Origin of the sequence: Streptomyces sp. URMC 129 (assembly GCF_051386415.1) — a bacterium.
Taxonomy (GTDB): Bacteria; Actinomycetota; Actinomycetes; order Streptomycetales; family Streptomycetaceae; genus Streptomyces.
This window is the reverse complement of the sequence record NZ_JBPQTQ010000002.1, coordinates 1-95,522: the sequence shown is the minus strand read 5'-3', so window position 1 is coordinate 95,522 and position 95,522 is coordinate 1. Positions and strand designations below refer to the sequence as shown.

99 protein-coding genes, 1 tRNA gene and 3 pseudogenes are annotated in these 95,522 nt (G+C 71.8%); 21 read left to right on the top strand and 82 right to left on the bottom strand.

Translation table 11 applies throughout. The features are described 5' to 3' along the window. Window positions 1-857: 857 nt before the first annotated feature. Both ACSNOC_RS01145 and ACSNOC_RS01140 read right to left on the bottom strand, forming a co-directional pair. Entirely contained in the window at window positions 858-1,259 is a 402-nt protein-coding gene (locus ACSNOC_RS01145; protein ID WP_436745267.1) for a cobalamin B12-binding domain-containing protein, read from the bottom strand. A 745-nt stretch (window positions 1,260-2,004) separates the two neighbouring features. Beyond that, on the bottom strand, window positions 2,005-2,367 hold the full coding sequence (locus ACSNOC_RS01140; protein WP_436745272.1) for a hypothetical protein: 363 nt from the start codon (window positions 2,365-2,367) through the stop codon (window positions 2,005-2,007). Between the two features lie 39 nt (window positions 2,368-2,406). Between ACSNOC_RS01140 and ACSNOC_RS01135 the strand changes: the two are divergent. Then, window positions 2,407-2,634 (top strand): annotated as a pseudogene (locus ACSNOC_RS01135) (M23 family metallopeptidase); the annotation flags it as partial. Window positions 2,635-2,685: 51 nt separating this feature from the next. Here ACSNOC_RS01135 and ACSNOC_RS01130 read toward each other — a convergent pair. Both ACSNOC_RS01130 and pcrA read right to left on the bottom strand, forming a co-directional pair. Beyond that, window positions 2,686-3,369 (bottom strand): hypothetical protein, encoded by a 684-nt coding sequence (locus tag ACSNOC_RS01130; RefSeq protein ID WP_436745271.1) that lies wholly within the window; start codon window positions 3,367-3,369, stop codon window positions 2,686-2,688. Window positions 3,370-3,529: 160 nt separating this feature from the next. Beyond that, window positions 3,530-5,989, bottom strand: a complete 2,460-nt coding sequence (gene pcrA, locus ACSNOC_RS01125; protein WP_436745266.1) for a DNA helicase PcrA — start codon at window positions 5,987-5,989, stop codon at window positions 3,530-3,532. Window positions 5,990-6,234: 245 nt separating this feature from the next. Here pcrA and ACSNOC_RS01120 point away from each other — a divergent pair, with 245 nt between their 5' ends. Continuing rightward, a complete protein-coding gene (locus ACSNOC_RS01120) occupies window positions 6,235-7,413 on the top strand; it encodes an NlpC/P60 family protein (RefSeq protein WP_436745265.1) in 1,179 nt (392 codons plus the stop codon). A gap of 19 nt (window positions 7,414-7,432) precedes the next feature. Here the strand turns inward: ACSNOC_RS01120 and ACSNOC_RS01115 are convergent, their stop codons facing one another. Continuing rightward, on the bottom strand, window positions 7,433-7,783 hold the full coding sequence (locus ACSNOC_RS01115) for a hypothetical protein (RefSeq protein WP_436745264.1): 351 nt from the start codon (window positions 7,781-7,783) through the stop codon (window positions 7,433-7,435). A gap of 101 nt (window positions 7,784-7,884) precedes the next feature. Between ACSNOC_RS01115 and ACSNOC_RS01110 the strand changes: the two genes are divergently transcribed. After that, window positions 7,885-8,700, top strand: coding sequence for a DsbA family protein (locus tag ACSNOC_RS01110; protein WP_436745263.1), 816 nt, complete (start codon window positions 7,885-7,887; stop codon window positions 8,698-8,700). Window positions 8,701-8,905: 205 nt separating this feature from the next. Then, complete coding sequence (locus ACSNOC_RS01105; RefSeq protein WP_436745262.1) at window positions 8,906-10,000, top strand: NlpC/P60 family protein; 1,095 nt, start codon at window positions 8,906-8,908, stop codon at window positions 9,998-10,000. Here ACSNOC_RS01105 and ACSNOC_RS01100 read toward each other — a convergent pair. Together ACSNOC_RS01100 and ACSNOC_RS01095 are read right to left on the bottom strand one after the other, a co-directional pair. Continuing rightward, window positions 9,926-10,246 carry a hypothetical protein gene (locus ACSNOC_RS01100; protein WP_436745261.1) on the bottom strand — a complete coding sequence of 107 codons (321 nt, stop codon included), beginning with the start codon at window positions 10,244-10,246 and terminating at the stop codon, window positions 9,926-9,928. The two genes, ACSNOC_RS01105 and ACSNOC_RS01100, sit on opposite strands and share 75 nt — an antisense overlap. Then, window positions 10,243-11,565, bottom strand: a complete 1,323-nt coding sequence (locus tag ACSNOC_RS01095; protein WP_436745260.1) for a PspC domain-containing protein — start codon at window positions 11,563-11,565, stop codon at window positions 10,243-10,245. Before ACSNOC_RS01095 ends, ACSNOC_RS01100 begins: the two co-directional genes overlap by 4 nt. A gap of 122 nt (window positions 11,566-11,687) precedes the next feature. Between ACSNOC_RS01095 and ACSNOC_RS01090 the strand changes: the two genes are divergently transcribed. From ACSNOC_RS01090 to ACSNOC_RS01075, 4 genes and pseudogenes are all read left to right on the top strand, one after another. Then, the gene (locus ACSNOC_RS01090) at window positions 11,688-12,956 is read left to right on the top strand and encodes a PspC domain-containing protein (protein ID WP_436745259.1); all 1,269 of its coding nucleotides are present in this window, start codon (window positions 11,688-11,690) and stop codon (window positions 12,954-12,956) included. Continuing rightward, window positions 12,953-13,654, top strand: coding sequence for a LuxR C-terminal-related transcriptional regulator (locus tag ACSNOC_RS01085; protein WP_436745258.1), 702 nt, complete (start codon window positions 12,953-12,955; stop codon window positions 13,652-13,654). Before ACSNOC_RS01090 ends, ACSNOC_RS01085 begins: the two co-directional genes overlap by 4 nt. A gap of 27 nt (window positions 13,655-13,681) precedes the next feature. Beyond that, on the top strand, window positions 13,682-14,041 hold the full coding sequence (locus ACSNOC_RS01080) for a potassium channel family protein (protein WP_436745257.1): 360 nt from the start codon (window positions 13,682-13,684) through the stop codon (window positions 14,039-14,041). Between the two features lie 4 nt (window positions 14,042-14,045). After that, window positions 14,046-14,282: pseudogene (locus tag ACSNOC_RS01075) on the top strand (cupin domain-containing protein); the annotation flags it as partial. A 191-nt stretch (window positions 14,283-14,473) separates the two neighbouring features. Here the strand turns inward: ACSNOC_RS01075 and guaA are convergent. Next, window positions 14,474-16,048 carry a glutamine-hydrolyzing GMP synthase gene (guaA, locus tag ACSNOC_RS01070; protein ID WP_436745256.1) on the bottom strand — a complete coding sequence of 525 codons (1,575 nt, stop codon included), beginning with the start codon at window positions 16,046-16,048 and terminating at the stop codon, window positions 14,474-14,476. A gap of 326 nt (window positions 16,049-16,374) precedes the next feature. On the opposite strand from guaA, the gene ACSNOC_RS01065 reads away from it, so the two are divergent. Continuing rightward, complete coding sequence (locus ACSNOC_RS01065) at window positions 16,375-16,641, top strand: chorismate mutase (protein ID WP_436745255.1); 267 nt, start codon at window positions 16,375-16,377, stop codon at window positions 16,639-16,641. 451 nt (window positions 16,642-17,092) lie between these two features. Here the strand turns inward: ACSNOC_RS01065 and ACSNOC_RS01060 are convergent, their stop codons facing one another. From ACSNOC_RS01060 to ACSNOC_RS01040, 5 genes are all read right to left on the bottom strand, one after another. Further along, window positions 17,093-18,970, bottom strand: a complete 1,878-nt coding sequence (locus ACSNOC_RS01060; RefSeq protein WP_436745254.1) for a GMC oxidoreductase — start codon at window positions 18,968-18,970, stop codon at window positions 17,093-17,095. Further along, entirely contained in the window at window positions 18,970-20,544 is a 1,575-nt protein-coding gene (locus tag ACSNOC_RS01055) for a succinic semialdehyde dehydrogenase (RefSeq protein ID WP_436745253.1), read from the bottom strand. The genes ACSNOC_RS01060 and ACSNOC_RS01055 overlap by 1 nt, the downstream gene beginning before the upstream one ends. Window positions 20,545-20,631: 87 nt before the next feature. Further along, the gene (locus ACSNOC_RS01050; protein WP_436745252.1) at window positions 20,632-23,169 is read right to left on the bottom strand and encodes a serine/threonine protein kinase; all 2,538 of its coding nucleotides are present in this window, start codon (window positions 23,167-23,169) and stop codon (window positions 20,632-20,634) included. 99 nt (window positions 23,170-23,268) lie between these two features. Continuing rightward, window positions 23,269-25,239, bottom strand: coding sequence for a protein kinase domain-containing protein (locus ACSNOC_RS01045; protein WP_436745251.1), 1,971 nt, complete (start codon window positions 25,237-25,239; stop codon window positions 23,269-23,271). 88 nt (window positions 25,240-25,327) lie between these two features. Further along, window positions 25,328-27,034 carry a glycerol-3-phosphate dehydrogenase/oxidase gene (locus ACSNOC_RS01040; protein WP_436745250.1) on the bottom strand — a complete coding sequence of 569 codons (1,707 nt, stop codon included), beginning with the start codon at window positions 27,032-27,034 and terminating at the stop codon, window positions 25,328-25,330. 170 nt (window positions 27,035-27,204) lie between these two features. Between ACSNOC_RS01040 and ACSNOC_RS01035 the strand changes: the two genes are divergently transcribed. Next, window positions 27,205-28,437: a nucleotide sugar dehydrogenase gene (locus ACSNOC_RS01035; protein ID WP_436745249.1), complete on the top strand. Its 1,233-nt coding sequence runs from the start codon at window positions 27,205-27,207 to the stop codon at window positions 28,435-28,437. A gap of 29 nt (window positions 28,438-28,466) precedes the next feature. Here the strand turns inward: ACSNOC_RS01035 and ACSNOC_RS01030 are convergent, their stop codons facing one another. From ACSNOC_RS01030 to ACSNOC_RS01010, 5 genes are all read right to left on the bottom strand, one after another. Next, window positions 28,467-29,582, bottom strand: a complete 1,116-nt coding sequence (locus ACSNOC_RS01030; RefSeq protein ID WP_436745248.1) for a GuaB3 family IMP dehydrogenase-related protein — start codon at window positions 29,580-29,582, stop codon at window positions 28,467-28,469. Window positions 29,583-29,652: 70 nt separating this feature from the next. Beyond that, window positions 29,653-29,919 carry a hypothetical protein gene (locus ACSNOC_RS01025; protein WP_326598629.1) on the bottom strand — a complete coding sequence of 89 codons (267 nt, stop codon included), beginning with the start codon at window positions 29,917-29,919 and terminating at the stop codon, window positions 29,653-29,655. Between the two features lie 36 nt (window positions 29,920-29,955). After that, window positions 29,956-31,461, bottom strand: coding sequence for an IMP dehydrogenase (gene guaB, locus ACSNOC_RS01020; protein ID WP_436745247.1), 1,506 nt, complete (start codon window positions 31,459-31,461; stop codon window positions 29,956-29,958). A 159-nt stretch (window positions 31,462-31,620) separates the two neighbouring features. Continuing rightward, window positions 31,621-32,196, bottom strand: coding sequence for an RNA polymerase sigma factor ShbA (gene shbA, locus ACSNOC_RS01015; protein WP_436745246.1), 576 nt, complete (start codon window positions 32,194-32,196; stop codon window positions 31,621-31,623). A 248-nt stretch (window positions 32,197-32,444) separates the two neighbouring features. Then, window positions 32,445-33,056, bottom strand: a complete 612-nt coding sequence (locus tag ACSNOC_RS01010; RefSeq protein ID WP_019431595.1) for a response regulator transcription factor — start codon at window positions 33,054-33,056, stop codon at window positions 32,445-32,447. 321 nt (window positions 33,057-33,377) lie between these two features. Between ACSNOC_RS01010 and ACSNOC_RS01005 the strand changes: the two genes are divergently transcribed. The 3 genes from ACSNOC_RS01005 to ACSNOC_RS00995 all read left to right on the top strand — a co-directional run bounded on the left by ACSNOC_RS01005 (window position 33,378) and on the right by ACSNOC_RS00995 (window position 35,255). Beyond that, a complete protein-coding gene (locus ACSNOC_RS01005; RefSeq protein WP_436745245.1) occupies window positions 33,378-33,695 on the top strand; it encodes a WhiB family transcriptional regulator in 318 nt (105 codons plus the stop codon). A gap of 19 nt (window positions 33,696-33,714) precedes the next feature. Beyond that, window positions 33,715-34,497 (top strand): SDR family NAD(P)-dependent oxidoreductase, encoded by a 783-nt coding sequence (locus tag ACSNOC_RS01000; RefSeq protein WP_436745244.1) that lies wholly within the window; start codon window positions 33,715-33,717, stop codon window positions 34,495-34,497. A 62-nt stretch (window positions 34,498-34,559) separates the two neighbouring features. Continuing rightward, complete coding sequence (locus tag ACSNOC_RS00995; protein WP_436745243.1) at window positions 34,560-35,255, top strand: ester cyclase; 696 nt, start codon at window positions 34,560-34,562, stop codon at window positions 35,253-35,255. Window positions 35,256-35,303: 48 nt separating this feature from the next. Here the strand turns inward: ACSNOC_RS00995 and groL are convergent, their stop codons facing one another. From groL to ACSNOC_RS00980, 3 genes are all read right to left on the bottom strand, one after another. Next, the gene (groL, locus tag ACSNOC_RS00990) at window positions 35,304-36,926 is read right to left on the bottom strand and encodes a chaperonin GroEL (RefSeq protein WP_436745242.1); all 1,623 of its coding nucleotides are present in this window, start codon (window positions 36,924-36,926) and stop codon (window positions 35,304-35,306) included. A 110-nt stretch (window positions 36,927-37,036) separates the two neighbouring features. Then, window positions 37,037-37,345 carry a co-chaperone GroES gene (gene groES, locus ACSNOC_RS00985; protein ID WP_049567300.1) on the bottom strand — a complete coding sequence of 103 codons (309 nt, stop codon included), beginning with the start codon at window positions 37,343-37,345 and terminating at the stop codon, window positions 37,037-37,039. A gap of 214 nt (window positions 37,346-37,559) precedes the next feature. Next, window positions 37,560-38,519, bottom strand: coding sequence for a polysaccharide deacetylase family protein (locus tag ACSNOC_RS00980; protein ID WP_436745241.1), 960 nt, complete (start codon window positions 38,517-38,519; stop codon window positions 37,560-37,562). 102 nt (window positions 38,520-38,621) lie between these two features. Between ACSNOC_RS00980 and ACSNOC_RS00975 the strand changes: the two genes are divergently transcribed. Next, entirely contained in the window at window positions 38,622-39,836 is a 1,215-nt protein-coding gene (locus ACSNOC_RS00975) for a class I SAM-dependent methyltransferase (protein ID WP_436745240.1), read from the top strand. 36 nt (window positions 39,837-39,872) lie between these two features. Here the strand turns inward: ACSNOC_RS00975 and ACSNOC_RS00970 are convergent, their stop codons facing one another. Genes ACSNOC_RS00970 through tsaB form a run of 4 tightly spaced genes read right to left on the bottom strand, consistent with a single transcriptional unit; the run spans window position 39,873 to window position 42,337 of the window. Next, window positions 39,873-40,127, bottom strand: a complete 255-nt coding sequence (locus ACSNOC_RS00970; RefSeq protein ID WP_436745239.1) for a hypothetical protein — start codon at window positions 40,125-40,127, stop codon at window positions 39,873-39,875. Next, window positions 40,127-41,179, bottom strand: coding sequence for a tRNA (adenosine(37)-N6)-threonylcarbamoyltransferase complex transferase subunit TsaD (gene tsaD, locus ACSNOC_RS00965; RefSeq protein WP_436745238.1), 1,053 nt, complete (start codon window positions 41,177-41,179; stop codon window positions 40,127-40,129). The genes ACSNOC_RS00970 and tsaD overlap by 1 nt, the downstream gene beginning before the upstream one ends. After that, window positions 41,172-41,681 (bottom strand): ribosomal protein S18-alanine N-acetyltransferase, encoded by a 510-nt coding sequence (gene rimI / locus ACSNOC_RS00960; RefSeq protein WP_436745237.1) that lies wholly within the window; start codon window positions 41,679-41,681, stop codon window positions 41,172-41,174. Before rimI ends, tsaD begins: the two co-directional genes overlap by 8 nt. Continuing rightward, complete coding sequence (gene tsaB, locus ACSNOC_RS00955) at window positions 41,678-42,337, bottom strand: tRNA (adenosine(37)-N6)-threonylcarbamoyltransferase complex dimerization subunit type 1 TsaB (RefSeq protein ID WP_436745236.1); 660 nt, start codon at window positions 42,335-42,337, stop codon at window positions 41,678-41,680. The genes rimI and tsaB overlap by 4 nt, the downstream gene beginning before the upstream one ends. Before the next feature lie 103 nt (window positions 42,338-42,440). Here tsaB and ACSNOC_RS00950 point away from each other — a divergent pair, with 103 nt between their 5' ends. Further along, window positions 42,441-43,046: a hypothetical protein gene (locus ACSNOC_RS00950; RefSeq protein ID WP_436745235.1), complete on the top strand. Its 606-nt coding sequence runs from the start codon at window positions 42,441-42,443 to the stop codon at window positions 43,044-43,046. Between the two features lie 18 nt (window positions 43,047-43,064). On the opposite strand, the gene tsaE is transcribed toward ACSNOC_RS00950, so the two are convergent. From tsaE to alr, 3 genes are read right to left on the bottom strand one after another with little or no spacing between them, the layout of a single operon-like run. Further along, complete coding sequence (tsaE, locus tag ACSNOC_RS00945) at window positions 43,065-43,580, bottom strand: tRNA (adenosine(37)-N6)-threonylcarbamoyltransferase complex ATPase subunit type 1 TsaE (RefSeq protein WP_436745234.1); 516 nt, start codon at window positions 43,578-43,580, stop codon at window positions 43,065-43,067. Beyond that, the gene (locus ACSNOC_RS00940; protein ID WP_436745233.1) at window positions 43,564-44,742 is read right to left on the bottom strand and encodes an alpha/beta fold hydrolase; all 1,179 of its coding nucleotides are present in this window, start codon (window positions 44,740-44,742) and stop codon (window positions 43,564-43,566) included. The genes tsaE and ACSNOC_RS00940 overlap by 17 nt, the downstream gene beginning before the upstream one ends. Further along, on the bottom strand, window positions 44,739-45,920 hold the full coding sequence (alr, locus tag ACSNOC_RS00935) for an alanine racemase (protein ID WP_436745232.1): 1,182 nt from the start codon (window positions 45,918-45,920) through the stop codon (window positions 44,739-44,741). Before alr ends, ACSNOC_RS00940 begins: the two co-directional genes overlap by 4 nt. A gap of 51 nt (window positions 45,921-45,971) precedes the next feature. On the opposite strand from alr, the gene ACSNOC_RS00930 reads away from it, so the two are divergent. Next, the gene (locus ACSNOC_RS00930) at window positions 45,972-47,426 is read left to right on the top strand and encodes an NAD(P)H-hydrate dehydratase (protein WP_436745231.1); all 1,455 of its coding nucleotides are present in this window, start codon (window positions 45,972-45,974) and stop codon (window positions 47,424-47,426) included. Between the two features lie 86 nt (window positions 47,427-47,512). Here the strand turns inward: ACSNOC_RS00930 and ACSNOC_RS00925 are convergent, their stop codons facing one another. Then, complete coding sequence (locus tag ACSNOC_RS00925) at window positions 47,513-47,881, bottom strand: holo-ACP synthase (protein ID WP_436745230.1); 369 nt, start codon at window positions 47,879-47,881, stop codon at window positions 47,513-47,515. 14 nt (window positions 47,882-47,895) lie between these two features. Continuing rightward, window positions 47,896-48,606, bottom strand: a pseudogene (locus ACSNOC_RS00920) (glutamine--fructose-6-phosphate transaminase (isomerizing)); the annotation flags it as partial. Window positions 48,607-48,640: 34 nt separating this feature from the next. Between ACSNOC_RS00920 and coaA the strand changes: the two are divergent. Beyond that, window positions 48,641-49,576 (top strand): type I pantothenate kinase, encoded by a 936-nt coding sequence (gene coaA / locus ACSNOC_RS00915; protein ID WP_436745229.1) that lies wholly within the window; start codon window positions 48,641-48,643, stop codon window positions 49,574-49,576. A gap of 3 nt (window positions 49,577-49,579) precedes the next feature. Here coaA and glmM read toward each other — a convergent pair whose 3' ends face one another. The 3 genes from glmM to rplM all read right to left on the bottom strand — a co-directional run bounded on the left by glmM (window position 49,580) and on the right by rplM (window position 52,069). Further along, a complete protein-coding gene (gene glmM, locus ACSNOC_RS00910; protein ID WP_436745228.1) occupies window positions 49,580-50,950 on the bottom strand; it encodes a phosphoglucosamine mutase in 1,371 nt (456 codons plus the stop codon). 123 nt (window positions 50,951-51,073) lie between these two features. Beyond that, window positions 51,074-51,583, bottom strand: a complete 510-nt coding sequence (gene rpsI / locus ACSNOC_RS00905) for a 30S ribosomal protein S9 (RefSeq protein ID WP_436745227.1) — start codon at window positions 51,581-51,583, stop codon at window positions 51,074-51,076. 42 nt (window positions 51,584-51,625) lie between these two features. After that, the gene (rplM, locus tag ACSNOC_RS00900) at window positions 51,626-52,069 is read right to left on the bottom strand and encodes a 50S ribosomal protein L13 (RefSeq protein WP_436745226.1); all 444 of its coding nucleotides are present in this window, start codon (window positions 52,067-52,069) and stop codon (window positions 51,626-51,628) included. 338 nt (window positions 52,070-52,407) lie between these two features. Between rplM and ACSNOC_RS00895 the strand changes: the two genes are divergently transcribed. Next, on the top strand, window positions 52,408-53,292 hold the full coding sequence (locus ACSNOC_RS00895) for a hypothetical protein (RefSeq protein ID WP_436745225.1): 885 nt from the start codon (window positions 52,408-52,410) through the stop codon (window positions 53,290-53,292). A 61-nt stretch (window positions 53,293-53,353) separates the two neighbouring features. Here ACSNOC_RS00895 and truA read toward each other — a convergent pair whose 3' ends face one another. From truA to rpsL, 38 genes are all read right to left on the bottom strand, one after another. Continuing rightward, the gene (truA, locus tag ACSNOC_RS00890; protein ID WP_436745224.1) at window positions 53,354-54,223 is read right to left on the bottom strand and encodes a tRNA pseudouridine(38-40) synthase TruA; all 870 of its coding nucleotides are present in this window, start codon (window positions 54,221-54,223) and stop codon (window positions 53,354-53,356) included. 84 nt (window positions 54,224-54,307) lie between these two features. Then, window positions 54,308-54,820 (bottom strand): 50S ribosomal protein L17, encoded by a 513-nt coding sequence (gene rplQ, locus ACSNOC_RS00885; protein WP_436745223.1) that lies wholly within the window; start codon window positions 54,818-54,820, stop codon window positions 54,308-54,310. 165 nt (window positions 54,821-54,985) lie between these two features. After that, window positions 54,986-56,008: a DNA-directed RNA polymerase subunit alpha gene (locus ACSNOC_RS00880; RefSeq protein WP_436745270.1), complete on the bottom strand. Its 1,023-nt coding sequence runs from the start codon at window positions 56,006-56,008 to the stop codon at window positions 54,986-54,988. Between the two features lie 132 nt (window positions 56,009-56,140). Then, window positions 56,141-56,767 (bottom strand): 30S ribosomal protein S4, encoded by a 627-nt coding sequence (gene rpsD, locus ACSNOC_RS00875; RefSeq protein ID WP_436745222.1) that lies wholly within the window; start codon window positions 56,765-56,767, stop codon window positions 56,141-56,143. 28 nt (window positions 56,768-56,795) lie between these two features. Then, window positions 56,796-57,200 (bottom strand): 30S ribosomal protein S11, encoded by a 405-nt coding sequence (gene rpsK / locus ACSNOC_RS00870; RefSeq protein ID WP_436745221.1) that lies wholly within the window; start codon window positions 57,198-57,200, stop codon window positions 56,796-56,798. Window positions 57,201-57,264: 64 nt separating this feature from the next. Next, window positions 57,265-57,645 carry a 30S ribosomal protein S13 gene (gene rpsM, locus ACSNOC_RS00865; RefSeq protein WP_059012897.1) on the bottom strand — a complete coding sequence of 127 codons (381 nt, stop codon included), beginning with the start codon at window positions 57,643-57,645 and terminating at the stop codon, window positions 57,265-57,267. Window positions 57,646-57,831: 186 nt separating this feature from the next. Then, window positions 57,832-57,945, bottom strand: coding sequence for a 50S ribosomal protein L36 (rpmJ, locus tag ACSNOC_RS00860; protein WP_049567412.1), 114 nt, complete (start codon window positions 57,943-57,945; stop codon window positions 57,832-57,834). A 56-nt stretch (window positions 57,946-58,001) separates the two neighbouring features. Next, window positions 58,002-58,223, bottom strand: a complete 222-nt coding sequence (gene infA, locus ACSNOC_RS00855; RefSeq protein ID WP_003948620.1) for a translation initiation factor IF-1 — start codon at window positions 58,221-58,223, stop codon at window positions 58,002-58,004. Window positions 58,224-58,357: 134 nt separating this feature from the next. Further along, window positions 58,358-59,194 carry a type I methionyl aminopeptidase gene (gene map, locus ACSNOC_RS00850; RefSeq protein ID WP_436745220.1) on the bottom strand — a complete coding sequence of 279 codons (837 nt, stop codon included), beginning with the start codon at window positions 59,192-59,194 and terminating at the stop codon, window positions 58,358-58,360. Window positions 59,195-59,220: 26 nt separating this feature from the next. Next, window positions 59,221-59,877, bottom strand: a complete 657-nt coding sequence (locus ACSNOC_RS00845; RefSeq protein ID WP_436745219.1) for an adenylate kinase — start codon at window positions 59,875-59,877, stop codon at window positions 59,221-59,223. Then, the gene (secY, locus tag ACSNOC_RS00840; RefSeq protein ID WP_436745218.1) at window positions 59,877-61,199 is read right to left on the bottom strand and encodes a preprotein translocase subunit SecY; all 1,323 of its coding nucleotides are present in this window, start codon (window positions 61,197-61,199) and stop codon (window positions 59,877-59,879) included. The genes ACSNOC_RS00845 and secY overlap by 1 nt, the downstream gene beginning before the upstream one ends. A gap of 190 nt (window positions 61,200-61,389) precedes the next feature. After that, the gene (gene rplO, locus ACSNOC_RS00835; protein ID WP_436745217.1) at window positions 61,390-61,869 is read right to left on the bottom strand and encodes a 50S ribosomal protein L15; all 480 of its coding nucleotides are present in this window, start codon (window positions 61,867-61,869) and stop codon (window positions 61,390-61,392) included. Between the two features lie 2 nt (window positions 61,870-61,871). Continuing rightward, window positions 61,872-62,054 (bottom strand): 50S ribosomal protein L30, encoded by a 183-nt coding sequence (gene rpmD, locus ACSNOC_RS00830; RefSeq protein WP_436745216.1) that lies wholly within the window; start codon window positions 62,052-62,054, stop codon window positions 61,872-61,874. After that, entirely contained in the window at window positions 62,054-62,656 is a 603-nt protein-coding gene (gene rpsE, locus ACSNOC_RS00825) for a 30S ribosomal protein S5 (protein WP_120698204.1), read from the bottom strand. Before rpsE ends, rpmD begins: the two co-directional genes overlap by 1 nt. 37 nt (window positions 62,657-62,693) lie before the next feature. After that, window positions 62,694-63,077: a 50S ribosomal protein L18 gene (gene rplR / locus ACSNOC_RS00820; RefSeq protein ID WP_436745215.1), complete on the bottom strand. Its 384-nt coding sequence runs from the start codon at window positions 63,075-63,077 to the stop codon at window positions 62,694-62,696. A 2-nt stretch (window positions 63,078-63,079) separates the two neighbouring features. Continuing rightward, the gene (rplF, locus tag ACSNOC_RS00815) at window positions 63,080-63,619 is read right to left on the bottom strand and encodes a 50S ribosomal protein L6 (protein ID WP_436745214.1); all 540 of its coding nucleotides are present in this window, start codon (window positions 63,617-63,619) and stop codon (window positions 63,080-63,082) included. A 22-nt stretch (window positions 63,620-63,641) separates the two neighbouring features. Further along, window positions 63,642-64,040: a 30S ribosomal protein S8 gene (gene rpsH, locus ACSNOC_RS00810; RefSeq protein WP_436745213.1), complete on the bottom strand. Its 399-nt coding sequence runs from the start codon at window positions 64,038-64,040 to the stop codon at window positions 63,642-63,644. A 91-nt stretch (window positions 64,041-64,131) separates the two neighbouring features. Further along, a complete protein-coding gene (locus ACSNOC_RS00805; protein ID WP_059013617.1) occupies window positions 64,132-64,317 on the bottom strand; it encodes a type Z 30S ribosomal protein S14 in 186 nt (61 codons plus the stop codon). 2 nt (window positions 64,318-64,319) lie between these two features. Next, window positions 64,320-64,883, bottom strand: a complete 564-nt coding sequence (rplE, locus tag ACSNOC_RS00800; protein ID WP_436745212.1) for a 50S ribosomal protein L5 — start codon at window positions 64,881-64,883, stop codon at window positions 64,320-64,322. Continuing rightward, window positions 64,883-65,206 carry a 50S ribosomal protein L24 gene (gene rplX / locus ACSNOC_RS00795; RefSeq protein WP_436745211.1) on the bottom strand — a complete coding sequence of 108 codons (324 nt, stop codon included), beginning with the start codon at window positions 65,204-65,206 and terminating at the stop codon, window positions 64,883-64,885. Before rplX ends, rplE begins: the two co-directional genes overlap by 1 nt. 2 nt (window positions 65,207-65,208) lie before the next feature. Then, window positions 65,209-65,577 carry a 50S ribosomal protein L14 gene (gene rplN / locus ACSNOC_RS00790; RefSeq protein ID WP_059012876.1) on the bottom strand — a complete coding sequence of 123 codons (369 nt, stop codon included), beginning with the start codon at window positions 65,575-65,577 and terminating at the stop codon, window positions 65,209-65,211. Between the two features lie 3 nt (window positions 65,578-65,580). Continuing rightward, window positions 65,581-65,862, bottom strand: coding sequence for a 30S ribosomal protein S17 (gene rpsQ, locus ACSNOC_RS00785; protein ID WP_436745210.1), 282 nt, complete (start codon window positions 65,860-65,862; stop codon window positions 65,581-65,583). Then, complete coding sequence (rpmC, locus tag ACSNOC_RS00780; protein WP_436745209.1) at window positions 65,862-66,107, bottom strand: 50S ribosomal protein L29; 246 nt, start codon at window positions 66,105-66,107, stop codon at window positions 65,862-65,864. Before rpmC ends, rpsQ begins: the two co-directional genes overlap by 1 nt. Beyond that, window positions 66,107-66,526: a 50S ribosomal protein L16 gene (gene rplP / locus ACSNOC_RS00775; RefSeq protein WP_326598592.1), complete on the bottom strand. Its 420-nt coding sequence runs from the start codon at window positions 66,524-66,526 to the stop codon at window positions 66,107-66,109. Before rplP ends, rpmC begins: the two co-directional genes overlap by 1 nt. Window positions 66,527-66,530: 4 nt before the next feature. Continuing rightward, the gene (gene rpsC, locus ACSNOC_RS00770; RefSeq protein ID WP_436745208.1) at window positions 66,531-67,370 is read right to left on the bottom strand and encodes a 30S ribosomal protein S3; all 840 of its coding nucleotides are present in this window, start codon (window positions 67,368-67,370) and stop codon (window positions 66,531-66,533) included. After that, complete coding sequence (gene rplV, locus ACSNOC_RS00765) at window positions 67,370-67,717, bottom strand: 50S ribosomal protein L22 (RefSeq protein ID WP_436745269.1); 348 nt, start codon at window positions 67,715-67,717, stop codon at window positions 67,370-67,372. Before rplV ends, rpsC begins: the two co-directional genes overlap by 1 nt. Window positions 67,718-67,757: 40 nt before the next feature. Continuing rightward, window positions 67,758-68,039, bottom strand: coding sequence for a 30S ribosomal protein S19 (rpsS, locus tag ACSNOC_RS00760; protein WP_436745207.1), 282 nt, complete (start codon window positions 68,037-68,039; stop codon window positions 67,758-67,760). A gap of 12 nt (window positions 68,040-68,051) precedes the next feature. Continuing rightward, window positions 68,052-68,888 carry a 50S ribosomal protein L2 gene (rplB, locus tag ACSNOC_RS00755; protein ID WP_122182078.1) on the bottom strand — a complete coding sequence of 279 codons (837 nt, stop codon included), beginning with the start codon at window positions 68,886-68,888 and terminating at the stop codon, window positions 68,052-68,054. Between the two features lie 38 nt (window positions 68,889-68,926). Then, the gene (rplW, locus tag ACSNOC_RS00750; protein WP_436745206.1) at window positions 68,927-69,259 is read right to left on the bottom strand and encodes a 50S ribosomal protein L23; all 333 of its coding nucleotides are present in this window, start codon (window positions 69,257-69,259) and stop codon (window positions 68,927-68,929) included. After that, the gene (gene rplD, locus ACSNOC_RS00745; RefSeq protein WP_436745205.1) at window positions 69,259-69,903 is read right to left on the bottom strand and encodes a 50S ribosomal protein L4; all 645 of its coding nucleotides are present in this window, start codon (window positions 69,901-69,903) and stop codon (window positions 69,259-69,261) included. The genes rplW and rplD overlap by 1 nt, the downstream gene beginning before the upstream one ends. A gap of 8 nt (window positions 69,904-69,911) precedes the next feature. Further along, window positions 69,912-70,556, bottom strand: coding sequence for a 50S ribosomal protein L3 (gene rplC, locus ACSNOC_RS00740; protein WP_436745204.1), 645 nt, complete (start codon window positions 70,554-70,556; stop codon window positions 69,912-69,914). 16 nt (window positions 70,557-70,572) lie between these two features. After that, entirely contained in the window at window positions 70,573-70,881 is a 309-nt protein-coding gene (rpsJ, locus tag ACSNOC_RS00735; RefSeq protein WP_016473429.1) for a 30S ribosomal protein S10, read from the bottom strand. Window positions 70,882-71,335: 454 nt separating this feature from the next. Next, window positions 71,336-72,382 (bottom strand): DUF5954 family protein, encoded by a 1,047-nt coding sequence (locus ACSNOC_RS00730; RefSeq protein ID WP_436745203.1) that lies wholly within the window; start codon window positions 72,380-72,382, stop codon window positions 71,336-71,338. Between the two features lie 101 nt (window positions 72,383-72,483). Continuing rightward, window positions 72,484-73,143 carry an NAD(P)-dependent oxidoreductase gene (locus ACSNOC_RS00725; protein ID WP_436745202.1) on the bottom strand — a complete coding sequence of 220 codons (660 nt, stop codon included), beginning with the start codon at window positions 73,141-73,143 and terminating at the stop codon, window positions 72,484-72,486. Between the two features lie 170 nt (window positions 73,144-73,313). Further along, window positions 73,314-74,507: an elongation factor Tu gene (gene tuf / locus ACSNOC_RS00720; RefSeq protein WP_436745201.1), complete on the bottom strand. Its 1,194-nt coding sequence runs from the start codon at window positions 74,505-74,507 to the stop codon at window positions 73,314-73,316. 169 nt (window positions 74,508-74,676) lie between these two features. Further along, window positions 74,677-76,800, bottom strand: a complete 2,124-nt coding sequence (gene fusA, locus ACSNOC_RS00715) for an elongation factor G (RefSeq protein WP_436745200.1) — start codon at window positions 76,798-76,800, stop codon at window positions 74,677-74,679. A 38-nt stretch (window positions 76,801-76,838) separates the two neighbouring features. Continuing rightward, window positions 76,839-77,309: a 30S ribosomal protein S7 gene (gene rpsG / locus ACSNOC_RS00710; RefSeq protein ID WP_049572475.1), complete on the bottom strand. Its 471-nt coding sequence runs from the start codon at window positions 77,307-77,309 to the stop codon at window positions 76,839-76,841. 2 nt (window positions 77,310-77,311) lie between these two features. After that, window positions 77,312-77,683, bottom strand: coding sequence for a 30S ribosomal protein S12 (rpsL, locus tag ACSNOC_RS00705; RefSeq protein ID WP_049572471.1), 372 nt, complete (start codon window positions 77,681-77,683; stop codon window positions 77,312-77,314). Window positions 77,684-77,954: 271 nt separating this feature from the next. On the opposite strand from rpsL, the gene ACSNOC_RS00700 reads away from it, so the two are divergent. Continuing rightward, the gene (locus ACSNOC_RS00700; RefSeq protein ID WP_436745199.1) at window positions 77,955-79,010 is read left to right on the top strand and encodes an LCP family protein; all 1,056 of its coding nucleotides are present in this window, start codon (window positions 77,955-77,957) and stop codon (window positions 79,008-79,010) included. An 86-nt stretch (window positions 79,011-79,096) separates the two neighbouring features. On the opposite strand, the gene ACSNOC_RS00695 is transcribed toward ACSNOC_RS00700, so the two are convergent. The 10 genes from ACSNOC_RS00695 to ACSNOC_RS00650 all read right to left on the bottom strand — a co-directional run bounded on the left by ACSNOC_RS00695 (window position 79,097) and on the right by ACSNOC_RS00650 (window position 92,019). Next, window positions 79,097-82,996 carry a DNA-directed RNA polymerase subunit beta' gene (locus tag ACSNOC_RS00695; protein WP_436745198.1) on the bottom strand — a complete coding sequence of 1,300 codons (3,900 nt, stop codon included), beginning with the start codon at window positions 82,994-82,996 and terminating at the stop codon, window positions 79,097-79,099. Between the two features lie 101 nt (window positions 82,997-83,097). Further along, on the bottom strand, window positions 83,098-86,583 hold the full coding sequence (rpoB, locus tag ACSNOC_RS00690; protein ID WP_436745197.1) for a DNA-directed RNA polymerase subunit beta: 3,486 nt from the start codon (window positions 86,581-86,583) through the stop codon (window positions 83,098-83,100). Window positions 86,584-87,064: 481 nt separating this feature from the next. Continuing rightward, window positions 87,065-87,454 carry a 50S ribosomal protein L7/L12 gene (rplL, locus tag ACSNOC_RS00685; protein ID WP_436745196.1) on the bottom strand — a complete coding sequence of 130 codons (390 nt, stop codon included), beginning with the start codon at window positions 87,452-87,454 and terminating at the stop codon, window positions 87,065-87,067. Window positions 87,455-87,519: 65 nt separating this feature from the next. Then, window positions 87,520-88,068: a 50S ribosomal protein L10 gene (gene rplJ, locus ACSNOC_RS00680; protein ID WP_436745195.1), complete on the bottom strand. Its 549-nt coding sequence runs from the start codon at window positions 88,066-88,068 to the stop codon at window positions 87,520-87,522. A gap of 287 nt (window positions 88,069-88,355) precedes the next feature. Then, entirely contained in the window at window positions 88,356-89,279 is a 924-nt protein-coding gene (locus ACSNOC_RS00675; RefSeq protein ID WP_436745194.1) for a hypothetical protein, read from the bottom strand. Between the two features lie 176 nt (window positions 89,280-89,455). After that, window positions 89,456-90,172, bottom strand: a complete 717-nt coding sequence (rplA, locus tag ACSNOC_RS00670) for a 50S ribosomal protein L1 (protein WP_436745193.1) — start codon at window positions 90,170-90,172, stop codon at window positions 89,456-89,458. Between the two features lie 67 nt (window positions 90,173-90,239). Beyond that, complete coding sequence (rplK, locus tag ACSNOC_RS00665) at window positions 90,240-90,671, bottom strand: 50S ribosomal protein L11 (protein ID WP_059012838.1); 432 nt, start codon at window positions 90,669-90,671, stop codon at window positions 90,240-90,242. 154 nt (window positions 90,672-90,825) lie between these two features. Then, window positions 90,826-91,608, bottom strand: a complete 783-nt coding sequence (gene nusG / locus ACSNOC_RS00660; protein WP_436745192.1) for a transcription termination/antitermination protein NusG — start codon at window positions 91,606-91,608, stop codon at window positions 90,826-90,828. Further along, entirely contained in the window at window positions 91,595-91,867 is a 273-nt protein-coding gene (gene secE, locus ACSNOC_RS00655; RefSeq protein WP_436745268.1) for a preprotein translocase subunit SecE, read from the bottom strand. Before secE ends, nusG begins: the two co-directional genes overlap by 14 nt. A 79-nt stretch (window positions 91,868-91,946) precedes the next feature. Further along, window positions 91,947-92,019 (bottom strand) — tRNA-Trp (locus ACSNOC_RS00650). Between the two features lie 135 nt (window positions 92,020-92,154). On the opposite strand from ACSNOC_RS00650, the gene ACSNOC_RS00645 reads away from it, so the two are divergent. Both ACSNOC_RS00645 and ACSNOC_RS00640 read left to right on the top strand, forming a co-directional pair. After that, on the top strand, window positions 92,155-93,384 hold the full coding sequence (locus tag ACSNOC_RS00645) for a pyridoxal phosphate-dependent aminotransferase (protein ID WP_436745191.1): 1,230 nt from the start codon (window positions 92,155-92,157) through the stop codon (window positions 93,382-93,384). A gap of 103 nt (window positions 93,385-93,487) precedes the next feature. Next, a complete protein-coding gene (locus ACSNOC_RS00640; protein ID WP_436745190.1) occupies window positions 93,488-94,507 on the top strand; it encodes an adenosine deaminase in 1,020 nt (339 codons plus the stop codon). Between the two features lie 9 nt (window positions 94,508-94,516). Here the strand turns inward: ACSNOC_RS00640 and ACSNOC_RS00635 are convergent. Further along, on the bottom strand, window positions 94,517-95,522 hold a 1,006-nt coding region (locus ACSNOC_RS00635; RefSeq protein ID WP_436745189.1), incomplete at its 5' end, for a UDP-N-acetylmuramate dehydrogenase.

Here is a 95,522-nt window from a genome sequence, read left to right as displayed (position 1 = left end):
TAAGAGACAGGAACCCCTCGGTAGAGGCCCCTTGCCCACGGCGTCCCGCTCGCACGCTCGCCGCGTTGCCGCATCACCCGCGTACTCCCCCCGACCTCGTCCTCGGGAGAACCCCGGCGGTACCTGGGAGGCCCCCGAGGACCAGGGGGGAGCCATGGGCAGCCGGACGCCCCCTGCGCCGACGGACCCCGTTCAAGACAGCCAGGCCCTGTCTGACGGTTCGCGCCGGATCAGGCGGAAGCCACGGCGGCTTCGCCCCCGCCGCGACAGCGACGGCACCGGCGCAGACACCACTCCGCCCCGGACAACCATGGCGCCGGCACCCGAGCGGCCACAGCGGGCACACGCTCCGGACCCGGCCCGGGGCCCGTCCTGGACGAGGCCGCGCCGCCCACGGCGTCCGGCACACACGCTCACCCGCGTTGCCGAATCCCCCACCGCTCCCCCACGAGGACGATCCGGCGCCGTGCGATCGCGCGCACCCGCGGGAGACGGACCGGACGCGTCCCCTTCGACGCCGCACCCCAGCCCGCCAGGGCCTGGCCATGTCCGAACGACTCGCGTGGCCGGACATGCGTGTCGGCCGGGCGAGGCGCCGCGTCGCGGCCCGCACCGTCCGGGGGGCGCGCACTGCCGGTGCGCTAGGGCCTGTCTTCCGGGTCTTCGCGGGGCCACGACACTCCCCCAGCCCGGCGGCTGGGAGGTGCCCCCACCGTACGAGCTGCGATCCGGCGCCTTGCCGGCGCATGGGGGTACCTCCCGGGCCCCCCGGGGGGCCCGGGGGAGCCAGACCCCGCGGCCTGATCCTCCCCCGGACCGGCGTCCGGGAGGTGCCCCCACGATCCGGAAGACAGGCCCTAGGCGCGGACGTGCTCCCTGATCCAGTTCACCACGTCGCCGGTCGGGGCGCCGGGGGTGAAGATCTCGGCCACGCCCGCCGCCTTCAGCGGGGGGATGTCCGCCTCCGGGATGATGCCGCCGCCGAAGACCGTGATGTCGCTGGCGTCCCGCTCCTTCAGCAGCTCGATGACGCGCGCGAACAGCGTGTTGTGCGCGCCGGAGAGGATGGACATGCCGATGGCGTCCGCGTCCTCCTGGATCGCGGTGTCCACGATCTGCTCCGGGGTCTGGTGCAGCCCCGTGTAAATGACCTCCATGCCGGCGTCGCGCAGCGCCCGGGCGATGACCTTGGCCCCTCGGTCGTGACCGTCGAGACCGGGCTTGGCCACCACGACGCGAATCGGACCCGAAACACCCATCTGAAGCCTCCCAAGGACGATGGCACACAGGATCCCTCACACCACCGGCCTCGCGGCAGACTCAGAGGGGGAAATCACACCCCGCGCCGCCGCGCCCCGCCTCGAACGACAATCGAACGAGTTGTGACGTGATCATGCGCGCGCCCGCCGAAAGGCGGCCTATTGCCCGGTTCTTGACGCTCGAAACCCGCGAACAGGCCGCGAAAGATTGTGGCCGAAGCGTACCGCCAGGTACAGTCGCCGCACTGCAGCCGCCGGGCCCCCACCCCTGCTCCTGTTGTCGAGCCGAAAGGCGTAATCGGTGAGCGATCGTCTGTTGTCGGATCTCTCCGACCACTCGGATCACTCCGGCATCGGCTCTTACGCCGCTCACGACCTGCTCGACCCCGCCTACGGCCACGGCGACCCGCACTACGACCAGGCCACCACCCACTACTGGGGCACAATGGATCAGCAGTGGATGGATCACGGCCGGCAGGAACAGGCCGCCCCGTGGTACGGGGAACAGACCAGCGGCTGGGACCCGGGACAGCACGTCGCGGCGGATCCGCACTACACCTCCGCATACGACGGGTATGACGAGACCGGGTACGCCTATCAGCAGCCGGTACCCGGGCCGGAGCACCAGCCCGAACCGGAGCCGGAAGCCGCCGCCGAGCCGGAGTACGACCCCGGACCCGAGCCTGATCCCGAGCCCGCCGCCGTTCCCGGGCCGCGCGCCCAGCGCCGGTCGCGGCGGCGGCCGTCACGGATGCGGCCCCGCCGGTCCGCGTTCCTGAGCGTCGCCGCCCCCTCCCTCGCCGTCCTGGGCGTCACCGCCGTCGCCACCGCGGCGACCGTCTCCGGTGGTCACAGCACCGCCCCGGAGCCCGCCCCCGTCGCCGCGCCCGACCCGGCCGAGGCCGAACCGGTCGCCGCCAACGAGGAGTTCGACACCCAGCTCGCCAGCCTCTCGGCCGCCGCCGACGACTACGCGGACCGCGCCAGCCGCACCCAGGGCCGCATCGACCTGGAGGCGCAGCAGGAGGCCGAGGCCCAGGCCGCCGCCGAGGAGGCGGCCCGCCGGGAGGCCGAGCGGCAGAAGTTCTTCCTCCCGGTCGAACAGCACGGGCTCAGCGCCTACTTCGGCCAGTCGGGCATCAACTGGATGTCCACGCACACCGGCATCGACTTCCCCGTCAGCTACGGCACTCCGGTCCGGGCCGCCACGGACGGCACGGTCACCACCCAGTGGCACCCCAGCTACGGCAACATGATGATCCTCACCGCCCCGGACGGCACCGAGACCTGGTACGCGCACCTGAGCAGCACGGTCTACACCTCCGGCTCGGTCCAGGCGGGGACCGTCATCGCCTACTCGGGCAACTCCGGCACCTCCACCGGGCCTCTTTCCGTTTCCGTCGCGCGTCGTCTCGCGTCGTCCGCGTCAGAACCCGCGCTTGCGCTGCACGCTCGTGCACAGCGCGATCGCGCCGACCGGGGCGAGGGCCAGGAAGAAGTAGTTGGCCGTCTCGTTGGTGTTCTCCCAGGCGTCCCAGGTGTCCTCGAACTTCTGGAAGAGAACCTCGATGCCGCTGAGCTTCTCCATCTCCATACCGGTGAACGGGTCGACGCCGCCGGCGTACAGGTACTCGCTCATCACCATGGCCGTGCCGAACAGCTCACCGAAGATCGCCGCCACCAGGCCCAGCGCGGCGGCCACCAGGTACGCGCCCCAGTTGCCCCGGGCGAGGAACGCCGGGCCGACGCCCACGGCCGCGCCGATGGCCAGCGAGATGTAGCTGATCTGCGTGAACTCGCCCTTCTCCTCGTCGAACATCCCGTCGTAGATGAAGCCGTACAGGATGCCCGCGATGATCGCGGCGGCGAGGGCGGCGACGATGGCCAGCGCCACGTTGTTCTGGCGCCCGGCGCCGGGCGGGGGCGCCGGGTAGCCGTACTGCGGCTGGCCCGGCGGATAGCCGTAGCCCTGCTGCGGCGGCTGGCCGTACGGCTGCGGTTGTCCGTAGGGCTGCGTCTGGCCGTACGGGTTGGGCTGGCCATAGCCGCCCGGCTGGTGCGGCTGCTGTCCGTATCCGCCGTCCGGCTGTTGCTGCCAGGGCTGGCTCATGGTGTGTTCCCCCTGGGAATCTCAGGTAGTACGTACTCCGGGGACAGATGCGGCGATCGTGGAGTACGCACAGTGCCATGGGCATCTCATCGCCCCCGCGGGCCCGTCCACAAGCCTTTTCCCCGGGCTGTGACACAGCGGCGACACTACAGGGTGGTCATCAGAGTTTTTCCACCGGGGCGTAGCGGAGCAGCAGCCGTTTGGGCTTGTCGCCGCCGAAGTCGATGGTGGCCTCCGCCCGGTCCCCGCTGCCCTGCACGGAGACGACCGTGCCCATGCCGAAGCTGTCGTGCGTGACCCGGTCCCCCGGCGCGAGGGCGACGACCGGCCGGTCGGTCATCCGCCCGGTGGCGAACCCGCCCGCGCCGCGCCGCTGTCCGCGCGAGCCGACCGCGGCCGACGACGCGGCGGACGGGGCGGGCGCGGTGGCCGTGCCGCCGGTGCGGCGCCACTCCACGTACTGCTCGGGGATCTCGTCGAGGAACCGCGACGGCGGGTTGTGCTGGGGCTGCCCCCACGCGCTGCGCAGCGCGGACCGCGTGACGTACAGCCGCTGCCGGGCGCGGGTGATGCCGACGTAGGCGAGCCGCCGTTCCTCCTCCAGTTCCTTGGTCTTGCCGAGGCTGCGCATGTGCGGGAAGACGCCGTCCTCCATGCCGGTGAGGAAGACGACGGGGAATTCGAGGCCCTTGGCGGTGTGCAGCGTCATCAGCGTGATCACGCCGCCGCCGTCCGCGTCGTCGGGGATCTCGTCGGAGTCCGCGACGAGCGCCACCTGCTCCAGGAAGTCCGCGAGCGTGCCGGGGTTGTCCGGGCCGCCGCGCTCCTGCTCGAACTCCAGGGCCACGGCCGCCAGTTCCTGGAGGTTCTCCACCCGGGTCTCGTCCTGCGGGTCGGTGGACGCCTGCAACTCGGCGAGGTACCCGGTCTGTTCGAGGACGGCCTCCAGCACGGTGGCCGGTCCGGCGCCGGACTCCACGACCGTGCGCAGCTCCTCCAGCAGGACGTTGAACCGCTTGACGGCGTTGACGGAACGGGCCGCCATCCCGTACGCCTCGTCCACGCGGCGCAGCGCCTGGGCGAACGAGACGCGCTCGCGCAGCGCCAGCGCCTCGATCATGGCTTCGGCCCGGTCCCCGATGCCGCGCTTGGGCACGTTGAGGATGCGGCGCAGCGGCACGGTGTCCTCGGGGTTGGCGAGCACCCGCAGATAGGCGAGGACGTCGCGGACCTCGCGGCGCTCGTAGAAGCGGACGCCGCCGACGACCTTGTACGGCAGGCCGACGCGGATGAAGACCTCTTCGAAGACACGGGACTGGGCGTTGGTGCGGTAGAAGACGGCGACGTCGCCGGCGCGGGCGTCGCCCGCGTCGGAGAGCCGGTCGATCTCGTCCGCGACGAACTGCGCCTCGTCGTGCTCGGTGTCCGCGACGTAGCCGATGATGCGGGCGCCGGCGCCCTCGTTGGTCCACAGGTTCTTCGGGCGGCGGTCCTCGTTGCGCGCGATGACGGCGTTGGCGGCGGAGAGGATGGTCTGGGTGGAGCGGTAGTTCTGCTCCAGCAGCAGGGTCGTCGCGTCCGGGTAGTCCTGCTCGAACTGGAGGATGTTGCGGATGGTCGCGCCGCGGAAGGCGTAGATCGACTGGTCGGCGTCCCCGACGACGCACAGCTCGGCCGGGTCCTGCTCGCCCACCAGGTGCTTGATCAGCGTGTACTGCGCGATGTTGGTGTCCTGGTACTCGTCGACCAGGACGTGGCGGAAGCGGCGCCGGTAGTGCTCGGCCACGTCGGGGAACGCGTCGAGCAGGTGGACGGTGGTCATGATGATGTCGTCGAAGTCCAGCGCGTTCGCCTCGCGCAGCCGCGACTGGTAGAGCGCGTACGCCTCGGCGAGGGTCTTCTCGAACCCGTCGCTCGCCATCCCCGCGAAGTCCTCGGGGTCGATCAGCTCGTTCTTCAGGTTCGAGATCTTGGCGCTGAACGACTTGGGCGGGAACCGCTTCGGGTCGAGGTCCAGGTCGCGGCAGACCAGGGCCATCAGCCGCTTGGCGTCGGCGGCGTCGTAGATCGAGAAGCTGGAGGTGAAGCCGAGGAGCTTGCTCTCGCGGCGCAGGATCCGCACGCAGGCGCTGTGGAACGTCATCACCCACATCGCGTTCGCGCGCGGGCCGACCAGCTCCTCGACGCGCTCCTTCATCTCCCCGGCGGCCTTGTTGGTGAAGGTGATCGCCAGGATCTGCCCGGGGTGCGCGGAGCGGGCCGCCAGCAGGTACGCGATGCGGTGGGTGAGCACCCGGGTCTTGCCGGAGCCGGCGCCCGCCACGATGAGGAGCGGCGATCCGCTGTGGGTGACGGCGGCGCGCTGCTGCTCGTTCAGCCCGTTCAGCAGGGCGGCCGGGTCGGTGACGGGGCGGTGGGCGCCGTTGCGGTAGAACGCGTCCTCGTCCGCCCGCTTCGGCTCGGCGAAGGTCCCGGCGAACAGGTCGTCCGGGATGTCGTCCGGGGCCGCCTCCGGCTCCGGCTCCGTCCCGGAACCGGGCTCGGGGGGCGGCTCCTCGTCGCCCGGGGCGGGAAAGGGGGCGAGGTTCGCCAGCGCGTTGTCATCGAAAAGGCCGCTCATCGCTGACCGAGTCTAGGCCGCCGGGCGGGCCGGTGGGCCGGGACGGCGGGAGCGGTCGCCCCGCGCGCATCGGGTGTGAGGAGTGACACACGCGGCACCGTGAGCCGTCTCCGGTACCGCCTCCGGTCACGAAATGGTTTCGGCCGGATCGCGCAACGGCCTTCCCAAAAGCCGCACCGAATGGTTAGCGTGCAGCGCCAGGCGCTTCATTACCGGCCCGTTAAACAGCGAAGGAGGGACCGGCCTTGGGTACGCACCGCAAGCCGCGCGCCGGCTTTCTCACCGCGTTCGCCGCGCGCCGCGGCGCCGTCGGCGTCGGCGTGCTGGCACTCGCCTCCGCGACGCTCTTCGGCTCGACCGCGCGTGCCGACGACGACTCCACCGCCATCGAGGAGCAACGGGACCGGGCCGACGAGGCGCACGAGCGCGCGGTCGAGGTCCAGGAGCGGGTCGACGAGCTGTACCGGGAGGCCGGCACCGCCACCCAGCACTACAACGAGGCCCAGGAGGCCGCCGACCGGCAGCAGGAGGTCGCGGACGCGCTGATGGACGAGGCCGCGGCGGCGACCGAGCAGGTCAACGAGGCCCGCCGGGTGCTGGGCACGTTCGCCACCGCGCAGTACCGGCTCGGCGGCGGGCTGTCGGACACCGCGGCGCTGATCCTCGCGCCCGACCCGAAGTCCTTCTTCGACACCCAGAACACCCTCAACCGGCTCACCGAGGTGCAGCAGCAGGCCGTCGACGACTTCACCGAGCGGCGCGACGAGGCGGACGCGCAGCGGGAGGAGGCCACCGAGGCGCTGGCCGAACTGGAGGCGCGCGAGGCGGAGCTGGCCACGCAGGAGCGGACGGTCCAGGAGAAGCTGACCGAGGCGCGGGAGCTGCTGGAGCAGCTCACCGACGAGGAGGAAGCCGAACTCGCGGAGCTGGAACGGCTGGAGCGCGAGGAGGCCGAGCGCCTGGCCGAGGAGGCGCGCCGGGCGCAGGAGGAGCGCGAGGCGGCCGAGCGCGAGGCGGGGGAGCAGGCCGGGGGCGGCAGCGGCGGCAACCTCGGGGACATCGGCGGCGAGGTGTCGGGTTCGGCGGAGGCGGCGATCGCGTTCGCGGAGGCCCAGCTGGGCAAGCCGTACGTCTGGGGCGCCACCGGGCCGAACTCCTTCGACTGTTCAGGGCTGACGCAGGCCGCCTGGCGCGCGGCCGGCGTGGACATCCCGCGCGTCACCTGGGACCAGGTGAACATCGGCACCCAGGTGTCCCGGGACGCCCTCCGCCCGGGCGATCTGGTCTTCTTCTACTCCGACATCAGCCACGTCGGCCTGTACATCGGGGACGGCCTGATGATCCACGCGCCCAAGCCGGGCGACGTGGTCAAGGTCGAGTCGGTCGACTACATGCCCTTCCACAGCGCGGTCCGGCCCGCCTGAGCGGGCCGGCCGCCGCCGGTCACCACAGGAAGGCGATCAGGATGTTGCCGATGGTCAGCGCGCCGACCGCGGCGAACAGGGAGTTGGGGACGCGTTCCTCGTCACGCTTGACGTAGATCAGCGCGAGGACGAGGACGACCACGCCCAGTTTGACGGCGAGCTTGACGTTGTTGAGGTCCTGATCGTCCGCCTGGTTGAGGGCGACCAGCACGATGCCCGTCAGCAGCGCGCCCGCCGCGCCGAAGCGCATCGCGGGTCTCATCCGCGCTTTTCCGTCCATGGCGGCGGGCAACTGGAGTGCCATGTCGGCGAGCAGGACCAAGAAGCCGATGAAATGTAAAACGACGAATACCGTGATCAGCATGTCCATGGCGCGGAGTGTACCGGCGGCCCGTTACGGGCTTCCCTCCCTCCGCCGTCCCCCACATGACCCCGCGAAGATCCGCGGGAACACGCCCTAGTCTTGGCCCCATGCCCGTATCACGGACCCGGAAGCCCAGGAAGAGCAAGCCCAAGGCCGCCGCCGGGAGCCGGCGACCGGCGCGGGGCGGCGGCGGGGAGACCGGCCGGCGGCGGCTCGCGGCCGGGGTGCTGGCCGTGGCGCTGGTGTGCGTGCTGGCCGTCGGCGCGCTGTCGGCCCTGTCGTCCTCCGGGGACGGCGGCGACGACCCGGCGGCCGGGACGGACGGGCAGCAGGTGGTCGAGCCGCTGCCGTCCGACCACCCGGCGCTGGAGCTGGCCCGCCGGGAGGCGGGTGATCCGCTGGCGATCGGGGACGCCGACGCCCCGGTGGTGATGATCGAGTACGCGGACTTCCAGGACGCCTTCGCGGGCATCCACGCCCGCGAGACCCACGACCGGCTGGTCGAGGAGTACGTGGAATCCGGCGTCCTGCGCATCGAGTTCCGCAACTTCCCGATCAACGGCCCGGAGTCCGACGCCGCCGCCCGCGCCTCGTGGGCGGCCGGGCAGCAGGGCAGGTTCTGGGAGTTCCACGCGGTCGCGTTCGGCGAGGAGTTCAACCGGGACAGCGGCCGGTTCTCCGCCGAGGGGCTGCGGGAGCTGGCGGCCGAGGCGGGCGTTCCCGACCTCGACCGGTTCGCGGCGGACACCGAGTCGGAGGAGGCGGGCGAGGCGGTGGGCCGGGACGCGGACGAGGCGCTCGACCTGGGGGTCACCACCACGCCCTCGTTCCTCGTCAACGGCCAGCCCCTCCAGGGCGCCCGGCCCGTCGAGGACTTCCGCGACATGATCGACCAACTGGCCGCGGCGGCGCGGGACGACTGACGGGACGACAGACGGGACGGCGAACGGGACGACAGCGGGCCGTTCGGGCGGGCCGATCGGGTCCGTCACGCACCGATCAGGAGCCGTCACCGACCGTTCCGGAAGACGCACCAAACGGTCACCTTGCCCCCTCCTGCGGACGATTGCCACCAATGCCGGTCGTGCGGCCGTGTCCCGGGCCCCGCCCGGTTTAGCCTGCGGGGCCATGGCTCAGCATCGTAGGCAACGCTTGTGGTTCAGGCCCGGCCACCGGAAGAAACCTCAGCCGTCCCCGCCCGCGGCCGGGCCCGGCGCCTTCCGCACCGCGGCGACCCTCACCCTCGCCGGGGCCGCGTCCGCCGCCGCCCTGGGCGGCACCGCCGCCGCCGAGCCGGAGCCCACGCTCGCGGAGATCGAGCAGCGGGTGGACACCCTGCACCGCGAGGCCGAGGAGGCGACCGAGGAGTACAACGCCGCCGCCGAGGCCGTCCGGCGCGCCGAGGAGCGGCTCGACCGGCTGCGCGACCGGGCCGCCCGCAGCACCGAGGACCTCAACGCCGCCCGCGACGCGCTCGGTTCACGGGCCGGTGCCCAGTACCGGGCGGGCGGGCTGCCCCCGTCGCTGCGGCTGGCCCTGTCGTCCGAGCCCGACGAGTTCCTCGACCGGGTCGCGCGCATCGACCGCGCCGGCGACCGGCAGGCCCGCGCCGTGCGGGACATCGAGGGCCGGCTGCGGGACATCCAGCGGCTGCGGACCGAGGCGTCCGAGCAGGCCGACGCCCTCGCGGACGCCCGGCGGCGGGCCGACGACCAGCGCGAGACGGTCGAGACCAAGCTCGCCGAGGCCGAGGACCTGCTGGCCACCCGCACCGCCGAGGAGCGCGAGCGGCTGCTCGGCGAGGAGACCGCCCCCGGCGGCGAGCGCGCCGGCCGCGCCGCCCCGCGCGCGGCGGACCTGGCCGCCGCCCCCTCCGACCGCGCCGCGACGGCCGTCGCATTCGCCTACGCCCAGCTCGGCAAGCCCTACGGCTGGGGCGCGTCCGGGCCCGACGCGTTCGACTGCTCCGGGCTCACCCAGGCCGCGTGGCGCGCCGCCGGAGTCTCGCTGCCCCGCACCAGCTACCGCCAGGTCGGCGCGGGCACCCGGGTCTCGCCCGACGAACTCGCCCCGGGCGACCTGGTGTTCTACTACTCCGGCATCAGCCACGTCGGGATGTACGTCGGCGGCGGCCAGATCATCCACGCCTCACGACCCGGCACCCCGGTCCGCCTGGCCCCCGTCGACTCCATGCCGATCGCCGCCGCCACCCGCCCCGCGTGAGACGGCCGGGGCCCGCGCGGCGCGGGCCCTGGCACGGGCGCGGCGGGCCGCGAACACCACCACGGCCACCGCCGCCGCCAGCAGCAGCGCGGCGGGCAGCAGCGCGGCCAGCACGGGCAGCGGCACCTCGCCGCGCCCGGTCACCCGCAGCAGGTGCACGGCGGCGATCGCGATCAGCGCCAGCCCGAGGACCAGCCGGGCGGGCTCGAAGCGGTGGCGCCGCGGCGGCACGTTCCCCCCGGTCACGGCCGCTCCACCACCACATGGCCGATGCCCATCTCCACCCGCAGCTCCACCCTGCCGGACGGCTCCACACCCGGCTCCGGCGGGTACGTCTCCGACCGCTCCTCGCCCATGCCGCCCCAGGAGTGGTCCGGGCGGCCCACGGCGGCGGGCGACAGCGCCTCGTAGTGGAACGCGCCCATGCCGATCTCCGTGTGCACGGTCACCTCCGCGTGGTGCGGCACGACGATCCTGAGCTGCCCGGCCCCCGCCTCCACGGCGGTGCGCAGCGTCCGGTCGGCGGGCAGGTCGAGCGCGGACAGGTCGAGCACCGCGTCCCCGGTGCCGAGTTCGTACCCGTCCCGGACCTCCGCCACCTTCGCCGGCCGCCACTGGGGGCTGGCCCAGCCGGTGGTGATGCTGTCGGGCAGCGCCGCGGCGCCCGCCAGCAGGGCGCCGGTCAGCACCACGGCGACGATCGTGCCGCCGCCGATCCGGCCGGCGAAGGCGCTGACGACCAGCCCGGCGCCGTAGACGGCCAGGGCGGCGGACAGGCCGACGACCAGCGCGGTGCCCAGCGGTTCGTCCCACGCCAGGGCGGTGCCGGTCACGCAGGCGAGCGCGGCCAGGAGCTGCACCAGCCCGCCGAGGCGGAACTCGCGCTGCTCCGCGGCGGGCACGGGCGGGTCCGCCGCCTCGCGCGGCGCCCACACGCCGCCCGTGGGGTCGCCCGGCGCGAGGACGGGCGACGGCACCGGCCGGTCGTCGCCGGGCCGGGCGTCGGCCGGGCCCCACAGGTAGCCGCCCGCCGCCGGGTCCTGCCACCACGACGGGCTCGCGGGCGCGGGCGGCGCCTGGGCCTCGGGCGGTGCCTCCGCGACGACCTGCGCGCCGCCGGCCTCGCCCGCGCCCGCCGCCTCGCGCCGCCGCGACCAGCGGGCGGCGGCGGCCAGCGCCGCCAGGACCATGACGGAGAACCAGGTGGCCGCGCCCTGGTTGCCCAGCGAGGCCAGCAGCAGACCGCAGCCCGCCACGATGAACAGCAGCGCCGTCAGCCCCGGCCCCTCCACGCGCCCGGACAGCAGGCGGCGGCCCTCGTTCTCCTCCTCGCCCTCGAACGGGATCAGCAGCCAGGCCAGCCCGTAGGCCACGAAGCCGAGGCCGCCGACGACGGAGATCACCGCGAGCGGGACCCGGAAGATCACCGGGTCGAGGTGGTAGTGCCGGCCGAACCCCCCGCAGACGCCGCCGATCACCTTGTGACGCCGGCTGCGGGTGGGTCCGGGATCGGGCACGGACCCACCCACGGCCGGCCCCGGCCCGGTGGTGAGGTGGTCGGTCATGCCCACCATGGTGACGCAGCCGGACCACACGGGAATCCGGGGCCGCCCCCGACCGATCCCTGAGCTTCGCTGGGGGAAGAACCCTGATGTGCCGGGCCGCCCCGCCGTGTGACGATCGGGACATGACCACCGCCCCCCCGGCCGCCGCCGCCCCGGACGAGGCATCCGTGCGCAAGCTGTACCGCAGCGCGGAGGGCCGCTGGCTCGGCGGCGTGGCGCAGGGGCTGGCCGGGCACCTGGCGGTGCCGGTCTCGTGGGTGCGGCTCCTCTTCTTCGCGCTGGTGCTCTCCAACGGCCTGGGCGTGCTGCTGTACGGCATCTTCTGGTTCGTCGTCCCGCTCGGCGCCCCGCTGCGGCCCGCCGCCCCGGCCGGTCCGGCGCTGCGCAGCCTGCTGCGGCGCCCGCACAAGCGGCGGCTGTTCGCCTTCCTGGTGCTGGCCTGCGCGCTGGGCGTGCTCGCGACCAACGTCCAGTTCCCCATCAGCGACACGTACCTGTGGCCGCTGCTGATCATCGGCGTCGGCGCGGCCGTCGTCTGGCGGCAGGCGGACAACTCGCGCCGCGCGCACTGGGCCGCGGCCACCCGCGACAGCCGCTGGCTGCCGCTGCTGCGCAGCGCGGCCGGCGCCGTGCTGGTCGCCCTGGGCGTGGGCACGTTCGTGATCGGGCTGCACCCGGCCGAGGCGACGCAGAGCCTGAGCCTGGTGTTCCAGGCGTCGGTCGCCGTCGTCGTCGGCATCGCGCTGCTGTCCGGCCCGTACCTGGTGCGGATCGTGCAGGACCTCTCCGAGGAGCGGACCATGCGCATCCGCGCCCAGGAGCGCGCCGAGGTGGCGGCCCACATCCACGACTCGGTGCTGCACACCCTCACCCTGATCCAGCGCAACGCGGAGAACCCGCGCGAGGTGGCCCGCCTGGCCCGGGCCCAGGAGCGGGACCTGCGCCTCTGGCTGTACAAGTCGGCCGAACGGCCCGGCTCCGCCGAGGAGGACGGCACGCCGGCCACGCTCGCGGAGTCGGTCCGCGCCACGGCCGCCGAGGTCGAGGACCACCACGGGATCCCGATCGAGGTGGTGTGCGTGGGCGACTGCCCGCTGGACGAGCGCCTGGCCGCGCAGCTCCAGGCGGCCCGCGAGGCGATGGTGAACGCCGCCAAGTACGGTGGCGAGGGCGGCCCGGTGCGGGTGTTCGCGGAGGTCGAGGGGCGTACCGTCTTCGTGTCGGTCCGCGACCGCGGGCCCGGCTTCGACCCCGACGCGGTGCCGGCGGACCGGATGGGCGTGCGGGAGTCCATCGTCGGCCGGATGCAGCGCAACGGCGGTTCCGCGCGGGTACGGTCCACACCGGGCGAGGGCACAGAGGTGGAGCTGACGATGGAGCGATCGGAATGACGATCGGAATGAACGGCACCCAGGACCAGCCGGACGCGCGCCGGGCCCGCGTCGTGCTGGTCGACGACCACCGGATGTTCCGCGCCGGAGTCCAGGCGGAGATCGGCCGGACCGAGGAGACGGGCGTGGAGGTCGTCGGCGAGGCGGGCGACGTGGACCAGGCGGTGAGCGTCATCAAGGCGACGCGACCCGATGTGGTGCTGCTCGACGTCCACCTGCCGGGCGGCGGCGGGGTGGAGGTGCTGCGCCGCAGCACGGAGCTGATGTCCGCGCCCCAGCGGCCGGTGCGCTTCCTGGCACTGTCGGTGTCGGACGCCGCCGAGGACGTGATCGGCGTGATCCGGGGCGGCGCCCGCGGCTATGTCACCAAGACGATCACCGGCACCGACCTGGTGGACGCCGTCTTCCGGGTCGCGGACGGCGACGCCGTCTTCTCGCCGCGCCTGGCCGGATTCGTCCTCGACGCCTTCGCGTCCTCCGAGGCCGCCCCCGTCGACGAGGACCTGGACCGCCTGACCCAGCGGGAGCGCGAGGTGCTGCGCCTGATCGCGCGCGGGTACGCCTACAAGGAGGTGGGCAAGGAGCTGTTCATCTCGGTGAAGACGGTCGAGAGCCACGTCTCGGCGGTCCTGCGCAAGCTCCAGCTCTCCAACCGCCACGAGCTCACCCGCTGGGCCACGGCCCGCCGCCTGGTCTGACCCCGGTGCCGCCAGCAGACTGACGGCATGTTCGGATTCGCGGTGCTGGCCGCCCAGCTCGTGGCCGCCGTGCGGTGGGCCTGGCGGGACCCGGCGTTCCGCGGCCTGGCGGTGACGCTGGTGCTGACCGTGGCCACCGCCGCCGTCTTCTACCGGCTGCACGAGGGCTGGCCCTGGCTGGACAGCGTGTACTTCGCGGTGACCACGGGCCTGACCATCGGCTACGGCGACCTGGCGCCGAGCACGGCGCTGTCCAAGGTGTTCACCATGGCGTACGCGCTCAGCACCGTCAGCCTCTTCGTCGCCGTCGCCGGGCTCCTCACCGAGGCGGCGGCGAAGCGGCGGCAGGCGGCCCGGCGGGGACCGGACGGGGCCGGGAACCCGTGATCCCATGACCACAGGTAACGGCACACCGGCCGGGCCGGTCGGCCGGTACGCCGCCCCCGGCGCGTTCGACGAGGTCTTCGCCCCGCGCATCGCGGGCCAGGTCAACGACTACGACGTCCGCATCGCCAGGATCCGCGGCGATTCCGTCCGGCACACCCACGAGCACACCGGCGAGGTCTTCCGCGTCCTCGACGGCGAGCTGACGATCGCGCTGGGCGAGGACGGCGCCGGACGGACCGTCACCCCGCCGCGCGGCGCGGTCCTCACCGTGCCGCGCGGCACCGAGCACGAGCCGTCGTCGGCCGCCGGGGCGTCGATCCTGATGTCCGAACCGACCGGTACCGACAACTCCGGCGACGCCGGGAAGAGCCCCCTCCCGGGGTCACATCAGCCCGGCCAGCGGTCACGCCCTGGACTGATCCGCCCGGGGCGTCACTCCCACTCGATGGTCCCCGGCGGCTTGCTCGTGACGTCCAGCGTCACGCGGTTGACGTCGGGGACCTCGTTGGTGATCCGGGTGGAGATCTTCGCCAGCAGGTCGTACGGCAGGCGCGACCAGTCGGCGGTCATCGCGTCCTCGGAGGAGACCGGGCGCAGCACGATCGGGTGGCCGTAGGTGCGGCCGTCGCCCTGGACGCCGACGCTGCGGACGTCGGCCAGCAGCACCACCGGGCACTGCCAGATCTGCCGGTCCAGCCCCGCGGCCGTCAGCTCCTCGCGGACGATGGCGTCGGCCTCGCGCAGCAGGTCCAGGCGCTCCCGCGTCACCTCGCCGACGATCCGGATGGCGAGACCGGGCCCGGGGAACGGCTGCCGCTGGACGATCTCCTCCGGCAGGCCGAGCTCCTGCCCGACCATCCGCACCTCGTCCTTGAACAGCTTCCGCAGCGGCTCGACCAGCTCGAACTCCAGGTCCTCCGGGAGCCCGCCCACGTTGTGGTGCGACTTGATGTTGGCCGTGCCGGTGCCGCCGCCGGACTCGACCACGTCCGGGTAGAGCGTGCCCTGCACCAGGAACGCCACGTCCTCGCCCGCCGCGCCCGCCTCCGCGACCAGCTCGGCCTGGGCCTGCTCGAAGACCCGGATGAACTCCCGGCCGATGATCTTCCGCTTCTGCTCCGGGTCGGACACCCCGGCCAGCGCCTCCAGGAAGCGGTCGGCGGCGTCCACGACCTTGAGCCGCACGCCGGTCGCGGCCACGAAGTCCTTCTCGACCTGCTCGGTCTCGCCCTTGCGCATCAGGCCGTGGTCGACGTAGACGCAGGTCAGCCGGTCACCGATGGCCCGGTTCACCAGGGCGGCGGCCACCGCCGAGTCCACGCCGCCGGACAGCCCGCAGATCGCGCGCCGGTCACCGACCTGGGCGCGGATCGCGGCCACCTGCTCCTCGACGATGCTGCCGGTCGTCCACGACGGGCTGAGCCGTGCGCCCCGGTAGAGGAAGTGCTCCAGCACCTGCTGCCCGTAGGTGGAGTGCATCACCTCCGGGTGGTGCTGGACGCCGTAGAGCCGCCGCTCGTCGTCCTCGAACGCGGCCACCGGCACGGTGCCGGTCGAGGCGGTGACGGTGAAGCCCTCGGGCGCCGCGGAGCAGGCGTCGCCGTGCGACATCCACACCTGCTGCTCGTCGGGCGTGCCCTCGAAGAGGGTGGAGCCGGACTTGGTCACGGTCAGCGCCGTGCGCCCGTACTCGCGGGCGCCGGTGTTGTCGACCGTGCCGCCGAGGGCCTGGGCCATGAGCTGGAAGCCGTAGCACATGCCGAAGACGGGCACCCCGGCCTCGAAGACGGCGGGGTCTATCCCCGGGGCGTCCTCGGCGTACACCGAGGAGGGGCCGCCGGAGAGGATGATCGCGCGCGGATTCCTGGCGAGCATCTCGGCCACCGGCATGGTGGAGGGAACGATCTCGCTGTAGACCCTGGCCTCGCGCACGCGGCGGGCGATGAGCTGCGCGTACTGGGCCCCGAAGTCCACCACGAGGACCGTGTCGGTGTCCGTTTCTGCCACTGAAGAGACTGCCTTTCTCGCCTTCCCCCTGAAGTGTCTCCGAGTCTACCGACGGGCCGCGCCGGGCGGGCCGGGCGCGGGGTTGGCCCCGGCCCGTTCCGCTGGCATACTCACGAGCATGCTCCGCCTCGCGCACCTCCGCTCCTTTACCTATGGCACCGGCCCGGCCGGCTGCCACGAGGAGCGCTGCGCACAGCACTGACCAGACTGACCAGCGACGTCCTTCGCGCCCCGGGCCCATCAGCGGCGGCCCGGGGCGTTCTTCGTCGGCCGGGCGGCGGCCGGGGAAGGCCCGGGGCCCCGACCTCACCGATCGAGGAGACCCCATGAACAGCACCAGCGGCACCACGGACACCGATGTCGTCGGCGAGGGGCGGCGGCGCCTCGACGCGCTCGACGCCCGCATCATCGAGCTCGTCAAGGAGCGTGTGACCGTCTCCGAACAGGTCCAGGCGGCGCGCGTCGCCGCCGGCGAGCGGCGCGTCCACCTCGCCCGCGAGATGGAGGTCCTGCGCCGCTACCGCGACGCGCTCGGCCGCCAGGGCACCCAGCTCGCGATGACGCTGCTCGAACTCTGCCGCGGCCGGGCCTGAACGCGCACGCGAGCGAGTCACCCGTACGGAGCGTGACCGGCTCGCGGCGGAGGTCGTTGAACGGTGTGTCCCCGGGGCGATGAGACGGGCGGGCCCTTCGCGGTGTGGCGAGGGCCGCGCGTCGTGGGACCTCGCTCCGGTGCGGTGGCCGGGCAGCAGGGGACAGCAGGCCGGTCACGTCCTCGGGCGGCCGGTTCCCGGGACGCCGGGGACCGGCCGCCCGCTCCGCGACGATCATGGCCGAACGGCGGCGGCGCCTCCCCCGGGCGCCGCTTCTCCCAGCACCGGCGCCGCCCTGTCGCCCGTGCTGACCGAGGGGCCCCGGCGCCGGACGCGCCGGGGCCCCTCGGCGTATGGACGTGGCGTGTCCTTTTCGTGATCGCGAACGGCACAACCCCGCGTCGCGGCGGCACGTCCTATGGGGTGACGGGCATCTGTCGCCTCGTCACATTCACGCGTGAGGCGCCGCCTCATCGGACCGGGGTCCGCTCCCCTTCCCCCGGGGGGCGGGCCCCTTCTCGCGCTCCGGCACCTCGCGGGCCGGGGGGACCGCCGGGACGGGGAGGACGACCGGCGGGCGCAGCGCGGCGAAGGCCGTCTCGGGGACCACCGGGTTGACCGGGGGGATCGCCGGGAGGGACTCGTAGGCGGCGCCCTGGGCCGGGCGGAGGTCCGGCTCGCCCTTGTTCGGCCACAGCGACATGGCGCGCTCGGCCTGCGCGGTGATGGTCAGGGACGGGTTGACGCCGAGGTTGGCGGAGACCGCCGAGCCGTCGACGACCGAGATGCCGGGGTGGCCGTACAGCCGGTGGTACGGGTCCACCACGCCCCGGGAGGGATCCGCGCCGATCGGGCAGCCGCCGAGGAAGTGCGCGGTCAGCGGGGTGCCGATCAGCTCGCCGACGTTGGTACCGGCGAAGCCGTGGATGTCCTCGGCGATCCGCCGCGCCGCCTCGGCGCCCTCGGGGATGTGGTCCGGGTTCGGCGCGCCGTGGCCCTGCTCGGCGTCGAGCAGCCCCTTGCCGATGCCCTTGCGCTTGCGGAAGGTCGTCAGGGAGTTGTCGTGGGTCTGCATCACCAGGCCGATGATCGTCCGCTCCGACCACTTCCGGTTCGACATGGAGATCAGGAAGAGCAGCGGGTGGCGCACGGTGGTGAGCGCGTACGCCAGGAGCTTGGGCATCTTCCCGTCCTGGCGGAACTGCTTGATGGACAGGAAGCCCATCGCGTTGGAGCCCTTGCCGTAGCGGACCGGCTCGATGTGGGTGTGCTCGTCCGGGTGGATGGACGAGGTGATCGCGACGCCCTTGGTGAAGTCCAGCACCGCGTCCTTGCCGTGCTTGGCGCGGTAGCGGCGCGGGTTGGTGCGGGCACCGACCAGGGCTTCGGAGTTGGTGCGGGTGAGCGTGCCGAGCCGGTCGGAGACGCGCGGCAGGGCGCCGGTGTCCCGCATCCGGTGCAGCAGCGTCTGGGTGCCGTAGGTGCCGGCGGCGATGACGACCTTGCGGGCGAGCAGCATCCGCTGGAGGCGGCGGCGCCGGCGCGGCGAGGCGTTGGTCGGCACGACGGTGATGCGGAAGCCCTCGCCGCCGTCGAGTTCGGTGATCGCGGTGACGGTGGTCAGCGGGTGGACCTCGGCCCCGGCGCGCTCGGCGAGGTAGAGGTAGTTCTCGTTGAGGGTGTTCTTCGCGCCGTGGCGGCAGCCGGTCATGCACTCGCCGCACTCGGTGCAGGCGCGGCGGGCGGGGCCGACGCCGCCGAAGTACGGGTCGGGCACCTCCTCGCCGGGCCGGGCGGTGCGGGTGCCGTCGGCGTCCTGCCGGTCGCCGAAGAAGACGCCCACCGGCGCCATGTGGAACGTGTCGCCCACGCCCATCCGTTCGGCCGCCGCCTTCAGATGCACGTCGGACGGGGTCACGGTGGGGTTGAGCCGGACGCCGAGCATGCGCTTGGCCTGGTCGTAGTACGGCGCCAGCTCCCGCTGCCAGTCGGTGATGTCGCGCCACTGCCGGTCCTGGAAGAAGGCCGGCGGGGGCACGTAGAGGGTGTTGGCGTAGTTCAGCGAGCCGCCGCCGACCCCCGCGCCCGCCAGGATCATGACATTGCGGAGGAGGTGGATGCGCTGGATGCCGTACAGCCCGAGCCGCGGCGCCCACAGGTAGTTCTTCAGGTCCCAGGAGTTCTTGGGGAGGTCGGTGCGGGCGAAGCGGCGGCCCGCCTCCAGGACGCCGACCTTGTACCCCTTCTCGGTCAGCCGCAGCGCGGACACCGAGCCGCCGAATCCGGAGCCGACGATCACCACGTCGTAGTCGTAGGTGTTCTCTGGCATCAGCGGAACCTCAGGGTTTTGAGAGCTTTCAGGGACTGCGTCAGCAGCGCCGCGTACCGGCGGTCGTCCAGGCCGAACGACGGCTCCAGCGGGATCAGCCGCTGCTGGGCGATGGTCTGCGCCTCGGTGTACTTGAGGATGCCCTCCGAGCCGTGGCGCCGGCCGAGGCCCGAGTCGCCCATGCCGCCCATCGGGGACTGGACGCTTCCGTAGGCGGCGGCGTAGCCCTCGTTGATGTTGACGGTCCCGGTGCGGAGCCGGGCGGCGACGCGGCGGGCGCGGCGGGCGTTCTTCGACCAGACGCTGGAGTTGAGGCCGTAGGGGGTGGCGTTGGCGCGGGCGATCGCCTCGGCGTCGTCGTCGAAGCGGTAGACGGAGACCACTGGGCCGAACGTCTCCTCCTCGCACACCAGCATGGAGGGCTGCACGTTGTCGAGGATCGTCGGCTCGTGGAAGAACGGGCCGAGGTCGGGGCGCGGCTTGCCGCCCGCGAGGATCTTGGCGCCCTGCGCGACGGCGTCCTCCACGTGCCGGGTCACCGCGTCGAGCTGGGCCCGCGAGGAGAGGGAGCCGACGTCGGTGCCGTAGTCCAGCGGGGCGCCCAGGCGCAGCGCCTGGGTGCGCTCGGTGAAGCGGCGCAGGAACGCGTCGGCGACGGAGGAGTGGACGTACAGCCGCTCCACCGAGATGCAGAGCTGCCCGGCCGAGGAGAAGCAGGCGCGCACCGCGCCGGCCGCCGCGCGGTCGAGGTCGGCGTCGTCCAGCACCAGCATCGCGTTCTTGCCGCCGAGTTCGAGGCTGACGCCGATGAGCCGGGCCGCCGCGCCCTGGGCGACCTGGCGGCCGGTGCGGGTGGAGCCGGTGAACGTCACGTAGTCGGCGTGCCGGACGACCTCGGGGCCGATGACGGGGCCCTCGCCCAGGACGACCTGCCAGAGCTCCGGCGGCAGCCCGGCCTCGATCAGCAGCCGCCGCGCCCACAGGGCGGTCAGCGCGGTCTCGGTGTCGGGCTTCATGACGACGGCGTTGCCGGCGGCGAAGGCGGGCAGGGCGTCGCCGGCGGAGAGCTCCAGCGGGTAGTTCCAGGGGGAGATCTGCCCGACGACCCCGCGCGGGTGGCGCAGCTCGCGCACCTGGGTGAGCAGCGGGAAGACGCCGGTGTGCCGCTTGGGCCGCAGATAGGCAGGCGCCTTGCGGCCGTAGTGCCGCGCGGCGAGGGCGACGGCCTGCACCTCCTCGTGCGCGTGCAGCCGGGCCTTGCCGGTCTCCAGCTGGACGAGGTCCAGGACCTCGTCCTGACGGCGCAGCAGAAGGTCGTGGAAGCGCAGCAGCACGGCAGCGCGCTGCCGCGGCGACCGGGCCGCCCATGCCGGCTGCGCGGCCCTGGCGCGCTCGAAGGCCGCCGCCACCTCGTCGGGCGTCGCCTCGGGCAGTTCGGCGAGACGCTCACCGGTCAACGGGCTGTGGCAGGCGGTGCGGCCACTGCCCGCGACGCCCTGGGTCAGCAGGTCCACCAGCTCGCTGGTGACCACTCGGGCGGCCTGGGCCTGAGGGTCTGACTGCGCTGTCGTCATAGGCGGAGGGTACGACTGGGCGCCCACCGATGACTACCCATTGGTAACCCAATTTTTCGCCAGTGATCGCTGGCAGGAACGCTCCGGTCACTCCGTCAGGCGGTACGTGCCCGCCGTGACGTCGTAGATCTCGCTCAGCCGGCTCTGCTCATCGGCCGGTCCGCGGACCATCACAATGTGATAATCACCATCCAGCAGCACCACCATGTTGTAGATCATCCAGTTCCGGGCGCCGTCGTCCTGCCAGCCGAAGATGCCCTCCGCCATGGCCGCGTCCCCGACCCGGCGCTCGTACAGCCCGCTGGCCGTCCCGAACTGGTAGTTCCGGTAATCGGCCAGCTCCGGCTGCTGGTTGAGCTGGTAGTCCATCGGCTCCGAGCCGAACTCCCGGGCGCTGTCCCGCCCCGGCACGACCACGATGTCGATATTCCCGTCGCTGAAGACGACCTGGCCCTCGCCGTTCATCCCCTGCCGCTGCCAGCCCTCGGGCACCGTGAGCGAGAAGCCCTCGGCGTCCTCGCGGACCTCGTACCCCTCGGGCGGCGGCGCGGGCTGCTGACCGTCCTCGGCCGGGGAGGTGTTGGTCGGGTCGTCGGTCTCCTCGGGGTCGGGCTCCGGCTCGGGCGTGGGGGCGGCCGGCTCCTCGTCCTCCGGCGGCGTCTCCGGCTCGGCCGGGTCCTGCGAGGGCGGGGTGCCGCCCGCCTCGCGGCGCGGCGCGCCGTCGTCCGACATGAACGCGAGCACGGCGGCGACGGCCCCGGCCAGCCCGAACAGCACCAGCGTCAGCAGGACCTGGCCCAGCCGGCGCGGCCCCCCGGGCGTGCGCAGGCGCGGGCGGCGGCGCGGACCGACCAGCTCGCCGCGCAGCCGCAGCATCGGCAGCCGCCGCGGGTCGGCCGGGCGGCCCGGCTCCAGGGCGGGCGGCGGCGCGGTGACCGTGTGGCGGCCGACCTCCGGCTCGGGCGCGCCGCGCAGCAGCGAACGCAGCCAGCCGCGCAGCTCCTCGGCGCTCGGGCGCTCGGTGGGGTCCTGCCGCAGCAGGGACTCGATGATGGGCCGCAGGGCGCCGCAGTCCTCCGCGAACGCGGGCTGCTCGGCGCAGACGGCCTGGGTCAGCTCGGCCGCGCTCTCCTCCGGGTAGGGCGGATACCCCTGCACCACGCGAAAGAGCAGCGCGCCCAGCGCCCAGAAGTCGGCGGGCGGGCCGACCGGCGGGGCCAGCCGCCAGTGCTCGTACACCGGGCCCGCCTGCTCCGGCGCCCAGCGCTCGGTGACGGCGCCCACCGTGGTGATGCGCGCCTGCCGGGCGCGCTCGGCGGCCCGCGCGGTGTCCGGGCCCCGGTACCGGCGCTCCGCCGCCGGTTCGCCGGCACCCGGTGCCCGCGGCGGGCGCGGCACGGCCGGGTCCGCGCGGTGCGCCTGCGCCGGGAGCCGGTCCCGGCCGGGGTCCGGGCGGGCCGGCGCGGCCTCCCACCCGGTGCGCACGGGGTGGCTCGGCCGGACGGTGCCGGGCAGCTCGGTCGGGCTCGTGCCGCCCGCGCGCTGCGCGGCACCGGCCTGGGTGCCTGCCCGGTACGCCGCGATGGCGCCGCTGCGCGTCGCGCGGTCGGGGACCCCGGTGCCGCCCTCGAAGTCCCAGGAGGACGGCAGATCTTCGCGCCCGGCCCGGCCCTGGTCCCGGCCCGGCTCCCCGGGGCGCGGGTCCCGGTCCGGCGGGGAGCCGCCCTGCTGCCGCACCCGGGCCACCAGCCCGGCCGCGCCGCCGGGCGGCGGGGGCGCGGTGGTGCCGTCGTCCCCCACGACGCCCCGCACACCACCGGTGTCCCAGCGCTTGTACGCGTCGGGCAGGACGCCCGGGCCCTGTGGGCGCGCCGGCGACGGGACGCCGGGCGGCGCGGCGGACGGCGGCGGGGCGCCGTTCTCCGGGCGCGCGGGCGCGTCTCCCCGGCCCGGGGGCAACTGCTCCCGGCCGCCCGGCGGATCGGGTCGCGGCACGGCGGCGAACGTCTCGGGGACCCCGGCGGGCGGGGGCAGCGGGTCGTACCCGCACAGCACTTCCTCGGCCGCGCCGGCCGCCAGGCCGGTCAGCATCGCGCGGCCGTCCTCGCAGATCATGACGGTGCGGACCGTGACGTTGCGGTGGACCCAGCCGTGCGCGTGGACTATCCGCAGGGCGGCGAGCAGATCCGCCGCCACCTCGGCCGCCCGGTACGGGCCGAGGCGCTCCTCGGCCAGCACGGCGGCCAACGGCCTGCCCGGCACCAGCTCGCTGACGATCCACAGGCCGTCGCCCTGCACGAAGACGTCGAAGACCTGGTCCAGCCGGGGATGGTCCGGCAGCCGCGCCGCCGCGGCGGCGGCCTCCACCGCGCGCCGCACCACCGGGTCCTCGGGCGTGCGGGTGGCCCGGTCGCTGTAGCCGCGCGCGATCGGCGGGCGCATCCGGCGGACGTCGCCGTCGAGCGTCTCGGCGTCCACGATCTCGGGCAGCGGGACCTGGCGCACCAGGACCTCCTGCCCGCTCGCCGTGTCGAAGGCCCGTGACTCGATGAGCTCGAACTCCTCGGAAGGAGTCCTCGGCAGCCGATAGCGGTCGGCCAGCAGCCGACCCGCGTATGTGTCCACGATGCCTCCCCACCGCGTGCGAACCCCCGCCGGGCACGGTCTCTCACGATACGCGCCACGCACTTGCCGCGGCTACGGTCCGTCAACTCCTGATAATGCTCAGTCCCAGGGCTGGAACGTCCCGAACGCGGTCTCGCGGAGGGTGGTACAGGAGCTCTCGTCCCATTCGTCCACCGGGCAGGTGATCATGATGGCGTAGCCGTGGTCCTCGTCCACGCGGAAGCCCCGGTTCAGCACCCGGACGCGCTCCCCGTCCTCGGTCCGCTCGAACTCCCAGTCGGCGACGGTCGGATAGCCGCGCCACTCCACCGACTCGATGCCGATCAGCTGGTAGTCGTCGCTGTTGCGCGCCACCGAGGGCTCCAGCTCGCGCCAGGCGGCCTCGGCGTCGTCGCCGGGGTCGGCGTTGAAGTCGACCTGGACCTTGGGCGGTCCGCCGTCGGCCGCGCTGTAGATGCCGCCCGAGTGCTCTCCGGCGATGCCGGTGCGCTCCCAGCCCCGGGGCAGCGACATCCGGAAGTGGAACTGGCTGTCGGAGATCTGCGCGTACCCGGCGGGCGTCTCGGGCAGCGAGGCGCCGGGGTCGGTCTCCGGCTCGGTGCCGGGCGGGCCCTCCGCGTCGGACGTGCCGGATCCGTCGTCGGAGCCCTCGTCCTCCGGCTCGGACCCGCCGGGGTCCTGCGTCTCCTCGGCCCCGGGCTCGTCGGTGACGTCCTGCGCCGGGTCGCCGGCGGCGCCCTCCGGATCCTGGCCGGACCGCTCGCCGCCGTCCTCCTCGCCCGTCCCGTCCTGCCCCACCGCACCGGTGCCCCCGCCGTCCTCGTCCCCCAGCGTGGCGGCCAGCGCGGCACCGAGCAGGGCGAGCAGCACGGCGACGAGGCCGGCGATGATCAGCACGCGTCTGCGTCTGCTGCCGCCGGGTGGCGGCACGACCGGGCCGGTCGCCGTGGACTCCGGGGCGGACGGCAGCAGCGGGGGCGGCTCCGGCGGCGCCGCCGGGGCGGCCACGGCGGCCACCGGCGCGGCGGGCGTGCGCGGATCGGGCACCCGGCCGCGGGGCGCGCCCAGGCCGACGACGACGGTCCTGTCGGCGGGCTCCGCCGCCGGCGAGCCGGCCACCACCGCGTCGAGCAGCACGCGGGCGCGCTGCTCGTCCAGCCGCCCGGCCGGGTCCTTGACCAGCAGCCCGGTGATGACCTCGGTCAGCGGCCCGGCCTGGCCGGGCGCCGGCACCGGGTCGTACATCACGGCGGCCAGCGTGGCGATCGCGCCGCCCTCGTCGTACGGCGGGCGGCCCTCGACGCAGCAGTACAGCAGGGCGCCCAGCGACCACAGGTCGGCGGGCGGCCCCGGGGTCTCGCCCCGGGCGCGCTCGGGCGAGATGTACGAGGGCGCGCCGACCAGCATGCCGGTGGAGGTGATCGACGGATCGCCCTCGACCTTGGCGATGCCGAAGTCGGTGAGGACGACCCGGCCGTCCTCGTCCGCGATGAGCACGTTGGACGGCTTGACGTCGCGGTGCAGCACCCCAGCGGCGTGGGTGGCGCGCAGCACGTCGAGAATGGCGAGCCCGATCGACGCGGCGCGCTCCGGGCGCATCGGCCCGTCGGCGCGGATGATGTCGGCCAGTGAGCGGCCCTCGATCAGCTCCATCACGATCCAGGGCCGCGACCCCTCGTCCACCACGTCGTAGATGGTGACGACGCCCTGGCTGCGGATGGTCGCGATCGCCTTGGCCTCCCGCAGCGTGCGGGTGACCATGCGCTTGCGCTCGCCGTCGTCGACGCCCGGCGGCAGCCGGAGCTCCTTCACCGCCACGGCGCGGCCGAGGACTTCGTCCCTGGCCTGCCAGACCGTGCCCATGCCGCCGCGCCCCACGACCTCGCCGAGCCGGTACCGCCCGTTCAGCAGACGGCCCTGGGCGCCGCCGCCCGCGTCCCCGGTCCCCGGACCGCCCGGAGCGTCCGGGGTGTCCGCCGCCTCGCCCGCGCGGTCCTCCGCGCCGTCCCCGTCCGGCACCGCCTCCGGCGCGGCGTCCCGCGCCCCGATGTCCCCGCTGTCTTGGCCCATGTCGTCGCGTCCCCTCCGGCTTCCCCGGCCATTGTCACCCATGACCCCGACAGCCGGACGGTGGGGCGCACGGATGGGCGGCGCGGAATCAGAGGGGAACGGTGTCGGGAGCGCCCAGCCTGGCGGCGTCCGCCGTCAGGTCATCGGGCTGCGTCTGCGACTCGCGCTCCGCCTCGACGCGCTTCTCGTAGTGCTCGATCTCACGCTCGATCTGAGCGTCCGTCCAGCCGAGCACGCCCGCCATCAGCCCGGCGCATACGCGCGCGCTGCGCGTGCCGCGGTCGAACGTCTCGATGGAGATGCGCGTCCGGCGGGTCAGCACGTCCTCCAGATGGCGGGCGCCCTCGTGCGAACAGGCGTACACGATCTCGGCCTTCAGGTAGTCGTCGGCGGCCGGCAGCGGCTCGCCGAGCCGGGGGTCGGCGGCGACGAGGTCGAGCAGTTCCTCCGTCAGGGAGCCGTACCGGCCCAGCAGATGCTCGATCCGCGCCTCGTGCAGACCGGCCCGGGCCGCGAGGCGTGCCCTGGCGTTCCACAGTGCGCGGTATCCCTCGGCCCCGGCCAGCCGGACGTCCTCGGTGCAGCAGGCCGCGACCCGCCGGCCGAGGCCGTGGACCGCCGCGTCCACCGCGTCCTTGGCCATCACCCGGTAGGTGGTGTACTTGCCGCCCGCGACCACCACCAGACCGGGCACCGGGTGCGCCACCGTGTGCTCGCGCGACAGTGTGCTGGTGGCGTCCGACTCCCCGGCGAGCAGCGGGCGCAGCCCCGCGTAGACGCCCTCCACGTCGTCCCGGGTGAGGGGGACGGCCAGCACCGAGTTGACGTGTTCGAGCAGGTAGTCGATGTCGGCGCTGGAGGCCGCCGGGTGAGCCTTGTCCAGGTCCCAGGCGGTGTCCGTGGTGCCCACGATCCAGTGCCGACCCCAGGGGATGACGAAGAGCACGCTGGTCTCGGTGCGCAGGATCAGCCCGGTCGAGGACTGGATCCGGTCCTTGGGCACCACCAGGTGGATGCCCTTGGAGGCCCGGACGTGGAACTGGCCGCGCTCCGCGATCATCGCCTGCGTGTCGTCCGTCCACACGCCGGTCGCGTTGACGACCTGCCGCGCCCTGATCTCGTGCGCGCCGCCGCCCTCCAGGTCCGTCACCCGCACGCCGACGACGCGTTCGCCCTCGCGCAGGAACGCGGTGACCCGGGCGCGGTTGGCGACATGCGCGCCGTAGCCCGCGGCGGTCCGCACCAGGGTGGCGACGAACCGGGCGTCGTCCACCTGCGCGTCGTAGTACTGCAGGGCGCCGACCAGCGCGTCCTTCCGCAGGCACGGCGCGACCCGCAGCGCGTGGCGCCGCGTCAGATGCCGGTGGCGCGGCAGCCCCCGGCCGTGTCCGGAGGAGAACGCCATGGCGTCGTACAGCGCGACGCCGGTGCCCGCGTACAGCCGCTCCCAGCCGCGGTGCTGGAGGGGATACAGGAACGGCACGGGCTTGACCAGGTGCGGCGCGATCCGCTCCAGCAGCAGTCCGCGCTCCTTGAGGGCCTCCCTGACCAGGCCGAAGTCGAGCATCTCCAGATAACGCAGCCCGCCGTGGATCAGCTTGCTCGACCGGCTCGACGTGCCCGAGGCCCAGTCCCTGGCCTCGACCAGCCCGGTCGCCAGGCCGCGGGTCACGGCGTCCAGCGCGGTGCCCGCGCCGACCACTCCCCCGCCGACCACCAGCACGTCCAGCTCGCGCTCCGCCATCCGGGCGAGCGCCTCGCCCCGCTGCGCCGGCCCCAGTTCGGCTGTCCTCACGTCCGCCTCCTTGTGCGCCGTTCCCGACACGCGGCGCTCGCCTCGTACCGATGGTTCCCCATTTCCGCCGCTTTGGCGCGCCATCGGTCCGCCGCGGCGGTCAATCGGCGAACATCTGTCATATATGCCCCTAAGCAGACCGCACTGGGGAGAAGGGAGCGGTACCGCGTATGCCCGCTGATCTCGCCGTTCTCGGCCTGGGGCAGTTGGGGCTGCCCACCGCCCAGGCCGCCACCGCCGCCGGCATCGCCACCGTCGGCTTCACGCCCGACCCCGCGCGCGCGGAGGAGCTGAACGCGGGCCGCCCGCCGGCCGACGGCTCCCTGTCCGCCGCCGAGCTGCGCCGCATGCTCTCCGCCGGCTTCCGCGCCACCAGCGACGCGGCCGTCCTCGGCCGGGTCCGCACCGCCCTGATCTGTGTCCCGACCCCGCCGGGCGCGGGACGCGCCCTCGACGTGGGCGGCGTGCGCGAGGCCGCCGCCGCGCTCGCGCCCCGGCTCCGGCCGCGCACCCTCGTGGTCCTGGAGTCGGCGGTGCCCCCCGGCACCACCCGGGACGTGCTGCGCCCGGCGCTCGAACGCGGCTCGGGCCTGCGGGCCGGCCACGACTTCCACCTCGCCTGCGCGCCCGGCCGCCTCGACCCGGGCAGCCGGACATTCGGCTACGCGGGCACCCCCCGCGTCATCGGCGGCCTCACCCCCGCCTGCACCGAGGCCGCCGCCGCCTTCTACGGGCGGCTGACCGACAAGGTGGTACGGGCCCGAGGCGTGATGGAGGCCGAGGCGGTCAAGGTCCTGGAGACCAACTTCCGGCACGTCAACATCGCCCTGGTCAACGAGATGGCCGTGCTCTGCCACGAACTGGGCATCGACATCTGGGACGTGGTCCGCTGCGCGGAGACCAAGCCGTTCGGCTTCCACGCCTTCCGCCCCGGCCCCGGCGTCGGCGGCCACGGCGCCCCCGTCGACCCGGGCGGCCGGCTCCGGATCGTGCAGCTCGCGCGCGACGTGAACGAACGGATGCCCCGTTACGTGACCCAGCGCGCCGCCGCCCTGCTCAACGAGCACGGCAAGTCCGCGCGCGGCGCCCGCGTGCTGCTGCTGGGCGTGACCTACCGGCCCGACCTGCCCGACCAGCAGGGCGCCCCGGCCCGCGAGATCGCCTCCCGGCTGCTCAGCCTGGGCGCGCACCTCACGTTCCACGACCCGTTCGTGACCGAGTGGCATGTGGGCGGCCACCCGGTCCGGCGCGCCGACTCGCTCTACGAGGCCGCCGCCGCCGCGGATCTGACGCTGCTGCTCCAGCAGCACGCCACCTACGACCTCCAGGGCCTGGCGGCCAAGGCACAGCTCCTGCTCGACACCCGCGGCGCCACCCCGGCCGGGTCGGCGCACCGTCTCTAGGGCCGGCGGCCGGGGACGGCGCCAGAGGCTCAGCGGGAGCGGGCGACCGTGACCTCGACGCGCTGGAACTCCTTCAGCTCGGAGTACCCCGTCGTCGCCATCGCGCGGCGCAGCGCCCCGAAGAAGTTCATCGAGCCGTCCGGGATGTGCGAGGGGCCGGTGAGGATTTCCCCGGTCGTGCCGACCGTGCCCAGGTGGACCTTCTTGCCGCGCGGCACGTCCTCGTGGACGGCCTCCATGCCCCAGTGGTGGCCCCGGCCCGGCGCGTCCGTGGCGCGGGCCAGCGGCGAGCCCATCATCACGGCGTCCGCGCCGCACGCGACCGCCTTCGGCAGGTCGCCCGACCAGCCGACGCCGCCGTCCGCGATGACGTGCACATACCGGCCGCCGGACTCGTCCATGTAGTCCCGCCGGGCCGCCGCCACGTCGGCCACCGCGGTGGCCATCGGGACCTGGATGCCCAGCACGTTCCGCGTGGTGTGCGCGGCGCCGCCGCCGAAGCCGACGAGCACGCCGGCCGCGCCGGTCCGCATCAGGTGCAGGGCGGCGGTGTACGTGGCGCAGCCGCCGACGATCACCGGCACGTCCAGCTCGTAGATGAACTGCTTGAGGTTGAGCGGCTCGGCCGCCCCCGACACGTGCTCCGCCGAGACGGTGGTGCCGCGGATGACGAAGATGTCCACGCCCGCGTCGAGCACCGCCTTGGAGAACTGCGCGGTCCGCTGCGGCGAGAGCGCGGCGGCGGTGACGACGCCCGCGTCCCGCACCTCCTTGATCCGGCGGAAGATCAGCTCCTCGCGGATCGGCGCGGCGTAGATCTCCTGCAGGCGCCGGTTGGCCGACGCCTCGTCCAGCTCGGTGATCTCCGTCAGCAGCGGCTCGGGGTCGTCGTACCGGGTCCAGAGCCCTTCGAGGTTCAGCACGCCGAGCCCGCCCATCTCACCGATGCGGATCGCGGTGGCGGGCGAGACGATGGAGTCCATCGGCGCGGCCAGGAACGGCAGTTCGAACCGGTAGGCGTCGATCTGCCAGGCGATCGAGACCTCTTTCGGGTCGCGGGTGCGCCGGCTCGGCACCACGGCGATGTCGTCGAATGCGTACGCCCGCCGCCCGCGCTTGCCGCGCCCGATCTCGATCTCAGTCACGAAAGAACCTTTCCGTACGGTGTGCCTCCCCCAGTATCCCCGACCGGAGTAAGGCGCACCCCCCGGCGGGTCACTCCTCCAGGAGCACGTGCGTGAAGTCCACGACGTGGACGACGAGGACCAGCAGCAGCCCCTCGCCCACCACGTACTCGATCGCGATGTTCGGGGTCAGGGCCAGGGAGCGGGTGGACTCGTCGCCGGAGATCGGGATCGACATCTTCGGCTCGGGGTCCTGCGCCAGCACGGCCAGCCCCCGCTCCAGCAGCGCCTTGCGGTCGGCGGGGAGGCCGTCCCGCACCCGGGCGGCCTCCTCGCTGAACTTGACCGCGTACAGCATTCCCTCGGTCTTCCCCCGGTCCCGTCCGGCGCCCGCTCAGCGCCGCGAGTAGTTCGGCGCCTCGGTCGTCATCTGGATGTCGTGCGGGTGGCTCTCCTTCAGCCCGGCCGCGGTGATGCGGACGAACCGGCCGCGCTCCTTGATCTCCGGGATGGTCCGGCCGCCCAGGTAGTACATCGACTGGTGCAGACCGCCGACCAGCTGGTGCACCACGGAGGCGAGCGGGCCGCGGTAGGGCACCTGGCCCTCGACGCCCTCGGGGATCAGCTTGTCGTCGTCGCCGATCTCGTCCTGGAAGTACCGGTCCTTGGAGTACGAACGCCGCTCGCCGCGCGACTGCATGGCGCCCAGCGAGCCCATGCCCCGGTAGGACTTGAACTGCTTGCCGTTGATGAACAGCAGCTCGCCCGGGGACTCCTCGCACCCGGCCAGCAGGCTGCCGAGCATCACCGTGTCGGCGCCGGCCACCAGCGCCTTGGCGATGTCGCCGCTGTACTGCAGGCCGCCGTCCCCGATGACCGGGATGCCCGCCTCGCGCGCCGCCTGCGCCGCCTCGTAGATCGCCGTCACCTGCGGCACGCCGATGCCGGCGACGACCCGCGTGGTGCAGATCGAGCCGGGGCCGACCCCGACCTTGATGCCGTCCACGCCCGCGTCCACCAGCGCCCGGGCGCCGTCCCGCGTCGCGACGTTGCCCGCGACGACGTCCACCTGGTCGTGGTTCGACTTGATCTTGGCGGCCATGTCCGCGACCAGCCGGGAGTGCCCGTGCGCGGTGTCGACCACGATGAAGTCCACCCCGGCCTCGATCAGCGCCTGGGCGCGCTCGTACGCGTCCCCGGCGACGCCGACGGCGGCGCCGACGATCAGCCGGCCCTCCTCGTCCTTCGCGGCCCGGGGGTACTTCTCGGCCTTGACGAAGTCCTTGACGGTGATGAGGCCCTTGAGCAGGCCGTCGCCGTCCACCAGCGGCAGCTTCTCGATCTTGTGCCGCCGCAGCAGCTCCATGGCGTCCTCGCCGGAGATGCCCACGTGCCCGGTGACCAGCGGCATCGGCGTCATGACCTCGCGCACCTGACGGCCGCGGTCCGGCTCGAACGCCATGTCCCGGTTGGTGACGATGCCCAGCAGCTTCCCGGCCGCGTCCGTCACCGGCACGCCGCTGATCCGGAACCGGGCGCACAGCTCGTCGGCGTCGCGCAGCGTGGCGTCCGGGCGGGTCGTGATCGGGTCGGTGACCATGCCGGACTCCGAGCGCTTGACCCGGTCGACCTGCGCGGCCTGCTCCTCGATCGACAGGTTCCGGTGGAGGACGCCGACGCCGCCCTGCCGGGCCATCGCGATGGCCATCCTGGCCTCGGTGACCTTGTCCATCGCGGCCGACATCAGCGGGACCTTCACCCGGACGTTGCGGGAGACGCGGGACGACGTGTCGATGTCCTGCGGCGCCAGATCGGCGGGCCCCGGCAGCAGCAGCACATCGTCGAAGGTCAGCCCCAGTGCCGCGAACTTGTCCGGCAGCTCACCCGCGTAATCAGTCATGGCACCCTTCCGCTCACCCGCTTGCCCGCGGCCGTTTACTCCCCATGGACCCATGGGTTCACCCGGCCGGGGACTCCATGCTACGGCCCCGGTGGACGGTGCCCATTTCCCCGGTGCCGCCCGCGCGAAACATCGGGGCGGACCGCGGGCTTCGGCCGCTCAGCGCCCGGCCAGCGCCCGCAGCCGGCTGAGGGCCCGGTGCTGGGCGACCCGGACGGCACCGGGCGACATGCCGAGCTTGGCGCCGGTCTCCTCGGCCGTCAGCCCGACCGCGACCCGCAGCAGCACCAGCTCGCGCAGGTGGTCCGGGAGGTTCGCCAGCAGCTTCCTGGCCCATTCGGCGTCGCTGGACAGCAGCGCGCGCTCCTCCGGGCCCAGGGAGTCGTCGGGCCGCTCGGGCATCTCGTCGGAGGGCACGGCGGTGGAGCCGGGCCGGCGCAGCGCGGCCCGCTGGAGGTCGGCGACCTTGTGCTGGGCGATGGCGACGACGAACGCGTCGAACGGGCGGCCCGTGTCCCGGTAGCGCGGCAGCGCGCACAGCACCGCCAGGCACACCTCCTGGGCCAGGTCGTCCACGAAGTGTCTGGCCTCGCCCGGCAGGCGCGCCAGGCGCGTGCGGCAGTAGCGCAGGGCCAGCGGGTGCACATGGGCGAGCAGGTCGTGTGTGGCCTGGGCATCGCCCTCGGCGGCACGGTGGACGAGAGCGCCGATCGCCGTGGTCTCGTCTTCGCGCATCGGTCCATGGTGCACTGTGGCCGCGGGGTCCGGGCCACCGCGGGTCGAGTTGTGCACCGAAGCGTTATGTGCGGGAGCGGGAGCGGGAGCGGTGAGCGTCATGTCCCGAACCCTCCCCTCGCACCTGGCTGACTCGTCCCCAAGGAGCGTCATGCATCCAAGGATGCGTCACGCGCGGAGCTTTTGAGCCACGGCTCCTGCCGGACGGGGTGACAGCCACGGCCGTGCTCCCCGTCCGGTCCCGTCGATCAGCGGACCAGTCCCCAGCGGAACCCCAGCGCCACGGCGTGCGCGCGGTCCGACGCGCCGAGCTTCTTGAACAGCCGGCGGGCGTGCGTCTTCACCGTGTCCTCGGAGAGGAAGAGCTCCCGCCCGATCTCCGCGTTGGACCGGCCGTGGCTCATGCCCTCCAGCACCTGGATCTCCCGCGCGGTCAGCGTCGGGGCGGCGCCCATGTCGGAGGAGCGCAGCCGCCGCGGGGCGAGCCGCCAGGTGGGGTCGGCCAGCGCCTGGGTGACCGTGGCGCGCAGCTCGGCGCGGGAGGCGTCCTTGTGGAGGTATCCGCGCGCGCCCGCCGCGACGGCCAGCGCCACGCCGTCCAGGTCCTCCGCGACGGTGAGCATGATGATGCGGGCACCGGGGTCCGCGGAAAGAAGCCGCCGGACGGTTTCCACTCCGCCGAGCCCGGGCATTCGGACGTCCATCAGAATCAGGTCGGAACGGTCGGCACCCCAGCGGCGCAGGACCTCCTCGCCGTTGGCGGCCGTAGTGACCCGCTCGACACCGGGCACGGTGGCGACCGCTCGGCGGAGCGCCTCACGGGCGAGCGGGGAGTCGTCGCAGACAAGGACGGATGTCATGGTCGCCCTCCGGAGCTGATGCGCATCACCTTGAGCCTCCAGGCAGTCGTGTGTCGTCACCTGTGCGATTGACAAGCCGTGTCAACCGCCTCAGCCCTCTCAACGACGGTCACCCGAAAGAGTTACGGCCTCCAACTGCACAGCATCAGCACTGTACGTGAACGGCCGATCACGGCCCAGTCGCGCTTCAGCAAACACGCCGAACATCCGTTTTTGCCCTGATGAGACCTTTTTGTTCCTATCAGCGTGTTTACAGCTATATTCGGCTGGTAGTCATATTTACATCTACTTTCTGAGCCTCGATGACGATGGGACACTGTCATGGCAGATTTCTCCCGCCTTCCGGGCCCCAACGCCGACCTGTGGGACTGGCAGTTGCTCGCGGCCTGCCGCGGGGTGGACAGCTCGCTGTTCTTCCACCCCGAGGGCGAGCGCGGCGCGGCCCGCAGCGCGCGCGAGGAGGCCGCGAAGGAGGTGTGCATGCGCTGCCCGGTCCGCTCCGAGTGCGCCTCGCACGCGCTGTCGGTCCGCGAGCCGTACGGCGTGTGGGGCGGTCTGACCGAGGACGAGCGCGAGGAGCTGCTCGGCCGGGCCCGCCGGGACCTCGTGGACGCCAACTCGGCGCACACGCGCCGCTGAAGGCGACTACCGTCTTCGTATGACAACTGCATTGGTGACCGGGGCCACCGCCGGGATCGGCGCCGCCTTCGCCCGCCGGCTGGCCCGCGACCGGCACGACCTGGTGCTCGTCGCCCGCGATCTTCAGGCACTGCGGCGCCAGGCCGCCGAGCTGCACGACCGGCACGGGATCGAGGCGGCCGTGCTCTCGGCCGACCTGTCGACCGACGACGGCATCGCCGCCGTGGAGGCCCGGCTGTCCGACCCCGACCGCCCGGTCGACCTGCTGGTCAACAACGCCGGGTTCGGCCACAAGGGCGGCTATCTCGACGTCCCGGTGGCGGACGAGCTGAAGATGCTCAAGGTCCACTGCGAGGCGGTGCTCCGCCTGACCACGGCCGCCGCCGGACCGATGCGGCGGCGCGGGCGGGGCGGCGTGGTGAACGTCGCCTCGGTGGCCGCGTTCCTGCCGCGCGGCACCTACGGCGCCTCCAAGGCGTGGGTGGTCCAGTTCACCGAGGGCGCGGCCCGTGACCTGGCGGGCAGCGGGGTGCGGCTGATGGCGCTGTGCCCGGGGTTCGTGCGGACGGAGTTCCACCAGCGGGCGGGCATGGGCACGGACAACGTCCCCGGCTGGATGTGGCTGGAGGCGGACCGCGTGGTGGACGCGGCTCTGAAGGACCTGGCCCGCGGCCGGACGGTCTCCATCCCCGACGCGCGCTACAAGGTGCTCATGGGCGCCGCCCGGCTGGCCCCGCGCGGCGCGGTGGGCGGGCTGTCCTCGCGGGCGGGCCGGAAGTACGGACCCGGCCGGAGCGGATAAATCGGGCATAAAGTATTAGGCTGGACGTGGTACGCATACGCGCTCACAGACACGGACACGCCATGACTTTCGTACAGGTGATCGACTGCAAGACCAGCAGAGTCGATGAACTGAATCGGCTCATGGACACCTGGGTCGAGCAGACCCGGGGCAAGCGGACAGCGACCCACTCGATCGTCGGCCGGGACCGGGCCGACGGCACCCACATCGTCGAGATCGTCGAGTTCCCCTCGTACGAGGAGGCGCGGCGGAACTCCGAACTCCCGGAGACCGACCGGATCTTCCGCGAGATGGTGGCGCTCTGCGACGGGACGCCGCAGTTCACCGACCTGGACGTGGTGCGGGACGAGCAGCTCAACAAGGAGGCCGTCCGGCGCTTCTTCGACAGGGCCGTGAACCGCGGGGACGTGGACGCCGTGGACGAGCTGTGCACGGAGGACTACCGGGAGCACGACCCGGGCAGCTCCGTCGACCCGCTCGGGCTCGCGGAGTCCAAGGAGGACGCGGCCAAGTACATCCGGGCGTTCCGGCCGACGTTCATCATCGAGAGCCAGGTGGCCGAGGGCGACCTGGTGATCACCCGGTTCACCGCGACGGGCACCCACTCGGCCGAGTTCATGGGGCTGGCCCCGACCGGCCGCCCGGTGCGGATCTCCGGGCATGTCACCCACCGCTTCCGGAACGGCCGGATCGCGGAGGCCTGGTGGAACTGGGACCAGCTCGGCCTGCTGGCCCAGGTGGGCCTGGTGGAGCTGTAGCCGACGCCCCGGCGGGCAGGACGACCCCGCCGGGGCCACGGCCCGCGGTCAGTGCGCGTGGCCGTGACCGTGACCGGCCGACTCCGGCTCGTCCTCCTTCTTCTCCACCACCAGGGTCTCGGTGGTGAGCAGCAGGGAGGCGATGGAGGCGGCGTTCTGGAGCGCGGATCGGGTCACCTTCACCGGGTCGATGACGCCGTCCTTGACCAGGTCGCCGTAGACGCCGGTGGCCGCGTTGAAGCCCTGGCCCTTGTCCAGCTCGGCCACCTTGGAGGTGATCACGTAGCCCTCCAGGCCGGCGTTCTCCGCGATCCAGCGCAGCGGCTCGACGGCGGCGCGGCGGACGATCGCCACGCCGGTGGCCTCGTCGCCCGTCTTGCCGAGGTCGCCGTCCAGCACCTTGGCGGAGTGCACCAGGGAGGCGCCGCCGCCGGGGACGATGCCCTCCTCGACCGCCGCGCGGGTGGCGGAGATGGCGTCCTCCAGACGGTGCTTCTTCTCCTTCAGCTCGACCTCGGTGGCCGCGCCGACGCGGATCACGCAGACGCCGCCGGCGAGCTTGGCGAGGCGCTCCTGGAGCTTCTCGCGGTCCCAGTCCGAGTCCGTGGTCTCGATCTCGGCCTTGATCTGCGCGACGCGGCCCTCGATGTCCTCGGACCGGCCGGCGCCGTCGACGATCGTGGTGTCGTCCTTGGTGATGGTGACGCGGCGGGCGGTGCCCAGCACGTCGAGGCCCACCTGGTCGAGCTTGAGGCCGACCTCCTCGGAGATCACGGTGGCGCCGGTGAGCGCGGCCATGTCACCGAGCATCGCCTTGCGGCGGTCGCCGAAGCCGGGGGCCTTGACGGCCGCCGAGTGGAACGTGCCGCGGATCTTGTTGACCACGAGGGTGGACAGGGCCTCGCCCTCGACGTCCTCGGCGATGATCAGCAGCGGGCGGGAGCCGCCGGCCTGCATGATCTTCTCCAGCAGCGGGAGCAGGTCCTGGATGGAGGAGATCTTGCCCTGGTTGATCAGGATGTAGGGGTCGTCGAGGACGGCCTCCATGCGCTCCTGGTCGGTCACGAAGTAGTGCGACAGGTAGCCCTTGTCGAAGGCCATGCCCTCGGTGAAGTCGAGGTCGAGACCGAAGGTCTGGGACTCCTCGACGGTGATCACGCCGTCCTTGCCGACCTTGTCCATCGCCTCGGCGATCAGGGCGCCGACCTGCTTGTCCTGGGCGGACAGCGCGGCCACGGCGGCGATGTCCTCCTTGGAGTCGATCGGCCGGGCGCTGGCGCGCAGGTCCTCGGCGACGGCGGCGACCGCGGCGTCGATGCCGCGCTTGAGACCCGACGGGGACGCGCCGGCAGCCACGTTGCGCAGCCCCTCGCGGACGAGCGCCTGCGCCAGCACGGTGGCGGTGGTGGTGCCGTCACCGGCGACGTCGTTGGTCTTGGTCGCCACTTCCTTCACAAGCTGGGCGCCGAGGTTCTCGAACGGGTCCTCCGCCTCGACCTCGCGCGCGATGGTGACGCCGTCGTTGGTGATGGTGGGCGCGCCGAACTTCTTGTCGATGACGACGTTGCGGCCCTTGGGACCGATGGTGACCTTGACGGCGTCGGCGAGTCGGTTCACGCCGCGCTCGAGGGCGCGGCGGGCGTCCTCGTCGAATTTAAGGATCTTCGCCATGGGTGTGGGTGTCCCTCGTGTGTTCTTCGGTAAACGAACCGCGCCCCGGCCCCGGCTGTCTCTGGATGAGCGCGGGTCCCGGGGCGCGGATGTGAGCGTCGGTGCCGGAATTACTTCTCGATGATCGCGAGCACGTCGCGGGCCGAGAGCACGAGGTACTCCTCGTTGTTGTACTTCACCTCGGTGCCGCCGTACTTGCTGTAGAGAACGATGTCGCCGACCTTGACGTCGAGCGGCAGCCTGTTCCCGTCCTCGAAGCGGCCCGGGCCCACGGCCAGGACGGTGCCCTCCTGGGGCTTCTCCTTGGCCGTGTCCGGAATGACCAGGCCCGAGGCCGTGGTCTGCTCGGCGTCGAGCGGCTGGACCACAATGCGGTCCTCAAGCGGCTTGATGGCAACCTTGGAGCTGACGGTCGTCACGATCCGACCTCCCCCTTCGGAGATCTCACGGGGTTATCAATGGCTGGATGGCGACGTGGTGGACCCGTCGTCGCGGGTGCCGGATCCGCCTGTCGCGCGTTGGCACTCACGCGAGGAGAGTGCCAGGTCGAGACTAGGCGGCCGTTAGCACTCAGTCAACTAGAGTGCCAAGTGACCGGTGGCCGCGTCGCGCGGGCGCGGCCGTGCGCCGGGGCTACACGTAGTCCTCCAACCGCGCGATGGCGAAACCCTGTTCGGTCGCGGCGTTGACCACGCGCCGGATCATGTCCGCCATGTCGCCGTCCCACACGTCGTCGCCGCGGAAATGGGTGAGGATGATGTCTCCGGGGTGGAACTTCTGGTCCGCGCGCCCGTATTCGATGCGATCGGGGAACGCCTCCTCCGCCCACAGCGGGATCACCCGGATGCCGCAGGACTTGGCCGCGCGCAGCGTGTCGCGGTCGTAGGCGCCGTACGGGGGCCGGAAGAGCGTGGGCCGCTCGCCGATCTCCTTCTCCAGGACGTCCTGCTGGTGGCAGATCTCCTCGCGCTGCTCGGAGTAGCTGAGGGTGGGCATCTCGCGGTGGTTGACGGAGTGGTTGTGCATGCCGGCGCCGAGTTCGTAGGCCTCCCGGAAGTAGCCGTAGTCGTCGCGGGAGACGTAGTCGGTGAGGAAGCCGCTGTAGGGGACGTCGAGTTCGCGCATCATCTTCAGCAGCTCCGGGTCCTTCTCGGCGCCGTCGTCGATGGTGAGGAAGACGACCTTCTCGTCGGTGGGCACGCTGACGATGACCGGGGGCAGGCCGGAGCCGGTGATGTGGCCCGGCTCGCTGGTCAGTTCGGGCTTCTTCTCCGGGGGCGCGGGCGGGAGCAGCGGAGCCTTCCGCAGGCCCCACCGCTTGGCGGTGGCGACGCGGCGCGCCTCGGCGCGTTCCAGCTTCTTGGCGTACGTGCCCAGCGCGTCCGCGACGCTGCGCGCCTGGGCACGCTGCGATGCGCCGAGACCGAGCACGGCCTCGCCGGGCGGGGCGGCGTCGACCACGGACAGCAGGCCCTGCCCGCCGCCCCCGGAGCCCCCGGGCAGGAGCTCCGGCGGCACCCCGGCTCCCGAGCAGACGAGGGCGAGTATCGTCGCGCCGCCCAGCGCCCCGCACCGCCGGACCCTATGTCTCACCCGACAATCATTTAGTCCTACTTGTCCGATAATCCTCATGCTTCGGGATGCTGCCATCGCGCTGCCCGCACCCCCGGACGCCCTTCCGGACCGGCGGGGAGAATGACCCGTGTGGCCGTACGCACCTCCCACCCCGACGCCCCCGGCGCCCTCGACGCCTTCCTCGCCCTGCTGACCGAGCCGGGCCGGCGGCTGCTGGCCGGGCTCCGCGACCTCGACCCCGCCCGGGAGCTGGCCGTCGCCACCCGCCTGCGCCGCGAGCACCCGCCGGAGCTGGTCGCCGCCGCCATCGGCCAGGCGCGGCTGCGGCAGCGCGCCGCCGCGAAGTTCGGCCCCGACGCCGAGCGGATGTACTTCACGCCCGACGGGGTCGAACAGGCCACCCGCGCCCCGGTGGCCGCCTGGCGCGCCCGGCGCTTCGCCGCGCTCGGCGTCACCCGCGTCGCGGACCTGTGCTGCGGCATCGGCGGCGACGCCCTCGCGCTCGCCCGGGCCGGGCTCACCGTCCTGGCGGTGGACCGCTCCCCGCTCGCCTGCGCGGTCGCCGAGGCCAACGCGGCGGCGCTCGGCCTCGCCGACCGCGTCACCGTGCGCCGCGCGGCCGTGGAGGACACCGATGTCCGGGGCTGGGACGCGGTGTTCGCCGACCCGGCCCGGCGCGGCGCCGGCGGGGGCCGCCGGATCTTCGACCCCGAGGCGTACTCGCCGCCGCTGTCCTGGGCCGTGGAGCTGGCCTCCCGCGTCCCGTACGCGGCCCTGAAGGTCGCCCCGGGCGTGCCGCACGAGGCGGTGCCGGCGGGGGCCGAGGCGGAGTGGGTCTCGGACCGGGGGGACGTGAAGGAGGCGGTGCTGTGGTTCGGCACCGGCCAGGCCGCCCCCCGCCGCGCCACCCTGCTGCCCGGCGGCCACACCCTGACCGGCACCGGCCGCCGGGCCGCCGCGGGACCGCCCGGCCGCTACCTGTACGAGCCGGACGGCGCGGTCATCCGCGCGGGCCTCGTCGCGGACGTCGCGGACCAGGTCGGGGGCCGCCTGCTCGACCCGGCCATCGCGTACGTCACCGGCGACGAGCTGCGGCCGACGCCGTACGCCACGGCCTACGCGATCACGGACGTGCTGCCGTTCAACGTGAAGCGCCTGCGGGCCCTGCTGCGCGAGCGCGGCGTCGGCACCCTGACCATCAAGAAGCGCGGCTTCGCGGTCACCCCCGAAGAGCTCCGCGCCCGTCTGCGCCCCTCCGGCCCGAACGCGAGCACGCTCTTCGTGACCCGCGTCGGCCAGACCCCCACGGCCCTGATCGGCCACCCGGCAGCCTGACCCCGGCGACGGAACCGGCGCGGGGCCGCGGCGGAATCAGTCCGCGACCGGCGCGAAGCGCCAGCGGTGGACCTCCCGGTGGAGCAGCGCGGACGGCGGCTCCGGGAGTTCGGGCAGCTCGGCGGAGAACTCCGCGTCCCACCACGTGATCACCAGCACCCGGTCGTCCGGCGCCGTGAACGTCTCCCGGCGGACCGGCGCCGGGTCCAGCGGCACCGCCCGCGCCCACGCCAGCAGTTCGCCGCCCCGGCCGGCCGCCGCGCGGGCCTCCCACATCAGCGCCACCGCCATCAGGGGTGCGCCCCGGGCACGTGCGTCTCGGTCACCGGCAGCGAGGAGTCGGCCGGCAGGTCCAGCGCGGACGGGGTCCGGCCCCGGGCGACCATCTCCGCGCCGAGCGCCGCGACCATCGCGCCGTTGTCCGTGCACAGCCCGGGGCGCGGCACCCGCAGCCTGATCCCGGCCGCCGCGCACCGCTCCTCGGCCATCGCCCGCAGCCGCGAGTTCGCCGCCACGCCGCCGCCGATCATCAGGTGGTCCACGCCCTCGTCCCGGCAGGCCCGGATCGCCTTGCGCGTCAGCACGTCCGTCACCGCCTCCTGGAAGGACGCCGCGACATCGGCCACCGGCACCTCCTCCCCAGCGTTCCGCCGCGCCTCCACCCAGCGCGCCACCGCCGTCTTCAGGCCGGAGAACGAGAAGTCGTACGGCGCGTCCCGCGGCCCGGTCAGCCCGCGCGGGAACGCGATCGCCCCCGGGTCGCCCTCGCGCGCCAGCCGGTCCACGACCGGGCCGCCCGGGAAGCCGAGCCCCAGCACCCGCGCCACCTTGTCGAACGCCTCGCCCGCCGCGTCGTCGATCGTCGCGCCCAAGGGCCGCACGTCGGCCGTGATGTCCGGCGCCAGCAGCAGCGACGAGTGCCCGCCGGAGACCAGCAGGGCCATCGTCGGCTCCGGCAGCGGCCCGTGCTCCAGCTGGTCGACGCAGATGTGCGAGGCGAGGTGGTTGACGCCGTACAGCGGCCTGCCCAGCGCGTACGCGTACGCCTTGGCGGCCGAGACGCCGACGAGCAGCGCGCCCGCCAGCCCCGGGCCCGCCGTGACCGCCACCGCGTCCAGGTCCGTGGCGGCGACCCCGGCCTCCTTCAGCGCCCGCTCGATGGTGGGGACCATCGCCTCCAGGTGCGCCCGGCTGGCGATCTCCGGGACGACGCCGCCGTACCGGGCGTGGTCGTCCACGCTGGAGGCCACCGCGTCGGCGAGCAGCGTGTGCCCGCGCACCACGCCCACGCCGGTCTCGTCGCAGGAGGTCTCGATGCCGAGGACGAGGGGTTCGTCAGCCATGTTCCGCCGTTTCTTCTTCATCGGACTCCGGGGGCGCCAGCTCGCGCCGCATCACCAGGGCGTCGAAGTTGCCCGGCTGGTAGTAGCCGCGGCGGACGCCGATCCGCCGGAAGCCGAACCGCTCGTAGAGGCGCTGCGCCCGCACGTTGTCCACGCGGACCTCCAGCAGCACCTCCCGGCAGCCCAGCCGCCGCGCGTCGGCCAGCAGCTCCCCCAGCAGCCGCCCGCCGAGGCCCGTGCCCTGGTGAGCGCCGGTCACGCCGATCGTCATCACGTCGCCCGTCCCGCCCGCCACGGCGAGCCCGGCGTATCCGGCCAGCTTCCCGTCGGCGTCCTCGGCCACCAGGTAGCCGCGCGTGCGGTGCGGGCCGCCGGCGCCCGCCAGCTCCGACCAGTACATGCCCTCGGACCACGCGTCCAGCGGGAACAGCTCCGCCTCCAGCGCGAGCACCGGCTCGATGTCCCACCAGCGCATCGCGCGGAGCACGATCTCGCGCGTCATGCCCGGATGACCGCCTTGTACCCGGCGGGCACGCGCGCGTCCGGGCGGCGCAGGTACTCCGGCCTGGGCTCGGGCAGCGCCTCCCCCGCGGCCAGCCGCTCCGCCGCCAGCGCGGCGAGCGCCGCCGCCGAGGCGTGCTCCGGCAGATCGGCGCGCAGCCGGGGGAACGCCGCCGCGTACAGCCGCGCGCCCGCGCCCACGGCGGGCAGCCCGGCGACCCGGTCGGCGATCTCGTCCGGGCGGTCCACCGCCGGGCCCCCGGTCCGGGTCCGCGCGTCGGCGTAACGCGCCCAGTACACCTCCCTGCGGCGGGCGTCGGTCGCCACGACGAACGGCTCGTCCAGCCCGGCCGCCCACGCGATCGAGTCCAGGCTGCACAGGCCGTGCACCGGGATCGCGCGGGCCGCGCCCAGCGCCGCGGCCGTGGCCAGCCCGACCCGCAGCCCGGTGTACGGCCCCGGCCCGGTGCCCACGACCACCGCCGTCACCTCGTCGAGCGAACGGGACGCCGCGGCCAGCACCCGGTCCACAGCGGGCAGCAGCAGCTCCCCGTGCCGGCGGGCGTCGACCTCGTCCGAGGAGGCGAGAACCTCCGCGCCGTCGTGGACGGCGACGGTGACGGCCGGGGTGGCGGTGTCCATGGCGAGCAGCAGCACGCAGCAAGCCTACGGCTCCCCGGGGACCGCCCGGTCGCCTGGTAGCGTCGGCCGCCGGACCCCCGCCCGTGCACCGGCACGGCCCGCGAAAGGCGGCAGACCCGTGGCGCGCCCTACCCCAGCCTCCGGCTCCGGTGCCGTGGTCACCGGGCTGACCGTCGCCGCGCTCGGCGTCGTCGCCTTCCTCGCCCACCAGGCGTCCGCGGGCGACGCCCCACCCGCCACGGCGCCGCCCGCCGCGTCCCCGTCCCCGTCACCGTCCCCGGGACCGGGCGACGACGGAGGCGGCCCGGAGGCCGGGGACCGGCCCGCGGTACCGGCCGGCTCGGGCGAGGGCAAGCGCGTCGTCTACGCCCTCGGGCAGCAGCGGGTGTGGCTGGTCGACACCGGCGGGACCGGCTCCGGCGAGGTGGTGACCGACACCTACGAGGTGTTCCCCAGCCAGGTCGCCCCGCCGCCCGGCGCGTACGCCGTCAGCTCGCGCGCCGCGCAGGGCACCGGCTCGGACGGGGTGGCGATCGAGCACGCGGTCGTCTTCCACGTGGCCGCCGACGGCACGGTGTTCGGCTTCTCCGCCGCCCTCGACGGCGCCACCCCCGACGCCGGGGAGACCGCGCCCCGCACCGGCGGCATCCGGCAGACCCGCCGGGACGGCGACGCGATGTGGCTGTTCGCCAGGACCGGCGTGCCCGTCGTCGTCGTTCCCTAGGGCGCCTGGGCGGCGGTCCTAGGCGCCCAGCGACGCCAGGTCGACCCCGGCCCAGCGCGGCCCGACGCCGGTGGCCGTCACCTCGCGCGCGTCCTCGTCCGGGCCCTCGGCGCCCTCGGCCCGGTGGATCACCACGTGCAGCCGCTGCTCCGACAGCTCCTCCACCCGGCCCTCGCCCCACTCCACGACGACCACCGACTCCGGCAGCGCCACGTCGAGGTCCAGGTCCTCCATCTCCTCCAGGCCGCCTTCGAGCCGGTAGGCGTCCACGTGCACCAGCGGCGGGCCCCCGGCCAGCGGCGGGTGGACGCGGGCGATGACGAACGTCGGCGACGTCACCGCGCCCCGCACGCCCAGCCCCTCCCCGATGCCGCGGGTGAGCGTCGTCTTGCCCGCGCCCAGCTCGCCGGTGAGCAGCACCAGGTCGCCCGGCCGCAGCAGCGCGGCCAGCTTCCGGCCCACCTCCCGCATCCGCTCGGGTCCGGTGACGGTGAACGACGCCGAGGACACCGGCGCCTCAGAGAGCTGGCTCATGGGTCTGGATGCTACGCGCCAGCAGCCGGGCCAGCTGGTCGTTCACCTCGCGCGGCGCCTCCAGCGGCACCAGATGCCCGGCGCCGGGCAGCAGCACCAGCTCCGCCGCGGGGAGGGCGGCGGCGACGCGCTCGCTGTGCGCGGCGGGCGTGATCTCGTCCCGGTCCCCGGCCAGCACCAGCACGGGCGGCGCGGCGGCGGACCCGCCCGTTCCGTTGAACAGCTCCAGCGCCCGCCACTTCTCGTGCAGGCCGAACGCCGGGTAGAACTCGGCGACCACGTCCACCGGCACCGACTCGATGAGCCGCTCCGCGAAGCGCACCACGCCGGGGTCGACATCGCCGGGCGCGCCGAACGAGTACCGCCGCACCAGCCCCGCGTACAGGTCGCCGGCCGCCCGCCGGCCCAGGTCCACCAGGTCCGGTTGGGTGCCCAGGGCCCGCAGCACGCCCGGCAGCACCCGGCGCACCGCGCGGACGGCGGCGGCGGGAAAGCCGTAGGTGACCTCGGCCAGGTTCCCCGCCGAGGTGGACAGGAACGCGGCCCCGGCCACCCGCTCGGCCACGTACGCGGGGAACTGCTCGGCCAGCGCCATCATCGTCATCCCGCCCATCGAGTGCCCCACCAGCACCACGGGCCCCTCCGGCACGGCGGCGTCGAGGACGGCCTTCAGGTCGCGGCCGAGCTGCTCGATCGTCACCGGCCGCCGACCCGGCTCGCGCTGGGCGCGCCCGCGCTGGGACCGGCCGTGGCCGCGCTGGTCCCAGTAGACGGCGCGGGCGGCGCCGCGGAGGGCGGCGCGCTGGAAGTGCCACACGTCCTGGTTCAGGCAGTACCCGTGGCTGAAGACCACGGTCGGCGCCGGGGCCGGGGCCGGAACGTCCACGGGCTCGGGGACCGGGCCGCCGGCGCCGTCGTCGGCGGGCCGGGCGGCGGCCTCCGGCGCGTCGGGCTCGTCGATCTCGAAGTACAGGGCGGTGCCGTCGTCCGCGACGGCGGTGCCGGGCGTCCCGCGCAGCGAGCCGTACGGCCCCGAGGCGTCCAGCGCGAGCCGGGCCCGGCGGCGCACCGCGCGGCTGACGGTGAGGCGGTCGACCGCGACCGTGGTGGCCACGGCGCCCAGCGCCAGCCCGGCCACGCCCATCCGGCGCGGCCACGTCATGACGGGGACTCCGCGGACTGCTCCTCCCGCTCCCCGTGGTAGACGCGGGGAACGCGGGGCCCGACGCGGGTGACGATCTCGTAGCCGATGGTCCCGGCGGCGCGGGCCCAGTCCTCGGCCGTCGGCTCGCCCCGGTCGCCGGGGCCGAACAGCACGGCCTCGTCCCCGACCTCGGCCGTGTCGCCGCCGAGGTCCACGACGAACTGGTCCATCGCCACCCGCCCGGCCACCGTCCGCCACTTCCCCGCCACCAGCACCGGGCCGCTGCCCGAGGCGTGCCGGGGGACGCCGTCGGCGTACCCGGCCGGGACCAGGGCCAGCGTGGTGGCGCCCGGGGTGGTGTACGCGTGGCCGTAGCTCACGCCGTGCCCGCCGGGGACGCGCTTGACCGAGGCCAGCGCGGCGCGCAGGGTCATCACGGGTCGCAGCCCGAAGTCCTCGGGGGCGCCGATCTCGGGCGACGGCGACAGGCCGTAGACCGCGAGCCCCGGCCGGACCAGGTCGTAGTGGGAGGCGGGCAGCGTGAGGGTGGCCGGCGAGTTCGCGAAGTGCCGCACCTCGGGGTCGAGTCCGGCCCGCGCGGCGGTGGCCAGGGCCTCGGTGAACGCGGCCTGCTGGGCGGCGATCGAGGGGTGCCCCGGCTCGTCGGCGCAGGCGAAGTGGGACCACAGGCCCGTGACCCGGACCGAACCGTCCGCCTCGGCGGCCCGCGCGGCGGCGACCAGAGCGGGCCAGTCGGCGGGCTGGCAGCCGTTGCGGCCCAGGCCGGTGTCGGCCTTCAGGTGCACGCGGGCGGTGCGGCCCGCCGCGCGGGCCGCGGCCGTGACCTTCTCCAGCGCCCACCGGCCGCCGACCGAGATGTCGATGTCCGCCTCGACGGCCCGCCGCCACGGCCCGTCCGGGGTCCACACCCAGCACAGCAGCCGCCCGGTGTCCCCGGCCGCGCGCAGCGCCAGGGCCTCGTCCGGGGTGGCCGTGCCCAGCCAGGCGGCGCCCGCCTCGCGCGCGGCGCGGGCGCACGGCAGCATGCCGTGCCCGTACCCGTCGGCCTTGACCACGGCCATCAACTCCGCACCGCCGACGGCCCGTTCGCGGAGCGCGCGGACGTTGGCGCGCAGCGCGCCGAGGTCGATGTCGGCGCGCAGCCGCCAGGCTTCCGCGGGTGAGTGGTCGTTCATCGTCCTCCAGTGTCGCAGGTGGAGCCGCGGCGGCCGGGCCAGACTGGTGCCATGAGGACTGCTTACCGTGTGGAGACCGTCCGGGCCGCCGAACAGGCGCTGATGGCCCGGCTGCCGGAGGGCACGCTGATGGCCAGGGCCGCCGCCGGTCTGGCGGCGGCGTGCGCGGACCTGCTGGGCCCGCGCCGGTACGGGTCACGGGTGGTGCTGCTGGTCGGCAGCGGCGACAACGGCGGCGACGCCCTCTACGCGGGCGCCCGGCTGGCGCGGCGCGGCGTCGCCGTCACGGCGGTGACGGTGCGTCCCGACCGGGTCCACCCCGGGGGTCTGGCCGCGCTGCGGGCGGCGGGCGGGCGCGTGGTGGGTCCCGAGGACGCCGGCCGGGCCGTCGCGCGGGCGGATCTCGTGGTGGACGGGATCACCGGCATCGGCGGGCGCGGCGGCCTGCGGCCCGAGGCCGGGGAGCTGGCCCGGACGGTGGCGGAGCGCGGGGTGCCGGTGGTGGCGGTGGACCTGCCCAGCGGCGTGGACGCGGACACCGGCGAGGTGGCGGGGCCCGCGGTGCGGGCGGCGGTGACCGTGACGTTCGGCACCCACAAACCCGGACTGCTGATCGACCCGGCGGGCGAGTACGCGGGCGAGGTGCGGCTGGTCGACATCGGGCTCGGCCCCGAACTGCCCGCGGAGCCGGACGTGGTGGCGCTGGAGGACGCCGACGTCGCCGCGCTGCTGCCGCGCCCGGCGGCCGAGACCGACAAGTACCGGCGGGGCGTCGTCGGAGTGGCGGCCGGTTCGGCCCGGTATCCCGGCGCGGCCGTCCTCGCCGTGGGCGGCGCGCTGCGCGGCGGCGCGGGGGCCGTCCGTTACGCCGGCCGGGGCCCGGCCGGCACGACGGTCCTGGCCCGGTACCCGGAGACGCTGGTGTCCGGCGGGCCGCCGCGGAAGGCGGGCCGGGTGCAGGCGTGGGTCGTCGGCCCCGGCCTGGGCGACGACCCCGAGGCACGGGCGGCGGTGACGGACGTGCTGGAGGCGGACGTCCCCGTGCTGGTGGACGCGGACGGGCTGCGTCTCCTCGACGCCGGGCACGTGCGCGCCCGCACCGCGCCGACGCTGCTGACCCCGCACGCCGGGGAGGCGGCGGCCCTGCTGGGCACCGAGCGGCGGCGGGTGGAGGAGTCCCGGCTCGCCTCCGTCCGGGCACTGGCCGAGCGGTACCGCGCCACCGCCCTCCTCAAGGGCTCCACGACCCTGATCGCCGCCCCCGGCGGCGGCCCGGTCCGCGTCAACCCGACCGGCACCCCCTGGCTGGCCACGGCGGGCAGCGGCGACGTCCTGTCCGGCCTGATCGGCGCCCTGCTGGCCACCGGCCTGACCGCCCTGGACGCGGCCACGGCGGGCACCTACCTCCACGGCCTGGCGGGCCGTCTGGCGCCACCCCCCGCCATGGCCTCGACAGTGACGGAGGCCCTGCCGGAGGTCTGGGCACGGCTGCTGCGACCGGCCTGACGGCCCGGCACCCCCCGGCGAAGCGCGCCACGGACGGCGGCGGCCCGGCCCGGCAGCCGCGGCACCCGCGCCGGGGGCCCGGGGGCTCAGCCCTCCGCGATCACCACCGCGGAGGCGACGCCCGCGTCGTGGCTGAGGGAGAGGTGCCAGGTCCGGACGCCCAGGGCCGCCGCGCGGGCGGCCACCGTGCCGCGGACCTCCAGGCGGGGACGGCCGTCGTCCGACTGGGTCACCTCGGCGTCCGTCCAGCGCAGGCCCGGCGGCGCGCCCAGGGCCTTCGCCAGGGCCTCCTTCGCCGCGAACCGCGCGGCGAGCGACGCGACGCCGCGCCGTTCACCGCTGGGCAGCCACAACTCGGCCGCCACGAACAGCCGGTCGGCCAGATCGGGCGTCCGTTCCAGCGACCGCGCGAACCGGTCGATCTCCGCCACGTCGATGCCCACGCCCACGATCACGCGCGCACCACGCCCCCGTCCCGGTCCGTGACCTCGTACCCCACCTCGTCGGACTCCCGGCGCAGCACCACCACCTGGTCCACCGCGCCGTCCCGCAGCTCCAGCACGTCACGCGTGGCCAGGCCGCCGAACGCCGCCGCGTCCGAGGCCAGGAACGACTCGCCGTCCCCCAGCCCCACCGCCAGCGGCAGCTCGCGGCGCGCGCCGACCACCGTGTCCGGCTCGTCGGCGTGCACGGCCAGCAGCGCGTAGGCGCCGCGCAGCGAACGGCACACCTGCCGCATCGCCTCCGCCAGGTCCGCGCACGACGAGAACGCCTCCGCCAGCAGGTGCGCGACCACCTCGGTGTCCGTGTCGGAGGCCAGCTGGTGCCCCCGGCCCGCCAGTTCGGCGCGCAGCTCGGCGTGGTTGTCGATCCGGCCGTCGTGCACGACCGCGACCCGGCCCGCGTTGTCGAGCTGCGGGTGGGCGTTCCCGTCGGTGGGCGCGCCGTGCGTGGCGAGCCGCAGATGCCCGATCGCGCTGCCGCCCGTGGGCAGCGGACGGCGGTCGAGAACGCGGCGCAGCGCGGGCAGGTCCCCGGCCGTCTTCGCCGCCGCGAGGCCGCCGTCGCTGAGGACCGCGACGCCCGACGAGTCGTATCCGGGCCGCTCGATCCGGCCCAGCCCGGCGAGGACCACTTCGAGGGCGGAGCCCGCTCCTGTGTAACCGACCATCCCGCACATGCGGGCAGACTAGCCGGGGCAGGACAATGGGCGGGTGACAACCTCGCTCCAGCAGCAGACACCGTTCGTCGACCTCAGTCGCGCGGAGTGGAGTGCGCTGCGTGAACGCACCCCCCTGCCACTGACGGCCGAGGAGGTCGAACGGCTGCGCGGCCTCGGTGACGTCATCGACCTGACCGAGGTCGTCGAGGTCTACCTGCCGCTGTCCCGGCTGCTGAACCTGTACGTGGGCGCGACGGAGGGCCTCCGGTCCGCCGTCAGCACCTTCCTGGCCGGCGTCCAGCCCGCGACCCCGTTCGTCATCGGCATCGCGGGCAGCGTGGCGGTGGGCAAGTCCACCGTGGCCCGCCTGCTCCGGGCGCTGCTGGCGCGCTGGCCGGAGCACCCGAGGGTGGAGCTGGTCACCACGGACGGCTTCCTGCTCCCCAATGCCGAGCTGACGCGTCGTGGGCTGATGTCCCGCAAGGGCTTCCCCGAGTCGTACGACCGGCGGGCACTGACGCGGTTCGTGGCGGAGGTGAAGGCGGGCAAGGAGGAGGTGAGCGCGCCGGTCTACTCCCACCTCACCTACGACATCGTGCCGGGCGAACGGCTGACGGTCCGCCGGCCGGACATCCTGATCCTGGAGGGGCTGAACGTGCTGCAGCCCACCCAGATGGGACGGGTGGGCCTGGCCGACTACTTCGACTTCTCGGTGTACGTGGACGCCAGGACGGAGGACATCGGCGGCTGGTACCTCGACCGCTTCCGGACCCTGCGGGCGACGGCGTTCCAGGACCGGGCGTCGTACTTCCGCAGGTACGCCGAGGTCCCGGAGGAGGAGGCGATGGCGTACGCGCGGAACCAGTGGCGGACGATCAACGAGCCGAACCTCCGCGAGAACATAGCCCCGACCCGCTCCCGCGCCACGCTCGTCCTGCAGAAGGGCTTCGACCACAAGGTGCGCCGGCTGCGCCTGCGCAAGCTCTGACCGTCACCCCAGGGCGGACTTCACCACGTCGGCCAGGCCGGACGCCACCGCGCGGGCCTGGGCGGCGTCCGCCGCCTCCACCATCACGCGCACCAGCGGCTCGGTCCCGGACGGGCGCAGCAGCACGCGGCCCGTCCCGCCGAGCTGCCGCTCGGCCTCGGCCACCGCCTCGGACAGCTCCCGGCACTCCGCGACCCGGGAGCGGTCCACGTCGGGCACGTTGATCAGCACCTGCGGCAGCCGTTCCATCACCCGCGCCAGCTCGCCCAGCGGACGGCGCGACGCCGCGACGCGCGCCGCGAGCAACAGGCCGGTGAGCGTGCCGTCGCCCGTCGTCGCGTGGTCCAGCACGATCACGTGCCCGGACTGCTCGCCGCCCAGCGAGAAGCCGCCGCGCTTCATCTCCTCCAGCACGTAGCGGTCCCCGACCGCCGTCTGCCGCAGCTTCAGGCCCTCCCGCTCCATCGCCAGCGTGAACCCGAGGTTCGACATCACCGTGGTCACGACCGTGTCGTGCCGCAGCGTGCCCGCGTCCCGCATGGCCACGCCCAGCACGGCCAGGATCTGGTCGCCGTCCACCGGCGTGCCCGCCGCGTCGGCGGCCAGGCAGCGATCCGCGTCGCCGTCGACCGCGATGCCCAGGTCCGCGCCGTGCGCGGGCACGGCGGCGCACAGCGGGCCGAGGTGGGTGGAGCCGTAGCCGTCGTTGATGTTGAGGCCGTCGGGCTCGGCGCCGATCGTGACGACCTTGGCGCCCGCCCGCGCGAACGCCTCCGGCGCCACCCGCGACGCCGCGCCGTGCGCCGCGTCGATGACGACCTTCACGCCGTCGAGCCGGTTCGGCAGGACGCTCACGAGGTGCGCGACGTACGCGTCGAAGCCCTCCCCGTACTCGGAGACCCGGCCGACGCCCGCGCCCACCGGGCGCTCCCACGGCCGGCCGGCGGCGTGGTCCCAGTAGGCCGCCTCGATGCGGTCCTCCAGGTCGTCGGCCAGCTTGTGGCCGCCCGCCGCGAAGAACTTGACGCCGTTGTCCGGCATCGGGTTGTGGCTGGCCGAGAGCATCACGCCGAAGTCGGCCCCGAGCGAGCCCGTCAGGTACGCCACGGCCGGCGTCGGCAGCACGCCGACCCGCAGGACGTCCACGCCCGCGCTGGCCAGCCCCGCCACCACGGCCGCCTCCAGGAACTCCCCGGACGCCCGCGGGTCGCGTCCGACGACCGCGAGCGGGCGCGGACGCCGCCCCGGCCTGGACGAGCCCCCCGCTGTGACGAGCACGCCCGCCGCCGCCACCGACAGGCCGAGCGCCATCTCGGCCGTGAGATCCGCGTTGGCGACGCCGCGCACGCCATCCGTGCCGAAGAGTCGTCCCACTGTTTTCCCTCCGAAATTTTCACACCAAGCGGCCCGTGCGTTAACCATATGCAGCGATCAGCCTACAAAGGGAACGCCCCGACAGCATGGATCCGCTGTCGGGGCGTTGACCGGCACAGGGCGTCAGCGCTTGCTGTACTGCGTCCCCTTACGGGCCTTCTTCAGACCGGCCTTCTTCCGCTCCACCGCACGGGCGTCACGGGTGAGGAAGCCGGCCTTCTTCAGGGGGCCGCGGTTGTTGTCCACGTCCGCCTCGTTGAGCGCGCGGGCCACGCCGAGGCGCAGCGCGCCCGCCTGGCCCGAGATGCCGCCGCCGGAGATACGGGCGACGACGTCGTACCGCTCGTCGAGCTCCAGCACCTTGAAGGGCTCGTTCACGGACTGCTGGTGCACCTTGTTCGGGAAGTAGCTCTCCAGGGTGCGACCGTTGATCTTCCACTTGCCGCTGCCGGGCACGATCCGCACACGGGCGATCGCGTTCTTGCGGCGGCCGGTACCGGCGCCGGGCAGCGGGTCGCCGAAGCGGGCCGCGACCGTCTCGGTGGCGGCGAACTCCTCGGGCGCGCTCTCGGTCGTGTACTCCTCGACCTCGGGGACCTCGGTGTCAAGGGTCTCGGGGGTGGGCTCGGCCACGGTTCTCCTCAGCTTCTCTTTCGTCGTGTGGGCGTGGCCGGACTACTGCGCGACCTGGGTGATCTCGAACGGCACGGGCTGCTGCGCGGCGTGCGGGTGCTCGGGGCCCGCGTAGACCTTCAGCTTGGAGAACATCTGACGGCCGAGGGTGTTCTTCGGCAGCATGCCCTTGACCGCCTTCTCGACGGCCTTCTCGGGGTTGTTCTTCAGCAGGTCCTCGTAACGGACGGACCGCAGACCGCCGGGGTACCCGGAGTGGCGGTAGGCCATCTTCTGGGTCCGCTTGTTGCCGGACAGGTGCACCTTGTCGGCGTTGACGATGATGACGAAGTCACCGGTGTCAACGTGCGGCGCGTACACCGGCTTGTGCTTGCCCCGCAAAAGGGTGGCGGCCTGGGCGGCCAGTCGGCCCAGGACGACATCGGCGGCGTCGATGACGTGCCATTGACGCTGGATGTCGGTGGGCTTGGGGCTGAACGTACGCACGGTCGTAGCCTTCGCTTCTTCAGTGGTGAGACTCTGACAAGGCCACCCGACGATCACGGCAGAAATGGTCCCGCCCCGGTGACGCAAACCGGGTGGCGACCGCTGGCAACCGTCCTGGTGGACCGGCGCAAGGCCCCTCACGTGAGATCGAGCAAGCCATACGCATTATCGACCAGGCAGAGTACCGCTCTCGCGCGGCCTCGGTCAAAACGGGCCCGGCACGGCACCGCGGGGGGACGCGTTCCGGCCACCCGCCCGGCCCTCGCCCCGGCCGGCGGACCGCGCCACCGCGGGACCGGGGCGGTGAGGCCGCGGAGGCACCCCACTAAGCTGCGGCCATGAGTTACGGGCAGGGGGGACCGGCGTGGGTCCCCGGGGGATCGAACACACCGGACTGGGACGCGCTCGCCGCCGACGCCGAGCGGCGGCGCGGACGGCGGCGCCTCATGCTGATCGGCGGCTCCGTGCTGGCCGCCCTGACGATCAGCACCCTGGTCGCGCTCGCCATCGTCAACCAGAGCGACGACGAGCGCGTCGGCGCCTCCGGCACCCCGTCCGCCACCCTCCCCGACGCCTCCGGCCTGCCCTCCGGCAGCGACGACGCCGAGCCCTCCTTCGAGGAGACGACGCTGCCGCCCCTCCCGCAGCCGCGCGAGTTCATCTCCGACGCCGACAAGGACCTCGCGCCCTTCGAGGCCGACACGTTCTGGGCCGGCGACAGCATGGAGATCGACGGCCGCGCCTACGCCAGGGCGGCCACCGACTCCGTCACCGACTGCGCCGGGGCGACCAGCCCCGACCTCGGCGCGGTCCTCGCCGAGCACGGCTGCACCGCCCTGCTGCGCGCCACCTACACCGGGGAGGGCGTCGCGGTCACCGTGGGCGTCGCCCAGTTCCCCACCGAGGAGGACGCCCAGGCGGCCCGCGAGGACGCCGGCGGCGCCGGGAAGTACCTGCTCGCGCTGACCGGCGGCGACGCCCCCTCCTTCTGCCAGCTCGGCGGCTGCCGCACCACCACCAACCAGGTCGGCCGCTACACCTACTTCACCATCGCCGGCAACAGCGACGGCTCCCCCGACAGCGGCGACGGCACCCCCGCCCAGCAGGCCGCCCGGGACGGCAACGACCACGCGTTCGCCAGCATCATCCAGCGCGGCGAGGCCCAGGCGTCCGCCTCCGCCAGCGCCCTCGTCGAGGAGCGCCGCCGCAGCCAGGAGGGCTGAGACTCCGCGTCCCGGGCTGCGATCCCGCGCCTTGCCACAGCGCACGGGGGCACCTCGGGCCTCAGCCCTCCGCGCCGTCCGCGTCCGTGAGCGAGCGGAGGTTGCGGGCCTCGGCGTTACGGGCCGCGAGGGCGTCGTCCGGCGGGTAGGCGACCTTCTCCAGGGTCAGGCCGTGCGGCCTGACCACGTGCACCGCCGAGTCCCGCACGCGGGCCGCCAGCACCCGCGCGGGCCAGTCCGGCGGCCGGTGCCCGTCGCCCACGAACAGCAGCGCGCCGACCAGCGAGCGCACCATGTTGTGGCAGAACGCGTCGGCCTCGACCGTGCCCTCCACGACGCCGTCCGGCCGCCGCTCCCAGCGCAGCGCCCGCAGCGCCCGGATGGTGGTCGCGCCCTCGCGCCGCTTGCAGAACGCGGCGAAGTCGTGCTCGCCCAGCAGCAGCGCCGACGCCTCGTTCATCGCCGCCACGTCCAGCGGCCAGTTGTGCCACAGCACGTGCCCGCGCAGCAGCGGATCCACCCCGCCCGGGTGGTCGCCGACGCGGTAGGCGTAGCGCCGCCAGATCGCCGAGAACCGCGCGTTGAAGTGCTCGGGCGCCCGCACCGCCCGCCACACCCGCACGTCCTGCGGCAGCCGCCCGGCCAGCCTGCGCACGAGCTTGTCGTGCTGCTCCGCCCACACCGCCTCGGGCAGGTCCACGTGGGCCACCTGCCCCCGGGCGTGCACGCCCGCGTCCGTGCGGCCGGCCACGGTCAGCTCCCAGCGCTCCTCACCCGCCCGGGTCACCACCCGCAGCGCCTCCTCGATCTCCCCCTGGACCGTGCGGCGCCCCTCCTGCCGCGCCCAGCCGGAGAAGCCCTGCCCGTCGTAGGACAGGTCGAGCCGCACCCGGACCAGGCCGGGCGGAACGCGGTCGCGGTCGTCGCTCATCGAAACCCTTCTGCATCGCCGCACGGCGGAACGCCGCTGGGCCTGCTCCCCGGGGGGAACAGGCCCAGCGGGCGGAACGGACGGTCAGGCGTCCTTCTCGGCCTGCTCGTCCTTCGACTCCTCCGCGGCCTCGGTGGCCTCGGTGGCCTCGGTGGCCTCCGTCGCCTTCGCGGTCTCGGACTCCTTGACCGCGCGCTTGGCGGCGGCCTCGGCCTCGCCGACGGCCTCCTGCTGCACGGTCAGGGCCTCCACCAGCTCGATGACCGCCATCGGGGCGTTGTCGCCGCGACGCGGGCCGACCTTGGTGATCCGGGTGTAGCCGCCGGGACGGTTGGCGAACTTCGGCCCGATCTCCGTGAACAGCGTGTGCACCACGCTCTTGTCGCGGATGGTCTGCATCACCTGGCGACGGTTGTGCAGGTCGCCCTTCTTCGCCTTGGTGATCAGCCGCTCCGCGACCGGACGCAGCCGCCGGGCCTTGGCCTCGGTGGTCTTGATGCGGCCGTGCTCGAACAGCGCGGTGGCGAGGTTCGCCAGAATCAGACGCTCGTGGGCGGGGCTGCCGCCCAGCCTGCGGCCCTTGGTGGGCGTCGGCATTGTTCTCTCCTGTCGGTCTGCACCGGCCGTATCAGGTACCGGTGTCAGCGTGGTCACGCCCGGGGCGGTCCCCGGACGGTGAGCCTCCGCCGGAACGCGGCCGGGCCGCGTCCCGCCGGAGGAACGTCCGCGCCGGCCGTACCAGGTACCGGCGCGGGAAGCGGATCAGTACTGCTCGGTCTCCGCGAAACCGGTGTCGCCGTCGTCCTCCGCGCCGAACGCGTCGGCCGCGGTGGTCGGGTCGAATCCGGGCGGGCTGTCCTTCAGGGCCAGGCCCATCCCGGCCAGCTTCGCCTTGACCTCGTCGATCGACTTCGCGCCGAAGTTGCGGATGTCGAGCAGGTCGGCCTCGGAACGGGCCACCAGCTCGCCCACCGAGTGGATGCCCTCGCGCTTGAGGCAGTTGTAGGACCGGACGGTCAGCTCCAGCTCCTCGATCGGCAGCGCCAGGTCGGCGGCGAGCGCCGCGTCCGTCGGCGACGGGCCCATGTCGATGCCCTCGGCGTCGACGTTCAGCTCGCGCGCCAGGCCGAACAGCTCGACCAGCGTCTTGCCGGCCGACGCCATCGCGTCGCGCGGACGCATGGCCTCCTTGGTCTCGACGTCGACGATCAGCTTGTCGAAGTCGGTGCGCTGCTCGACACGGGTGGCCTCGACCTTGTAGGTCACCTTCAGCACCGGGCTGTAGATGGAGTCCACCGGGATCCGGCCGATCTCCTGGCCGGCCTGCTTGTTCTGCACCGCCGAGACGTAGCCGCGACCGCGCTCGACGGTCAGCTCCATCTCCAGCTTCCCCTTGTTGTTCAGGGTCGCGAGCACCAGGTCGGGGTTGTGCACCTCGACACCGGCCGGCGGGGCGATGTCCGCGGCGGTGACCAGACCCGGGCCCTGCTTGCGCAGGTACATCACCACGGGCTCGTCGTGCTCGGAGGAGACGACGAGCTGCTTGATGTTGAGGATCAGGTCGGTGACGTCCTCCTTGACGCCCGGCACGGTGGTGAACTCGTGCAGCACCCCGTCGATGCGGATGCTGGTGACGGCCGCGCCGGGGATGGAGGACAGCAGCGTGCGCCGCAGGGAGTTGCCGAGGGTGTAGCCGAAGCCCGGCTCCAGCGGCTCGATCACGAACCGGGAGCGGAACTCGTCGACGACCTCTTCGGTCAGGGAGGGACGCTGAGCGATCAGCATGGTGATGACTCCAGTCTTCGGCACCCGCTATTTGATGCCGAGCCAGACGATGTGTACGACAAGGGTACGGGTGGAGCCGCGCGAACCGCGTGGCCCCACCCGCACCCGGAGCGCCGGAGTGCCGCTACCCGGTTACTTCGAGTAGAGCTCGACGATGAGCTGCTCCTGCACCTGGGTGTCGATCACCTGGCGCTCGGGCAGCGAGTGGACGAGGATCCGCAGCCGGGACGGGATGGACTCCAGCCACGCGGGAACGGTCTTGTCCCCGGCCTCCGCCTGGGCCACCTGGAAGGGGGTCAGGGCGCGGGAGGACTCGCGGACCTCGATGATGTCGTTCGGCGACACGCGCGCCGAGGGGATGTCGGTCTTCCGGCCGTTGACCAGGATGTGGCCGTGCCGGACGAGCTGACGGGCGTGGTCGCGGGACTTGGCGAAGCCGGCCCGGTAGACCACGTTGTCGAGCCGGGACTCCAGGATGCGGAGCAGGTTCTCACCCGTCTTGCCCGACTGGCGGTTCGCCTCGTTGTAGTACCCCCGGAACTGCTTCTCCAGGACGCCGTAGATGCGCGCGCACTTCTGCTTCTCGCGCTTCTGCAGCAGGTACTCGCTGTCCTTGGTGCGCCCGCGTCCGTGCTCACCCGGGGGGTAAGGACGGATCTCGATCGGGCACTTAGCGCTCTCGCACTTGGCTCCCTTGAGGAAGAGCTTCTGCTTCTCCCGACGGCAACGCTTGCAGTCGGCCCCGGTGTAACGCGCCATGGTTCTCTCAGTCTCCTACTTCACCTGGTCAGACACGCCGGCGCTTCGGCGGGCGGCAGCCGTTGTGCGGGGTCGGGGTGACGTCCTGGATCGAGCCGACCTCGAGGCCGGTGGCCTGGAGGGAGCGGATCGCGGTCTCGCGGCCGGAGCCGGGACCCTTCACGAAGACGTCCACCTTGCGCATCCCGTGCTCCTGCGCCCGGCGCGCCGCGTTCTCCGCGGCCATCTGCGCGGCGAACGGCGTGGACTTCCTGGAGCCCTTGAAGCCGACGTGGCCGGCGGAGGCCCAGGAGATCACGTTGCCGCTGGGGTCGGTGATCGAGACGATGGTGTTGTTGAACGTGCTCTTGATGTGGGCGTGCCCATGAGCGACGTTCTTCTTTTCCTTGCGGCGCACCTTCTTGGCGCCGGCGGAACGGCCCTTTGGAGGCATGTGGTCTTAACTCCCGTGGAGGTGGTCGGTCCTGCTGCCGGACCGCTTGCGGCGTCCGGTGGGACTACTTCTTGCCCGGCTTCTTCTTGCCGGCGATCGCGCGACGCGGGCCCTTGCGGGTGCGGGCGTTGGTCTTGGTCCGCTGGCCGTGGACGGGCAGGCCACGACGGTGACGGATGCCCTCGTAGCACTGGATCTCGACCTTGCGGCGGATGTCGGCCTGGATCTCGCGACGGAGGTCACCCTCGGTGCGGATGTTGTTGTCCACGTACTCGCGGATCTTGACGAGGTCTTCCTCGACCAGATCCCGCACGCGCGTGTCCGGGTTCACCCCGGTGTTGGCGAGCGTCTCCTTGGCAAGGGTGCGTCCGATGCCGAAGACGTAGGTGAGAGCGACCTCGACGCGCTTGTCACGCGGAAGGTCGACGCCTGCGAGGCGTGCCATGTGATGTGGCTCCTGGTGGTGGTGTCGTCGGAGGTCTGCCGCAGCACCGTTCCCGCATCGGCGTCCGATCCGGGTCCCCGGCCTCCGACCGGGGGTGTCGTCCCCGCGCTGCGCGAGGGGTCGGGTGTCTGCGCATGTGCTGTTGTCGCGTGCGTCGCGCGAAGCGCTGCGAAAAGTACGGTGCGGTCAGCCCTGGCGCTGCTTGTGGCGCAGGTTCTCGCAGATGACCATGACGCGCCCGTGGCGGCGGATCACCTTGCACTTGTCGCAGATCTTCTTGACGCTCGGCCTGACCTTCATGGCTTCAGGATCTCCGGGTCTCGATCTGCTCTTGTCAATCCGTGGTGCTGCGTGTGCTACTTGTAGCGGTAGACGATCCGCCCGCGCGTCAGGTCGTAGGGAGACAGCTCCACCACGACGCGGTCGTCGGGAAGGATACGGATGTAGTGCATCCGCATCTTGCCGCTGATGTGCGCGAGAACCTGGTGCCCGTTCTGGAGCTCCACCTTGAACATCGCGTTCGGCAGAGACTCGACGACGGTGCCCTCGATCTCGATGGCCCCTTGTTTTTTGGCCATGCTTGAGCGCTTCACCTTCCGGGATCGGCTACCTGGACGGCCCCGGACAGACGGGTGCACCAGGACCGACTCATCAGTCTACGGCACCCCAGGGGAAAACACGAATCGGTGATCTTTCCCACCGGAGAAGATCATTAAGCCAGCGGATCGGGCGCGGCCGTGACGCCGAGTTCGGCGAGCTTGGCCCGGCCGCCGTCCGGGGCGGTGAGCACGAGCGGGCCCTCCTCGGTCAGCGCCACCGAGTGCTCCCAGTGCGCGGCCCAGGTCCCGTCGTTCGTCTTCACGGTCCACTCGTCGGCCAGCACGTGCGTCTTCGGGGTGCCTAGCGAGAGCATCGGCTCGATCGCCAGGCACGTCCCGGGCACCAGGCGCGGGCCGCGGCCACGCCTGCGGTCCACGTAGTTCAGCAGGTGCGGGTCCATGTGCATCTCGCTGCCGATGCCGTGGCCGCCGTAGTTCTCGATGATGCCGTACTTGCCGGACGGCGGCAGCGGCTGGCGGCGGATGTAGCTCTCGATGGCCCGGGAGATGTCCACCAGCCGGCTGCCCTTGCGCATCGCGGCGATGCCGGCCCACAGCGACTCCTCGGTCACCCGGCTCAGCTCGTGGAGCTGCGGCGCGTGGCCCTCGCCCACGAAGACCGTCAGCGCCGCGTCCGCGTGCCAGCCGTCGACGATCGCGCCGGCGTCGATCGAGATGATGTCGCCCGCCTTGAGCACGGTGTCCCGGTCCGGGATGCCGTGCACCACGACGTCGTTCACCGACGTGCAGATGCTGGCCGGGAAGCCGCCGTAGCCGAGGAAGTTCGGCTTGGCGCCCCGTTCGGCCAGCACCTGCGCGGCGATGTCGTCCAGTTCCTTGGTGGAGGCGCCGGGCACCGCCGCCTCGGCACAACGGCGGTGTATCTCGGCAACGACAAGACCGGCCGCGCGCATTTTCGCGATCTGCTCGGGGGTCTTGATTTCCACCATGAGTGATGTTCCTCTCGGGCGCCGGATCAGGCGGCGCGTTCCGGCAGGGCGTCCAGCGCCCGCTGGGTCACTTCGGGGACCGAGGCGAGGGCCGGGATCGTGGAGACCAGGCCCTGCTCGCGGTAGTAGTCGATGATCGGCTCGGTCTCCTGGTGGTAGACCGCGAGCCGCTTCCGGACGGTGTCCTCGCGGTCGTCCTCGCGCTGGTACAGCTCCCCGCCGCAGACGTCGCACACGCCGTCCTTCAGGGGCGGCCGGTACGTCGAGTGGAAGGCGTGGCTGCTGTCCTTGCGGCAGGTGCGGCGGCCGGCGATGCGCTTGACCACCTCGTCCTCGGGGACCTCCAGGTCCAGGACCGCGTCGAGCTTGTGCCCGGACTCCACCAGCATCCCGTCCAGGGCCTTGGCCTGGGAGATGTTGCGGGGGAAGCCGTCGAGCAGGAAACCGTCCCCGGCGTCCGGCTGGGCGAGCCGGTCCGCGGCCATCGCCACGGTGATCTCATCCGGTACGAGTCCGCCTTCGCGCAGGATGGACTCGACCTTGCGGCCGAGCTCTGTGCCCTGACTGATGTTGGCCCGGAAAAGATCGCCGGTCGAGATGTGCGGAATGGCCAGGCGTGTGGCGAGCAACGCGGCTTGCGTGCCCTTACCCGCGCCCGGCGGTCCGACGAGGACGATTCGCATCAGCGTAGGAACCCTTCGTAATTGCGCTGGTGGAGCTGACTCTCAATCTGCCGCACCGTTTCCAGGCCGACACCCACGATGATCAGAATGGATGTCCCACCGAAGGGGAAGTCCTGCTGTGCGTCGAACATCACCAGCGCCACGGTAGGCACCAAGGCGATCAGACCCAGATAGAGGGACCCGGGCCACGTGATGCGGTTCAGCACGTAGCTCAGGTACTCGACCGTGGGGCGGCCCGCCCGGATACCCGGGATGAACCCACCATACTTCTTCATGTTTTCGGCTACGTCTTCGGGGTTGAAGGTGATGGCCACGTAGAAGAAGGCGAAGAAGACGATGAGAAGGAAGTACGTAGTGATGTAGTACGGGTGGTCACCGCCCGTGAAATACCGCGCCACCCAGTCCGTCCAGCCGCCGGAATCGCTGCCGGCGAACTGCACGAGGAGCTGCGGAATGTAGAGCAGTGAGGACGCGAAGATGACGGGAATCACACCGGCCTGATTCACCTTGAGCGGGATGTAGGTCGACGTGCCGCCGTAGGAACGGCGCCCGATCATCCGCTTGGCGTACTGGACGGGGATACGACGCTGCGCCAGCTCGACGAAAACCACCAGCCCGACCATGGCGAGACCGCAGGCGACGACGGTGCCGAATTCGATCCAGCCGTCGGCCAGGCTGCCCTGCTGCTTGATCTGCCACAGCGAAGCCGGGAACCCGGCGGCGATGGAGACGAACATCAGCATGGACATGCCGTTACCGATACCCCGGTCGGTAATCAGTTCACCCATCCACATGATGAGTGCGGTGGCAGATGTGAGAGCAATCACCATGACCAGCGTCGTGAAGACGGAGTCGTCCGGGATGATCTCGTTGCGCACCGTGCACTGGGGGAAGAGGGTGCCGCTGCGGGCGGTGGCGACCAGACCCGTCGCCTGGAGGACGGCCAGGGCGATCGTCAGGTAGCGCGTGTACTGGGTGATCTTCGCCTGGCCGGCCTGCCCCTCCTTCTTGAGGGCCTCCAGCCTGGGGATCACGACCACGAGCAGCTGAAGGATGATGCTCGCGGTGATGTAGGGCATGATGCCGAGCGCGAACACGGTGAGTTGCAGCAGCGCGCCGCCGCTGAACATGTTCACCAGACCGAACAGACCCGCGCCGGCCCCTGCCTCGGCCTCCTTCACACACTGATCGACGTTCTGAAAGCTGACCCCCGGCACCGGGATGTGCTGGCCGAGCCGGAACAGCACGACGATGCCGAGCGTGAAGACCAGCTTCTTACGCAGGTCGGGCGTCTGGAACGCCCGGGCGAACGCGGTGAGCACGGCTCCTCCTGCGCCCCCCGCGGTGAGCGCGAGAGGTTTCGGTCTTGAAGTCCAACGGATATGACAGATCTGGTGACGACAACGGACGCCACCTTACCGGCGCGGCCCCCGGGCGGGAACGACTGACCGGGGACGCCCATGCGCGGACGTCCCCGGTCAGACTTACCTGCTCAACAGCGCGTCCACCGACTCAGGAGCGGTCGGTGACGGTGCCGCCGGCCGCGGTGATCTTCTCCCGGGCCGAGGAGGAGACGGCGTCCACCGTCACCGTCAGCGCCACGGAGATGTCGCCGGAGCCGAGCACCTTCACCAGCTCGTTCTTCCGGACGGCGCCCTTGGCGACCAGGTCCTCCACGGTCACCTCGCCACCCTCCGGGTAGAGGGCGGCGAGACGCTCCACGTTGACGACCTGGTACTGCTTGTGGGCCGGATTGCGGAAGCCCTTGAGCTTCGGCAACCGCTGGATCAGCGGGAGCTGACCACCCTCGAAGCCGGCCTTGACCTGGTACCGGGCCTTGGTGCCCTTGGTGCCGCGACCCGCGGTCTTGCCCTTGGACGCCTCACCACGACCCACGCGGATCTTGGCCTTCTTGGCGCCCGGCGCGGGCCGGAGGTCGTGGAGCTTCAGGGGACCGCTCCCGGCGCTCTCCTTCTTGGCGAGGTCCGCCATGATCAGTCCACCTCCTCGACCGTCACCAGGTGCCGCACGGTGTTGGCCATGCCGCGGATCTCCGGGCGGTCATCCTTGACGACCACGTCGTTGATACGCCGCAGCCCGAGCGAGCGCAGCGTCTCCCGGTGGTTCTGCTTGCTCCCGATACGGGACTTGACCTGAGTGATCTTCAGCCGGGCCATCACGCACCCACCCCGGCGCGCGCCCGCAGCAGAGCGGCGGGAGCCACGTCCTCCAGCGGCAGGCCGCGGCGGGCGGCGATCTCCTCGGGGCGCTGCAGGCCCTTCAGAGCGGCCACCGTGGCGTGCACGATGTTGATCGGGTTGGACGAGCCGAGCGACTTGCTCAGCACGTCGTGGATGCCCGCACACTCCAGCACGGCGCGCACCGGGCCGCCGGCGATCACACCGGTACCGGGGGAGGCCGGCTTCAGCAGGACGATGCCCGCCGCCTCCTCGCCCTGGATCGGGTGCGGGATGGTGCCCTGGATCCGGGGGACCTTGAAGAAGTGCTTCTTGGCCTCCTCGACACCCTTGGCGATGGCGGCCGGCACCTCCTTGGCCTTGCCGTAGCCGACACCGACGGTGCCGTCGCCATCGCCCACCACGACCAGCGCGGTGAAGCTGAAGCGACGACCACCCTTCACTACCTTGGCGACGCGGTTGATCGCGACGACGCGCTCGACGTACGCGGTCTTCTCGGCGGCGGCGCCGCCGTCCCGGCCCTTACGGTCCCGCCGCTCGCCGCCACCTGCGCCACCACCGCGGCGCTGTGGTCCAGCCATTGGAATTACCTCTCTCGATTCAGTCGACGGGACCGGCTCAGAACTTGAGCCCCGCCTCGCGGGCGGCGTCCGCCAGCGCGGCGACGCGCCCGGCGTACCTGTTACCCCCGCGGTCGAACACCACGGCCTCGACACCCGCGGCCCTGGCCCGCTCGGCGACCAGCGCGCCGACGCGCTTGGCCTTGTCGCTCTTGTCGCCCTCGGCACCCCGGATGGACACGTCGAGAGACGAGGCAGAGGCGAGCGTGTGCCCGACGGTGTCGTCCACGACCTGCGCCACCATGTGGCGGTTGGAGCGGGTCACCACCAGGCGCGGCCGCTCGGCCGTGCCGGAGATCTTCTTGCGGATCCGCACGTGGCGGCGCTTGGTCGCGACACGCTTCCGCGCGTCGCCCTTCGCGATCTTGATGCCGTATGCCATGGCTACTTACCAGCCTTTCCGACCTTGCGGCGGATGACTTCGCCCTCGTACTTCACGCCCTTGGCCTTGTACGGGTCGGGCTTCCGCAGCTTGCGGATGTTGGCCGCGACCTCGCCGACCTTCTGCTTGTCGATCCCCTCGACGCTGAACCGGGTCGGGGTCTCGACCTTGAACGCGATGCCCTCCGGGGGCTCGACGAGGATCGGGTGGCTGTAGCCAAGCGAGAACTCGAGGCCGGTGCCCTTGGCCTGGACGCGGTAACCGACACCGCTGATCTCAAGCTTCTTGACGTAGCCCTGGGTCACACCGGTGATCATGTTGGCCACCAGCGTGCGCGACAGGCCGTGCAGGGCACGGTTGCGGTTCTCGTCGTTGGGACGGGACACCAGAATGGCGCCGTCCTCGCCCCGCGACACCTCGATCGGCGCGACCACGGTGTGCGACAGGGCGCCCTTGGGCCCCTTCACCTCCACCGTGCGGCCCTCGATGGTGACGTCCACACCGGCGGGAATCTGGATCGGCTGCTTGCCAATACGCGACATGGCTCTCCTCCGTTCCCTTCCGTCACCAGACGTAGGCGAGGACTTCCCCACCCACGCCCTTCTTCTGCGCCTGCTTGTCGGTGAGCAGCCCGTGGGACGTGGAGATGATCGCCACGCCCAGGCCGCCGAGCACCTTCGGCAGACTCGTGGACTTCGCGTAGACCCGGAGACCGGGCTTCGAGATCCGCTTGATGCCGGCGATCGAGCGCTCGCGGTTCGGGCCGTACTTCAGCTCGAGGACCAGGGACTTGCCCACCTGGGCCTCCTCGGTCTTCCAGCCGGTGATGTAGCCCTCCTGCTGGAGGATCTCCGCGATGTGCGACTTGATCTTGCTGTGCGGCATCACGACGGTGTCGTGGTACGCCGAGTTCGCGTTCCGCAGACGGGTCAGCATGTCTGCGATCGGATCGGTCATGGTCATGAAACGGCCTTGGGCCTCTCTCGCCGGGGTTTCCTTGCGGGGGGAGGGACGTTGTCCCTCCGCGCACACGGGACCTACGGCGTAGTCGGTGTTACCAGGAGCTCTTGGTGACGCCCGGCAGTTCGCCGCGGTGCGCCATCTCACGGAGGCACACACGGCACAGGCCGAACTTGCGGTACACGGAGTGCGGCCGGCCGCAGCGCTGGCAGCGCGTGTAGCCACGCACGGCGAACTTCGGCTTGCGGCTGGCCTTGGCGATCAGAGCCTTCTTCGCCACGGTCACGCCTCCTTGAAGGGGAATCCGAGGAGCTTCAGCAGGCTGCGCCCCTCGTCGTCGGTCGTGGCCGTGGTGACCACGGTGATGTCCATGCCCCGCACCCGGTCGATGCGGTCGGGGTCGATCTCGTGGAACATGACCTGCTCCGTGAGACCGAACGTGTAGTTCCCCCGGCCGTCGAACTGCTTGGGGGACAGGCCGCGGAAGTCGCGGATGCGCGGCAGCGCCAGCGACAGCAGCCGGTCGAGGAACTCCCACATCCGGTCGCCGCGCAGCGTCACGTGCGCGCCGATCGGCTGCCCCTCGCGCAGCTTGAACTGCGCGATGGACTTGCGGGCCTTGGTCACGGTCGGCTTCTGGCCGGTGATCGTGGCGAGGTCGCGCACGGCGCCCTCCATCAGCTTGGAGTCGCGGGCGGCGTCGCCCACACCCATGTTGACCACGATCTTGGTCAGGCCCGGCACCTGCATGATGTTCGGGTACTGGTACTCGTCACGCAGCTTGCCGATGATCTCTTCGCGGTACCGCGTCTTCAGGCGCGGCGCGGTGGCAGTGGCAGTGGTCATCAGATGTCCTCACCGGTCCGGCGGGCAACACGGATCTTGTTGCCGTTCTCGTCGAAGCGGTAGCCGACCCGGGTGGTGACCTTCTTGCCGTCCTTCTCCACCACCAGCGCGACGTTGCTCACGTGGATGGGGGCCTCGGTCGTGATGATGCCACCGGTCTTGGACCCGCGTGCGGTCGCACCGGCCTTCGTGTGCTTCTTGACCCGGTTGACACCCTCGACCAGGACGCGGTCCTCGCGGGGGTAGGCCACGATGACCTTGCCCTGCTTGCCCTTGTCCTTGCCGGTGATGACCTGGACCAGGTCACCCTTCTTGATCTTCATGCTCACAGCACCTCCGGCGCGAGCGAGATGATCTTCATGAACTTCTTCTCGCGCAGCTCACGGCCCACCGGGCCGAAGATACGGGTGCCACGGGGGTCGCCGTCGTTCTTGAGGATGACGGCGGCGTTCTCGTCGAAGCGGATGTACGAGCCGTCCGGCCGCCGGCGCTCCTTCACGGCGCGCACGACGACGGCCTTGACGACGTCGCCCTTCTTCACGTTGCCACCGGGGATCGCGTCCTTGACGGTGGCCACGATGACGTCACCGATGCCCGCGTAGCGGCGCCCGGATCCGCCGAGAACGCGGATGCAGAGGATCTCCTTCGCACCCGTGTTGTCGGCGACGCGCAGTCGCGACTCCTGCTGGATCATTGGTTACTTCGCCTTTTCCAGAATCTCCACGACGCGCCAGCGCTTGGTCGCGGACAGCGGACGGGTCTCCATCAGAAGAACGCGGTCACCGACACCGGCGACGTTCTGCTCGTCGTGGGCCTTGAGCTTGCTCGTGCGGCGGATGATCTTGCCGTACAGGGCGTGCTTGACCCGGTCCTCGACAGCGACAACGACGGTCTTGTCCATCTTGTCGCTGACGACCAGACCCTCACGGGTCTTCCGCCGGCCGCGCTCAGTCGTCTCAGTCACAGTCTTCTCACTCATCAGGCGTTCTCCACCGCCTCGGCGACGGGCTCCACCGACTCGATGCCGAGCTCGCGCTCCCGCATCAGGGTGTAGATCCGGGCGATGTCCTTGCGGACGGCCCTGAGCCGGCTGTTGTTCTCGAGCTGGCCGGTCGCCGCCTGGAAGCGGAGCCGGAACAGCTCCTCCTTCGCCTCGCGCAGCTTCACGACGAGCTCCTCGTCGTTCAGCTCCCGGAGCTCGGCTGCCTTGGTACCGGCTGCCATCACGCCTCACCTGCCTCGCGCCGGACGATCCGGCACTTCATCGGAAGCTTGTGCGCGGCGCGGGTGAGCGCCTCACGAGCGATCTTCTCGTTGGGGTAGGAGAGCTCGAACATCACGCGCCCCGGCTTGACGTTCGCGATCCACCACTCCGGCGAGCCCTTGCCGGAGCCCATGCGGGTCTCGGCGGGCTTCTTGGTCAGCGGACGGTCCGGGTAGATGTTGATCCACACCTTGCCGCCACGCTTGATGTGCCGGGTCATCGAGATACGCGCGGCCTCGATCTGCCGGTTCGTCACATAGGCGCCGGTGACGGCCTGGATGCCGTACTCACCGAAGGCGACCTCGGTACCGCCCTTGGCAGCACCCTTGCGCTTGGGGTGGTGCTGCTTGCGGTACTTGACCTTGCGAGGAATCAGCATGGTCTCAGCTCTCCGTTCCCGTGCTCTCGGCGGCGGGGGCGGCGGGCGCCTCGGCCTTGGGAGCCTCGGCGGCGGGCGCGCCCTGCTGCTGCGGCCTGCGTCCGCGGCCACCGCGCTCGCCGCGACCGCGGGCGGGGCGGTCGCCACCGGGACCGCCGGGCCCGCGGGCCGGGCGGTTGCCGGCGCGGGCGGCGGCGTTCTCGGCGCGGACCTCGGCGATGTTCTTCACGTCGCCCTTGTAGATCCAGACCTTGACCCCGATGCGGCCGAAGGTGGTGCGGGCCTCGAAGAAGCCGTAGTCCACGTTGGCGCGCAGGGTGTGCAGGGGCACGCGGCCCTCGCGGTAGAACTCGGAGCGGGACATCTCGGCGCCGCCGAGACGTCCGCCGCACTGGATCTTGATGCCCTTGGCGCCGGCCTTCATCGTGCTCTGCATCGACTTGCGCATGGCACGGCGGAAGGAGACGCGGGAGGACAGCTGCTCGGCGACCGCCTGGGCCACCAGCTGCGCGTCCAGCTCGGGGTTCTTGACCTCGAGGATGTTGAACTGGATCTGCTTGCCGGTCAGCTTCTCCAGGTTGCCCCGGAGCCGGTCGGCCTCCGCGCCGCGGCGGCCGATGACGATGCCCGGCCGGGCGGTGTGGACGTCGACGCGGACGCGGTCACGGGTGCGCTCGATCTCCACCTTGGAGATGCCGGCGCGCTCCATGCCCTGCGTCAGCATGCGGCGGATCGCGACGTCTTCCTTGACGTAGTCCTTGTACAGCTTGTCGGCGTACCAGCGCGACTTGAAGTCGGTCGTGACGCCGAGCCGGAACCCGTGCGGGTTTACCTTCTGGCCCATTACCGGGTCCCTTCCTTGCTGCTGACGACCACCGTGATGTGGCTGGTCCGCTTACGGATCCGGTAGGCGCGGCCCTGGGCACGCGGCCGGAACCGCTTCAGGGTCGGGCCCTCGTCGACGTACGCCTCACTCACGTAAAGGCTGGCGACGTCCGTGTGGTTGTAGTTGTGCGCGGCGTTGGCGATGGCGCTGTCCAGCACCTTGCCCACCGGCACACTGGCGGCCTGCGGGGCGAAGCGCAGGACCGCCTGAGCCTCCGCGGCGTCCTTGCCGCGGATGAGGTCCACCACACGGCGGGCCTTCATGGGCGTGACGCGGATGTACCGCGCGATAGCCCTGGCTTCCATGGTTGTCCCTTCGGTGTCGGTCATGATCTGCACACCCCGCTCAGCGGCGCCGCGACTTGCGGTCGTCCTTCACGTGGCCGCGGAAGGTGCGGGTCGGCGCGAACTCGCCGAGTTTGTGGCCGACCATCGACTCGGTGACGAACACCGGGACGTGCTTACGGCCGTCGTGCACCGCGATCGTGTGGCCCAGCATCGCCGGGACGATCATCGAGCGGCGCGACCAGGTCTTGATGACGTTCTTGGTACCGGCTTCGTTCTGCGAGTCCACCTTCTTGATCAGGTGGTCGTCGACGAAGGGCCCCTTCTTCAGACTGCGCGGCATCGCAACCTGCTCCTAGCGCTTCTTGTTCGTCTTGCGGCGGCGGACGATGTACTTGTTGCTGGCCTTCTTCGGCGAGCGGGTACGGCCTTCCTTCTTGCCCCAGGGGGAGACCGGGTGGCGGCCACCCGAGGTCCGGCCCTCACCACCACCGTGGGGGTGGTCGACGGGGTTCATCACGACGCCACGGACGCTCGGCCGGACGCCCTTCCAGCGCATCCGGCCGGCCTTGCCCCAGTTGATGTTCGACTGCTCGGCGTTGCCGACCTCGCCGACAGTGGCGCGGCAGCGGACGTCGACCAGGCGGATCTCACCGGAGGGCATGCGCAGGTGGGCCATGCGGCCCTCCTTGGCCAGGAGCTGCACGGAGGCACCGGCGGAGCGGGCGAACTTCGCGCCGCCGCCGGGCTGGAGCTCGATGGCGTGGATGACGGTACCGACCGGGATGTTGCGCAGCGGAAGGTTGTTGCCGGGCTTGATGTCGGCCCCGGCGCCGTTCTCCACGCGGTCACCCTGCTTCAGGTGGGCCGGCGCGATGATGTACCGCTTCTCGCCGTCCGCGTAGTGCAGCAGCGCGATGCGGGCGGTGCGGTTGGGGTCGTACTCGATGTGCGCGACCTTGGCCGGCACGCCGTCCTTGTCGTGCCGGCGGAAGTCGATCACACGGTAGGCGCGCTTGTGGCCGCCGCCCTGGTGGCGGACGGCTACGCGACCGGCGTTGTCCCGGCCACCCTTGCTGTGCAGGGGGCGGACCAGCGACTTCTCCGGCGTGGACCGCGTGATCTCGACGAAGTCGGCGACGCTGGCGCCACGACGGCCCGGAGTCGTCGGCTTGTACTTGCGGATTCCCATTTCTTAGTCCTCGTCCGGTATCGGACGGACCGGCTCCGCTAGGAGACCGGACCGCCGAAGATGTCGATGCTGTCGCCCTCGGCGAGGGTCACGATGGCGCGCTTGGTGCTGGCACGGCGCCCGTAACCGGTGCGGGTGCGCTTGCGCTTGCCCTGCCGGTTGATGGTGTGGACCGAGGTGACCTTGACCGAGAAGACCGCCTGGACGGCCTGCTTGATCTGGGTCTTGTTCGCCCGCGGGTCGACGATGAACGTGTACTTGTTCTCGTCGAGCAGCGCGTAGCTCTTCTCGGACACGACCGGCTTGATCAGGATGTCGTGCGGGTGCGTGATCTCCTTGCTGGAGACCTCGGCGACGGTTCCGTCACTCATCAGGCGTCGCTCCCTTCGGGCTTGGCCGGGCCCGCCACGAAGCGGTCGAAGGCGGCCTTGGTGAACACCACGTCGTCCGAGTCGATGACGTCGTAGGTGTTGAGCTGGCCCGGGTCGATCAGGTGCACCTGGGGCAGGTTGCGGGCCGAGAGCCACGCCGACGTGTCGGCGCGGTCCGCGACCAGCAGCAGCTTCTTGCGGTCGCTGATCTTCTGCAGCAGGGTGCGGGCGGCCTTGGTGGAGACCTCGCCGTCCACGACGCCGGTGACGATGTGGATGCGGTCGTTCCTGGCCCGGTCGGTGAGGGCACCGCGCAGCGCGGCGGCCTTCATCTTCTTCGGGGTCCGCTGGGTGTAGTCACGCGGCACGGGACCGTGCACGACGCCACCGCCGGTGAACTGCGGGGCGCGGACGGAGCCCTGACGGGCGCGGCCGGTGCCCTTCTGGCGGTACGGCTTCTTGCCGCCACCGCGGACCTCGCCGCGCGTCTTGGCCTTGTGCGTGCCCTGGCGGGCGGCGGCGAGCTGCGCGACGACGACCTGGTGGATCAGCGGAACGCTGACCTTGGCGTCGAAGATCTCCGCGGGAAGCTCGACGGTGCCGGTCTTCTCACCGGCGGGCGAAAGGATGTCTACGGTGCTCATGGGTAACCTCAGGCCCCCTTGGCCGCGGTGCGGACCAGGACGAGGCCGCCGTTGGGGCCGGGCACCGCGCCCTTGATGAGCAGCAGGCCCTTCTCCGCGTCAACGGCGTGGACGGTCAGGTTCTGGGTGGTCACGCGCTCGTTGCCCATGCGGCCGGCCATGCGCAGGCCCTTGAACACGCGGCCCGGGGTGGCGCAGCCACCGATGGAGCCGGGCGAGCGGTGCTTGCGCTGGGTGCCGTGCGAGGCGCCGAGGCCGCCGAAGCCGTGGCGCTTCATGACACCGGCGGTGCCCTTGCCCTTGCTGGTGCCGGTCACATCGACCTTGACGCCGGACTCGAACACCTCGGCGGTGATCTCCTGGCCGAGCGTGTACTCGGCGGCGTCGGCGGTCCGCAGCTCGACCAGGTGGCGGCGCGGAGTGACGTCGGCCTTGGTGAAGTGGCCCTTGAGGGGCTTGTTCACCTTGCGGGGGTCGATCTCCCCGAACGCGATCTGGACGGCCTCGTAGCCGTCCCTGTCATTGGTGCGCACCTGGGTCACGACACAGGGCCCGGCCTTGACCACGGTCACCGGAACGACGCGGTTGTTGTCGTCCCAGACCTGGGTCATGCCGAGCTTCTCGCCCAGGACGCCCTTGATCTGCTTGGTCATCTCTCTTCCGCGCCTCTCAGAGCTTGATCTCGATGTCGACGCCGGCCGGAAGGTCCAGGCGCATCAGCGAGTCAACGGTCTTGGGGGTCGGGTCGAGGATGTCGATCAGGCGCTTGTGGGTGCGCATCTCGAAGTGCTCGCGCGAGTCCTTGTACTTGTGCGGCGACTTGATGACGCAGTACACGTTCTTCTCAGTGGGCAGCGGCACCGGGCCCGCGACCGACGCACCCGTGCGGGTCACCGTCTCGACGATCTTCTTCGCCGAGTTGTCGATGACCTCGTGGTCGTAGGCCTTGAGCCGGATGCGGATCTTCTGTCCCGCCATGGCTACTTCGTAGTCCTGTCTCTTCGTCAACGCTCTGGAACCCGGAGGCCGCGCCCCCCTGCTCCGACCCACGCGGTCGGGCGTGTCGCACTCGTTCCCAGACTTCGCCACGAAGGGCACCTCCCGGCCGCCGGGCCGGACGAGGTTTCCTCTGCGAGGAGTGGGGGGAGAACTTCCACCGGGTGCCTGGCTGATGCCCCGCCCACGCTTCCCGGAAGATCCCGGTATTTCCGCTGCTGTCCCGCCTGAGCAGGACATATATGCAGCGACGAATACAGTGGGACTCGCTTCCGGTCCTCCCGGCGGGAGGCGCGCAGCATCGGCTGTCAACCGAGCAACCTGGTCAGTGTGCCATATCGCCCACCGACAGTGCCAATCGGGCGAGACGCCCGGCCCCGCGGCCACCGGCCGGCCACGCGGACCGGCCGGAGCACACCCCCTCTCCGTCCTGTTCTCACTCCCGCTCCCCGACCCGCCTGGCGCGCTCGCGCTCCTCCACCTCGGCCAGCGGCGGGTGGAGCTGCATCGGCCCATACGGGTCCTGGTCGCTGGGGCGCGGTGGCTCGGGCCCGTCGGGCCCGATCCGCATCAGCCGCTCCACCCGGATCACGCGGAACCGCCGCCCGAGCACCCGCAGTTCGTCCCGCGGCGGCCCGGCGCGGTAGTCCTCGGCGGCGCGGGCGTAGGTGGCCGCGTCGGCGGCGGAGACGCCCTGCTCCAGCTTCGGGAGGAACTCGGCCAGGTAGTTGTACAGGGTCGCGCGGGCCTCCTGCGGGCTGGGCTGGAGCCCGGCCATCGGCTCCCAGGACGTGGTCTTCCGCTCGGCGAACGTGAACGCCGCGGGCAGCAGCACGACGCCGGGGTGGGAGACCAGGGCGCGGCGGGAGTCCTCCCTGATCGCGCGGGGGATGCGCGGCGCCTCGTAGTGCAGGGAGATCAGCTCCATCCGCTGGATGCTCTCCATGATCCCGGTCGGGCTCGCGTGGTCGATGACGAATCCCCGGGTGCGGCTCCGCGCGCCCCGGCGGGCCCGGTCCCCGAGGTCCCGCGAGGGGTCGTCGGGGTCGGTGGGCCGCGGCCCCTCGATGCCCTCGGGCCCGACGCGGGCGAACTCGTCGCCCCGCACGATCCGGTAGCGGGTGTCCCCCACGGTCACCTCGTTGACCGGCTCGGCCTCCAACCGGGCCACGGCGGCCAGCAGTTGGTCGCGGAGCGGGTCCCCGGCCACGGTCTCGTCCTTCGCCTTGAACCACAGGTGGGAGTTGAGCCCGTCCCTGGAGTGCTGGGCGAAGCCGTCCTCCACGTCGCTCAGCAGGCGCCAGCTCTCGCCGTCCTCCGGCCGCTGCTCGGCGAACCCGAAGACCGGCCCCCGGATCACGACGTTGGGATACCGCTCGGCGGCCCGCATCGTGTCCTGCTCGGTGACCTCCGAGACCGGATCATCCCGGTGGGTGACCCGGAAGGTCAGGTGGCGCGGCGGACTTTTCCGGTGATCCTTCATGCGCCCAGCGTGACAGGAGTACCGCCGCGTGGTCAGTCGATTACGAGAAGTCCCCCTCTTCGAGGGGCTACCTTGCCACCGTGTTCACGCGTTTCACGCCGTCACCTCCCGTAGCCCGCCGTGAAGCGCTCCCCGATGTGCCGCGGCTTCTCGATCTCGTCGACGAGCGCCACCGCGTAGTCCTCGTAGGAGATCCGGCTCGCGCCGCGCTCGTCGGTCACCAGGTCGTCCAGCGCGGTGTCGTACCGGCCGGTGCGCCGGCCCGGCTCGATCCGGGCGGCGGGGCTGAAGCAGGTCCAGCGGATCCCGGTGGCGATGCCGCGCAGGTACTCCAGGGCCTCGGCGTGGGCGCGCATGGTCATCAGCGTGTCCTCGCCCAGCCCGGGGGTGTCCCGGACCAGGCCGCCGCCGGGGGCGCGCAGCGTGCCGGCGTCGCCGACCATGATGAGCCGGGGCGCCTGCTCCCCCAGCGCGTGCAGGCCCGCCACCAGCGACTCGGCGGACGGTCCGACGGTGATCCGGTTCCCGGGGCCGTCGCCGCCGCCGACGGCGCTGACCAGCACGTCCTGTCCCCGGCCGACGATGCTGACGGACGCCGGGTCGAGCACGTCCCCGGTGGTGACCGTCAGGTTCCGGTGGGTTCTGCTGACCGAGCCGGGGTCGAGGACCACGGCCGTGACCGTGTGGCCGCGGTCGAGGGCCTCGCTGACGATCCGGTGGCCGATGGCGCCATTCGCCCCGAAGATCGCGATCCTGGCCATGAGGTGCTCCCTGTGGTGTTTCGCGGCTCTTTCGCCGCCAGGGTGCCACCGGGCGGAGCCCGAGTCATGGAGGCGACGCCCGGAGTCCCCAAAAGCGGACGGGCCCCGCCCCGCATGGAATCCATGCGGGGCGGGGCCCGTTCTGCCGCGGCTCGCGCCAGGGGGTCAGATCACTTGAGGATCTTGGTGACCTGACCGGCGCCCACGGTCCGGCCACCCTCGCGGATGGCGAACTTCAGGCCCTCCTCCATGGCGACCGGCTGGATCAGCTCGACCCTCATGTCGGTGTTGTCGCCGGGCATGACCATCTCGGTGCCCTCGGGGAGGTGCACCACGCCGGTCACGTCCGTCGTCCGGAAGTAGAACTGCGGACGGTAGTTGTTGAAGAACGGCGTGTGGCGGCCACCCTCGTCCTTGGACAGGATGTACGCGGTCGCCTCGAACTCGGTGTGCGGGGTGACCGAACCGGGCTTGATGACGACCTGGCCGCGCTCGACGTCCTCGCGCTTGATGCCGCGGAGGAGCAGACCGACGTTCTCACCGGCCCGGCCCTCGTCGAGCAGCTTGCGGAACATCTCGATACCGGTGACGGTGGTGGTGGCCTTCGTCTCCTTGATACCGATGATGTCGACGGTCTCGTTGACCTTGAGGATGCCGCGCTCGATACGGCCGGTCACCACGGTGCCGCGACCGGTGATGGTGAACACGTCCTCGATCGGCATCAGGAACGGCTTGTCGACGTCGCGCTCCGGCTGCGGGATGGACTCGTCCACGGCCTTCATCAGCTCGAGGACGGTCTTGGACCACTCGGGGTCACCCTCGAGGGCCTTCAGCGCGGAGACCTTGACGACCGGCACGTCGTCGCCCGGGAACTCGTACTCCGTGAGCAGCTCACGGACCTCGAGCTCGACGAGCTCCATGATCTCCTCGTCGTCCACCATGTCCGCCTTGTTCAGGGCGACCACGATGTACGGCACACCGACCTGGCGGGCCAGGAGCACGTGCTCCTTGGTCTGCGGCATCGGGCCGTCGGTGGCGGCGACCACGAGGATGGCACCGTCCATCTGGGCGGCACCGGTGATCATGTTCTTGATGTAGTCCGCGTGGCCCGGGCAGTCGACGTGGGCGTAGTGCCGGCTCTCGGTCTGGTACTCGACGTGCGCGATGGAGATGGTGATACCGCGCTGGCGCTCCTCGGGCGCCTTGTCGATGTTCTCAAACGCGAACGTCTCATTAAGGTCCGGGAACTCGTCGTGCAGCACCTTGGTGATCGCCGCGGTAAGCGTCGTCTTGCCGTGGTCGATGTGACCGATGGTGCCAATGTTGACGTGCGGCTTAGTCCGCTCGAACTTCGCCTTCGCCACTGGGGTCCTCCTGTGGACTGGTGCTGTACGCCCCCCGCACCTTGCGGAAGGTTTCAGATGGTCGACCGAACCGGCCAGGACCCCGAGGGGGACGCCCTTGACCGCTTCGTTGAAGGGCTGGGCTCCGGGGGCGAAACGCCCCCGAACGCCCCTTGCTCCAGCTTAAGGGTTACTCGCCCTTGGCCTTCGCGATGATCTCCTCGGCGACGTTCCGCGGAACCTCGCCGTAGGAATCGAACTGCATGCTGTAACTCGCGCGACCCGAGGTCTTGCTGCGCAGGTCACCGACGTAACCGAACATCTCCGAGAGCGGCACGAGCGCCTTGACGACCTTCGCGCCACTCCGGTCCTCCATGGCCTGGATCTGACCACGGCGGGAGTTGATGTCACCGATCACGTCACCCATGTAGTCCTCGGGCGTGGTGACCTCGACGGCCATCAGCGGCTCCAGGAGAACCGGCCCGGCCTTGCGGGCGGCCTCCTTGAACGCCATGGAACCGGCGATCTTGAACGCCATCTCGGACGAGTCGACGTCGTGGAACGCGCCGTCGAGCAGGGTCACCTTGACACCCGTCAGCGGGTAGCCGGCGAGCACGCCGAACTCCATCGCCTCCTGGCAGCCCGCGTCCACCGAGGGGATGTACTCCTTGGGGATGCGGCCACCGGTGACCTTGTTCTCGAACTCGTACCCGTCGCCTTCCAGCGGCTCCAGCGCGATCTGCACCTTGGCGAACTGACCGGAACCACCGGTCTGCTTCTTGTGCGTGTAGTCGTGCTTCTCGACCGACTTCCGCAGCGTCTCCCGGTAGGCGACCTGCGGCTTGCCGACGTTGGCCTCGACCTTGAACTCGCGCTTCATCCGGTCGACGAGCACATCGAGGTGCAGCTCGCCCATGCCCGAGATGATCGTCTGACCGGTCTCCTGGTCCGCCTTGACCTGGAAGGACGGGTCCTCCTCGGCCAGGCGCTGGATCGCGATGCCCAGCTTCTCCTGGTCGCCCTTCGACTTGGGCTCGATGGCGACCTCGATGACCGGGGCCGGGAAGTCCATGGACTCCAGGATCACCGGATTGGCCGGGTCGCACAGCGTCTCGCCCGTGGTCGTCTGCTTCAGACCCATGACGGCGACGATGTCGCCCGCGCCCACACGGTCGATCTCCTCACGCTTGTTCGCGTGCATCCGGTAGATCTTGCCGATGCGCTCCTTGCGGTCCTTCACCGAGTTCTGCACCTGCGCGCCGGCCTGCAGCACACCGGAGTAGATCCGGATGAAGGTGAGCTTGCCCAGGTGGGGGTCGCTCATGATCTTGAACGCGAGAGCCGCGAGCGGCTCCTCCTCGGACGGCTTGCGCGTGATGACCTGCTCGGGGTCACGCGGCGAGTGGCCCTCGACGGCCTCGATGTCCAGCGGCGACGGCAGGTACCGGATGACCGCGTCGAGCAGGGGCTGCACGCCCTTGTTCTTGAACGCGGTGCCGCAGAACACCGGGGTGACGGTCATGGAGCCCTCGGAGCCCGTGGAGGCGAGGGTGACACGGCGCACGGCCGCGTAGAGCTGCTCCACGGAGGGCTCCTCGCCCTCCAGGTACAGCTCCATCATCTCCTCGTCGTTCTCCGCGACGGCCTCGACCAGCTTGGCGTGCCACTCCTGGGCCTGGTCCTGGAGGTCCGCGGGGATGTCGACGACGTCGTACATCTCCCCGAGCTTGGTCTCCTCCGACCACACCAGCGCCTTCATGCGGACCAGGTCCACGACGCCCTTGAAGTCGGCCTCGGCGCCGATCGGGAGCTGCATGACCAGCGGGGTGGCGTTCAGCCGGTCGACGATCATGTCGACACAGCGGAAGAAGTCGGCCCCCGTGCGGTCCAGCTTGTTCACGAAACAGATGCGCGGCACGCCGTAACGGTCCGCCTGGCGCCAGACCGTCTCGGACTGCGGCTCCACGCCGGCCACGCCGTCGAACACCGTGACGGCACCGTCGAGGACGCGCAGCGAGCGCTCCACCTCGACGGTGAAGTCGACGTGTCCCGGGGTGTCGATGATGTTGATGGTGTGGTCGACATCGTCCAGCGGCCAGTGACAGGTGGTCGCGGCGGACGTGATCGTGATGCCGCGCTCCTGCTCCTGGGCCATCCAGTCCATGGTGGCGGCGCCGTCGTGAACCTCACCGATCTTGTAGCTCACGCCGGTGTAGTACAGGATCCGCTCGGTGGTCGTCGTCTTGCCCGCGTCGATGTGGGCCATGATCCCGATGTTCCGGACCCTGGCCAGGTCAAGTGAAGTGGTAGCCATCTGGCTTCAGTCTTCTCTCGGTCTCGATGGGGTAGCGACTACCAGCGGTAGTGCGCGAAGGCCTTGTTGGACTCGGCCATCTTGTGGGTGTCCTCGCGCTTCTTCACGGAGGCACCGAGCCCATTGGACGCGTCGAGCAGCTCGTTCATCAGCCGCTCGGTCATGGTCTTCTCGCGGCGGGCGCGGGAGTACCCGACCAGCCAGCGCAGCGCGAGCGTCGACGAACGACCGGGGCGGACCTCGACCGGCACCTGGTAGGTGGCGCCACCGACGCGGCGGGAGCGGACCTCGAGGGTCGGCTTCACGTTCTCCAGCGCGCGCTTGAGGGTGATGACCGGGTCGTTGCCCGTCTTGTCCCGCAGGCCCTCCATCGCACCGTAGACGATCCGCTCGGCGGTGGAGCGCTTGCCGTTCAGGAGCACCTTGTTGATGAGGGAGGTCACCAGAGGAGAGCCGTACACCGGGTCGATGTGGACCGGGCGCTTCGGGGCAGGGCCCTTACGAGGCATGCTTACTTCTCCTTCTTGGCGCCGTAGCGGCTGCGGGCCTGCTTGCGGTTCTTGACACCCTGGGTGTCCAGGGAGCCGCGGATGATCTTGTAACGAACACCCGGCAGGTCCTTCACACGACCACCGCGCACCAGCACGATGGAGTGCTCCTGAAGGTTGTGGTTCTCACCCGGAATGTAGGCGGTGACCTCGATCCCGTTGCTCAGACGCACGCGGGCGACCTTGCGCAGGGCCGAGTTCGGCTTCTTCGGGGTGGTCGTGAACACACGCGTGCAGACGCCGCGGCGCTGGGGCGAACCCTCCAGTGCGGGCGTCTTGTTCTTCTCGACCTTGTCCTGCCGGCCCTTGCGGACCAGCTGCTGGATCGTTGGCACCGTATCTCCGGTTTCTCTGTGCCGATCTCGGTGAAGCTAACCTGGACCACGGCACCGACCCACGCGGTCGGGCGTGTCGAAGACTGCAGGATTCCGATTCCTCGCTAGGCTGCGGGGAGCGGACGCAGATTCCGGAGTTCTCGCTGCGGCTGAAAAAACGCAGGGAACACCCCAGGCACAAGGTCAGAGCGTACCTACCCCACAGGCTGCGGTCAAAACAAGCGCCTGAGAACAGCACAATGACCGTACGAACACTGGAGGGGACGAGACCGTGACGAGCACCGTGCCGGAGGCCGCGGGCGGCGAGCCCGCACCCGAGGCGGACATAGAAAACGATACCCAAGCCCCGCCCGCGGAACCGGAGTCCGGGCGAAGACGGCGCTGGCCGCGGATCCTGCTCGGCTCGCTGGCCGCCGTCCTGGCGGTGCTGCTGGCCGGCGCCGGTTACGCCTACTGGCGCACCGACCAGGCGCTGGACTCCATCGACCGCATCCCCGACGCCCTGCCCAGCCTCCCCGAGGAGGAGCAGCCGCCGAGCGCGGCGGGCGACGCGGAGGTCTATCTGCTGGTCGGCCTCGACGCCGACGAGACCCCCGAGGAGGGGCCCGCCTGGCAGGCGGGCGCGGCGCGCAGCGACACGATGATGCTGCTCCAGCTCTCCGGCGACCGGCAGACCGCCTCGGTGGTGTCACTGCCCCGGGACACCTGGGTGGAGATCCCGGGCCACGGCGAGGCCAAGCTCAACGCCGCCTACTCGTGGGGCGGCCCGCCACTGATGGTGCGGACCGTGCAGGACCTGACGGGCATCCGGGTCGACCACCTGGCCGTCGTGGACTGGACCGGCTTCCGGGAGCTGACGGACGCGGTCGGCGGCGTCGGCGTGGACGGGCGGCGCATGAACGGCGAGGAGGCGCTGGCCTACGTGCGGGAACGCACGTCCCTGCCCGGCGGCGACTTCGACCGCACCCGGCGCCAGCAGAACTTCCTGCGCGCCCTGATGACCCAGACCCTCAGCTCCGACACGCTCACCGACCCCGGCCGGCTCAGCGGCCTGCTGAACACGGTCGGCGATGTGGTCAGCGTCGACGACGGGCTCAGCAACGGCGACCTGCGCGGCCTGCTGTGGGACCTGCGCGGCATCCGCGCCTCGGACGTGCACTTCATGAACGCCCCGGTGACCGGCACCGACATGATCGGCGGCCAGTCGGTGGTCCTGCTGGACCACGAGGCCGCGGCGCCGCTGTGGCAGGCGATGCGCGACGACGACATGACCGCGTTCCTCGCGAGCGACCGGGCCCCCGAGGAGCTGGGCGCCACCGTGCGCTGACGCCCCGCGGGCCCCGGGCGGACGACAAGGCCCGGCCGGGGACGGCGATGCCGTCCCCGGCCGGGCCTTTGCCGTGGTGGCGGACCTCAGCCCTGGTAGGGGCCGTAGTCGTAGTCCTCCAGCGGAACCGCCTGGCCGGAGCCGCCGCCGAAGGGCGAGTAGTCGATGTCGTCGTATCCGACGGCCGAGTACATCGCGGCCTTCGCCTCCTCGGTGGGCTCCACCCGGATGTTCCGGTAACGGGACAGGCCCGTGCCGGCCGGGATGAGCTTGCCGATGATCACGTTCTCCTTGAGGCCGATCAGGGAGTCCGACTTGGCGTTGATCGCCGCGTCGGTGAGCACCCGGGTCGTCTCCTGGAAGGACGCCGCCGACAGCCACGACTCGGTGGCCAGCGACGCCTTGGTGATGCCCATGAGCTGCGGACGGCCGGAGGCCGGGTGGCCGCCTTCCGCCACGACCCGGCGGTTCTCCGACTCGAACTTCGAGCGCTCGACCAGCTCGCCCGGCAGCAGCTCCGCGTCGCCGGACTCGATGATCGTCACCCGGCGCAGCATCTGCCGGACGATGATCTCGATGTGCTTGTCGTGGATCGCCACACCCTGGGAGTTGTAGACCTTCTGGACCTCGCCCACCAGGTAGATCTGCACGGCCCGCTGGCCGAGGATCCGCAGGACGTCGTGCGGGTTCGCCGCGCCGACCGTCAGCGGCTGGCCGACGGTGACGTGGTCGCCCTCGCTCACCAGGAGCCTGGCGCGCTTGGAGACCGCGTAGGAGGTCTCGTCCGAGCCGTCGTCCGGCGTGACGATGACCTTCTTGGTCTTCTCGGTCTCCTCGATGCGCACCCGGCCGGCCGACTCGGAGATCGGCGCGACGCCCTTGGGGGTACGGGCCTCGAAGAGCTCGACCACACGCGGCAGACCCTGCGTGATGTCCTCACCGGCGACACCGCCGGTGTGGAACGTCCGCATGGTGAGCTGCGTGCCGGGCTCGCCGATGGACTGGGCGGCGATGATGCCGACGGCCTCGCCGATGTCCACCAGCTTGCCGGTCGCCAGCGAGCGGCCGTAGCACATGGCGCAGGTGCCGACGGCGGACTCGCAGGTGAGGACCGAGCGGGTCTTGACGGTCTCGACGCCGTGGCTGACCAGCTCGTCGATCAGCACGTCGCCCAGGTCGGTGCCGGCCGGGGCCAGCACCTTGCCGTCGACCACGATGTCCTCGGCCAGGCAGCGGGCGTAGACGCTGGACTCGACGTCGTCCGCCTTGCGCAGCACGCCGTCGGCGCCCTTGACCGCGATCGCCAGCTTCAGGCCGCGCTCGGTGCCGCAGTCCTCCTCGCGGATGATGACGTCCTGGGAGACGTCCACCAGACGCCGGGTGAGGTACCCGGAGTCGGCGGTCCGCAGGGCGGTGTCGGCCAGACCCTTGCGCGCGCCGTGCGTGGAGATGAAGTACTCCAGCACGGAGAGGCCCTCGCGGAACGACGCCTTGATCGGCCGCGGGATGGTCTCGTTCTTCGCGTTGGACACCAGGCCGCGCATACCCGCGATCTGACGCATCTGCATCATGTTTCCGCGGGCGCCCGAGTCGACCATCATGAAGATCGGGTTGGTCTTGGGGAAGTTGTCGCTCATGGTCTCGGCGACCTCGTTCGTCGCCTTCGTCCAGATCGCGATCAGCTCCTGGGTCCGCTCGTCCTTGGTGATCAGGCCGCGCTCGTACTGCTTCTGGACCTTTTCGTCCTGCGCCTCGTAGTTGGCGAGGATGTCCTTCTTCGCCTCGGGCACGACGATGTCGGAGACGGCGACGGTGACGCCGGACCGGGTGGCCCAGTAGTAACCGGCCGCCTTCAGGTTGTCCAGCGCGGCGGCGACGACGACCTTGGGGTAGCGCTCGGCCAGGTCGTTGACGATGCCGGAGAGCTGCTTCTTGCCCACGGACTGGTCCACGAAGGGGTAGTCCTCGGGCAGCAGCTCGTTGAACAGCGCCCGGCCCAGCGTGGTGCGCAGGCGGAAGCTGTCACCGGGCTGCCACTCGCCCTCGCCCTCGGCGGGCTCCGGCGGGATCCAGCCGCGCGGCGGCACCGAGCCGACCGGGAAGCGGATGTCGACCTTCGCCTGGAGCGACAGCTCCCCGGCGTCGAACGCCATGATCGCCTCGGCGGTCGACGCGAAGGACCGGCCCTCGCCCCTGACCTCGCGCTCCTCCTCGTCGGTGGTGAGGAAGAACAGGCCCAGCACCATGTCCTGCGTCGGCATGGTGACCGGACGGCCGTCGGCCGGCTTCAGGATGTTGTTCGAGGACAGCATCAGGATGCGGGCCTCGGCCTGCGCCTCCGCGGACAGCGGCAGGTGCACGGCCATCTGGTCGCCGTCGAAGTCCGCGTTGAACGCGGTGCAGACCAGCGGGTGGATCTGGATGGCCTTGCCCTCGACGAGCTGCGGCTCGAACGCCTGGATGCCGAGCCGGTGCAGGGTCGGGGCGCGGTTCAGCAGGACCGGGTGCTCGGCGATGACCTCTTCGAGGACGTCGTACACCACGGTCCGCTGGCGCTCGACCATGCGCTTGGCCGACTTGATGTTCTGCGCGTGGTTGAGATCGACCAGGCGCTTCATCACGAACGGCTTGAACAGCTCCAGCGCCATCGCCTTCGGCAGACCGCACTGGTGCAGCTTGAGCTGCGGGCCGACGACGATGACGGAACGCGCCGAGTAGTCCACGCGCTTGCCCAGCAGGTTCTGCCGGAAGCGGCCCTGCTTGCCCTTGAGCATGTCGGACAGCGACTTCAGCGGCCGGTTGCCCGGGCCGGTGACCGGACGCCCGCGGCGGCCGTTGTCGAACAGCGCGTCGACGGCCTCCTGGAGCATGCGCTTCTCGTTGTTCACGATGATCTCGGGCGCGCCGAGGTCGAGAAGCCGCTTCAGGCGGTTGTTCCGGTTGATGACGCGGCGGTACAGGTCGTTCAGGTCGGAGGTCGCGAAGCGGCCACCGTCGAGCTGCACCATCGGGCGCAGGTCCGGCGGGATGACCGGGACGCAGTCCAGGACCATGCCCTTGGGGCTGTTGGACGTCTGCAGGAACGCGGAGACGACCTTGAGCCGCTTCAGGGCGCGGGTCTTCTTCTGGCCCTTGCCGGTGCGGATGATCTCGCGGAGACGCTCGGCCTCCTCGTTCAGGTCGAAGGTCTCCAGGCGCTTCTGCAGCGCCGCGGCGCCCATCGAGCCGTCGAAGTAGGTCCCGAAGCGGTCGCGCAGCTCGCGGTAGAGCAGCTCGTCGCCCTCCAGGTCCTGCACCTTGAGGTTCTTGAAGCGGTTCCAGACCTCGTCCAGGCGGTCCAGCTCGCGCTGGGCCCGGTCCCGGAGCTGCTTCATCTCTCGCTCGGCCCCCTCGCGCACCTTGCGGCGCACGTCGGCCTTGGCGCCCTCGGCCTCCAGCTCGGCCAGGTCGGCCTCCTGCTTCTTGGCCCTGGCCTCCAGGTCCGCGTCGCGGCGCTGCTCGATCTGCTGGCGCTCCACGGAGATGTGGGCCTCCAGCGACGGCAGGTCGCGCGCACGGCGCTCCTCGTCCACGTACGTGATCATGTACGCGGCGAAGTAGATGACCTTCTCCAGGTCCTTGGGGGCCAGGTCCAGCAGGTAGCCGAGCCGGGACGGGACGCCCTTGAAGTACCAGATGTGGGTCACGGGCGCGGCCAGTTCGATGTGGCCCATCCGCTCACGGCGCACCTTGGCGCGGGTCACCTCGACGCCGCAGCGCTCACAGATGATGCCCTTGAAGCGGACGCGCTTGTACTTGCCGCAGTAGCACTCCCAGTCCCGGGTCGGACCGAAGATCTTCTCGCAGAAGAGTCCGTCCTTCTCGGGCTTGAGGGTGCGGTAGTTGATGGTCTCCGGCTTCTTGACCTCGCCGTGTGACCACTGACGGATGTCGTCAGCGGTGGCCAGGCCGATCCGCAGTTCGTCGAAGAAGTTGACGTCGAGCACTCTCGTCAATCCCTCTCAGGGTCGTGTCAGTCAATGGTCTGTCGGGGTCCGGGTGGGGAGGCCGGGGAGAGAGAACGGGCACTCTCCCCCGGCCCGACCCGTCAGACCTCTTCGACGCTGCTCGGCTCGCGCCGGGACAGGTCGATGCCGAGCTCTTCCGCGGCGCGGAAGACGTCCTCGTCGGTGTCGCGCATCTCGATGGACATGCCGTCGGACGACAGCACCTCCACGTTGAGGCAGAGCGACTGCATTTCCTTGATGAGCACCTTGAAGGACTCCGGAATACCGGGCTCCGGGATGTTCTCGCCCTTGACGATGGCCTCGTAGACCTTCACGCGGCCGGTCACGTCGTCGGACTTGATGGTCAGCAGCTCCTGCAGGGCGTAGGCGGCGCCGTACGCCTCCAGCGCCCACACCTCCATCTCGCCGAAGCGCTGGCCGCCGAACTGCGCCTTACCGCCCAGCGGCTGCTGGGTGATCATGGAGTACGGACCGGTCGAACGCGCGTGCAGCTTGTCGTCGACCAGGTGGTGGAGCTTCAGGATGTACATGTACCCGACGGAGATCGGGTCCGGGAACGGCTCCCCGGACCGGCCGTCGAACAGCCGGGCCTTGCCGGAGGGCAGGACCAGCCGGTCGCCGTCGCGGTTGGGGATGGTGGACTCGAAGAGGCCGGCCATCTCGTCCTCGCGGGCGCCGTCGAAGACCGGGGTGGCGACGTTGGTGCGGGGGGCGACCTCGTCGGCGCCGATGGCCCGCAGCCGCTCCTTCCACTCCGCGTCCGCGCCCTCGACCTTCCAGCCCTGGGAGGCGAGCCAGCCCAGGTGGATCTCCAGGACCTGTCCCGGGTTCATGCGGGAGGGGACGCCCAGGGGGTTGAGGATGATGTCGACCGGGGTGCCGTCCTCCATGAACGGCATGTCCTCCACGGGCAGGATCTTGGAGATCACGCCCTTGTTGCCGTGGCGGCCGGCCAGCTTGTCGCCGTCGGTGATCTTGCGCTTCTGGGCCACGTAGACGCGGACGAGCTGGTTCACGCCCGGGGGCAGCTCGTCGCCCTCCTCGCGGTCGAAGACGCGGACGCCGATGACCTTGCCGGTCTCGCCGTGCGGCACCTTCAGCGAGGTGTCGCGGACCTCGCGGGCCTTCTCGCCGAAGATCGCGCGCAGCAGCCGCTCCTCCGGGGTCAGCTCGGTCTCGCCCTTCGGGGTGACCTTGCCGACCAGGATGTCGCCGGCCTCGACCTCGGCGCCGATGCGGATGATGCCGCGGTCGTCCAGGTCGGCCAGGACCTCCTCCGAGACGTTGGGGATGTCCCGGGTGATCTCCTCGGGGCCCAGCTTGGTGTCGCGGGCGTCGACCTCGTGCTCCTCGATGTGGATCGAGGAGAGGACGTCGTCCTGCACCAGGCGCTGGGAGAGGATGATCGCGTCCTCGTAGTTGTAGCCCTCCCACGGCATGAACGCGACCAGCAGGTTCTTCCCGAGGGCCATCTCACCGCGCTGGGTGGACGGGCCGTCGGCGATGACCTGACCGGCCACCACGCGCTCGCCCTCCTCGACCAGGACCTTCTGGTTGTACGAGGTGCCCTGGTTGGAGCGGTGGAACTTGGCGAGGCGGTGCGTGACGTGGGTGCCGTCGTCGTTCTGGATGGTGACGTAGTCCGCGGAGACGTCGGTGATGACGCCGTCCTGCTCGGCCTTGATCACATCGCCGGCGTCGACGGCCGACCGGTACTCCATGCCGGTGCCGACCAGCGGCGCCTCGGCCTGGATGAGCGGCACGGCCTGGCGCATCATGTTCGACCCCATGAGCGCGCGGTTGGCGTCGTCGTGCTCCAGGAACGGGATCATGGCCGTCGCGACCGACACCATCTGGCGCGGCGAGACGTCCATGTAGTGCACCTCGGTGCCCGTCACGTAGTCGATCTCGCCGCCGCGGCGGCGCACGAGCACGCGGGACTCGGCGAAGTGGTAGTCCTCGGTCAGCTTCGCGTTGGCCTGCGCGATGACGTACCGGTCCTCCTCGTCCGCGGTCAGGTAGTGCACCTCGTCGGTGACCACGCCGTCGGTGACCTTGCGGTACGGGGTCTCCACGAAGCCGAACGCGTTGACCCGGCCGAAGGCGGCGAGCGAGCCGATCAGGCCGATGTTCGGGCCTTCCGGCGTCTCGATCGGGCACATGCGGCCGTAGTGCGACGGGTGCACGTCGCGGACCTCCAGGCCCGCCCGCTCACGGCTCAGACCGCCGGGGCCCAGCGCCGACAGGCGGCGCTTGTGGGTGAGCCCGGACAGCGGGTTGGTCTGGTCCATGAACTGGGAGAGCTGGCTGGTGCCGAAGAACTCCTTGATGGAGGCGACGACCGGCCGGATGTTGATCAGCGTCTGCGGGGTGATCGCCTCGACGTCCTGCGTGGTCATGCGCTCGCGGACGACGCGCTCCATGCGGGCCAGACCGGTGCGGACCTGGTTCTGGATGAGCTCGCCGACGTTGCGCAGGCGGCGGTTGCCGAAGTGGTCGATGTCGTCGGTCTCGACGACGAGCGTCCGGCCGTCGGGGAGGGCGGTCTCGGTCTCCCCCGCGTGCAGGCGGACCAGGTACTTGATCGTGTTGACGATGTCCTCGACGGTGAGCACGCCGGCGTCCAGCGGCTCGTCCCCGCCGAGCTTCTTGTTGATCTTGTACCGGCCGACCTTGGCCAGGTCGTACCGCTTCGGGTTGAAGTACAGGTTCTCCAGCAGGGTCTGCGCGGCCTCGCGGGTCGGCGGCTCGCCCGGGCGGAGCTTGCGGTAGATGTCGAGCAGGGCGTCGTCCTGCCCCTGGGTGTGGTCCTTCTCCAGGGTGGCGCGCATCGACTCGTAGTCGCCGAACTCCTCCAGGATCTGGTCCGAGGTCCAGCCCAGCGCCTTCAGCAGCACGGTCACGGACTGCTTGCGCTTGCGGTCGATCCGCACGCCGACCATGTCGCGCTTGTCGATCTCCATCTCCAGCCAGGCACCCCGGGACGGGATGATCTTGGCGGAGAAGAGGTCCTTGTCCGAGGTCTTGTCGATGCTGCTGTCGAAGTACACGCCCGGCGAGCGGACCAGCTGCGACACGACGACGCGCTCGGTACCGTTGATGACGAAGGTGCCCTTGTTGGTCATGAGCGGGAAGTCGCCCATGAAGACCGTCTGGGACTTGATCTCACCGGTCTCGTTGTTGGTGAACTCGGCCGTGACGAAGAGCGGCGCGGCGTAGGTGAAGTCGCGCTCCTTGCACTCGTCGATCGAGTTCTTGGGGGGCTCGAAGCGGTGATCGCGGAACGTCAGGGACATCGACCCGGAGAAGTCCTCGATCGGGGAGATCTCCTCGAAGATCTCCTCCAGACCCGACTTCCTGGGGACGTCCTGTCCACTGTCCAGCGCGGCCTCGACGCGGGCTTTCCAGGCGTCGTTACCGAGGAGCCAGTCGAAGCTCTCGGTCTGCAGCGCAAGGAGATTCGGAACCTCCAGCGGTTCCTTGATCTTCGCAAAAGAGACACGCAGGGGTGCGGTGCTGGTGCCGTTGTTCGTACTGTTGGTCGAGGCGTTGCGCGAGGCGGCCAAGAGGGGGTCCTTCCGAGGGCTCGGACTCTCTGCGCGCGTACCGGCCCCCCTGGTGACGGGCAGGGAGCATCCAGGCAGCGCAAAGGGTCAGTGTAGCCACAAGACCCACTGATGTCCAATGCCCGTACCGACCATCGAGGTGCCACCCTCGGTGTTCTTCACGCTGTGCCCTCCAGGCCCGCTCCCGATCGCCTCGATCACCGGGCGCCGACCCGTCTGCCGCATCACTTCCCGCTCCACCGTGGATCCATGCCTCGGAACACGAATCGATCTGGCGGCGCGAGAGGAGAATCGCGCGCCTGGTGCGGTTCGTCAAGGCCCCTGCTCCATCACCACCCGTCCCGGGTGCGGCCTGGGGAGCGACCGGAGTTCACCTTACCCGTCACGGCCCCAGGGGCAAGGAGCCCGTCGGGTCAACGCCGAGGGGCGACCACCCGAGTGGGTGATCGCCCCTGGCAGGAGTCACGCGGTCAGCGCGAGATCACTTGACCTCGACACCGGCGCCGGCGGCGGCGAGGGCCTCGCGGGCCTTCTCGGCGGCCTCCTTGTTCACCTTCTCCAGGACGGGCTTCGGCGTGTTGTCCACCAGCTCCTTGGCCTCCTTCAGGCCCAGGGAGGTGAGCTCGCGCACGACCTTGATCACCTGGATCTTCTTGTCGCCCGGGCCGGTGAGAACGACGTCGAACTCGTCCTTCTCCTCCTCGGCCTCGGCGGCGCCACCGGCACCACCGGGGGCGGCGACGGCGATGGCGGCCGGGGCGGCGGCCTCGACGTCGAACTTCTCCTCGAACTTCTTCACGAACTCCGAGAGCTCGAGCAGGGTCATCTCGGCGAACTGCTCAAGCAGCTCGTCCTGGCTCAGCTTCGCCATGATGGCGGTCCTTCCGTGTCAGTCGGCTGGTGCCGGTTGTGCGGTGATGGGGGCGGGCGTAACGCCTACTCGGCCGGAGCCGGCTCGCCGGCACCGCCCTGCTGCTCGACCTTGCTGCGCAGCGCGTCCGCGGTACGGACGAACTTCGTGAGCGGGGCCTCGAAGGTCGCCGCGGCCTTCGCCATGGACGCCTTCATGCCACCGGCCAGCTTGGCCAGAAGCACCTCGCGGGACTCGAGGTCCGCGAGCTTGGTGATCTCCTCGGCGCTCAGCGCCTTGCCGTCGAGGACGCCGCCCTTGATGACGAGGGCGGGGTTCTCCTTGGCGAAGTCACGCAGACCCTTGGCCGCCTCGACCGGGTCACCGGTCACGAAGGCGACGGCCGTCGAGCCCTTGAAGAACTCGTCGAGCCCGGTGACCCCGGCCTCGTTGGCCGCGATCTTGGTCAGCGTGTTCTTCGCCACGCGGTACTGGGCGTTCTCACCGAGCGAGCGGCGCAGCTTCTTGAGCTGGGCCACGGTGAGCCCGGTGTACGCGGTGACGACGGCCGCGTTGGAGTTCTCGAACTTCTCCTTGATCTCCGCGACGGCCGCGCTCTTGTCCGGTCGCGCCATAACCTCGGCCCTCCTTCCGGGTCTTTCCGGGGTGCTGTTTTCCCAAGTCGGGGACCGCACGGAAGGGGCCGTACAACAACGAAACGCCCCGAGCGCGGGTGCTCAGGGCGGACAGACGACCACGCGGGACGCGACAGTCGTGCGAAGTCTTCCACGATCACCTGCGCGGGCCGTCCGCATCATCAGCGGATCCTTCGGCCTCCCCGGGCCCGTGACGGGCCCAGGGTGACAACCTGCGGTCTTTGGCTACCGTGCGAGAGTAAGGGACCGGCCGGGCGTCAGGCAAATCAGCCCAGATCCGCGCCCAGTCCCATGCCCGTCCCGAACTCCTGGAGGAGCTCGGCGAAGTCGACCACGGAGTCGGCCGGGGGCGCGGTGACGTCCACGCCGCTGCCGAAGTCGCTGTACCTGACCTCGTACTCCACCGGGCCCATGGTGGTGTCGTAGGACTGGTGGATCTGGACGGGGAAGTCGTTCTCGTCGACCCAGACCTCGATGTCGTAGCTCTCGATGCCCTGGTCCTCCATGACGTCGATGAGCTGCCGGCGCTCCTCCTCGGTGAGGAAGTCGGCGCTGCCGTTGCTCTCCATCGCGTCCTCGACGGAGATGGTGCCCTGGTAGTGGGTGACCTCGACGCCGTCCAGCGTCTCCTCGCCGACGACCTCGATCTCCGGCGATTCGAGCAGCAGGGCGAGCTGCTGGGCCGGGTCCTGGTTGGCCTCGTCCAGGCCGAACGACAGGGCGTCCGCCACGGCCTCGTCGCCGGACTCCTCGGCGAGGGCCGTGAGGTCGAGGGAGATCCAGTCGCGGCCGTCGAACTCGCTGCCGAACTCCTCGCCCATGTTCATGTACATCACGTTGTCCACCCAGACGACCGCGAGCTCCGCGGGGATCGAGGGGTCGGCCGCCAGGCCCTCGCCGGTCATGGTGAGGTCCATGGCCAGCTCCGGGGCCCACGCCATGGCGCCGGACATCTCCAGCTCGCCACCGGCCGACTGCGGGGACCGCATGACCGCCTCGAAGCGGGCGGAGGTGGTCTCCTGGGTGGTCTCGGCGGCGGCGGCCACGGCGTCGAAGGCGGCGCGCACCGAGGTGCCGCCCTCCCCCGAGCGGTCGGTCGCTTCGCCGGAGCCGGAATCGCCACAGGCGGCCGTGGCGGCCAGCAGGGCGACGCCGGCGGCCCCGAGCGCCGCTTTGCGTATGGGACGCATGTTCCCCCCGGTCCTTCCGTGGTGTGCGAATGGCTGACTCGTTGACTCGTGCCTTCCGTTCACGCTAACTCAGCGCTGGTTCAACGAAAATGCCCGCCCCTGCTCTGTAACAGAACGGGGACGGGCCACTGCCGCTCGCGTCACGGCACACCCGGCGGGCGCGCCGGGCGGGTGGATCAGACGGCGGCTTCCTCCGCGAGGAGGTCGCGCGTGCGGTTGGTGTCGACCGGCACGCCCGGACCCATCGTGGTGGTGATGGTCGCCTTCTTCAGGTAACGGCCCTTGGCCGCCGACGGCTTGAGCCGGAGGATCTCCTCCAGGGCCGCCGCGTAGTTCTCCACCAGGAGGCGCTCGTCGAAGGACACCTTGCCGATGATGAAGTGGAGGTTCGCGTGCTTGTCGACGCGGAACTCGATCTTGCCGCCCTTGATCTCGGTGACGGCCTTGGCCACGTCGGGGGTGACGGTGCCGGTCTTCGGGTTCGGCATCAGGCCACGCGGGCCGAGGACACGGCCGAGGCGGCCGACCTTGCCCATGAGGTCGGGGGTGGCCACGACGGCGTCGAAGTCCAGACGACCGCCGGCGACCTCCTCGATCAGCTCGTCGGAGCCGACGATGTCGGCCCCCGCGGCTTCCGCCGCCGCGGCACGCTCACCGGTCGCGAAGACCAGGACCCGGGCGGTCTTGCCGGTGCCGTGCGGAAGGTTGACGGTGCCGCGGACCATCTGGTCGGCCTTGCGCGGGTCGACGCCCAGGCGCATGGCGACCTCGACGGTCGCGTCGAACTTGGCCGGGTTGGTCTCCTTGGCGAGACGCACGGCCTCGAGCGGCGCGTAGACGCGGGTCCGGTCGACCTTCGCGTCCGCGTTGCGGAGGTTCTTGCTGCGCTTCACTGCTGCTCCTGCTGATAGTGAGGGAGTCGTGGTCCGGGCCAGCGCGGGCCCTGCCACGGCGGGCGGATCAGCCCTCGACGGTGACACCCATGGAACGGGCGGTGCCGGCGATGATCTTCTCGGCGGCGTCCAGGTCGTTGGCGTTCAGGTCGGGCAGCTTGGTGGTGGCGATCTCCCGGACCTGGGCGCGCGTGATCTTGGCGACCTTGGTCTTGTGGGGCTCGCCGGAGCCCTTCTCCACGCCCGCGGCCTTGAGGATCATCTTCGCGGCCGGCGGGGTCTTGGTGATGAAGGTGAAGGACCGGTCCTCGTAGACCGTGATCTCCACCGGGATGACCCACCCGCGCTGCGACTCGGTCGCGGCGTTGTAGGCCTTGCAGAACTCCATGATGTTCACGCCGTGCTGGCCCAGCGCCGGACCGACGGGCGGCGCCGGGTTGGCGGCGCCGGCCTGGATCTGGAGCTTGATCAGCCCAGTGACTTTCTTCCTTGGAGCCATTCGCTCTCTCCGGGTCCTTGATGAGAATCTCGCGCGGCGACCCGCGCGAAGACATACCGCACCACGGTAGCGGGTACTGTCCTCGGGCCAAAATCGACGGCCGGGCGGCGCCCACGCGCCCGCCCGGCCGTACCGTCCCGCCGCCCCGCGGGGCTCAGTTCTTCTGGATCTGGTCGAAGCTCAGCTCGACCGGGGTCTCGCGGCCGAAGATCTCGACCAGGCCCTTGACCTTCTTCGAGTCCGGGTTGATCTCGTTGATCGTCGCCTGCAGCGTGGCGAACGGGCCGTCGGTGACCGTGACCGAGTCGCCGACCTCGAAGTCCAGCACCTGGACCTCGACCTTGCGGCCCCCGGCCGCCGCGCCGCCCTCGGCGGCGGCCTCCGCCGCGGCCTTCTGCTCGGCCTCGGGCGCCAGCATCTTGACGATCTCGTCCAGCGTCAGCGGGTACGGGTCGTACGCGTTGCCGACGAAGCCGGTGACGCCCGGGGTGTTCCGCACCACGCCCCAGGACTCGTTCGTCAGGTCCATCCGCACCAGCACGTAGCTGGGAAGCTTGTTCTGCTTGATCGTCCGGCGGTCGCCGTTCTTGATCTGGACGACTTCTTCCTGGGGCACCTCGACCTGGAAGATGTAGTCCTCGACGTTGAGCGAGACGGCCCGCTGCTCCAGGTTCGTCTTCACGCGGTTCTCGTAACCCGCGTACGTGTGCACGACATACCACTCACCCGGCAGGACGCGCAGCTCCTCGCGGAGCTGGGCGACAGGGTCGACGGGCTCCTCGATCGCGGGCTCCTCCGCGGCCTCGGCCTCTTCGACGATGTCGTCGCGCGCGGTGTCCTCGCCCTCGGCGTCGGGCGCGGCCTCGTTCGGGATCGGGTCAGACACGGTAGCTGCTTCTTCCTGGCTTTCGAGAGAGGGAGGGTCAGCCGAAGACATACTCGACGGCTCGGCTGAATCCCCAGTCAAGCACGGTCAGGATGCAGATGACGACGATGACGAAGAAGATCACCGCCGAAGCGTAGGTCGACAACTGCCGCCGCGACGGCCAGACGACCTTGCGCAGCTCGGCGATAACCTGGCGGTAGAACAGCGCGAGCCTGCCCAGCGGCCCCTTCTTGGCACGCCTGCCGCGACGGCCGGTTTTGCCCTCGCCCCGGGGCTCCCGGGGCTCTGGCGTCTCCACGGAGTCCGTGATCCCAGCCACTCGTCCTCACCTGATCCCGGTCATGGTCAAAAGCCGCCCGGCCACCCGGACGGCTGTTCATTTCGTGTAGCAGGGCCGGAGGGACTTGAACCCCCAACCGCTGGTTTTGGAGACCAGTGCTCTACCAATTGAGCTACGACCCTTTGCCGTGTGGTCCCGACAACGTACCGCATCGGGCACCACCGGTGAGGAGTGTACGTGGTGAAGCGCCTGCCGTCGAACGGCTCCTGGTGCGACCCGGGTGCCGTGGCGGCGGGCCGTCTGCGACGATGCCTCCCATGACCCTCGGATCCTCCTCTTCCGCAGCGCGCCGGGTCTCGGCGCGGATCGGTGCCATCTCCGAGTCGGCGACGCTGGCCGTCGACGCCAAGGCCAAGGCGCTCAAGGCCGCGGGGCGCCCGGTGATCGGGTTCGGCGCCGGCGAACCCGACTTCCCCACCCCCGACTACATCGTCGAGGCGGCCGTGGCGGCCTGCCGCAACCCCAAGTACCACCGCTACACCCCGCCCGGCGGCCTCCCCGAGCTGAAGGAGGCCGTCGCCGCCAAGACGCTGCGCGACTCCGGCTACGAGGTCGACGCGGCGCAGGTCCTGGTGACCAACGGCGGCAAGCAGGCGATCTACGAGGCGTTCGCCGCCCTGCTCGACCCGGGCGACGAGGTCATCGTGCCCGCGCCGTACTGGACCACCTACCCGGAGTCGATCCGGCTGGCCGGCGGCGTGCCGGTCGAGGTGGTCGCCGACGAGACCACCGGGTACCGGGTCTCCGTCGAGCAGTTGGAGGCGGCCCGCACCGAGCGCACCAAGGTGGTCCTCTTCGTCTCGCCGTCCAACCCGACCGGCGCCGTCTACTCGCGCGAGCAGACCGAGGAGATCGGCCGGTGGGCCGCCGGGCACGGCCTGTGGGTGCTGACGGACGAGATCTACGAGCACCTGGTGTACGGCGACGCGCGTTTCACCTCGCTGCCGGTGGTCGTGCCCGAGCTGGCCGACCGCTGCGTCGTCGTCAACGGCGTGGCCAAGACCTACGCCATGACCGGCTGGCGCGTGGGCTGGGTCGTCGGCCCGAAGGACATCGTCAAGGCGGCCACCAACCTCCAGTCGCACGCGACGTCCAACGTCAGCAACGTCGCCCAGGTCGCGGCCCTCACCGCCGTCGCCGGGGACCTGACCGCGGTGGAGCGGATGCGCGAGGCGTTCGACCGCCGCCGCCGCACGATCGTCCGGATGCTGAACGAGATCGACGGCGTGACCTGCCCCGAGCCGGAGGGCGCGTTCTACGCGTACCCGTCGGTCAAGGGGCTGCTGGGCAAGGAGATCCGCGGCAGGCGCCCGGCGACCAGCCTGGAGCTGGCCGGGGTGCTGCTGGAGGAGGCCGAGGTGGCGGTCGTGCCGGGTGAGGCGTTCGGCACCCCGGGCTACCTGCGGCTGTCCTACGCGCTGGGCGACGACGACCTGGTCGAGGGCGTCTCCCGGATGCAGAAGCTGCTGGCCGAGGCCACGGACTGAACGACGCGCCCCGCGCGCCGTGCGCCCGCCCGCCAGTTCGGGGGGGCGCACATCCGGGGCATGCGACTACCGGCCTTCCGGGCGGATACGGCAAGATCTTCGGATGGATCGTGTTCGTGACGTCCGCACCCTGCCGAAAGCCCACCTTCACCTGCACTTCACCGGCTCGATGCGCCCCGGCACCCTGAGAGAGCTCGCCGACAAGTACGGCGTGCACCTGCCGGAGGCCCTCGGCAGCGGCCGGCCGCCCCGGCTGCGGGCCACGGACGAGCGCGGCTGGTTCCGCTTCCAGCGGCTGTACGACATCGCGCGCTCCTGCCTGCGCGCCCCGGAGGACATCCAGCGGCTGGTGCGGGAGGCGGCGGAGGAGGATGTGCGGGACGGCTCGCGCTGGCTGGAGATCCAGGTCGACCCCACCTCGTACGCGCCCCGGCTGGGCGGGCTGATCCCGGCGCTGGAGATCATCCTGGACGCGGTGGAGACCACCGCGCGGGAGACGGGCCTGGGGATGCGGGTGCTCGTCGCCGCCAACCGTATGAAGCACCCGCTCGACGCGCGGACCCTGGCCCGGCTCGCGGTCCGCTACCGGGACCGGGGCATCGTCGGGTTCGGCCTGTCCAACGACGAACGGCGGGGTCTGGCCCGGGATTTCGACCGGGCGTTCGCCATCGCCCGGGAGGGCGGGCTGCTGTCGGTGCCGCACGGCGGCGAGTTGTCGGGCCCGGCGAGCGTGCGGGACTGCCTGGACGACCTGCGCGCCGCCCGGATCGGGCACGGGGTGCGCGCGGCGGAGGACCCGCGGCTGCTGGAGCGGCTGGCGGAGGCGCGGGTGACGTGCGAGGTGTGCCCGGCGTCGAACGTGGCGCTCGGTGTCTACGAGACGCCGGCCGACGTGCCGCTGCGCACGCTGTGGCGCGCGGGGGTGCCGATGGCGCTGGGCGCGGACGACCCGCTGCTGTTCGGGTCGCGGCTGGCGGCGCAGTACGAGATCGCGCGCGAGCACCACGGGTTCACGGACGCGGAGCTGGCGGAGCTGGCCCGGCAGTCGGTGCGGGCGTCGGCGGCGCCGGTGGACGTGCGGGAGAAGATCCTGGTGGGCATCGACGAGTGGCTGTCGGTGTGAGGTGACCCGCTAGAGCGCGGTGCCGACCATCACCGGCTCGTTGACCAGGGTGACGCCGAACGCCTCGCGCACGCCGTCCCTGACCTCGCGGGCGAGGGCGAGCAGGTCGGCGGTGGTGGCGCCGCCCCGGTTGGTGAGCGCGAGGGTGTGCTTGCCGGAGATGCGGGCCGGGCCGGTGCCGTAGCCCTTGGTGAAGCCGGCGCGGTCGATGAGCCAGGCGGCGGAGGTCTTGGTGCGGCCCTCGCCGGCCGGGTAGGCGGGCGGCGCGGCGCCCGCGCCGAGGCGCCGCTCGGCGCGGGCCCGGAAGGCGGCGAACTCGGCCTCGTCCAGGACGGGGTTGGTGAAGAAGGAGCCGGCCGACCAGGTGTCGTGGTCCTCGGGGTCGAGGACCATGCCCTTGCCGGTGCGGAGCTTGAGCACGGCGTCGCGGGCCTCGGCGGCGGGCACCCGGTCGCCGGGCGCGACGCCGAGCAGGCGGGCGGTCTCGGCGTACCGGATGGGCGCGGAGAGCCCGCCGGCGTCCTGGAGCCCGAACCGGACGCGGAGCACCACGAAACGGTCGGGGTCGGCCTTGAAGCGGCTGTGCCGGTAGGCGAATCCGCAGGCGGCGCCCGGGATGGTGACGACCGCGCGGGCGGCGCGGTCGTAGGCGACGACCTCGGTGAGGACGCTGGAGACCTCCTGGCCGTAGGCGCCGACGTTCTGGATGGGCGTGGCGCCGGCGGAGCCGGGGATCCCGGCCAGGCACTCGATACCGGCGAGACCGGCCTCGACGGTGCGGGCGACGGCGTCGGCCCACACCTCGCCGGCGGCCAGCTCCAGGCGGGTGCCGTCCAGGCGGAATCCGGTGGTGGCCACGCGCAGGGCGGTGCCGGGGAATCCCTCGTCGGCGACGACCAGGTTGCTGCCGCCACCGACGATCAGCAGGGGCGTTCCCGCGTCGTCGGCCTCCCGGACGGCCGCGACGACCTCGTCGTCGGTCCGGGCGACGAGGAGCCGCGCGGCGGGACCGCCG

Excerpts from the sequence above, each read along its gene's own strand:
- ACSNOC_RS01110 (WP_436745263.1), top strand. The coding sequence starts at position 7,885 with ATGCCCGTATCACGGACCCGGAAGCCCAGGAAGAGCAAGCCCAAGGCC.
- rplP (WP_326598592.1), bottom strand. The coding sequence starts at position 66,526 with ATGCTGATTCCTCGCAAGGTCAAGTACCGCAAGCAGCACCACCCCAAG.
- ACSNOC_RS01145 (WP_436745267.1), bottom strand. The coding sequence starts at position 1,259 with ATGGGTGTTTCGGGTCCGATTCGCGTCGTGGTGGCCAAGCCCGGTCTC.
- rpmJ (WP_049567412.1), bottom strand. The coding sequence starts at position 57,945 with ATGAAGGTCAGGCCGAGCGTCAAGAAGATCTGCGACAAGTGCAAGGTG.
- ACSNOC_RS00930 (WP_436745231.1), top strand. The coding sequence starts at position 45,972 with ATGAGGACTGCTTACCGTGTGGAGACCGTCCGGGCCGCCGAACAGGCG.
- rplD (WP_436745205.1), bottom strand. The coding sequence starts at position 69,903 with ATGAGCACCGTAGACATCCTTTCGCCCGCCGGTGAGAAGACCGGCACC.
- ACSNOC_RS00975 (WP_436745240.1), top strand. The coding sequence starts at position 38,622 with ATGACCCGTGTGGCCGTACGCACCTCCCACCCCGACGCCCCCGGCGCC.
- ACSNOC_RS01130 (WP_436745271.1), bottom strand. The coding sequence starts at position 3,369 with ATGAGCCAGCCCTGGCAGCAACAGCCGGACGGCGGATACGGACAGCAG.
- ACSNOC_RS01010 (WP_019431595.1), bottom strand. The coding sequence starts at position 33,056 with ATGACATCCGTCCTTGTCTGCGACGACTCCCCGCTCGCCCGTGAGGCG.
- ACSNOC_RS01115 (WP_436745264.1), bottom strand. The coding sequence starts at position 7,783 with ATGGACATGCTGATCACGGTATTCGTCGTTTTACATTTCATCGGCTTC.
- ACSNOC_RS01045 (WP_436745251.1), bottom strand. The coding sequence starts at position 25,239 with ATGGGCCAAGACAGCGGGGACATCGGGGCGCGGGACGCCGCGCCGGAG.
- rplW (WP_436745206.1), bottom strand. The coding sequence starts at position 69,259 with ATGAGTGACGGAACCGTCGCCGAGGTCTCCAGCAAGGAGATCACGCAC.
- rplR (WP_436745215.1), bottom strand. The coding sequence starts at position 63,077 with ATGGCATACGGCATCAAGATCGCGAAGGGCGACGCGCGGAAGCGTGTC.
- ACSNOC_RS00895 (WP_436745225.1), top strand. The coding sequence starts at position 52,408 with ATGAGTTACGGGCAGGGGGGACCGGCGTGGGTCCCCGGGGGATCGAAC.
- guaB (WP_436745247.1), bottom strand. The coding sequence starts at position 31,461 with ATGACTGATTACGCGGGTGAGCTGCCGGACAAGTTCGCGGCACTGGGG.
- ACSNOC_RS00940 (WP_436745233.1), bottom strand. The coding sequence starts at position 44,742 with ATGACGTGGCCGCGCCGGATGGGCGTGGCCGGGCTGGCGCTGGGCGCC.
- fusA (WP_436745200.1), bottom strand. The coding sequence starts at position 76,800 with ATGGCTACCACTTCACTTGACCTGGCCAGGGTCCGGAACATCGGGATC.
- rplN (WP_059012876.1), bottom strand. The coding sequence starts at position 65,577 with ATGATCCAGCAGGAGTCGCGACTGCGCGTCGCCGACAACACGGGTGCG.
- rpsQ (WP_436745210.1), bottom strand. The coding sequence starts at position 65,862 with ATGAGTGAGAAGACTGTGACTGAGACGACTGAGCGCGGCCGGCGGAAG.
- ACSNOC_RS01095 (WP_436745260.1), bottom strand. The coding sequence starts at position 11,565 with ATGACCGACCACCTCACCACCGGGCCGGGGCCGGCCGTGGGTGGGTCC.
- rpsE (WP_120698204.1), bottom strand. The coding sequence starts at position 62,656 with ATGGCTGGACCACAGCGCCGCGGTGGTGGCGCAGGTGGCGGCGAGCGG.
- ACSNOC_RS01055 (WP_436745253.1), bottom strand. The coding sequence starts at position 20,544 with ATGACGACAGCGCAGTCAGACCCTCAGGCCCAGGCCGCCCGAGTGGTC.
- alr (WP_436745232.1), bottom strand. The coding sequence starts at position 45,920 with ATGAACGACCACTCACCCGCGGAAGCCTGGCGGCTGCGCGCCGACATC.
- rpsG (WP_049572475.1), bottom strand. The coding sequence starts at position 77,309 with ATGCCTCGTAAGGGCCCTGCCCCGAAGCGCCCGGTCCACATCGACCCG.
- ACSNOC_RS00725 (WP_436745202.1), bottom strand. The coding sequence starts at position 73,143 with ATGGCCAGGATCGCGATCTTCGGGGCGAATGGCGCCATCGGCCACCGG.
- rplO (WP_436745217.1), bottom strand. The coding sequence starts at position 61,869 with ATGGCGGACCTCGCCAAGAAGGAGAGCGCCGGGAGCGGTCCCCTGAAG.
- ACSNOC_RS01000 (WP_436745244.1), top strand. The coding sequence starts at position 33,715 with ATGACAACTGCATTGGTGACCGGGGCCACCGCCGGGATCGGCGCCGCC.
- nusG (WP_436745192.1), bottom strand. The coding sequence starts at position 91,608 with ATGTCTTCGGCTGACCCTCCCTCTCTCGAAAGCCAGGAAGAAGCAGCT.
- rpsJ (WP_016473429.1), bottom strand. The coding sequence starts at position 70,881 with ATGGCGGGACAGAAGATCCGCATCCGGCTCAAGGCCTACGACCACGAG.
- rplX (WP_436745211.1), bottom strand. The coding sequence starts at position 65,206 with ATGAAGATCAAGAAGGGTGACCTGGTCCAGGTCATCACCGGCAAGGAC.
- tsaD (WP_436745238.1), bottom strand. The coding sequence starts at position 41,179 with ATGGCTGACGAACCCCTCGTCCTCGGCATCGAGACCTCCTGCGACGAG.
- rpmC (WP_436745209.1), bottom strand. The coding sequence starts at position 66,107 with ATGGCAGCCGGTACCAAGGCAGCCGAGCTCCGGGAGCTGAACGACGAG.
- rplV (WP_436745269.1), bottom strand. The coding sequence starts at position 67,717 with ATGGAAGCCAGGGCTATCGCGCGGTACATCCGCGTCACGCCCATGAAG.
- rplB (WP_122182078.1), bottom strand. The coding sequence starts at position 68,888 with ATGGGAATCCGCAAGTACAAGCCGACGACTCCGGGCCGTCGTGGCGCC.
- rpsD (WP_436745222.1), bottom strand. The coding sequence starts at position 56,767 with ATGGCGCGTTACACCGGGGCCGACTGCAAGCGTTGCCGTCGGGAGAAG.
- ACSNOC_RS01005 (WP_436745245.1), top strand. The coding sequence starts at position 33,378 with ATGGCAGATTTCTCCCGCCTTCCGGGCCCCAACGCCGACCTGTGGGAC.
- ACSNOC_RS00675 (WP_436745194.1), bottom strand. The coding sequence starts at position 89,279 with ATGCGTCCCATACGCAAAGCGGCGCTCGGGGCCGCCGGCGTCGCCCTG.
- ACSNOC_RS01065 (WP_436745255.1), top strand. The coding sequence starts at position 16,375 with ATGAACAGCACCAGCGGCACCACGGACACCGATGTCGTCGGCGAGGGG.
- rpmD (WP_436745216.1), bottom strand. The coding sequence starts at position 62,054 with ATGGCCCGGCTGAAGATCACTCAGGTCAAGTCCCGTATCGGGAGCAAG.
- pcrA (WP_436745266.1), bottom strand. The coding sequence starts at position 5,989 with ATGAGCGGCCTTTTCGATGACAACGCGCTGGCGAACCTCGCCCCCTTT.
- rpsK (WP_436745221.1), bottom strand. The coding sequence starts at position 57,200 with ATGCCTCCAAAGGGCCGTTCCGCCGGCGCCAAGAAGGTGCGCCGCAAG.
- map (WP_436745220.1), bottom strand. The coding sequence starts at position 59,194 with ATGGTGGAAATCAAGACCCCCGAGCAGATCGCGAAAATGCGCGCGGCC.
- ACSNOC_RS00995 (WP_436745243.1), top strand. The coding sequence starts at position 34,560 with ATGACTTTCGTACAGGTGATCGACTGCAAGACCAGCAGAGTCGATGAA.
- ACSNOC_RS01085 (WP_436745258.1), top strand. The coding sequence starts at position 12,953 with ATGACGATCGGAATGAACGGCACCCAGGACCAGCCGGACGCGCGCCGG.
- ACSNOC_RS01090 (WP_436745259.1), top strand. The coding sequence starts at position 11,688 with ATGACCACCGCCCCCCCGGCCGCCGCCGCCCCGGACGAGGCATCCGTG.
- ACSNOC_RS00645 (WP_436745191.1), top strand. The coding sequence starts at position 92,155 with ATGACCCTCGGATCCTCCTCTTCCGCAGCGCGCCGGGTCTCGGCGCGG.
- rpsC (WP_436745208.1), bottom strand. The coding sequence starts at position 67,370 with ATGGGCCAGAAGGTAAACCCGCACGGGTTCCGGCTCGGCGTCACGACC.
- rplF (WP_436745214.1), bottom strand. The coding sequence starts at position 63,619 with ATGTCGCGTATTGGCAAGCAGCCGATCCAGATTCCCGCCGGTGTGGAC.
- groL (WP_436745242.1), bottom strand. The coding sequence starts at position 36,926 with ATGGCGAAGATCCTTAAATTCGACGAGGACGCCCGCCGCGCCCTCGAG.
- ACSNOC_RS01080 (WP_436745257.1), top strand. The coding sequence starts at position 13,682 with ATGTTCGGATTCGCGGTGCTGGCCGCCCAGCTCGTGGCCGCCGTGCGG.
- rimI (WP_436745237.1), bottom strand. The coding sequence starts at position 41,681 with ATGACGCGCGAGATCGTGCTCCGCGCGATGCGCTGGTGGGACATCGAG.
- ACSNOC_RS01025 (WP_326598629.1), bottom strand. The coding sequence starts at position 29,919 with ATGCTGTACGCGGTCAAGTTCAGCGAGGAGGCCGCCCGGGTGCGGGAC.
- ACSNOC_RS00970 (WP_436745239.1), bottom strand. The coding sequence starts at position 40,127 with ATGGCGGTGGCGCTGATGTGGGAGGCCCGCGCGGCGGCCGGCCGGGGC.
- ACSNOC_RS00640 (WP_436745190.1), top strand. The coding sequence starts at position 93,488 with ATGGATCGTGTTCGTGACGTCCGCACCCTGCCGAAAGCCCACCTTCAC.
- rpsM (WP_059012897.1), bottom strand. The coding sequence starts at position 57,645 with ATGGCACGCCTCGCAGGCGTCGACCTTCCGCGTGACAAGCGCGTCGAG.
- ACSNOC_RS00880 (WP_436745270.1), bottom strand. The coding sequence starts at position 56,008 with ATGCTGATCGCTCAGCGTCCCTCCCTGACCGAAGAGGTCGTCGACGAG.
- rpsH (WP_436745213.1), bottom strand. The coding sequence starts at position 64,040 with ATGACCATGACCGATCCGATCGCAGACATGCTGACCCGTCTGCGGAAC.
- rplC (WP_436745204.1), bottom strand. The coding sequence starts at position 70,556 with ATGACCAAGCAGATCAAGGGCGTCCTGGGCGAGAAGCTCGGCATGACC.
- rplJ (WP_436745195.1), bottom strand. The coding sequence starts at position 88,068 with ATGGCGCGACCGGACAAGAGCGCGGCCGTCGCGGAGATCAAGGAGAAG.
- ACSNOC_RS00845 (WP_436745219.1), bottom strand. The coding sequence starts at position 59,877 with ATGCGAATCGTCCTCGTCGGACCGCCGGGCGCGGGTAAGGGCACGCAA.
- ACSNOC_RS01060 (WP_436745254.1), bottom strand. The coding sequence starts at position 18,970 with ATGCCAGAGAACACCTACGACTACGACGTGGTGATCGTCGGCTCCGGA.
- rplQ (WP_436745223.1), bottom strand. The coding sequence starts at position 54,820 with ATGCCGACGCCCACCAAGGGCCGCAGGCTGGGCGGCAGCCCCGCCCAC.
- ACSNOC_RS01105 (WP_436745262.1), top strand. The coding sequence starts at position 8,906 with ATGGCTCAGCATCGTAGGCAACGCTTGTGGTTCAGGCCCGGCCACCGG.
- shbA (WP_436745246.1), bottom strand. The coding sequence starts at position 32,196 with ATGCGCGAAGACGAGACCACGGCGATCGGCGCTCTCGTCCACCGTGCC.
- rplL (WP_436745196.1), bottom strand. The coding sequence starts at position 87,454 with ATGGCGAAGCTGAGCCAGGACGAGCTGCTTGAGCAGTTCGCCGAGATG.
- truA (WP_436745224.1), bottom strand. The coding sequence starts at position 54,223 with ATGAGCGACGACCGCGACCGCGTTCCGCCCGGCCTGGTCCGGGTGCGG.
- rplE (WP_436745212.1), bottom strand. The coding sequence starts at position 64,883 with ATGACCACTGCCACTGCCACCGCGCCGCGCCTGAAGACGCGGTACCGC.
- infA (WP_003948620.1), bottom strand. The coding sequence starts at position 58,223 with ATGGCCAAAAAACAAGGGGCCATCGAGATCGAGGGCACCGTCGTCGAG.
- ACSNOC_RS01035 (WP_436745249.1), top strand. The coding sequence starts at position 27,205 with ATGCCCGCTGATCTCGCCGTTCTCGGCCTGGGGCAGTTGGGGCTGCCC.
- tsaE (WP_436745234.1), bottom strand. The coding sequence starts at position 43,580 with ATGAGCCAGCTCTCTGAGGCGCCGGTGTCCTCGGCGTCGTTCACCGTC.
- rplK (WP_059012838.1), bottom strand. The coding sequence starts at position 90,671 with ATGGCTCCAAGGAAGAAAGTCACTGGGCTGATCAAGCTCCAGATCCAG.
- ACSNOC_RS00730 (WP_436745203.1), bottom strand. The coding sequence starts at position 72,382 with ATGAAGGATCACCGGAAAAGTCCGCCGCGCCACCTGACCTTCCGGGTC.
- rpsS (WP_436745207.1), bottom strand. The coding sequence starts at position 68,039 with ATGCCGCGCAGTCTGAAGAAGGGGCCCTTCGTCGACGACCACCTGATC.